Source organism: Pseudomonas sp. Pseusp15 (assembly GCF_059492165.1).
Genome location: NZ_CP168523.1, coordinates 4,818,617 through 4,933,959 on the forward strand (window position 1 = coordinate 4,818,617; position 115,343 = coordinate 4,933,959).

A 115,343-nucleotide genomic window follows, 5' to 3' on the forward strand; every position below is an offset into this window, starting at 1 on the left:
CGTTTGCCTCCCGGTCGATCGACCGGGTAGTTCCACAGCGCCGGTAACGGAATACGCTCCCAAAAAAGAGCTACTCGCGGCAGAGGGCACATCGCCTGCGTACTTCCCACCAGCATCGTGAAGCAACGCTCGCCAGCGTGTTGGAAAAGTCGCTGCACTTCAGCTCCATAGGGAAGGCCGAAGAAGTAGGCGTCCGGCGCATTGAAACCATGCACGAATACATTCACGCTCTGCGGGCCAAGCAATGCTGCTTTAACACAGGTATTGAAGCTGACCACGACGTCATCGATGCCAATATTCAGCGCCTGGAAATCGGCCGACGTAATAGCCGGATTATTAGCTATAAGCACAACGCGAGCGGCTGAGCTCAGACAGTCTTTCAGCTCCTGCGGCAGTCCATCCATAACGGACTGGTGCCCACCAGGCATCGCATCCAGCGCCAATTGTTCACAGGTTTGAGGCTTCTGACCTTCCATGAGCTACTCCGCAACCTTCATCCCATGACGTAACTTGACCCACAGGCGAGTGAATGCCGAAGGCGGTCGCCATGGACGCATTTCACGCTGGATTTCAACAGCGAGGGTACGTCCCACACGTGCAAAGGAATACTGGCTCTCAGCGAACGCCTGCCCGTTACTGGCGATACGAGACGCTAACGCAGGGTCACTCTCCAACAGCTTGAGTTTTTCCACTGCCTCCTCTTCGGAGCGATAGAACACGGTGTTGTGCATATCCTGAAAGCCCAACAACTCATCTTCTTCACCTTGACTCCAGGCCAGCAGTACACAACCACAGGCCATGGCTTCAAAGTTCTTGATCATGAATTCGCCCATGCCTATATCGGCACTGACAAAAATCTTGATGCGATTGAGTGTTTCCAGATATTCGGCGCCTGACTGGGTCCGGGTTACCAACATGCCGGTACGCCGAGCCAGCGATTCAAGGACTGCCTTGCGCTGCGCATATTCGGTACTTTTCAGACTGCCCAGAAAACCGATCGGAATGTCTCGAACACCGTCCATGTTATGCAGCATCTGCTCGTCATATCCTTTTGAAACGAACACTGCATCAATATTTTCAGCTTGCATCCTGCGCGCAACAACAGCGCCAGAAACCAGTACGCGAGAGCTTGGGAGACGGCGATACAGACGCGAATAGACTTTCAGGTACTTACTGTTGGGCATGTAGTTCTGATAGGCGTCATGTTCGAGAAAGATCAACCCGGGAATACATTTTAGAACACTGACCTGCGGCGCGAGGCGTTTGACTCTGGAGAAAATCACGACCCGGTCAAAGTTCTGATAATTGACCGAAGCCAGAAACGGGCCGAGTTTCATCTGTTGCAGTTTGCTCAGGCGATAGACAACACAATCGGCGCAGTTCTGCTGCACGATTTCATACAAGCGGTCCAATATGACACGCTGCTCATCCATCACCAGGAGCATGACTTTCATAAAATAATTACCACAAGACAACAACAGGTAAGCGCGGATTTGTACCGGCCAACGTCAACGGAAACGGTTATACCTCCAAGGTAAGACCGTTCACGTACATTACAAAACGAGAGACGCCCACCTCAACGGCTGCGTATCTTCTCGACGATAGCAGTGGTCGAGCTGTTTTCCACCAACCCCAGTACTTTCACCGTCCCGCCGTAAGCGTTGACGATGTCCGCGCCAACCACTTGGTCGACCCCGTAATCACCGCCCTTGACCAGTACATCCGGCTTGACCGCACGCAGCAAGTTTTCCGGGGTGCCTTCAGAGAAACTGATCACCCAATCGACGGCGCCTAAACCTGCCAGTACCGCCATGCGACGGTCGACGCTGTTGATCGGCCGACCCGGCCCTTTCAAGCGGCTCACCGACGCATCGTCATTGACCGCCACGATCAGGCGATCACCCTGGGCGCGCGCCTGTTCGAGGTAAGTCACGTGGCCGGCATGCAGGATGTCGAAGCAACCGTTTGTGAACACGATCTTCTCTTTGTGTGCTCGCGCGTCATCGACCGCCAGCAGCAACTGTTCGAGGCCCAGTACACCGCGCTCGGAGCCTTCCTCACGCTGGATCGCACGACGCAGTTCCGGTGCGCTGATGGCCGCGGTACCGAGCTTGCCGACCACGATGCCCGCCGCCAGGTTGGCCAGGGCCACCGCGTGGGGCAGCTCTTCGCCAGCGGCGATCGCCGCCGCCAGGGTAGAAATCACCGTGTCGCCGGCGCCGGTCACGTCGAACACTTCACGGGCACGGGCCGGCAGGTGCAGCGCCGGATGATCCGGGCGCAGCAAGGTCATGCCGTGCTCGCCACGGGTTACCAGCAATGCACCGAGGTCGAGGTCGTGCATCAGCTGCGCGCCCTTGCTCACCAGTTCGTGCTCATCGGCGCAACCGCCGACGATGGTTTCGAACTCGCTGAGGTTCGGGGTGATCAGGCTCGCGCCACGGTAGATCGAGAAATCCTTGCCCTTGGGATCGGCCAGCACCGGAATGCCACGGGCACGGGCAGCCTGGATCAGTACCTGGTGGTTTTTCAGCGCGCCTTTGCCGTAGTCGGACAGCACCAGCACCTTGATGCCTTCGAGCAGCTCGTCAACTTGCTCGCCCAGCGCCAGGGCGTCGGTTGCGAAAGGCTCTTCGAAGTCGATACGCAGCAATTGCTGGTGACGACTCATGACCCGCAGCTTGACGATGGTCGGCTGGTGCGCAATGCGCTGGAACAATGCCCGCACGCCGGCACCCTTGAGGCTATTGACCAGGCTGTCGGCGGCTTCGTCGTCGCCGGTCACGCCGACCAGCGAGGCCGGCGCACCGAGCGCGGCAATGTTCAAGGCAACGTTGGCGGCACCGCCCGGGCGGTCCTCGATGTGCTCGACCTTGACGACCGGTACCGGCGCCTCAGGAGAGATCCGTGAGGTACCACCATGCCAGTAACGGTCGAGCATGACATCGCCGACCACCAAGACAGGGGCTTGATTGAATCGCGGCATGGACAACTTCATGGAGCAACCCACATACAAAATGAACAGGGGCGCGATATTAACACAGGGTTGGCGCTGGCTTGCGGGGCGCCTGCAACCGGATGAATCGGCGAGGATTTCTGTTCATTTATTGAGCAGAAATTGCGATAAACGATGGCAAGCGTCCTCACGCTGCAGCACCTGAGTGTCGATCTCGCACTCCGCCGTCAGCGGTGCCTCATAAGGGCTGTCGATGCCAGTGAAGTTCTTGATCCGCCCTTGGCGGGCCGCTTGATACAAACCTTTGGGGTCCCGTTGCGCGCACACCGCGAAGGGCGTGCTCACATATACCTCGATGAAATCGCCCTCAGCGAACAACCGACGAGCGGCATCACGCTCTGCGCGAAACGGCGAGATCGCCGCAACAATCACAATCAAACCGGCGTCGACCATCAGCCGTGCCACCTCGGCCATGCGCCGGATGTTTTCCCGGCGACACTCAGCACTCATTCCCAAGTCACGACACAGGCCATTGCGCAGGTTGTCGCCATCGAGCAGGAACGTGTGCAGCCCGCGCCGATTGAGTTGCAACTCCAGTGCATTGGCCAGGGTCGACTTGCCCGCGCCCGACAGGCCCGTCAACCACAGGCAACGCGGGTGCTGGAATTTGATTGCGGCGCGGTCGCGGTTCGACAGTGACAGATCGTAAGGCCTGATCTCTGGAACAGGTATCGACAGGGGCTCATTCATAACCGAGCATTTCGTAATCGCGCTGGTACACCCGCCGCACCAGCCGACGGGTACGCACCGAGCAGAAATCGCGGGCAAGCATCGGACGCCGCTGTTGCGAGCCGTTGACGTGAGGCAACACCGCCCAGTGACCCACCTGTTCGCAGACCAGGCGAAAATCCCGCTCCAGATGCTCCTGGTAGCCAATGAAGTCCAGGGCCAGATGCCCCAGGGAGTCGGTCAGAAAATCCGTTTGCGCGGCAAAATGCATTTGTCGGCTGATGGTCTCCGAATGCAGCCAGCGAGCGACGAAATCATCGAAGTCGCGGTAGTGGCAGACCAGCCTCTGCGCCGCCTGATCGCGCCGGCCCAACTCATTGCCGCGCAAAAAAGCATAAGCCGAGTAGGCCCTTTCCAGCGGATCACGAACGAAGGCGAACTTGAAACTGGCGGCAAACTGCTCGGGAAATTGCTGCTCGTACCAGTACAACGGCAAGTGCCCGGGGCTCCACCCATCGAACATCGCCGCACATACGCTGCTCCCGGCACACTTGGGAACATGAATGAATAGACAGGAACGCTGCTCGAAGGCCCGTGGGAAGCTCAGGCTGGCCGACATCGACTTGTTGATCACCTGACGGTCCACGACCGACAGGCGTCCCAGCAGGAAAGCCCGCTGCGGCTTGGGCAAGAGCTTCCAGAGATAACGTTGCAGCATGGCAGTACCCGCGCGAAAGGGTTGCCCCCCTCGATTGAAGTCAAAGTTCGTTCAGGAACCTTAACAAGCGCGTTGCCGAGATTTATTCCGGTTTGGTCAAGAAGCGTAAAGGTCTGGATACAATCCACCGGACGCGTTGCACGCCGGTGAACGCAAGGGTGAGCAGGGCTCACCCTTGCATCGAATCAGGCGATGTCTTCAGCCGGGGCGTCGAGGCCCATGGCGTTCAGGCGGGCGTAGTAGCCATTCTGCGCCAGAAGCTCGGCATGGGTGCCGCGCTCGACGATCCGGCCCTGATCCATGACCAGAATCAGGTCAGCCTTCTCGATGGTCGACAACCGGTGAGCGATGACCAGCGTCGTTCGACCTTTCATGACCTGATCCAGTGCAGCCTGAATATGCCGCTCGGATTCGGTATCGAGGGCCGAAGTGGCTTCGTCGAGAATCAGCAACGGTGCATTCTTCAGCAAGGCCCGGGCAATTGCCAGACGCTGACGTTGACCGCCGGACAGCAGCACGCCGTTCTCTCCGACCTGGGTGTCCAGGCCTTCGGGCAACTGCGCAATGAAGTCCATCGCGTAGGCGTCTCTTGCCGCTTTCTCGATGTCTTCGCGGGGAGCCCCAGCCAGATCGCCATACGCAATGTTGTTGGCCACGGTGTCGCTGAACAGCGTCACATGCTGGGTCACCTGGGCGATGTGCCTGCGCAGGTTCAGCAGCTTGTACTGTTCCACTTCAACGCCATCGATCAGGATCTCGCCCTTGTCGTGGTGATAGAAGCGCGGAATCAGGTTGGCCAATGTCGACTTGCCGCTGCCCGAACGCCCCACCAATGCCACCATTTGCCCCGGCTCGACCGAGAAACTGATGTCATCGAGTACCTGGCGATCGGTGCCCGGGTAAGTGAAGCTCAAGTGACGCACATCCAGACGACCGCTGACGGCATCGCGCTCGATGGTGCCGTTATCGACTTCGGGTTCGACGTCCAGTTGCTCGAAGATACTCTCGGCGCCGGCCACACCTTTCTGGATGGTCGAGCTGACTTCAGACAATTGGCGGATCGGCTTCGGCAGCAGGCCTGCCAGAGTGATGTAGGCCACCATGTCACCGGCGGACGCATCTCCGCGCAGGAACAACACCAGGAACATCAGCACCGCCATGGCGGTGTAGATCACCAGCTGCAACAGCGGCGTATAGATGGCGCCGGTGCGAGTCATGCGCAGTTGCTTGTCGGTGTTGCCCTGGCTGGCATTGAAGAAACGCCTTTCTTCATAGACTTCGCCGCCGAAGCTGCGCACCACACGATAGCCCTGGATCGTTTCCGAGGCCACGTGCGTCACGTCGCCCATGGCGGCCTGGATCTTCTTGCTCTGTTTACGGAATTTCTTGCTGGCGGTGCGCACCATCAAGGCGATCAACGGCAGGATCGCGACCATGACCAGCGTCAGGCGCCAGTTCATGAACAGCAGCGAGGCGAACAGGAACGCCACCGTCATGCCTTCACGGATTACGACCTTGATCGCATCTGTAGCCGCCCCCGTGACCATGGTTACGTTGAAGGTGATGCGCGAAATCAGATGACCCGAGTTATGCTTGTCGAAATAACGGTTGGGCAAGACCAGCAGATTGTTGAACAACTGCACACGCAAGTCGTGGACAAGTCCGAGGGAAACCTTGGCCAGAAAGTAGTTGCCCAGATAAGATCCGAGCCCCTGCCACGCTGCAATCAGGATGATCAGCAAAGGCACGGCCTGCAGCAGTTGCAGATCACGCAGGTACGGTACGGTTGGAAACAGCGCCGCTTCGGGATTGGACAGGCCGTCGACGAAATACTTGAGGATGTACCCGAGCATTGGCTGAGTCGAAGCGAAAATCAGAAAACCGACAATGCTGATCAGGAACAGGCTGATGTACGGCCGGACATAGCTGAGCAGGCGGAAGTAAATTTTCAAGCTCGATGGGCTTGCGGAGAGACTGGAGTCGGTCATATCACGCGAATGTCGATAAAAAGGACGCTGACTTTAGCACAGCTTCTTCAGGGTTCTGGCAATCGCATAAAGGCTGTTATTGTTAAGCGTCAGAATTCAACATCAAATAGCCATCACCCCAAATGGCCGATCAACTTCAGGATTGAATCTCTCAGCATGCAACTCAGTGGCTTCAACAACACATCCAATCGAGTCTTCGATTTCATTTGCCTCTGGATTCTTCCACTCGGCTACTTCCTGCTGCTGTGCGCGATGTTCTTTCTGCCTGGTCGCAGCCTGCATCACAAGATGTTTTATGGCCTGTTCAGCATCCCATCGTTTATTGTCCTGTGCCTGCGCCCCCGCGAACTCAAAGAGTTGCTGCGCGAACCGATCTTCGTCGCGGTGCTGTTGTTCGCCGCCTGGGCCTTGCTCAGCCTGAGCTGGGGGCCGCCGATGGATCAAAGCGTCACCGGTCAGTTCAAACCCGCTTTGCACACCCTGCTGTTGTTCGCTGGCTGCTACCTGCTGGTGCGCTACCGAAGCGAGATCATCCAGCCCCTGCTGTTCAGTGCCGCAATGGTCGGGCTGATCGCGTCGGCCTACAACCTGTTCATGTTTACCCGCCACTACGAGCCGGGCATGCGCCTGATCGGGAGCGGCGCATTCGACAACCCACTGCTCAGCTCCCACGTATTCGGCTTTTTTTGTACCTACTGGCTGAGCGTGAGCATGACCTGCAAGCGTCGCCAGATGCTCTGGCTGAGCATCCCGGCGATGGCGATCATGTTCGCCACGGTGATCGCCACCGGCTCCAGAACCCCGCTGGTTGCTTTGACACTGGCTGCGTTATGGCTGAGTTTCATCAGCTGGAACCGTCGTTCTTTCATATTGCTGGGTACCCTGTTGATCGGTGGCGCAGCGGTTGCCGTACTGTTTTCGCAGATGATCGTCGAGCGCGGCGACTCCTATCGCTTTGAAATCTGGCAGCTGGCCCTGCAAAAAATTGCCGAGCACCCGTGGATCGGTCATGGCTACAACGCCACCCTGACTCTCGACCCCGGTATCGGCTACACCTTGCAGGAGCCTCATAGCTTCGCCTTGGGGGTGCTCTATTACGTTGGTATTTTCGGCTTGATGCCGTGGCTGTTCTTCCAGGTCCGGTGCTTGCTGAATAGCTGGCGGTATCGCCTGCAGCCGTTGTTCATCATCGCCTCGACCTGGCTGGTATTCGGCATCGGCGCCGGCCTGACCGAAGGCGGCGGTATCATTTCCCGGCCCAAGGAGCACTGGTTTTTGCTGTGGATTCCGCTGGCGCTGATCGCCGCATTAAGCATCAACCAACGGGCCAGGCGCCTATTGGCAATGCCGATCAGGACCTTGACGCCGGCCGCCCTGCAACAGTTGACCGCCAGTGCCCAGGTGATCGAGGAAGACGGGCTGGGGCCAAAAGTCCTGCGCCTGGTCGATGGCAGCTTCCTCAAGTTGTTCCGCCGCCGTCGCTGGTACACCTCGGGTAGCTTCAACCCCTATTCCGAACGGTTTGCCGCCAACAGCGAGCAATTGCGCAACCTGGGTATCCCGACCCCGCAAATTCTGGACCTGTATCGACTCAAGGACGGTAGCAGTGCCGTACACTATTCACCGCTGCCGGGCAGCACTTTGCGTCAGGTTCTTCAAGGCATCACCGCGCCCGCGGTGCGTCAGGCGCTGGTTGAGCGTTTCGGCAAGTTCATGGCGCAACTGCATGAACAAGGTGTCTATTTCCGGTCACTGCACCTGGGCAATGTACTGGTACTGGATGACGGTGAGTTCGGCCTGATCGATCTGGCGGACATGCGCATCTATCCGTCATCGCTGAGCCTGTCCCTGCGCAAGCGCAATCTGCGCCATATGCAGCGTTACGCCGTGGATCGACGCTGGCTGTTCGAAGACCACTTTGGCGCGCTACTTCAGGGCTACGCCGTGATGGCGTCGAAATCTGCAGTGGATAACCTACACAGGCAAGTACTGACCGGGAGTCATCCCGCCCGGGCTCATTAATAGTCGAAACCAACCCGTTCATTGCGCTGGCGGCCTACCTGCTGGCCATCGTGACCGCCGCCCTGTTCCCGACACCTCAGGCATGCCGGTGAGGGCCGCTATACCGGCATCGATGGCTGCGCGTCTCAGGGTGGGCTCAGTCTTTTTCCAGCGGTGAGAAATACAGCCGCCCCAGGCCGCGCCAGGTCTTCTTGTTCCAGGCCTTGAACGGTATCTGCGCCAGCAGTTCGCGCGCCAGCTTGCGGTCGCGATTGGAGGTTTTCAGGAACATCGAGCTGAGGAATTTGTAGCGCACCTCGTCGTACAGCGGATGATCGCTGAACAGTGCGTAGGAGCGCAGGATGTTGTCGATCATGAAGCGGTTATTCTTGTAGGAGTTGGTGGCGTGCTTACGATAGCGCGCCATCAGCACATTCAGGCCATCGATGAAGTAGCCGGCGCGGGTCACCTTCAACTCGATTAGCAAGTCCTCCAGGCGAATGTTCGGATCGAAGCCGCCTACCTTGTCCAGCGCTTCACGGCGGATCATCAGGGTCGGCGCCGGCGGATAAGGCTTGCGCTCCAGGAACATGTCATCGAAGTCCAGACGACGGAACGGCACATCTCGACGCTGACGTTTCTCCGGATAGAGATTGCCGTCGGCGTCGATCAGTTCGATGTTGCCGGCGCAGATCCCGACCTCGGGCTTGCCATCCATATACGCCACCTGGGTGGCGATGCGCTCCGGCAACATGATGTCATCGGACCCGAACGGCACGATCAAACTGCCCTTTGAGCGCGCAATGGCGCCGTTGAGGGTGTTGGTCAGCCCCTGGTTCTGCTGGACCCGGAAATCGAAATCGTGCTGCGCCTGCAAGGCATTGATGCGCTCGACGCTGTCATCGCTGGAGCCGTCATCGATGACCAGCAACTCGATATTCTTGTAGGTCTGGGTGAGGACGCTGAGGATGCTTTCCTCGATATAGCGACCGTGGTTGTACGACGCGATGATGACCGTGACGAGAGGTTGCACGTCGTTCATGGTTGCTCCCTGCGGGCTTGACTCAAGCCGGAGTCGATCAGGTTCAGGTACTCCTGGCGGAATACCTCGATGTCGTGTTGCTCCAGGAGATAGCGGTAGGCCTGTTCACCCTTGGCCTTGAGCTCGTCATCCGACAGCCCCAGGTAGTTCTCCAGCGCTGCGACCAGCGTCGGCACGTCCGCCGGGGTAATTGCCAGACCGCCCGCGCCCTGAATCAGCGGCAACATGGCCGGCACGTTCGAGGCAATCACCGGCAGGTGCCCGCTCATGCCCTCGAGCAATGCCAGCCCCAGGCCTTCAGCCAAGGACGGCATGGTCCAGATGTCGAACGCCCGAACATACTGCAAGGCGTTTTCCTTGAAACCCAGCAAGTGCGCGCGACCGGTCAGCCCAAGGCGCTCGATCTCGGCGGCCAGGCGCGACTCTTCACGCCCCGCACCAATGATTGCCAGTTGGGTGTTCGGGTATTTGTCCTTGAGGGTGGCAAAGGCCTGCAGCAGATAGGTGTGGCCCTTGACCGGCACCAGTCGGCCCAATGCGCCGATCAAGCGCACCGAGGGATCGATGCCCAACAACTCGCGGGCACGCTCGCGGCGGTGCTGCAAACCTTCAGCCTGCTCGATGTCGATGGCGTTGGTGATTGCGTAGGTATTCTGGTCGGTAAAGCCGCAGTCGCAATCGAGCAGGTACTGTTTGACCGCTGGCGACACACCGACAAAGCGCCAATGGCGATCGATCAGGCGCTGGGTCTGGCGGCGCCGGTAAAACCGGTCGTACTCGCCAAAACCGTGGGAGATGCCGATGCACAGCGGTACTTTCAACCAACGGTTGAGCGCCAGCATCATGTTCACCGGTTTGAAGCGATTGCAAATCACCACGTCGAATTTTTCTGTGCGGCAGAACTTGTACAGCTGCCACATGGCGCGCAGGCGCATGCCCTTGAGGGACTTGTCGGAAAACTCGAAATATACCGAACGATCGGCGCGACTCACTGCCTCGCCAGGCCCTGGCTTGCCGCGCAGGAACGCCGCGGTCACTTCATAGCGATCACTCGGCAGGGCCTTGACGATCTGCTCCGCGAGGTCGGCAAAATCATGGGCTTTGACGTTGTAGTCAGGCTGCAACTGCAGAACCTTTGACCGTTGACTCATAACTCTCCCCGGTGAAAACCAGTCGCATCGATGACCCAGGCCGGCTCGGCGGCAAGGCGCCTGATCTCGGCCGGATCGGGTGGGGACAACCGTGACCACTCGTTGCGTTTCCAGCAGACAAAGTGGAAATACGGAAACCGACGATCGCCATCACGATCGTTACTCAAACAACCATCGCGCCAATACCAGCGATGCGGAAAATCATCCGTGCCGTCGTGCCACTTGATGCAACCGCCCGGGGTACTGAACGCCTCGGTGAATTCGCTGCGGCGACGCCACGGATTGAGCTTGCCCACCAGGGAGAACAGTGGCTCGGGGAAATTCTTGCGCCAGAGGAAGATCCGACTGAATGCGCCTTCATCCAGCGCGTGATGCACCTGATCGGTAAAGCGTGTTTGCCAGTCCTTGATCTGCATGAACAACTCACGTTTGCGGGCAGTGTTGCGCATCAAACAGAGATGGCCTGCCACCCGCCGCTCGTGGGTGGAGAACAAGTCATAACTGGCCAACCGATCAGCGGTGAAATAACGTCGCAGATCACCAAATACCAGATCAATATCGCCGAACGCCCAGAAATCATAGCCTTGCAGGCGGTCGACATGGATATGCCCCAGGGCCGGCTTGATGTCGCAGAGCTTGTAAGGCGCGTCCGGCACAAAGTCGATATTCAACCGCCGTGACACCAGCGCGCAGTACTCGCTGAAACTCATGGCTTCAACAGTCACGTTGGGCGGCAGGTTCTCGGGAGTGCCGCAATCACTGAACAGCAGCCAGTCGATATCGGCGTTGCGTCGGCAACTCTCGAGGAAAAACGGCATCCAGAACGGCCAATGACCGAAATACGGAATCAGGAACAGGATACGCGGGCATGGATTGATCACAGAAATACTCACTACTGCTTGGATACGCCGCCATGCTAGGGGCCGCGATACTTCATTTCTGCCTCACAGATGTTTCACCATGCTTCAGAACCCAGAACAACTCATGCCGCCTGACCGCCTTGCGAAAGAACTCGTTCTCGCCATAGACGGGTGGCACTCTACTGGCCAGCAGCCACTGTATCAACCGCCGCAAACGTCGCTTGAACGGCATGGGCGGTTGCAGGTCGTGCATCATGCCCAACGCCATCGCTTTATCACGCTGACGCGCCAAAGGCATCGGCAGGCAACAGGGCTGCATCGCCGTTGCCAAATCGAACGTCGGCGGCAGGGCGATGCCATGACCCGCATCACCCATCGGCCAACGATCATTGTCATGCAGATGGTTGGCATAGCCAAGCACGGTGGTCGGCTGCCACTCCAGCCCGCTCAACGCTTCGAGAACCGCTGCCTGGGCACAGATGTGATCCGGGTGCGGGTCGAGGGTCGGGTGCGGCAATACGATCACTTGCGGACGCGCCCTCAGCAACAGTTCACGCAGATCGGCCAGCAAATTGTTCCAGGTCGGCGCGCCGTCGACATCGCCCGGCAGGGCAAATGGATTCAACTGACGAAACAACCGGGTGTCACTCAAATCCGCTTCGCGCGAACCCACCGGCGTGGCCGGCGCCGCCTGCATCGCCGCCAGTTGCAGGCAAAAATACCCCAACTGCACGCAATGGGCTTCAGGCACCCCGGCCCAACGCGGTACGGCGATGCTATCCCAGGCTCGCAAACGGCCTTTGAGACGAGCTGCCTCGACCGTGCTCAGACCCATCTGTCGATAATGTTCGGCTTCGATTTCACCGGCGGTCAGGGTGACGATCCAGGCTTCGTCGGCCTGGCTGTACAGACCGTAGGCGGCCAGCTCTGCATCGTCGGCATGGGGAGCAATCACCATCACTCGCTGACGGCGGTAGTCCGGCTGCTCGAACGCCCATAGCACGGGCTCGCCGAGCAATCGGCAGAAACGCCCACGTAGACGCAACTCACCTTGCGACAACACGCTTGCCTGACCACTGAGATTGAGATAACGCAGCCCGTTTACACCGCGCTCGAAAGTTTGCCGGTCGGGATTATCGCCCCCCAGCAACTCGACCACCGGATCGATAAAGCGCCCCAGCCAAGTACTTTTCACCCGCAGCGCCAGTATCAGCGTGGCGTCATCGACCAGCATGACGCCCTCATCCAGCCGTAGCCGTTCACCGTCCAGATGAATCTTGGGTTGCGGGGTATACGGCGGGAAGCTGTATTGGTAATCGTCTTGGGGGGAATAAAACAGATGGTCGGCAAACCACGCCTCATGGGCGATCCAGCCCAGCACCGCAAGCACCAGCGGCAGCCACCAGGCCACCAGCCCGCCGATCGCGATCAGCAACATCAACGCAATCAACAGGCCGATGCGTTTGTTGCGCCGATGGCGCTTGAGCAGTTGCTGTTTGCGGCTCATGGGTTGGCTCATACCGTGAAGACCGGCACAGAATTGCACCAACGGTCCTTGTACTCACGGTCGGTTCGACCAAAGGAAAACCGCAGGGGCTTATCCAACGCACGAGCATGTTCCCAGGCGCTTTGGGTGTTGAGGAAGCTCAGCACGCTGCCGGGGCTGAATTCACGGGTCTCGGGATCGACACCACCGTTGACGTATTCGACGCTGATCCATTCCGGCGCCTCGACGCGGTACACCAGTTGAGTCGCTATCGGTGCGTCGTTGAGGAAAATCACCGAGCCGATCAGCAACTCGCGCAACAACTCGATCACCTCGCCCATGCGCTCGGCACCGGTGGCCGGAAAGCCCCAGCGACGCTGGAACAGGTCGCAATAGATCGCAGCCAGTTCACTGCTGGAAAACTCGGTAACCGGCCGCACCACGCCGCCCGCCTCTTCCAGCAGACGCAACTCGCGGCGCTGGTTGTAGCGAAACTTTTTCGACAATTCTTCAGGCGTGCGGGCCAGCGCCAGTTGTTCTGTCTGCAGCTTGATACCGGTAAAACGACCTTCGCTCAGCGCCGACAGGTAACGCCCCCGATGGCGCAGCGGTGCCTGGGCATCGGCGGCGGCCGGGAGGATCAGTTCGGCATTGCCGAGGTCGAACAGGCCCTTTTTACCTGTGCGCTTGAGCACGTCCTTGGACAGCGCCAAGTCGCGCCCCCAGGTTGGGATGGCGGCTTTCACTTCGCCGTCCTGCTCCCAAGCCAGGTAGCGCACCGGAATGTCGGCCAACTGTGCCAGACGTTCGACTACCAGGGGATGGGTCGCGACGCTGCCGCCAAAACGCTGCCAGGTTTGTGCATAAGTCGAGGCGTCGACCTGCACCCAGCCACGCTCGCGCCAGCCTTGAAATCGGTTGAGCATCAGCCCCTCGGTGCCAGTTCGGTAACGTGCGGCAAATGCCAGAAAGCATCGCGCACCGCGCGATCGGAGAAGCGCTCACGCAAGCGGTCGAACATCAGCTCGGCGCACTGGCGGCGTTGCTGCTCGTCCATCGCGGCCAGATGTTGCAGCCCTTGAGCCAGGTGCCCGGCATCGCCCAGCGGAAATAGAATGCCCACACCTTCGACCACTTCCCTGGCGCCACCACACGCGGTGGCGAGCAACGGCACACCGGCGGCCATGGCCTCCAGCAATACCATGCCGAACGGTTCATGATCGGAACTCAAGGCAAACACATCGAAAGCGCGGAAATAGCGACGCGCCTCGGGCACCTGACCGAGGAACAGCACGCGATCGCCGATACCCAGTTCACGCGCCAGGGCCTTGAGGTCCTGCTCCAGCCGACCGCTGCCCAGAATCACCAGCTGACTGTTGGCCGGCAACCCCGGCAATGCCGTGGCAAAACCATGCAACAACGTAGTCTGATCCTTGTCCGGATGCAGGCGCCCGACGTTGCCGACAATCCAGGCATCCATCGACAGACCGAGGGTTTCCCGGGCCTCGCGAACCGACACCTGACTGGCCTGTAACGCCTGTACATCAATCCGGTTATAGAGCGTCTGAATCCGCGCCTGCGGCCATTTCGGCAAGCAACGGCGCATGTCGTCACGCACCGCATCGGAGACGCCGAGCAGGCTCAGGCGTTTGCGGAAAATATGCGCGAACAGTTTGCGGGTGCGGCGCTGGTAATCACCAAACGCGTGATGCACGCCAATCACCGGCAACGAAGTGCCGAGCAGGGCGATGTAGATCGGTTTGAAACGATGAGCGATGCAGAAACTGAAGTTGCGCGATGCGGCGATCTTGCGCAGATCGCCGATGGCGCCCAGCTTCAGGCCACGAATGGCCTTGGAGCTGTACTCCATGAACAGCACCTCGTCGGACGCACAGTTCGCGGCGACTTGGCTATCGGCAGCCCCGGTCAGGAACACCGTGGTCACGCGATAACCGGTCCCCGCGAACAGGCTGGCGTACTGCCGGGCGCAGTCCAGAAACGGCCCGTCATAGCCGTGACAGAACTGCAGCACATGGCGTTCAGCCGAGCGAGTCATAAGCGTCCGCGCCTTCTTTGACCACCAGAATGTCTTCCATGATCAGGTACTGCAGGTCGGAACCGAAGAACATGTTCAAGGCGTCGGTCGGCGAGCAGATCATCGGCTCGCCACGACGGTTGAGCGAAGTATTCAGCGACACACCGTTGCCGGTCAGTACTTCCAACGCCTTCATCATGTCGTAGTAGCGCGGGTTGTATTCGCGCTTGAGCACCTGGGCCCGGGACGTGCCGTCTTCATGGACGACTTCCGGCACGCGGGTTTTCCACTCTTCAGCCACTTCGAAGGTGAAGGTCATGAACGGTGCAGGGTGATCGATCTTGATCATTTGCGGCGCAACGGTGTCGAGCATCGACGGGCAGAAAGGCCTCCAGCGCTCGCGGAACTTGATCTGATGGTTGATACGGTCCGCCACGCCGGCCACGCTCGGGCAGCCAATGATCGAACGACCGCCCAAGGCACGCGGACCGAACTCCATGCGACCCTGGAACCAGGCCACCGGGTTGCCATCGACCATGATTTTGGCGATCTGCTCCGGCATATTGTCGAGCTTGCGCCACTTGGGCTTGTCGGCGTGACGGGCGCAGGCCGCGATCACGTCTTCATTGCTGTAGGACGGGCCGAGGTAGACGTGTTCCATCTTCTCGACCGGTACACCACGGGCATGAGACACATAAGCCGCCGCACCCACCGCGGTACCGGCATCGCCGGACGCAGGCTGGACGAACAGTTCTTTGATGTCATCGCGGGCGATGATTTTCTGGTTCAGCTTGACGTTCAACGCACAACCACCGGCGAAGGCCAGCTTGCCGGTTTCCTTGAGCACATCGCCCAGGTAGTGGTCGATCATCTGCAGCGCCAGTTTCTCGAACAGCGCTTGCATGCTCGCGGCGTAGTGAATGTAGGGTTCGTCGGCGATGTCGCCTTCACGTTTCGGACCCAGCCACTCGATCAGCTTCGGCGAGAAGTAGAAACCCTTGCCCTTCTCTTTATAACGACGCAGGCCGATGACGTTGGCGTAGTCGGTGTTGATCACCAGTTCGCCGTTTTCGAACGAGGCCAGGCGCGAGAAATCGTATTTGCTGGCGTCGCCGTACGGCGCCATGCCCATGACCTTGAACTCACCGTCGAGCATTTCGAAGCCGAGGAACTCGGTGATCGCGCCGTACAGGCCGCCGAGGGAGTCCGGATCGAAGAATTCCTTGATCTTGTGGATCTTGCCGTTTTCGCCATAACCGAAGAAAGTCGTGGCGTATTCGCCCTTGCCGTCGATCCCCAGGATCGCGGTTTTCTCTTTGAAACCGGAGCAGTGGTAGGCGCTGGAGGCGTGAGCCAAGTGGTGCTCGACCGGCTCGATCTTGATCTTTTTCGGATCGAAACCCAATTGCTCGAGGCACCAGACAATCTTGTTGCGATAGCGCTTGTAGCGACGGTTACCCATCAGGATCGCGTCGAGGGCGCGGTCCGGGGCGTACCAGTAGCGCTTGGCGTAGTGCCAGCGAGCCTTGCCGAACAGGCTGATCGGCGCGAATGGAATCGCCACCACGTCAACGTCGGATGGCTTGATGCCCGCCTGCTCGAGGCAGAATTTCGCCGATTCGTAAGGCATGCGGTTCTTTGCATGTTTATCGCGCACGAAACGCTCTTCTTCAGCCGCCGCGACCAGCTTGCCGTCGATGTACAAGGCTGCGGAAGGATCATGGCTAAGGGCGCCGGACAGGCCAAGAATCGTCAATGCCACAGGGGTCTAGCCTCTTTAGTCTGCATGCAGGCGCAACGCGCCTCAAAAATTAATGTGCCCTCGCAAGGGGCGAGAGACAGCTAAAGGGCGGGATTATAGCGTAAACGTGGCGGGAATGACCCTGCCCTTATCGGCGCCGTGAAGATGACGTCGAGCCCAAGCGTTCGCCTTTGCTCATCCGCGACCCGGCCGCCAGTAAATCCTGATGTTTCCGTCGGCAGCTTGCCGGTAAATCGTATAGGGCAAGAAAACCGTGTCGAATACACCCGAAAGGGTCAAGTCCAGCAATACGAACGGCACCAGAATACCCGTGGGATCGGGCGGCGCGTGCAGGAGACAAAAGTCGTGAGCCAGACCGCTGTAGATGCGAGGAATGGACTGACAGTAGGTCTTTTGCTTTCTGAGGCCACGAGCGGCGTCTTCGTCATCCTGCAGCACCGTGACAGCGGTCCCGCAGCCAGACAGCGCCAGTGAAAAAGAGCTCAACATCACAGCCATTTTTATCGTCAAAATCTGCCCTCCGAGAACGTCAGGCAAACTAGCATCGTGGCTATTCAGGGCACAGTTCATGGGCTCTGCAGATCATGTAGGACAATTCACAAGAACTTGTCCGCCAGTTCTCGGGAGACTGATCTGGCGCCATCGCGGGCAAGCCCGCGATGGGGTCGAAGACCCGATTCAAGCAGCGCTAGAGATATTTTTGGGCAGACGCTGATCAATCACACGATACAGCGCACTGCTCTCGGGCCAGTTGCGCATGAACCGCGCCCGATCCCGCGCATACGCTGGAGCGAAGCTGCTGAGCGAGCCATGCTGGCACATCGAATCCAGGTCGATCAGCGCCCAGCGATCCTGTTGCCAGAACAGGTTATGGCCCTTGAAATCGCCATGACTGATCCGTTCGCGAATCAACTCGGCAAACAGGTGATCCAGCGCCTGCAACTCAGCCTCTGGCGCCTCTCCACTTTCTACGTACGGCGAGAAGCGCTCGATGATGTCGGGCCCCGGCAAATACTCGGTCACCAGGTACGCCCGGCCGCGTAGCCAGAGAAAACGCTTCTCCAGCAACGCCAATGGTTTTGGCGTGGCAATACCGAGGAACGCCAGGCGATTGCCTTCGCGCCATGAGTGCCAGGCGCGGCTCGGGCGCCAGAAACGCTTGAGCCAGTGGGTAAAGCCTTTGATGTTGTAACGCTTGACCACCAATGTGCGCCCGGCCACCTCGACCTTGCCGACGCTCGCCGCGCCGCCGGTCTTGTACAGATGCCCCTGATCGAGCAAGGCGTCGGCCTGTGCCAGCACCGGCAGCATCGCCGCCTCTTCCTCACGGCGAATCGCCCGCAAGCCGAACGCACCACGCTGGACGCTGAACAGCGTGCATTCGCGGCCGACCTTGATCAGAAAGTCCTTCAAACGCCAGCGACGGACCTTGTCGATCTGTTTTTGCAACGCCTCCATCGGCAACGCGTGTTCGCCATTACTCAGCAGGTAATACACCAGCAACTCTTCGGTGAAGGGTTCCAGCACTTTGGGCAACTGGGCGAAGAACACCCCGAGGTTTTCCAGGACTTTCTGTTGCGACAGCGGCTTGCCCGCCGTCTCGACGCAGATACCGGCGCCATCGATCAAATACAACTGACCGCCATGGCGCAGCAGGTTGTCCAGGTGCAGGTCTTCCTGCCACAGGCCTTTGCTGTGCAGTTGGCCGATGGCGCCCAACGCCTCAGCCAGCACCGCGGATTGTTCATCCGCCAATGCGGGCAAGTGTTCGACCTGCTTCCAGGCATCCCCCAGGCTCTCGGCACCCTCAAGGAAATCGAACAACAGCCAACCGCCCTCGCCGTCCTTGAGGCCATCGGCCAATAACAACGGCGTGGTCAGCCCCTGAGCGGCCAGCAAACGCACACCGTCCAGTTCGCGTTGAAAATGCCGCGCCGCTTTGCCACCGACCAACAACTTGGCCAGCACCGGCCGGCCACGCCAGACGCCAGCCCCAACATAACGCTGTCCCGGCAACACCCGCAGCAGACTCAGCAACTGCAAATCGGCAGGCCCCGCGGCATCGGCCAGTGGAATACTCAGCGGCAGGCTCGGGCTACGGCCGGCGTTTTTCAGCTCGGACAAACGCATCAACGCGTCTCCTTGTTACTGCGCCGCGCACTCAGGCGCGATACCCAACGGTCCACCCGCGAACTGTTCAGCGGCTGATCCAGATAAACCGCCAACAATTCGCGCAGCTGGCTGTCGCTCCATTCCGGCGCCCGACGCAGCAACGGCTCCAGGTCCTTGACCCGATCACGCCGGCCGAAAAACAGCGGCCGGGTTTTTTCCAGGTCGATCAATTGCGCCTGATAGCCGTCGCCGGTGGCCTGAAGAAAAATGTGCTTGGGGTAAAAGCAACCGTGGACCTGGCGCCTGCCATGCAGGCGTCGCGCCAGTTGCCCACAGGCCTTGAGAATGGCCGAGTGCTGTATCGCACTCAGCTCCGACCAGCGCTGCAACAGCGAATCCAGATCATCCCAACCGTCCAGCGCGTGAGTCAGCAGAATCGCCCGAACTTCGCCGTCGACCTTGCGCTCACCAAAAAACGCCGCCTGCAGCGCCGGAATACCCAGCGCCCGATAACGACTGATGTTGCGAAACTCACGGGCAAAACTCGGCTCGCCAAAGGGCGAATGCCGGGAGCGCGTCAGGTAGTTGCTCTGGCGCTTGAGGTAGTAGCCATGACCGTCCAGATCCAGCCGAAACACACTGCTCCAGCCACCCCGACCGGTATTGGGCTCGTCCACCGCGTCGAGCTGTTTGGCCCAAAGCGCGTCGAAGGTGCCGAGACCATGACGCTCGAACAGCGCGCGGTCTTCAGCAGCCAGAAAATCAGTCATTCGCGCCCCTCAAAAAATCTCACCACGTGCCGAATGCGTTTCTTGTCCGCGGCATCGAGCCGGGCGCATTGGCGGTATTGCAGGTAAAAGCGCAGGCGCTGGGTCGCCGACAGGTGATACTTGGCGACCTTGTCGAGGCAGGCCAGGTCTTTGGTGATGCGGTATTTGAGCCAGAAGCCGCGCCAGAAATCGCCGTTGGGGCAATCGATCAGGAACAGCCGGGCCTCATCGTCGACCAACAGGTTGCGCCACTTCAAATCATTATGAGTGAAACGGTTGTCGTGCATGGTCCGGGTGTAACCGGCCAATTGGCGACTGACGGTATCAACCCAGGCGCGGTCCGCCAGTTTCGGATCATGCCGATTAGCCAGGACCGACAAGTCTTCGGTATGCGGCAGTTCGCGGGTGATCATTGCCCCACGGGCGTACGTCACACCGTGCCGCTCCAACCCCCAGGCCACAACCTCTGCGGTGGGAATGCCCCACTTGGCGAAACGCTTGAGGTTCTGCCATTCGGCCTTGACCCGAGGTTTGCCCAGGTAGCGCCGCAGGCCTTTGCCGGCACTGACGTAGCGTTTGACGTAATAGTTGACGCCTTTGCGCTGGACGCGAATAACTTCGGACAGCGGATCATGGGTCAGTTGCTCGCCCTCGAGGGCAAACACCGCATCAAGACTGCCGAAATCTTCTGCCAGATCGCTGTAAGCCGGCTCCAGTGTCCAACCCGACATCAGAGCGCATCCCCGTAGCGCTGTTTACGCTCGTAGAGCTTGTTGGCCTTGCCTTCGAGCCACGCCAGTAACCCGGCTTCTTCAACCAGTATCTGGCGCAGGGGCTGCTGGAAGTACCCCTTGAGGAAACGCAGTTTGTCGCGACGGGTCAGGCCGATCTCCAGCGCCGAAAAATACAGCGCCGCCAGGTCCTTGTTGCGCCAGCGCCGGGTAATCGTCGGGCGGGCCTGGGCGCGGTGCAGGTCGATCACCGACAACTTGAGGTCATCGCAGGTCACCGGCTTATCGGTGTGCAGCAGGAAGTGGCAGATGTAGCAGTCGCGATGGTTGACCCCGGCGCGGTGCATCATGCCGGTCATGCGCGCGACTTCGGCGATCAGCGCGCGCTTGAGCTTTGGCTCCGGCGGGTGCTTGACCCAGTCGATGCTGAAATCTTCAAGGCTGACGGTGGGCGCCAATTCTTCAGTGACGATGAACGAATGCTGATCCGCCGGGTTGCTGCCCTTTTCGCCATAAGCGACGGCAGTCATGGTCGGCACGCCGACTTCTTGCAGGCGCTCAATGGCCTTCCACTCCTGGCCCGCGCCCAGCACCGGCAGCTTGGCGGTCAGCAGGTTCTTGAAAATCTCACCCCAGCCGATACCCCGGTGGATCTTCACGAAGTACCCGTGGCCGTCCACTTCAGTTCGCAGCGTCCGGCGCGCTTCGAGCTCGCGGTACACCTCGCCCTTGAGGTCCTCGACTTCGGCGAACGGGTCGCGTCCAGCCCAGAGGCTCTTGAACGGTTCAGCCAGCATCAACTTCATTAAGCGTGCTCCGCCAGAATCACATCGGCCGCGTGCTGCGGCATGCTGTAGAGGTCGGCCGTCTCGGCGAAGGCCAGACCGTTGCGGCTCCAGGCCGCCCGTGCATCAGTGTCGTTCAACATGCCGGTCAGGTACTGAGTCAGTTGCGCCTGATCGAAGGGTTCGTCCAGCACCAGACCCGCGTCGGCCTCGGCGATGTAATGGGCATACCCACACACCGCGCTCACCAACACCGGCAAACCGGCTACCAGGGCTTCAAGCAATACCGTCCCGGTGTTTTCGTTGTACGCCGGGTGGATCAGCAGATCGGCACCGAGCAGGAAGCGCGGGATATCGCTGCGGCCCTTGAGGAATTGCACGTTGTCGCCGAGCCCCAATGTGGCGCTCTGCAATTGGAATACTTTGGGGTCGTCCTGGCCAATTACAAACAGCCGGGTGCGTTTTTTCAGCTCGGCGGGCAGCGCGGCCAGTGCCTTGAGGCTACGGTCCACGCCTTTGGTCTTGAACCCGGAACCGATCTGCACCAGCAGCAGCTCATCGTCCTTCAGGTTGAATTCGGCGCGGAACCCGGCGCGAATTTCATCCGCGTTCGCGGGGCGACGACGGTCTTGGGCAATGCCGGGTGGCAGCAAATGGAAGCGCTCCAGCGGTGTGTCGTAATGCTTGATGAACAGCGGCTGCTGGACTTCGGAAATCATCAGCACTTCGGTCTTGGCATCTTTGGCGAACACCGCGCGCTCGTACTCGGCGAAGTGCCGGTAGCGGCCCCAGCGACGGTACAGCGAGTTGCGCAGGTTTTGCGCCTTGTCTTCGAAGCAGCCGTCGGCGGCGTAGTAAACGTCCAGGCCCGGCATTTTATTGAAACCGATCAGGCGATCCACCGGGCGCTTGGCCAGATCGGCCTCCATCCATTCGGTGAGTTTCTCGTTGCGCCGATGATTGAAGAACGCCTTGACCGGCGCCACCAACACTTCGAAGCCCGGCGGGATGTCGCCTTCCCAGATCAACGTGTAGACACGAATTTGATGGCCGCGCTGCTGGCATTCAAGGGCGATGCGCATGAAGTCACGCTGCAAGCCGCCAAAGGGAAAGTACTTGTACAGGACAAATGCCAATTGCATCAGCGCAGCTCCTCAGCCAGTAACAACGTGCTCAGTCGGCTCGCGACACGCTCGGGATTCAGACGCGTGAAGCACAGGGGCCACTCGCGTTTCAGGTCAAACCGACGGGCATCGTCGGCCGTCGGTTGATAGGTGCATTTCTTTTGCAGGCACGGTGCGCAAGGGAAGTCGCTGGCCATGTGAATCTGCGATTTGCCATAGGCGCCGGTCAGGCCCGGATTGGTCGGGCCGAACAGCGACAGGGTCGGCACGTCCAGCGCCGCAGCCAGGTGACCGAGGCCGGTGTCCACCGCCACGCACGCCTGCGCGCCGGCCAGGACTTTGCCGACACCCGCCAGGTTCAGCCTGGGTAGCACTTCGACGTGTTTCATGTCTTTGGCGATGCGCTCGGCGCGGGCTTTTTCGACCGGGTTGCCCCATGGCAGCTTCACCGCCACGCCGAGATAACCCACCCGCTCGGCCAGCTCGCGCCAATAAGCTTCAGGCCAGTGCTTGGTGTCCCAGGTGGTGCCGTGGAGAAACACCACGTACGGATTCTTGCGCGGTAGCTCCACCAGCCGTTCGACGTTCAGACCATAGTCGCCCAGGCCTTTGGGCAAGTCGTAACCCAGGGCCAACGCGAACAGCTGACGCACTCGCTCAACCGCGTGCTGCCCACGGGCCACGGCCAGACGTCGGGAATAGAAGCGCGCGGCGATCGGTTCGCGGGCCGAATTCTTGTCCAGCCCGGCCACCGGCGCTTTGGCATAGCGCGTCAGCAACGCACTTTTCAGCAGGCCCTGGGCATCGATCACCAAGTCGTATTTCGTCGCGCGAACGCTTTGCTTGAAGCGCTTCCACTCGCCACTCTTGATGGTCTGCCAGATGTTCTTGCGCCAGCGACGGATCGCCACCGGAATCACCTTGCCCACGGCCGGGTGCCAGGTCGGAATCTCGGCGAAACCTTCTTCCACCACCCAGTCGAACTTGATGCCGGGGATCGCTCTCGCCGCATCGGTCAACGCTGGCAACGCGTGAATCACGTCGCCCAGCGAAGAAGTCTTGATCAACAGTACCCGCAAACTATTTGACCTCGACCACAGTGCCCAGCAAACGCTGCAAGGCTTCGTTCACCGCTTTGGGCATGAGCTGGCGCAAGCAGTTGTAATGACCGAAACGGCAGGTGCGATCGAAGCACGGACTGCATTCGATGCCCAGGCGCACGATCTCGACATGCTCGGCCAGCGGTGGCGTGAAACCCGGCGACGTCGAGCCGTACACCGCCACCAACGGGCGGTTCAGCGCGGCAGCCACGTGCATCAGGCCGGAGTCGTTGGAGACCACCGCGTCGGCGCAGGACAGCAGATCGATGGCCTCGGCCAAGGAAGTGCCGCCACTGAGGTTTACCGACTCTTCACGCAGCCCCGGAATCAACCGCCCACGAATGTCTTCGCCCACCGCGTGATCGTTTTTCGAGCCGAACAACCAGACTTGCCAGCCTTCACGAATCTTCGCCTCGGCGACCTTGGCATAGTGCTCGGATGGCCAGCGCTTGGACTCGCCGAACTCGGCGCCAGGGCACAGCGCCAACACCGGACGGTCAAGGGCCAGGCCGAACTTGGCCAGCGCGCCGTCGCGAGTCACCGGATCGATCTGCAAGCTCGGCCGTGGATAAGGTTTCGGCAGCTCGATGCCAGGCTCAAAGGCCAGGGCCATGAAGCGCTCGATCATCAACGGATAACGCTCTTTGTCGAGCGTGCGCACATCATTGAGCAGGCCGTAGCGGAACTCGCCACGCCAGCCGGTGCGTTTCGGGATGCCGGCAAAAAACGGCACCAGGGCCGATTTCAGCGAATTGGGCAGCAGGATGGCCTGGTCGTACTGACCGGCCAGGGATTTACCGATGCGCCGACGCGTCGCCAGTTCCAGCACGCCGTGGCCGAGCGGGAAGCTCAAGGCCTGGCGTACTTCGGGCATGCGCTCGAGGATCGGCCGGCTCCACTCGGGGGCCAGCACGTCGATTTCGCACTGCGGGTGGCGTTGTTTGAGACACTGAAAAAGTGTCTGCGCCATCACCATGTCACCGACCCAACTGGGCCCAACGATCAGAATTTTCATGTGGTTTCCAAAAACGAACCGGGGGGGCATACGCCTCCCCGCCTCGAGAATCCAGCACCTGCGGGGTGAGCCGCCAGGTCATTTGGACGAGCCGGCTGGGGCTCGTCGAATAAATTTAATACACATCCATGTTAGTTAGCATAACCCTCTGTGGCGAGGGAGCTTGCTCCCGCTGGGCTGCGAAGCAGCACCAAAACTGCCACTGCGTTTTAATCTGGCGGACCGCACAATCTGATATGGGAGTGCTTCGCACTCCAGCGGGAGCAAGCTCCCTCGCCACAAAAGCCTGCCACACTCTTGTCAGCTTCAGCTTAACCCCAGCTCACGCCAGATCCGCATGACCTGCCGTCGCTCATCCACGAACTGATCGCCCGGTATTACCCCGGAGTCCTTCTGCAAGGCCTCCCGGTGAGCGGCGGAGCGGTAGGCTTTATAAGCCTCACGCAACAGGCTGGCGTCTTCGGCGGGTATCAACCCTTCCTCCTCCAGCCCTTCCAGAATGCGGATATTGTCGGTGTAGCGCAGCAATGACGGATGTGTTTCAGACCACGCCAGAGCCGCGTATTGCACCATAAATTCAATATCGACGATACCTCCAGCGTCCTGCTTGAGATCGAACGGCGCCGTGGCCTCGAAGGCATTTGCCGCCGTGCCTGCCGCAGTGCTCTTGCTGCCGAGGTTATCGCGCATCTTGGCGCGCATCTCGCTGACCTCCTGGCGCAAGGTCGACAGGTCCCGCGATTTGGCCAATACCGTCGCGCGGACCTTCTCGAACGCCTGGCCGACATCCTGACTACCCACCAGCACCCGCGCCCGCACCAGCGCCTGGTGCTCCCAGGTCCAGGCCTCGTTCTCCTGATACCGGGCAAACGCGCCCAATGAACTCACCAGCAAACCGGAAGCACCGGACGGCCGCAGGCGCATGTCCACTTCATATAGCTGACCGGAGTTGGTCTGAGCCGTCAGCAAGTGAATGATCCGCTGCCCGAGCCGGGTAAAGAACTGTGCACCGTCGATGGGTTTCGGGCCGTCGGTTTCCGCTTGCGGATCCGCGTCATGGATGAACACCAGGTCCAGGTCCGAACTGTGCCCCAATTCCAGGCCGCCGACTTTCCCGTAACCGACAATGATGAATCCAGGGTCGCACACGCTGCCATCGGTGCGCAGCGGTGTACCGTACTTGGCCACCGTCTGGCGCCAGGCCAGGGCCAGCACTTGTTCGAGGATCGCTTCGGCAAGCCAGGTCAGGTAATCGCTGACTTTCATCAACGGCAGGCTACCGGCAATTTCCGAAGCTGCGACACGCAAGCGGTGCGCCAGTTTGAAATGCCGCAGGGCTTCCATTTGTTGTTCGAGGTCGTCTTCGGGAATCCGCGTCAGACGCTCGCGCAACTCGGCCGCCAGTTCCGGCGCCAGTGGCGGCTTGAACAGCCGGCCTTCGTTGAGCAATTCGTCGAGCAGCAACGGGAAGCGCGTGATCTGTTCGGCAATCCACGGGCTCGCCGCGCACAGTGTCAGCAGACGGCGCAGCGCACCGGGGTTTTCGGTCAGCAGCACCAGATAGGCGGAACGCCGCGCCACCGCTTCAACCAGTGGCAGCACGCGCTCCAGCACCAGATCGGGATTGGCGTGCTCCACGGCCTGGGCGAGCAAGCGCGGTATAAAAGCATCGAGGCGTTCCCGCCCCAGGCGCTGCATGGCACGCAATTGCGGACTGCTGCGCAGACTGGCCAATGCTTTCAGCGCCTTGGCGGCATCGGCGAAACCGCCCTCTTCGAGCTGGCGGCACGCGGCTTCTTCGTCCTGGGCTTCTTCCCACAGCGGCAGCCATTCCCCGCCGACCACCACTTCGCTCTCGGTGCCCTGCTCTTCATCGGGATCGGCAATCACCTGACCAAAGTGCCAGGCCACCCGGCCACGCCAGTACATCAGTTGTTCGTGGAATGCCGTCCAGTTGGCAAACCCGAGCATGAAGGCAATGCGCGCCTGATCCTGCGGGCCGTCCGGCAACATCTGGGTCTGGCGGTCGGCAATTGCCTGAATCGCGTGCTCGGTGTAACGCAGGAATTCGTAGCCTTGGCGCAGTTCGCTGACCACCGCCGGCGGCAGATAGCCCTGCCCCTCCAGGGTGCTCAGTACTTTTAATAGAGGACGCTGCTGCAGGCTCAGGTCGCGACCACCGTGAATCAGCTGGAAGGCCTGGGCGATAAACTCGACTTCACGGATGCCGCCGGAGCCAAGCTTGATGTTGTCGGCCATACCCTTGCGCCGGACTTCCTGCTGGATCAACTGCTTCATGGTGCGCAGCGCTTCGATGGCCGAGAAGTCCAGGTAACGCCGGTAAACGAACGGCCGCAGCATCTCGAGCAACTGGGCGCCAGCCACTTGATCGCCAGCCACCACCCGCGCCTTGATCATCGCGTAGCGCTCCCAGTCACGGCCCTGATCCTGGTAATACTGCTCCAGCGCATTGAAGCTCAGCACCAGAGCGCCGGACGAACCATAAGGCCGCAGGCGCATGTCGACGCGGAACACAAAACCGTCGACAGTCATCGGGTCCAGCGCCTTGATCAGACGCTGGCCGAGGCGAATGAAAAACTCCTGGTTATCCAGCGAACGTTTCACGCCGACGGTTTCGCCGCCCTCGGGGTAGGCAAAGATCAGGTCGATGTCCGACGACAGGTTCAACTCCACCGCGCCGAGCTTGCCCATGCCGAGGATGACCATCTGCTGCGGCTCGCCGCTGCGCCGCCCGGTGGGCACACCGAACTGCTGGCAATGCCGCGAGTACAACCACTGATAGGCCTGATCGATGCTGGCATCGGCCATGTCCGAGAGGTCGCGACAGGTCTGCACCAGATCGGCCTGGCGAGTCAGGTCGCGCCAGATGATCCGCACCTGGTGACGATTACGCTGGCGGCGCAGGGCACGGCCTAGCTGGTCGTCGGTTTCGGCGGCGCTCACCGCCATGGCGATCTGTGCGCACAACTCGCCCGGTGCCAAGGCGCGGTCCAGTTCGCCGGACTGCACCAGTTCCAGCAACATCAAAGGGTCACGCAGACTCTGTTCAATCACAAAGTCGCTGGCAGCGGCGACGCGGGCAAATTGCACCCAGCGCTCAGGCGTCCAGGCAGACAGGCCATGGTCATCGGGAAGGACCCCGACCGTCGTACGAAACGACTGCTCGGCGCGGGTGATTAACGGCAGGAGCCCATCGGGCAGTTCGGCAAGCGAAGGGAGGCTCATGGTCTATCCTTGATCGGCGTGTGAAGGGCTGCATGTAGTGATTCGTGAAAACACGCTACGCGACTGACTGTCGAACAAAGGTTAGAAATAGCTGAAATTTCTTTTTTTTTGGCAGCGATCATCAAGCTTCCACCTTTTTCGATTGGCAAAAGACCAACCTTAACGATTATTCTCACAACGCAGCCGGAGGCCACAAGCCAATCATCTGTAGTTTTACTACTCGTATATACATTCGAAAGGCTGAAATGCCCGAAGATTTGTAGTAAAACTACACGCCGCCGGAACAACCTATCGGCAATCCAAGAATTTATATCGTCTGCCCACAAGGCCAGTCGCAAACTCAGGCAACCGATTCTGGAAGCCTTTCCGCCCTGGAGCAAGCCATGCAAGACCTCGATCCCGTCGAAACCCAGGAATGGCTGGACGCCCTGGAATCGGTTCTCGACAAAGAAGGCGAAGACCGTGCTCACTATCTGATGACCCGTATGGGCGAACTCGCAACCCGTAGCGGTTCGCAATTGCCTTACGCCATCACCACGCCATACCGCAACACCATTCCCGTTACCCACGAAGCACGCATGCCTGGCGACCTGTTCATGGAACGCCGCATTCGCTCGCTGGTACGCTGGAACGCGATGGCCATGGTGATGCGCACGAACCTGAAAGATTCTGACCTGGGCGGTCACATCTCCAGCTTCGCCTCCAGCGCAACCCTGTACGACATCGGCTTCAACTATTTCTTCCAGGCCCCGACCGACGAACACGGCGGCGACCTGATCTACTTCCAGGGCCACACCTCGCCAGGCGTTTACGCCCGTGCATTCATGGAAGGCCGCATCACCGAAGACCAGATGAACAACTTCCGCCAGGAAGTCGACGGTCAGGGCCTGTCGTCCTACCCACACCCATGGCTGATGCCTGACTTCTGGCAGTTCCCGACCGTATCCATGGGTCTGGGCCCGATCCAGGCGATCTACCAGGCACGCTTCATGAAGTACCTGGAACACCGTGGCTTCATCCAGCCAGGCAAACAGAAAGTCTGGTGCTTCCTGGGCGACGGCGAGTGCGACGAGCCGGAATCCCTGGGCGCGATCTCCCTGGCCGGCCGCGAAAAGCTGGACAACCTGATCTTCGTCATCAACTGCAACCTGCAGCGCCTCGACGGCCCGGTTCGCGGCAACGGCAAGATCATCCAGGAACTCGAAGGCGTGTTCCGCGGTGCTCAGTGGAACGTGACCAAAGTCATCTGGGGCCGCTTCTGGGACCCACTGCTGGCCAAGGACGTCGACGGCATCCTGCAACGCCGCATGGACGAAGTCATCGACGGCGAGTACCAGAACTACAAAGCCAAAGACGGCGCGTTCGTGCGTGAACACTTCTTCAACTCGCCAGAACTCAAGGCGATGGTTGCCGATCTGTCCGACGACGAGATCTGGAAGCTCAACCGTGGCGGTCACGACCCGTACAAGGTCTACGCGGCATACCACGAAGCGGTCAACCACAAGGAACAGCCGACCGTCATCCTGGCCAAGACCATCAAGGGTTATGGCACCGGTGCCGGCGAAGCGAAAAACACTGCGCACAACACCAAGAAAGTCGATGTCGACAGCCTGAAGTTGTTCCGCGATCGTTTCGACATTCCGGTCAGGGACGAAGAGTTGGAGAACCTGCCGTTCTTCAAACCGGAAGAAGGCAGCGCCGAAGCCCGCTACCTGGCCGAACGCCGTACCGCACTGGGCGGTTTCGTTCCTCAGCGTCGCGCCAAGAGCTTCAACATCCCTACCCCTCCACTGGACACCCTCAAGGCGATCCTGGACGGCTCGGGCGACCGTGAAATTTCCACCACCATGGCCTTCGTGCGGATCCTCGCGCAACTGGTCAAGGACAAGGAAATCGGCCCGCGCATCGTACCGATCATCCCGGACGAAGCCCGTACCTTCGGTATGGAAGGCATGTTCCGTCAGTTGGGCATCTACTCCTCCGTCGGCCAGCTCTACGAGCCAGTCGATAAAGACCAGGTGATGTTCTACAAGGAAGACCAGAAGGGCCAGATCCTCGAAGAAGGCATCAACGAAGCGGGCGCCATGAGCTCCTTCATCGCTGCCGGTACTTCGTACTCCAGCCACAACCAGCCGATGCTGCCGTTCTACATCTTCTACTCGATGTTCGGCTTCCAGCGTATTGGCGACCTGGCCTGGGCCGCTGGCGACAGCCGTACCCGTGGCTTCCTGATCGGCGGCACCGCCGGCCGTACCACCCTGAACGGTGAAGGCCTGCAACACGAAGACGGTCACAGCCACCTGCTGGCTGCCACCATCCCGAACTGCCGCACCTACGATCCAACCTACGGCTACGAGCTGGCGGTGATCATTCAGGACGGCATGAAGAAGATGACCGAAGAGCAACAGGACGTCTTCTACTACATCACCGTAATGAACGAGTCCTACCAGCAGCCAGCCATGCCGGCCGGTGCCGAAGAAGGCATCAAGAAAGGCATGTACCTGCTCGAGGAAGACACCCGCGAAGCGGCGCACCACGTTCAGCTGATGGGCTCCGGCACCATCCTGCGTGAAGTCCGTGAAGCGGCGAAGATCCTGCGTGAAGAGTTCAACGTCGGCGCCGACGTATGGAGCGTTACCAGCTTCAACGAACTGCGTCGCGATGGCCTGGCCGTTGAACGCACTAACCGTCTGCACCCTGGCCAGAAGCCTAAGCTGAGCTACGTCGAAGAGTGCCTGAACGGCCGTAAAGGTCCGGTCATTGCCTCTACCGACTACATGAAGCTGTTCGCTGAACAAATTCGTCAGTGGGTCCCGTCCAAGGAATTCAAAGTCCTGGGCACCGATGGTTTCGGCCGCAGTGACAGCCGCAAGAAGCTGCGTCACTTCTTCGAAGTAGACCGTCATTTCGTGGTGTTGGCAGCCCTGGAAGCCTTGGCTGACCGTGGTGACATCGAACCTAAAGTGGTGGCTGAAGCCATCGCCAAGTTCGGCATCAACCCGGAAAAACGCAACCCACTGGACTGCTGAGGAGACACTCTGTGAGCGAACTCATTCGCGTACCTGACATCGGCAGCGGTGAAGGTGAAGTAATTGAACTGTTTGTGAAGGTCGGCGACCGTATCGAAGCCGATCAGAGCATCCTGACGCTGGAATCGGACAAGGCGAGCATGGAAGTGCCTGCGCCTAAGGCCGGCATCATCAAGAGCCTGAAAGTGAAGCTGGGCGATCGCCTGAAAGAAGGCGACGAACTGCTGGAACTGGAAGTCGAAGGTGCCGCTACGCCAGCCCCTGCGCCAGCTGCCAAAGCTGAAGCCAAACCGGCTGCCGCACCTGCGCCGGCGGCGCCTGCTGCCGCGCCGGCTGCTGCCAGCATCCAGCAAGTGCACGTGCCGGACATCGGTTCGTCGGGCAAGGCCCAGATCATCGAGATCCAGGTCAAGGTCGGCGACACCGTCGAGGCTGATCAGTCGCTGATCACCCTGGAATCCGACAAGGCCAGCATGGAAATCCCTTCGCCCGCCGCTGGCGTGGTCAAGGCCATCAGCGTCAAGCTCAACGACGAAGTCGGCACGGGCGATCTGATTCTGGATCTGGAAGTGGCGGGTGCTGCGGCCCCTGCTGCTGCCGCTCCTGCCCAGGCTGCTGCGCCTGCTGCCGCTGCTCCGGCGCCAGCCGCCGCGGCTCCGGCTGCACCGGTTGCCGACAGCGTTCAGGACATTCACGTCCCGGACATCGGTTCGGCGGGCAAGGCCAAGATCATCGAAGTACTGGTCAAGGCTGGCGACACTGTTGCCGCCGATCAGTCGCTGATCACCCTGGAATCCGACAAGGCGAGCATGGAAATCCCATCGCCTGCCGCTGGCGTGGTGGAAAGCATTTCCATCAAGCTGGATGACGAAGTCGGTACCGGCGACCTGATCCTGAAGCTGAAAGTCAAAGGCGCGGCACCTGCTGCAGCCCCGGCTCCGGCTGCCGCTGCCGCGCCGAGTGCTCCAGCGCCTGCCGCTGCCGCTCCGGCTGCCGCCGCTCCTGCTGCTGCCCCGGCTGCTGCTCCTGCCAAGCCTGGCGCGAAAGTTCACGCCGGCCCTGCCGTGCGTCAACTGGCTCGCGAGTTCGGCGTCGAGCTGAGCGCTGTCGGCGCCAGCGGTCCGCACGGTCGCATCCTGAAGGAAGACGTTCAGGTTTACGTCAAGGCCATGATGCAGAAGGCCAAGGAAGCTCCGGCCGCTGTGGCTGGTGCAACCGGCGGCGCGGGCATCCCGCCGATTCCGGTCGTGGACTTCAGCCGCTTCGGCGAAATCGAAGAAGTGCCGATGACACGCCTGATGCAGGTCGGCGCTGCCAACCTGCACCGCAGCTGGCTGAACGTGCCACACGTGACGCAATTCGACTCGGCGGATATCACCGAGCTGGAGGCGTTCCGTAACGCCCAGAAAGCCGTTGCAGAGAAGGCCGGCGTCAAGCTGACCATCCTGCCGCTGCTGCTCAAGTCCTGCGCACACCTGCTCAAGGAACTGCCGGACTTCAACAGCTCGCTGGCACCAAGCGGCAAAGCGATCATCCGCAAGAAATACGTGAACATCGGCTTCGCCGTCGACACCCCGGATGGCCTGCTGGTACCGGTCATCAAGAACGTCGACCAGAAGAGCCTCCTGCAACTGGCCGCCGAAGCTGCTTCCCTGGCTGAGAAAGCCCGGACCAAGAAGCTTTCGTCGGACGAGATGCAAGGCGCCTGCTTCACCATTTCCAGCCTCGGCCACATTGGCGGCACCGGCTTCACGCCGATCGTCAACGCGCCGGAAGTGGCGATCCTCGGTGTTTCCAAGGCAACCATCCAGCCAGTCTGGGACGGCAAAGCCTTCCAGCCGAAACTGATGCTACCGCTGTCGCTGTCCTACGATCACCGTGTGATCAACGGCGCCGCTGCTGCACGCTTCACCAAGCGTCTGAGCGACCTGCTGGCGGACATCCGCACCATCCTGCTGTAACACCGACTGGCCCTCCCCTGGCGGAGGGCCAATCGCGTTCCACGTTTTCCGAGCGCCACGCTCGTACCTCAACCCCGTCGATTTGGCGGGGCTTTTTTTTGCCCTGAAGAAAGCCCTCCGCGTTTCAGCATCCTATGTAGCAGCTGTCGAGCTTGCGAGGCTGCTGCTACGGGATTGACCCTCTTCGTGCCTTATTCCTACATCTAAGGCTTACGCCACCTACAACCCCAGTCCACTTCTGCCCGATATTTTTCTCCAGCCAATAACTAGGCTTAGTTCGGAGATTTCTAATAGAAACCTCGATGACTTAATTTGCTTAGTTAGCATTACCTCGAATGGATTCGAACATGTTCAAACCAACTGTCGGCCCAATTATCGGCCATACCACAACTAACCATGCGCGTATTTTCTTGCGCGGTGAATTACAGAACGACGCCTTGGTATTTGCGGGCATCCGTTATCGACGCACAGGCGAGAAACTCTGGTCCAAAGGCGTATTTGCAAAACTGTCCGTCTTGCGCGACATGTCCGATGTCATTGCACTCAATGACCTGGTCACCGACACCGACTATGAGTACCAGGCAGGCTGGTTCAGCCCCATGAGCCCGGTGCATACCGTGGAGACAGTTCAGGAACTGCCGCTGCAATGGCCACGGGAGATTTACCGCTTTCGCACGCAGTCCAGCAAAATCAGCCAGCCACGGGCCTATATCGTCGGCTCGTGTCGTTACCTGCGAATGACCGCCGGCATTGCGTCGGCCCCACAGTTGGGCGACCGGATTTTTGCCTCGATCAACAGCCTGGCGGACAGCGCCGAACCGCCCGTCAGTGCCATGCTGATGACTGGCGATCAGATTTACGTCGACGACTTGAACCTCGTGGCCCCCGACCGGGAATACAAGGACATTCTCAAAAAATACCGCACAGCCTTTTCGCAGCCTCATATTTCCAAGTTAATGTCGGGCATGCCGACTTACATGATCCTCGACGACCATGAAATAGAAGACAACTGGCCCGCCAACAAAAGTAACGCCGATGATTACTTATACAAAAACGCCATTGCAGCATATGAGTTATATCAAGCCAGTCACAGCCCCACGTATGAGCTGCTGGCCAATGGGCAAGTAAGCAAAAGACTGGAAAAGTATTGGTATCAGTTCTCCGAGGGTGATATCGGGTGGTTTGTCACCGACAGTCGAACCCGACGCAATCTGTCGGCCAACGACCGGCGCATCCTTGACGAAGAACAGGAACAGGCGCTGCTCAAATGGCTGATCAATAACCCGGCCCGGGTCAAATTCGTGGTCACCAGTGTCATGTTCTATCCCGACCGTAAACTTCACGGCGATGACGCCTGGAAAGCCTTCCCGGAGCAACGCCTACGGCTGCTGGAGACGATTCGTACACGCGGTATCAAGAACGTCTTGTTCATCTCCGGCGATGTCCACGGCTCCCTCACCAGTCGCCTGACCCACAGCGAGGACCCGGATTTCGAAGTCCACACCATCGTGTCTTCACCGTTGTGCAACAGCAAACTGCTGCCGTACGCCAAGGCATCGACCTTCATCCTCGATCAGGCCCTGGCCCGAACAGCGGCAGGCGACTATCGGCATGAACTGACCAGCGAGGTGATCAGCCAGGACAACTTCGCGCATCTGATCGTCGAGACCGAGCAGGTTCGCGTCAATTATCACGATCGGGATGGCAAGCCATTGCAGTCGATCAGCATCAAATTGCGTTGATCCCTCGAAAAGATCACAGCCTTCGGCAGCCCCTACGGGCTGCAATCTTTTGGCCCACAACATTACTTTTTGACGCCTCGCTGGAGAAAACTGTGCGCCTGCCGACATATTCTTATAGCACTTGGCCTTCATGTCTCTTGTCAGTCGGTGTCGCAATGATGCAACCTTGCCGCAGGCAACAGTAAAGAGGGCGAGAGCCCGGCGCGATCAGCATATTCGAAGCGAGTTTCCTTCAATGAAAAGCCAACCCGATGCCGCCAGCCGTATGGTGGCCGAGGTAGTGACGCAGTTGCCTGTGCCCTCGCGGCTCGGCATGCTGCGTTTCGAACGGCTGAATGAACCAAGCTGGGCGCTGCTGTTTCTCGATCCTAATTGCGAACGACAGTTCGGCCTGCCGGCGGTGGAGCTTTGTGCTCTGGTCGGCTCGCCCTACGCCAGCCTGATGGAGCCCGAAGCGCGCTATCAACTGCATGACACGATCCAGCAGCAACTCACCGAAAGCCCGCATTACCTGATCCGCTACACCTTGCACACCGCCGCCGGCGTTCTGAGCCTGCTGGAACTGGGCGAAGCCTACAAACAACACAATCGGCACCTGCTGCGCGGCTACCTGATGGTGGTGGACGGCCTGTTCGACGGCGAACCCTTGCTGCCGGCGCTGGATCTGGAAACCCAGAACTCACGCCTGCAAATCGCCCTGGAACTCAATCAACGTGCCCAGCAGGAACAACTGCAGCACCTGGACCGGGTGCGCGCCCAGCAAGACCTGATCCTGCTGCTGACCCGCCAGCGCTATAGCACCAACAACTCCCTGCAAGAAGCCGCCGAACTGATCACCCGCAGCGCCTGCGACATCTATGAAATCGACTGCGCCAGCCTGTGGAACCTCGATGGCTCGCTACTGACGCCGATCTCGGCCTATCACCGTGCCACCCGCAATCACCAACTGCCGAAGCCGATCGACGCCAGTGGTTTTCCCGATTACCTCGAGGCCTTGCACACCGGCCGCGCCATCGACGCCCACAACGCCATGCGCGACCCGCGCACCCGGGAAATCGCCGAGTACCTGCGCCCGCGCGACGTCAACGCCATGCTCGACGCCAGCATCCGCGTCGATGGCCAGGTGGTCGGCGTGCTCTGCCTGGAACAGATCGGGGCGACCCGCGCCTGGCAATCGGACGAAATCGCCTTTGCCGGCGAACTGGCGGATCAATTCGCCCAAGTCATCAACAACCACAACCGCCGTACCGCCACCAGCGCCCTGCACCTGTTCCAGCGTGCAGTGGAGCAAAGCGCCAACGCCTTTCTGCTGGTCAATTGCGACGGCGTGGTGGAGTACGTCAACCCAAGCTTCACCGCGATCACCCAGTACACCACCGAGGAAGTCCACGGTCAGCGGCTGTCGGAACTGCCGGCGCTGGAAAACCTCAGCGAACTGCTGTTCGACGCTCCGTCGGCGCTGGCCAAAAGCAACAGCTGGCAGGGCGAGTTCAAGAGCCGGCGTAAAAACCTCGAACCCTACTGGGGCCAGTTGTCGATTTCCAAGGTCTACGGCGACAACCGTGAGCTGACGCACTACATCGGCATCTACGAAGACATCACCCAGACCAAGCTCGCCCAGCAACGAATCGAGCGCCTGGCTTACACCGATAACCTGACCAACCTCGGCAACCGCCCGGCGTTCATCCGCAACCTCGATGAGCGCTTCGCCCGAGACAGCGATACACCCATCAGCCTGCTGCTGGTGGACATCGACAATTTCAAGCGGATCAACGACAGCCTCGGCCACCAGACCGGCGACAAACTGCTGATCAGCCTGGCGCGGCGCCTGCGCAACAGCCTGAGTTCGAGCGGCAGTCTGGCGCGCTTTGCCAGTAACGAATTCGCGGTGCTGCTGGACGACACTGACCTCTCGGCGGGCCAGCAGGTTGCCAATCAATTGCTGGCAACCCTCGACAAACCGATGTTCGTCGACAACCAGTTGATCAGCGTCACCGGCTCCGTGGGCCTGGCCTGCGCGCCGCTGCACGGTCGCGACCCACAGACGCTGATGCGCAACGCCGGCCTGGCGCTGCACAAGGCCAAGGCCAACGGCAAACACCAGGTGCAAGTGTTCACCGAAGCGCTGAACGCCGAGGCCAGCTACAAACTGTTCGTCGAAAACAACCTGCGCCGCGCCCTGACCCAGAACGAGCTGGACGTGTTCTACCAGCCCAAGCTGTGCCTGCGCAGCGGCCGGTTGCTGGGGATGGAGGCGCTGTTGCGCTGGAACCATCCGGAAAAAGGCATGATCCGTCCGGACCAATTCATCAGCGTGGCCGAAGAAACCGGGCTGATCATCCCGATTGGCAAATGGATCGCCCGTCAGGCCTGCCGCATGAGCAAAGACCTGACCGCCGCTGGCCTGGGCAACCTGCAAGTGGCGATCAACCTGTCGCCCAAGCAGTTCTCCGACCCGGACCTGGTGGCATCCATCGCCAATATCCTCAAGGAAGAAGCGCTGCCGGCGAACCTGCTGGAGTTGGAACTGACCGAAGGCCTGCTGCTGGAAGCCACCGAAGACACGCACTTGCAGCTCGATCAGCTCAAGCGTCTGGGCCTGACCCTGGCGATGGACGACTTCGGCACCGGTTACTCGTCGCTCAGTTACTTGAAAAAATTCCCGATCGACATCATCAAGATCGATCGAAGCTTCATCCACGAAATCCCGGACAACCAGGACGACATGGAAATCACCTCCGCCGTGATTGCCATGGCCCACAACCTGAAACTCAAGGTCGTGGCTGAAGGCATCGAGACTGCCGAGCAACTGGCCTTCCTGCGCCGCCACCGCTGCGACGTCGGCCAGGGCTACCTGTTCGACCGACCGATCCCGGGCTCCGAGCTGATCGAAAAGCTCAAACGCTACCCGCGCGGCCCAATCGCCTGACAGCGACGTAACACTCGGGCAAACTGGCAGTCTGTATTTACATCTCAACCTGACTGAGAGGACTGATCATGGTTCTGCGCTCGGAAATTCTGGTGAACAAAAACGTGCTCCCGACTAAAGAACAAGCTCTGCCTGGCCGCGAAACCCCGATCAAGGTTCCGGAGAAACACTTCGTCAACGGCAACCCGCTGCTGGGTCCGTTTCCGGGCAACGTAGAATTCGCAATCTTCGGCCTGGGTTGCTTCTGGGGCGCAGAACGCAAATTCTGGCAGCGCGAAGGCGTGTTCAGCACCTCGGTCGGTTATGCCGGCGGCTTCACGCCGAACCCGACCTACGAAGAAGTCTGCTCGGGCCTGACCGGGCACACCGAAGTGGTGCTCGTGGTGTATGAGCCGGAAAAAGTCAGCTACGAACAGCTGCTGAAAATGTTCTGGGAACTGCACAACCCGACCCAGGGCATGCGCCAGGGCAACGACATCGGCACCCAGTACCGCTCGGTGATCTACTGCACCAAACCGGAACAACTGGAAGCGGCGAAGAACAGTGCGAAAGTGTTCCAGGCGGAACTGACCAAGGCGGGCAAAGGCATCATTACCACCGAGATCGACGAAGCCCCGACGTTCTACTACGCCGAGGCGTATCACCAGCAGTACCTGGCCAAGAATCCTGAGGGGTATTGCGGGATTGGCGGTACTGGCGTGACGTGCCCGATCTAAATTTCGGACCCTGAAAAGCATCGCGGGCAAGCCTCGCTCCTACGGTCACACCGACCTGTAGGAGCGAGGCTTGCCCGCGAAGGCGTCCGACTAGACGCCACACATGCAACTGATTAACTCTCGGCAATCAACCAATCCATCTGCCACCCACCCTGGGTCTGCCCCAACTTCTTGGACAACCACGGCAGCAACTCACGCAACTCTTCCTCCAGCCCCCACGGCGGATTGGCAATCGCCAACCCCGAACCGTTCAAGCTGTTCGGCGTATCCAGCGGATGCACCAGCAACTCCACCCGCAGCAACTTAGGCGCACCCGTTCCGGCCAGATCCTGATAGAAGCGCCGCAACGCCCGCTGATCCTTCACCGGATACCAGATCGCCGCCACCGTTTGGCGCATCCGGCCAATCGCCTCTTTCAACGACGCCGCACAACGCTGCATCTCATCGAGCTGCTCAAATGGCGGATCGATCAACATCACCGCCCGCTTCTCCGGCACCGGCAGCAACGCACGCGGCACATGCCAGCCTTCGCCAAGGTGAACCTTCACCCGCCGATCACCCTTCATGTTGTCCTTGAGCAACACACCGTCTTCCGGGTGCTTCTCATTGAGCAACACGCGATCCTGCGGCCGGGTCAAACGCCGCGCCAACTCCGGCGACCCCGGGTAATAGCGCAACTGGCCATCCGGGTTCATCTCGTGCAACACCTTCATGTAATCGGCGGTCAGCGCTGGCAAATCCGGCTGATCCCACAATCGCGCGATGCCTTCCAGGTACTCACCGGTACGACTGGCCTGATCGCCCTGCAGGTCATACAGACCGATGCCGGCGTGAGTGTCGAGATAGGCAAACGGCTGCTCCTTGCGCGACATCAAGGCGATGAGGCGGGTCAAAGTCAGGTGTTTGAACACATCGGCGTGATTGCCGGCATGGAAGGCGTGACGATAATTCATGGCTGCTCCTGCGAAGGCCGGGAAGTTTACCTTGTACGGCGTAGAACGTCAGGGGTTCGCGGCTGAGCGGGCAAGTACAACCCCAATACCGCGCCAATCCATAAACCCTGTGGCGAGGGGGCTTGCCCCCGTTGGGCTGCAAAGCAGCCCCAAAATATCCAGCCCCCCCCATAACCTGTGGCGAGGGAGCTTGCTCCCTCGCCACAAAAGCCACTCGACGTTATTCCGAAGGCCGAGCCCGCAACCGCCGCCCCACCACATCCAGCACATCGCAGCCATCGCGCAATGAAATGGCACAGAGCAAAGCAAAATCACTAAGGATGAAGGATTCACACTCGACCGAACCGCGCATGGACATGTTTTCCAGCACCTGAGTGACCGCGCGAATTCGATAGCTGGCAGTGTCGGTCAAGATATCCAGCGGCGCGTGGGTATCGACGAATAGCGTGGGCATGTCGGTGCAGTTGCCGGTTAGGGCCATGAAACGGTTGGCGGGATGGGGGATTGGTTTTTCGTAGGGTGGATCGGGTGTAAGTGTTTTCATTTGAATTGCTCCAAGGAAGAAATGGAGCTGCCTTAGGCCTTCCTACAGGCTAGGGTGGCAGCTATGCACGGGGTAGGAATATCGAGACCCTTAGAGCAAAACTCGACCACGCCGAAGCGTGCCCGCGCATAGCCGCCGCAACTGATCATACGGACGCACGTTAACGGCCGCAAACCAAGCATCGACGCCAATATAGCTCTAACGGTTTCGAAGGGTTCCTACACCCCGCCACTGAATTTTCAGTGACCACCAAAGACTATCGATGGAAATCATTTCGCACCAGTTCATGGAAACCGATACGAGTTGAAGGAAACTTCCGACGACCTTGCCCAGAAATTCCGCCAAAAGCATGACAGATTATCAACCCAATAACGTTCGCCTAAGATTTATATCAACAAGACCCAACATTAGAGCTTTACAATTTCAGCTTGATATCGCAACAAACAATCCAAAAGAACCTGCATAAATTTCCGCCGATCCTCAACCTCATCATCAAAGTAAGTAGTTATCTTATCGAAGATCGAATCAAAGCTCTCACCAACTCCCAAATAATAAGTTAACGTATCGATATACCACTCGCGATCACTAGCACTATAGGAAACGAACTCAGGCCTCATAAGTATGTCGAACAGCTCAGCGAGCTCCCCCTCATTATTAACATCCTTAGATACTATGACCTCTTCTCTTTCATCGCTATCAACATTGTCGATATCAAATAGAAAAAGCAGGCCGCGCAAAATTGAAAGCTTTGGGGGACGCTTCATTTTCAAAAATCCGCATAAGTAGTTATTGGAGCACCAGCTCCATTCAATATGGCAACCGCATCTGTTTGCTCCCCATACTCCAATCCGTCCCGCTTGTATCCTTCACCAATTTTCTTACCCATATTCATTGGCTCCTTAGATGCCGCGTGACCATTTCGCCTGAATATTAGCTGAGCACGATGAATAGCGTTCAACTGATCTCTATAGCTAATAAAACGTGTTGCGGCACTAGGGATTTTGGGCTGACCAGCCTTCCTTCCGCGTGTGTACCTTTCAATAACGCCAGTTGTGGGGTTCCTTCCCGTCATCACCCGCTGACGTTGAGACTCCAAGCTGGTCTGCTTGCCATGCTTCTCTAGAAAATGAGCACCTTCTGTGGCCTGTTCCATCTCATATAAACGCCGATAAGCATTCGACTCCGCCAGCTCATCAATCCGCGCCCTCCGCTGATCACCTGTCAGCTTCGGCAGCGGCGGCTCACCTTCATCAACCTTAGCGCCAGTCGTATCATCCGGCGCCCCACACCCTGGCTTATTCGGTGGCGGACAATTCCCGCTTAACCCCAACGGATCAACCCAGCCCGTCGGGTTCGGCGTGTACTGATACTGGTTCAGCCCACCCGCCAGCTTGATCGGATCCGGCGTCAGATACCGACCAACCTCTGGATCATAGTACCGATGCCGGTTGTAGTGCAGACCACTCTCGGCATCAAAGTACTGCCCCTGAAAACGCAGCGGCTGGTCGAGCTGCTCGCCTCCACCGAATGCCAGGTGCGTGACTTTGCCGTAGGCGTTGTACTTCGCCGACCAGACAATCTCGCCACCAAAATCCGTCAGTTCCTGCGGCGTGCCGAGGTGGTCGAGTTGGTAGTAGAACGGGCAGGCCTTTTTCGGGCCTTTGCCGTCGAGCATGGCCAACGGGCGGAAGCTGCCCGGCTCGTAGACGTAGCTGCGGTAGTGCTCTTTGCTGCTTTCGGCGACGACTTGGTCGCCCTGCCAGAAGAACTCGGTGGTTTGGCCGTCGATGGTTTTGGCGATGCGACGGCCAAAAGCGTCGTAGCGATAACTCGCGCAACTTCCATCCGGCAACGTGACGCCGACCAGCCGATGCTGGCAGTCATAGCGATACTCGGTGACGAGTTTCTGCCCGGTGCCGCGACGTTCGCGGATCAGGTTGCCGAAGGCGTCGTAGTCGTAATGGCGGTCGCCTTGCATCAACAGGCGATTGCCTTTGACGGCCGTCGGGCCGGGGCGGTCCTGCATCAGCAGGTTGCCGGCCGGGTCGTGGGCGAAGGTTTCCGGTGGATCGTCGCGGGTGTGGCGGACGCGGGTCAGGCGGTTGAGTGCGTCGTAGTAGTAGCTGCGCTGGCCGTGACGGCTGTCGGCGATGGTCGCCAGGTTGCCGTTGACCGCGTAGCTGTAGTGGCGCAGGTACAGCGGCCGGGTTTGCTGGTTGATCGCGTGGGCTTGTAACCGGCCTTGTTCGTCGTAGTGGTATTGGCTGGTCAGTTGTCCTTGCTGGCGTTGCTGTTCGCGGCCGAAGACGAACTGGTGGCTGGTGAGCCGCGCGCCGTTGAGGTCAATGGCCGTCAGCGCACCACCCTTGGTGTGGTGGTAGTCGAGTTTGCTGCCGTCCGGCAGGCGCAGGCGGTTGAGCTGCCCGCAGGCATCGTAGCCATAACGCAGCGTGCCCCAGCCTTGGTGCTCGGTGATCAGGCGGTCCTGCTGGTCGTATTCGAATTCCAGCGGATGGTCGTGTCCGTCGTCGACGCTGGTCAGCCGGCCCAACGAGTCGTAGCGGTATTGGACCTGGATGCCGTCGGGCAAGGTCTTGACCAGCAACCGCCCGGCCGAGTCCCGTTGATAGCCCGTGACAAGCTGCGAGCCGTCATCGCCGAATTCGGTTTTCTCCAGCAGATGGCCGTTGAGGTCGTAGACGTAGGCGGTGCGGCGGCCGTCGAAACCGGTTTCCTGTCGGATCAAGCCGTTGGGTGTGTAGTCCAGCCGATAGTGTTCGCCGGATTCGTTTTCGATTTCCGTGAGCAGCAGCTGCGCATTGTCATAGCGGTACTGGAGCTGGGTGCCGTCGGGATTGATCCGGCGGCTGACCAGGTGCAAATCGTCGACGTATTCGTAGCGGGTGATGCGGCCCAGTTCGTCGCGTTCGGCGGTGATCTTGCCGTAGGCGTTGTAGCTGAACCCACGGGTGGCGCCGGTCGGCAATGTCGCCTGGACCAGTCGGCCGACGGCATCCCATTGATACTGGGTGAGCGCACCGTGTTCGTCCTGACGAGTCGTCTGCCGCCCCAGCGCATCGTAGGAAAACGCTCGCTGCCCACCATCTGGCAGTGTTTCCTCAAGCAACTGGCCCAGGGCATTCCAGACGAACACATGGCGACTGGTGTCCGGGTAGCGGATCGACAGCAACCGCCCCTGAGGGTCGTAGTGGTAATGGGTGACGTGCCCGTCGGGATCGGTCGCTTCGGTGACATCGCCCTGAGCATTGCGCTGGTATTTCCACACCGCTTTGCCGCGATAGCGCGCGTGCAAGAAACCGTTGCGATACTCGTAGGACGTCGGTTCGTCCTCCGGCGGAATCAGCGCCACCAATCGTCCGACGTCGTCGTAACGGTATTCGGTGACAGCGCCCAGCGGATCCTGCTCGGCAATCAGCCGACCCTGCTCGTCATAGGCCTTGAGCTGTTCGCCGCCATCCAGTCCGACCCGGCGCACCAGCCGCGCCCGGTCGTCGTGGACGTAAACTTCTTCGCTGCCGTCGATGTTCAGGACGGTGACGCTGCCCTGGTCATCCCAGACATAGCGCGTGTCCATCTGCGCAAACGACGCCCAGTGGCGAATACATCTGGCCGCCTTACCAGACCGTTCCCACTCCCAGAAGAAACTCGCGCCACCGGCCAGTTGCCGCTGCAAAATTACGTGCTGGTCGTCGTAGTCGTAACGCTCGCTTTCCCCGGCGGCGTTGCTCGCTTCGATCAGTTGATCGCGTTCGTCGTAGTGGTAACTGACTAAGATTTGTTCGGTGTGCCACGCCTCGGCGAGGGTCTGGGCCGGGCGGAAACACTGGTAATCGACAGCGATCAGGTGGGCGCGGTCGTAGCGCAACAGCAAGGCACGACCGGCTCCGTTGTCGAGGCGCTGGATGCGTTCCTGACGGTCGCGGGTGATGCGCAGGCGGTTATCGTAGGCGTCGCTAATGGCCGTCAGCCGACCGTTGTGAAAGTGGTAGAACCGTGTGTCGTCGCCGGCCTGGGCGAGGATCAGTTCTTCGGGGTCATTGCCGAGGTAAATCGCCGCGCGCGACAGGCTGTTGTGGATCGCCGGGCGTTCGTGATTCGGCAGCGGGAACGTGGTGCGGCGGTTTTCGTGGTCGATCCAGATGACCTGGTCGCCGTCGATCTCCAGTCGATGGGCGAGCGAATGGCTCCAGCCAAAGCCGAGGCCGCAGTCGATCTCGGCGGCGCTGGTGCGATAGAGCCGGGTGAAGTCGAACGGCAGGAGGCCGTCCAGAGCACCGTCGGTGAGGGTCAGCAGTTCTTCGCCGGTGACCATCGACACTGGGCAGCCATTTTTGCAGGTCGACGGTGCACAGGTGGCGCTGTCGCCGTTGGGGTTTTTCGCCTGATCCGGGGAGTCGTCGTAGTGTTCGTTTTGCTTGAGTGTGGTGTTGCGTTTGGCATCCCAGCGCAGTTGCATCCGGCCTTTTTTCAGGCCCGCTGCAACACCGCGTGCGGCGACCGCTTTGTACTGGTCGACGTACTTAATGAAGGTGTTGAGGATATTGAAAGTGGCCTCGACGAAGCGCATCGCGAGACTGGCCAGCCCCATTCCGTATTTGAGACCGCGAGCTGTTAAATAGGCTTTGGCGGCGGGTATGCCGACACCTGTGAAAGCCAGTACCGAAGCAATCAGAATATCGATCAGCACCGAGACGATGACTTGGCTGGCCGCCTCTGCCGCGTTGCCGGCGATCTCGCTGGGCGGCAGCATTTCCAGCCAGAGACTGGCAGTACGCAACAGCAAACACAGCACCGCTTCGTCACTGGCCAGCAGTTGGACTTTTGCCATGACCTGCGGCGCTGTTTCCGCGAGTCTGACCAACTCATCAGCGCCGCTGCCCAAACGCTCAACGAACTTGCGGGGATCCTGAAGAATGTCCGAGAGCAGGCTGAGGCTGTCCCAAACGCCCATGACCGCCGCCCAACTTCCCGCGAGCATGCCGTTACCGGCGGCCGCAAAAGTCGATTGCGACCACTGCGGCTTGAACCCTTCCCACTCACTGCGCAACCAGCCCTCCAGGTCGCTGGAGAGGCCTTTGTAGGAATCAAACAGTTCGTTGATCTTCGAGGGCGCAACTTCACCCTGGACATGAACGCGATAGAACTTTCCCGGAGTGCCTTCGAACTGCCCTTTACCGTTTTCATCGAGCAAGACCGGTGTGCTTTCACCGCCATCATTGGCAATCACATCGACCTGAATGCTCCCCAACGGAATGTCGTAGACCGATTCAAACTTGCTCTCGATCTCCAGTATTCCGCTCGCAGGACACCGCGCTAAACCCGAGAAAAAATCATCGTCACGACTACTCACCGCTGTAGTCGTAGTGCCGAGTTTTATCACCCGCTCCATGTCCAACAGCGAAGGCATGTCCATCGCCCGGCTGACCCTGTCCGCATTCCGGCTCAAGAAGTTGCCAAGCTGCTGGCGATACAAAACCAGTGTGTCTTTGAAACCGTCGAGCTCCTGCTCGATCCGTACGATCTGATCCATCAGTCCAGCTCCGTCATCAGGTAATCCACCAACGCTGATTTCGGCGCTTGAGGCAGGTCTGGCATCTCAAGAAAGCTCGCGACTTTGTGCCGCAACACGCTTTCGGAGAACGCCTCATAAAGATCAGGGCGGTCCTCGCTCAACCACTTCAGCAGGTTGTTGATATGCGTTGTCGCGGACTTGGTGGCGAGGTGGTTGAGCAGCGATTCAGATACTTCCCACCAGGGGAAAACCCTGGCGGTTTTCAGCGCACTACCACCGATATCCAGTGGCTGACCATTGATCAGGCAACGCCCGATCACCGGCATCAGTTGCTCAGCGTTAACCTCGGCAGATTGCAGAATCGGCAGCACATAGCGCCCATCCCAATAGCGGAAAAACACCGCGTTGCCGTTGGGCATCAGAACGTGTGTGAGGCTGCGCAAATGCTCGACCAGCGCCTCTTGAGTGGCGCAAGACACCGCCAGCCACCCCCAATCGCGGGACTCAGTGGCGGCGACCCAATCCAGAAACTCACTGTCAGCGGCGACGATTCCGACATAGGGCATCACCGCTTCCCACTCGGCGTAGACAGTGCCGGCCCAGATCGGGCTCGGCGCTTGTGCAGTGATCGAGCGTTGCCAGGTTTTGAACGGCTCAGCGGCACTGGCGCTGCTGAAAATCGCGAACAGTTGCTCCGACGGTTGCAGTGGCTGGCGCTCCAGCCAGGCGCGAGGCGACAAAACATCAGGCAGCACAGACACCGCCCTTGCAGCGCTCACACTCTTCGCAGAACGGCGCGTCGCTTTGCAGGCTGAGAATCTGCGCGGCACTGAGCCGCGCCGCCGGGGCTGCTGCAAGTTTCAACGGCATATCCGGCAAGCTCGGCGCGGAAGCCATGGCCGCCATCGGTGCCCCACCGACCTGAATCGGCACGCTGCTGAAAATCCCGCCGGGGCCGATGTTGATCCACTGCCCGCCCGCCTGAATGGTCGCGCTGGCGCCGCCGTCGATGACCACTTGTTGGCCGGCGCTGACGTGGAATTGCTGACTGGCATTGAGGGCTTGATTGCTCACGCGAATGTGCCGGTCGCCGACCACCACCAGGTGATCGTCCAACCGCACTTCGGTCTGGCGCTGGCCATGGGTGATGCGTTTTTCGTCGGCCTTCAACTCATGGCGGGCGGTGCCGGTGACGACGATGCTGCGCTGGTTATCAACCTGCACCTGTTGATCGTTAAGGACGTGCTGAGTCCAGTTGCGCTGGGCGCGCAGGTAGATTTCCTCGGCGCCTTTGCGATCCTCGATGCGCAATTCGTTGTAACCGCCGCCACCGGGACTGCTTTGGCTGCGGAAAATACTGCGGGTCTTGTCCGCCGGCAGATCGAGGGGCACAGGCGTCGCGGCGTTGGGCAGGCAGCCCATCACCAGTGGCTTGTCGGCATCGGCATCGATAAACCCCACCAGCACTTCCATGCCGACGCGCGGAATCATCACGCTGCCGTAACGGTCATGAGCCCAGCCAGTGGCGACGCGAAGCCAACAACTGGAGTGTTCGTTGAGCTGACCGTCACGGTCCCAGGCGAGCTGAACCTTGACCCGACCGTACTCGTCGCAATGGATTTCGCTGTCCGTCGGGCCGGTGATTACGCCGGGTTGATAGCCGAGCATCCGTGGCTTTTCCGGGCCCAGCGGTGGGCGAAAAGAAACGTCCCACGGCGTCGCCAGAAACGTATTGCGATAGCCCTGGAAATCATCCGGGCTGTCGCTGGTGGCTGACTCCTCCAGTACCTGCGGTTGACGGCCGCGGTGTTCTATTTCGGTGATCAACCACAGGTCATTCCACGCCTGACGCGGGTGTTCGGCCAGGTATAGGAAATGCCCGCTGACCAATGCGGATTCATCGCCGCGACCTTCGGCCTGACGGTAATCCGCGCTGTGCCGCTCCAGCGCTCGCTGAGTCAGGTGTTTGCCGTGTTCACGGTCGGTGAATTGACCGGGAAAGTGGTAGTCCTCCAGCGCCGGCCGCTGTTCGCTGTCGAGGCGGCTTTCGAGTTGCAAACGCGGTTTCTGGAAGTCGTAGTCGCGACGGGTGACTGCGGTGGTCCGGGTTTCCAGCCGTACATTGAAACGCTTGATCGCCGGCGCATCCGCAGCCATCCCGCTGCCCGGCAGGTACAGCGTCGGTTCGGGCAGACGGGGGAAAACCGTCTGATCATCGCCGAACACCAACAGGTGCCCGTCGGGGCTGTGCTGGAAGTGATAGTGAATGCCGACCTCGGCACACAGGCGCTGGATGAACGCCAGATCGCTTTCAGCGTATTGCACGCAGTACTCGCGATCGGGGTAGTCACTGCCGAGCCGGAACTCGAAGGCGTCGCGCTGGATGCCGTGGTCCTTGAGGATTTGCGTGACGATCGTCGGCACACTTTTGTGCTGGAAGATCCGCTGATTGATACGCCGGTCGAGATACGCCAGACGCGGTACGAGACTGATCTGGTAACCCGTCAGACGGTGCCCGGAATCGCTTTGGCCGACGCGAAAGATCTGACCATGAATACCGGAACCTTGCGCATCGAAACTCAGAAACGCCTGACGATGCAGCAGGCTTTCGAGCTCTATGTCGGGTCGCTCGCTGACCAGTTCCAGGTCAAAACGGTAGGGTTGGCTGATGGCTTCCTTGCCCGTGAACTCAAGCACCTTGAGCTCATTCTGGACGCCGTCGAGGGTCAACGTGAAACGCGGTTGATTGGCAGGCGCGAACATCCGATGTGTCTCTGCAGAATGAAGGCGGGCGATTCTGCATGAGCGACAAGGGGTGTTGATGAAGGGACAAGGAAATCAGATTTACCCTGCTTTTTTAGGGATTTTTCCTTCAAAAAACTGGATAAAGCACTACAGACATTCCTGTCAGAAGCACCACCAAACAAATGTGGGAGCGCAAAAAAAACGGCCCGCCTCCAAAAGGAAGCGGGCCGTTTTCATGTTCGGCGAAAGGTCAGAGCATCAGCTCATCCCCCTCACTGGTTCAGGCGAAAATCCTTTTCGGCTGCAGCGAAGCGCGAAAGCATGCCGCTGGTCGGTGCGCCCATTTTGCTGACGATGTAGATCGCCAGGCTGGCGAAGATGAAACCAGGGATGATTTCGTACAGGCCCAGCAGTTCGAAGTGTTTCCAGACGATCACAGTGGTCGCGCCGACCAGGATGCCGGCCAGTGCGCCGTTGCGGGTCATGTTTTTCCAGATCACGGAGATCAGGACAACCGGACCGAACGCAGCACCGAAACCTGCCCAGGCGTAGCTGACCAGGCCCAGTACACGGTTTTGCGGGTTAGCCGCCAGAGCGATAGCGATCAGCGCAACCAGCAGCACCATGGCACGGCCGACCCAGACCAGCTCAACCTGGGAAGCACTTTTACGCAGGAAGGTTTTGTAGAAGTCTTCGGTCAGGGCGCTCGAGCACACCAGCAGTTGGCAGCTCAGGGTACTCATCACCGCCGCCAGAATGGCCGACAGCAACACACCGGCAACCCATGGGTTGAACAGGATTTTTGCCAGTTCGATGAACACACGTTCGTGGTTTTCGCTCACCGGCAAGGCCAGGGCTGGGTTTGCCGAGAAGTAAGCGATGCCGAAGAAACCTACCGCGACGGTGCCGCCCAGGCACAGGATCATCCAGGTCATGGAGATGCGACGAGCGTTGGCGATCGACTTGACCGAATCCGCCGCCATGAAACGCGCCAGGATGTGCGGCTGGCCGAAGTAGCCAAGACCCCAGCCCATCAGCGAAATCACGCCGATGAAGGTGGTGTTTTTCAGCATGTCGAAGTTGCTTGGATCTTGCGCTTCAATGGCCAGGAACGTGGTGTCGATGCCGCCAGTGGCCAACAGCACGATGATCGGCGTCAGCAACAGGGCGAAGATCATCAACGTGGCTTGTACGGTGTCGGTCCAGCTCACTGCCAGGAAACCACCAACGAAGGTGTAGGCAATCGTCGCCGCAGCACCGGCCCACAGCGCGGTCTCGTAGGACATGCCGAAGGTGCTTTCGAACAGACGGGCACCGGCCACGATGCCGGAAGCGCAGTAGATGGTGAAGAACACCAGGATCACGACCGCGGAGATGATCCGCAGCAGGCCGCTTTTGTCTTCGAAACGGCTGGAGAAGTAGTCCGGCAGGGTCAGCGCATCGCCATTGTGCTCGGTCTGCACACGCAGACGGCCGGCGACGAACAGCCAGTTCAGGTAAGCACCGACAATCAGGCCGATGGCGATCCAGCTTTCGGAAAGACCGGACATGTAGATAGCGCCCGGCAGGCCCATCAACAACCAGCCGCTCATGTCGGAAGCACCGGCAGAGAGTGCGGTCACGACGCTGCCCAGGCTACGGCCGCCCAGAATGTAGTCAGAAAGGTTGTTGGTGGAGCGATAGGCCATGAAGCCGATCAGCACCATTGCTGCGATGTAGATCACGAACGTGATCAGGGTTGGATTGCTTACGCTCATTGAGTTACGCCCTGGCATTGTTTTTATGTAGCGGCGGCTGGTGAACCGCTCGCAAACGATGACGTTTGACAGACGATTCGGGGGCCCGCGCATTTATGACTGATGTTTCCCCAGGAAAGCCATCAGCCGGTGCACCGATCTTTTTGACCCGGTTGCACCTTGGCCGCGAATGCTATTCAACAATGCAAATAAGGTGCAACCAGTTTCGTTCGAATAAGTTGCACCTAATCGGATTTACCTGAAAACAGTCGGTTTTTGCTCCTTTTTAGGGCGTTTTCCGGATTGCGCTAGAAGTAAAAGCACCAAGCAGGAGCGGTCCGGGTGTACCAGAATTTATTTCCTGACGAGCTGCTTATTATTCCGGCAAAAAAAGGGTTGCACCCGGTTGCACCTCAACCAGCGCACAGCTAATCTTGCCGTCAGCTGATGCCACGCGGTCGTGGCAAACATGAGGATAAAAATATGGCTACCACCACCCTTGGGGTCAAACTTGACGACCCGACCCGCGAACGCCTCAAGGCCGCCGCGACCTCGATTGATCGCACACCGCACTGGCTGATCAAGCAGGCAATTTTCAATTACCTGGAAAAACTCGAGGGTGGTGCAACCCTGTCCGAGCTGAACGGTTTGAACGGCAAGGAAGTTGACGAGGTGGGCGAGGTCCACGTCGATCACGCGCACCAATGCTTCCTGGAATTCGCTGAAAGCATCCTGCCGCAATCGGTGCTGCGCGCCTCGATCACTGCCGCTTACCGTCGCCCGGAACCTGAAGTGGTGCCGATGCTGATCGAACAGGCTCGCCTGCCGGCACCGATGTGCGACGCCACCAACAAGCTCGCTGCCTCGATTGCCGAGAAACTGCGCAATCAGAAGAGCGCCGGCGGCCGTGCCGGGATTGTTCAGGGCCTGTTGCAGGAGTTTTCCCTGTCGTCCCAGGAAGGCGTAGCGCTGATGTGCCTCGCCGAAGCGCTGCTGCGCATCCCGGACAAAGGCACTCGCGATGCCTTGATCCGCGACAAGATCAGCACCGGCAACTGGCAGCCACACCTGGGCAACAGCCCGTCGCTGTTCGTCAACGCCGCCACTTGGGGCCTGTTGCTGACCGGCAAACTGGTCGCCACCCACAATGAAGCCGGACTGACCTCCTCCCTGAGCCGCATCATCGGCAAGAGCGGCGAGCCGATGATCCGCAAGGGCGTCGACATGGCCATGCGCCTGATGGGCGAGCAGTTCGTCACCGGCGAAACCATCGCCGAAGCCCTGGCCAACGCCAGCAAGTTCGAAGCCAAAGGCTTCCGCTATTCCTACGACATGCTGGGTGAAGCCGCCCTCACCGAACATGACGCCCAGAAGTACCTGGCCTCGTACGAACAAGCCATCCATGCGATCGGCAAAGCCTCCCACGGTCGTGGGATTTACGAAGGCCCAGGCATTTCGATCAAGCTGTCCGCCTTGCACCCGCGTTACAGCCGCGCCCAGTACGAGCGCGTGATGGACGAGCTGTACCCGCGCCTGCTGTCGCTGACCCTGCTGGCCAAGCAATACGATATCGGCCTGAACATCGACGCCGAAGAAGCCGACCGCCTCGAGTTGTCGCTGGATCTGCTGGAGCGCCTGTGCTTCGAGCCGCAACTGACCGGCTGGAACGGTATCGGTTTCGTGATCCAGGCTTACCAAAAGCGCTGCCCTTACGTGATCGACTACGTGATCGACCTGGCTCGCCGCAGCCGTCATCGCCTGATGATTCGCCTGGTGAAAGGCGCGTACTGGGACAGCGAAATCAAACGCGCCCAAGTCGAAGGCCTGGAAGGCTATCCGGTCTACACCCGCAAGGTGTACACCGACGTTTCCTACATCGCCTGCGCGCGCAAACTGTTGTCGGTGCCGGAAGTCATCTACCCGCAATTCGCCACGCACAACGCCCACACGCTGTCGGCTATTTACCACATCGCTGGCCAGAACTATTACCCCGGTCAGTACGAGTTCCAGTGCCTGCACGGCATGGGCGAACCACTGTACGAACAGGTTGTAGGCAAAGTGTCCGAAGGCAAGCTGAACCGTCCGTGCCGCGTGTACGCTCCGGTCGGCACCCACGAAACCCTGCTGGCGTATCTGGTGCGTCGTCTGCTGGAAAACGGCGCGAACACCTCGTTCGTTAACCGCATTGCCGACCAGTCGATTTCGATTCAGGAACTGGTGGCCGATCCGGTGGCCAGCATCGAGCAGATGGCGACGCTGGAAGGCGGTTTCGGCCTGCCGCACCCGCGCATCCCGCTGCCACGTGACCTGTACGGTGCCGAGCGCGCCAACTCCAGTGGCATCGACATGGCCAACGAACACCGTTTGGCATCCCTGTCGTGCGCCCTGCTGGCCACCGCGCACAACAACTGGAAAGCCGCGCCGATGCTCGGTTGCGCCTCCAGCACTGAAAGCCCTGCGCCAGTCCTGAACCCTTCCGATCTGCGTGACGTGGTGGGCCATGTGCAGGAAGCCACCGTCGAAGACGTCGACAACGCGATCCAATGCGCCTTGAATGCTGCGCCGATCTGGCAGGCCACGCCGCCGGCCGAACGCGCCGCGATCCTGGAACGTGCCGCCGATTTGATGGAAGGCGAGATCCAGCCGCTGATGGGCCTGTTGGCTCGCGAAGCCGGCAAGACGTTCGCCAACGCCATCGCCGAAGTGCGTGAAGCCGTGGACTTCCTGCGTTATTACGCGGTGCAGGCACGCAACGATTTCACCAACGACGCCCACCGCCCACTGGGCCCGGTGGTGTGCATCAGCCCGTGGAACTTCCCGCTGGCAATCTTCAGTGGCCAAGTGGCTGCTGCTTTGGCCGCCGGTAACCCGGTACTGGCCAAGCCTGCCGAGCAAACCCCGCTGGTCGCTGCTCAAGCCGTGCGCCTGCTGCTCGAAGCCGGGATTCCGGAAGGCGTGCTGCAACTGCTGCCGGGCCGTGGCGAAACCGTCGGCGCCCGTCTGGTCGGCGACGATCGGGTCAAAGGCGTGATGTTCACCGGCTCCACCGAAGTCGCGCGCCTGCTGCAACGCAACATCGCCGGTCGCCTGGATGCTCAGGGCCGTCCGATCCCGCTGATCGCCGAAACCGGCGGCCAGAACGCGATGATCGTCGACTCCTCGGCACTGACCGAACAAGTCGTTATCGACGTGGTGTCGTCAGCCTTCGACAGCGCCGGTCAACGCTGCTCGGCGCTGCGGGTGCTGTGCTTGCAGGAAGATTCCGCTGATCGTGTCATCGAAATGCTCAAGGGCGCCATGGCGGAATGCCGTCTCGGTAACCCGGAGCGCCTGTCCGTGGACATTGGCCCGGTGATCGACGCCGAAGCCAAGGCCGGCATCGAGAAACACATCCAGGCCATGCGCGACAAAGGTCGCAACGTGTACCAGGTGGCGATCGCCAACAGCGAAGAAGTCAAACGCGGCACCTTCGTGATGCCGACCCTGATCGAGCTGGAAAGCTTCGACGAGCTGCAACGGGAGATCTTTGGCCCGGTGCTGCACGTGGTGCGCTACAAGCGCAAAGACATCGACCAACTGATCGGCCAGATCAACGCATCCGGCTACGGTCTGACCCTCGGCGTGCACACTCGCATCGACGAAACCATCGCCAAGGTGATCGACAACGTCAACGCCGGTAACGTCTACGTCAACCGCAACATCGTTGGTGCCGTGGTCGGCGTGCAACCGTTCGGCGGCGAAGGCCTGTCGGGTACCGGTCCGAAGGCCGGTGGTCCGCTGTACCTGTACCGCCTGCTGTCGACGCGTCCTACCGATGCGATCGTACAATCCTTCGCTCGCGGCGACGCTATCGCAGCGCCGGACGTGCGTCTGCGTGATGCCATGAGCAAACCGCTGACCGCGCTGCAAGCCTGGGCCGACAGCAACAAGCTCACGGACCTGAGCGCCCTGTGCGTGCAGTTCGCGGCGCAATCGCAAAGCGGGATCACCCGCGTGCTGGCCGGCCCGACCGGCGAGCGCAACAGCTACGCCATCCTGCCGCGCGAACACGTGCTGTGCCTGGCGGACGTCGAAGGCGATCTGCTGACTCAACTGGCGGCGGTATTGGCCGTCGGCGGCTCGGCGGTGTGGCCGGACGCGGAACCGGGCAAGGCCTTGTTCGCACGTCTGCCGAAAGAAGTGCAGGCACGGATCAAGCGGGTGGCCGACTGGACCAAGGACGAAGTGGTGGTTGATGCCGTTCTGCATCATGGCCATTCCGATCAGCTGCGCGCGGTGTGCCAGCAAGTGGCCAAGCGGGCGGGGGCGATTGTCGGGGTTCATGGTTTGTCCCAGGGTGAAACCAACATTGCGCTGGAGCGCCTGGTGATCGAACGGGCGTTGAGCGTAAACACCGCCGCGGCGGGTGGTAATGCCAGCTTGATGACTATCGGTTAAACCGTAATAAAGCCGGGCGCCTGCAATGGGCGTCCGGTTTTTTGAAGCAAGATCTTTTGCTTCTCCATCACCAAGATCAATCATCCTGTTCAGCCTCTATTCCCACGCCTAGACTCGGCCCATCCCAAATAAAGGTAGGCCGCCATGTCCGAGACGTTGCTCAGTTCCCGCAATCTGGCTTTCGAGCTGTATGAAGTCCTTGATGCCGAGGGCCTGACCCAACGTGAGCGTTTCGCCGAGCACAATCGCGAGACCTTCGATGCCGCCATCGGCACTGCCCGCAATATCGCCGAGAAGTTCTTCGCCCCGCACAACCGCAAGGGCGATGAGAACGAGCCGCGCTATGAGGACGGTCAGGCGATTCTGATTCCGGAAGTGAAGCCGGCGGTGGATGCCTTCCTCGAAGCCGGTTTCCTCAACGCCGCGCGCAGTTTCGATGCCGGCGGCATGCAACTTCCTACGCTGCTGTCCCAGGCTTGCTTCGCGCACTTTCAATCGGCCAACGCGGCATCGACCTCCTACCCGTTCCTGACCATGGGCGCGGCCAACCTGATTGAAAGCTTCGGCACCGATGAGCAGAAGCAGCGTTTTTTGCAACCGATGATCGACGGTCGCTTCTTCGGCACCATGGCGCTGACCGAGCCCCACGCCGGCTCATCACTGTCGGATATTCGTACCCGCGCCGAGCCGGCGTCCGACGGCACCTATCGACTCAAGGGCAACAAGATCTTCATCTCCGGTGGCGATCACCCGCTGTCGGAAAACATCGTGCACATGGTGTTGGCCAAGTTGCCGGACGCTCCGGCCGGGGTGAAGGGGATTTCGCTGTTTATCGTGCCCAAGTTTTTGGTCAACGATGACGGCAGTCTCGGCAAGCGCAACGATGTGCTGCTGGCCGGGCTGTTCCACAAGATGGGCTGGCGCGGCACCACCTCCACTGCGCTGAACTTCGGCGATAACGGCGAGTGCGTCGGCTATCTGGTGGGCAAGCCGCACCATGGCTTGAGCTACATGTTCCAGATGATGAACGAAGCGCGGATCGGCGTCGGCATGGGCGCGGTGATGCTGGGTTACGCCGGGTATCTGTATTCCCTGGAATACGCCCGCGAGCGTCCGCAAGGTCGGGTGCCGGACAGCAAGGATCCGACCACCGCACCGGTTGCGATCATTCAGCACGCCGACGTCAAACGCATGCTGCTGACCCAGAAAGCCTACGTCGAAGGCGCATTCGACCTCGGTTTGTATGCGGCGCGGCTGTTCGACGACACCACGACGCTTGAAAGCGAAGCCGAGCGCAAACAGGCCCACGAGCTATTGGATCTGCTGACGCCGATCGTCAAATCCTGGCCGTCGGAGTTTTGCCTGAAGGCCAACGAACTGGCGATCCAGATTCTCGGCGGTCACGGCTACACCCGCGAGTATCCGGTGGAGCAGTATTACCGCGACAACCGCCTGAACCCGATCCATGAAGGCACCCACGGCATTCAGTCCCTGGACTTGCTGGGGCGCAAACTGGCGCAGAACGGTGGCGCGGGGCTCAAGCAACTGATCCGCCTGATCGCCGACACCGCTGAGCGGGCGCAGGCGCATGAGTCGCTGACTCCATTGCGTGAACCGCTGGAAAAACTGGTGGCTCGCCTGCAAACCGTGACCATCGGCCTGCTGACTGATCTGGCCCAGGGCAAGGTCAACAGCAGCCTGGCGAACTCGGCGCTGTACCTGAAAGTGTTCGGTCATACGGTGATCGGCTGGCGCTGGCTGGAACAGGCGATTCGTGCCGAGGAAGGGTTGGCCAAGGGTAATGCGGTGGATGTGAGCTTCTATAAAGGCAAGCTACAGGCGGCGCGGTATTTCCTGACGTGGGAAGTGCCGGGTTGCCACCATGAACTGGCGATTCTTGAGGCGCGGGATGATGTGTGTCTGAGCATGCAGGATGAGTGGTTCTGACCCGCTGACACCGATCGTTCCCACGCTCTGCGTCACGGCCGCGGAAGGGACGCGGAGCGTCCCGGGCTGCATTCCCACGCAGAGCGTGGGAATGATCAGTTAGCTCAACTTGAACCCACCCATCTGCCGCGCCAAATCATCGGCCAGACGCTGCAACGTCTGACAGTCTTCACGACAAGCCCTGACCTCCCCCGCCGTGGCCCGTGCCAAATCGGAAATCCCCTGCACGTTGCGGTTGATCTCTTCCGTCACCGCCGATTGCTCTTCAGTCGCTGTGGCCACCTGATGGTTCATGTCGCTGATGTGCTCGACCTGCCCGGTAATCGCCGTCAACGACGCCCCGGTGCGCTGGCTTGACTCAACCCCCGTGCCGGTCGCCGCTTGCCCGGCGTGCATTGAAGACACCGCATTTTCCGCGCCCTGCTTGAGGCTGCCGATCATCTGTTGAATTTCGTCGGTGGACGACTGAGTCCGCCGCGCCAGGGTCCGCACTTCATCGGCCACCACCGCAAAGCCGCGCCCCATGTCCCCGGCCCGCGCCGCTTCGATGGCCGCGTTGAGCGCCAGCAAATTGGTCTGCTCGGATATCCCGCGAATCACCGCCAGCACTTGATCGATGGACGCCACCTGCAGGGCCAACTCACCCACCGCTCCGGCGGCGACGCCAATTTCGTCAGACATACTTTCTATATGCCGAATCGACCCACCCACCACTTCCCGCGCCTGCAGCGCTTCATCCCGCGCGGTTTGCGAAGCGACCGCCGCGTTGCCAGCGTTCTGGGCGATTTCCTGCACGGTCAGGCCCATCTCATGAACGGCGGTGGCAACCATGTCGGTCATTTCCTGCTGACGTCCGGAACGCTCAGCGGTGTTGTCCACCACCCGCGCCACCTGACTGACTGCCGTGCGCAAATGTTCACTGGTGGTCAGCACTTCGCCGATCATCTCGCGCTGACTTTCCAGGAACCGATTGAAGCCGCGAGCCAGGTCACCCAGCTCATCGGCGCGGCTGGAATCTAACCGGTGGGTCAAATCTCCACCACCGCTACCGATGGCAACCAACGCCGCTGTTACCTGACGAATCGGTCGCACCAATCCACGAGCCAGCAACACCACCAATAAAAGACAAACCAACGCCACCGCCAGACCAATGCCGCCGCTCATCCACATCGCCCGGCGAGCTTCAGCGTAGATCTGCGACTGCGGCACTTCGGCCACCAGGGTCCAGCCCAGATCACGCAGCGGCAGGCTCAAGGCCAGAAACTCTTCGCCATCGCGGGCAAAACTGCTGCTGCCAGACGCGGTGGAGGTCATCACCGCTTGCGCCGCCGAGGCGCCGATCTGTTCGACCAGCGTACGTTTGCCGCTGAACTGCGCCTCGGGATGAACCTGGATCAAACCGTCGGAGCGCACGAGATAGACCTTGCCGCGCTCACCAAAGTTGAAGTTGTGGATCAGCTCCGACAGTTCTTTCATGCTCAGACCCAGCCCAGCCACGCCCACGACTTTGCCGGCCTGCTCGACTTTGAGGTCGATGAACAGCGCCAACTCACCGGTGGCGGTGTCATGGTCGATATTGAGGGTGCGCGGTTGATTACTGTCGAGGAACGAATAGAACCAGGCGTCATTGGGATTGGAGCGGCTGAGCGTACGGTCCAGGCCCTTTTCGGTGAAGTAATGGTTTGAAGCGGTGCCGATGATCAACGCGGTAAAGGCTTTGTGCTCGGTCCGGATGCCTTCCAGGTAACTGACGAAGGCCGCGGTCTGGGCAGTGTTTTCGCCTCCGGCCAACCAGTCGCGCACCATGCTGTTACTGGCGATGTCCTTGGCGGCGGTGAGGGGTTGGACGAGGATGCGTTCAATGTCGTTGCGCATCGCTTCGATGCTCGACGGCAACGCCTGCTCGACCAGATAGCGCTGGGCGAGGCGGTTGACCACGAGGGTATAAATGCCAACCACGATCAGAATACTGACCAGCAGGGCAGTGCCCATGCTCAGGATCAACTGCCATTGAATACTGCGTCGCCAGAACTGCATGGAGCACCCCCAAAGAATAAAGGGCTGAAACACTGCAACAGCCATGCCGATTGTATACAACCAAATCGACAATTTATTCTTTGGTTGTGCGCAAAGCCGCTCAGGCCTGGTTGATCGTCTTGGCGATCACTTCAACCGTGGCGCTGACTTGCTCTTGGTAACGGTCGAGTTCCTGCTGGTGACGCTTTTGCATTTCGATCTGCTGCGAGCACAGATTCATCGCCGCCAGCACCAGCAAGCGGTCACCGATCAGTGCCGGGTATTTCTTTTTGGTCTCGGCCAGAGCGGCCTTCAACATTAAGGCGGCGTCCAGCAGGGTCTGCTCTTCCCCGGCCGGCGCCTTGATTGAATAGTCTTCACCCAGAATCGAGACGACTTTTACCCCTGCGGCGCCGTAACTCATGCGCTGACAGGGCCGGCGCTGACGCGCTCAACCAAGGCCTGAATGCGTGCAACGGTGGCGCCTTGTTTCTCTTCCTGTTCCATCAGGCTCAGTTGCAAGCTTTCGTTTTCATCCTTGACCTGGGCCAGCTCCGCACTCAGGGATTGATTGGTGCCGAGCAGCGCCTGGTTCTGTTGCACCAGGTCGCTGACCAGTTGTTCCAATTGGCTTAGGGTTGCTTCTAACATTTTGATTTCCGGGCATTTTCAAAGGGCGCGTACGATAAAGAAAAGTCACTGTGGAAGCCAGGGGTATGCAGGCGCAAGGCCTTGATTTTCCTGGCGGTCGACCTTCCTCGCGAACTTTAAAGACTGTGATTGGCGGTTCTGGTTCCTGCACTTCGTCGTCGCGGCCCTTCTGCGACAAATACGCGCAGCGACTCAAGACTTTAGTCGTATGACCGATAAGTCATCCATACAACAGTCTCAGCCTCGCACGGAGGCGCTTTTTTCGGTGAACACCATGTCCCTAAGAAATATGAATATCGCACCGCGGGCGTTCCTCGGTTTCACCCTGATTGGCGCCATGATGCTGATCCTGGGTGTGTTCGCCCTGAACCAGATGAGCAAGATTCGCAGCGCCGCCGAAGAGATCACCTCGAACAGCGTACCGAGCATCAAAAGCCTCGACGAACTCACTCAGATAACCCTGCGCCTGCGTGTGCTGTCTTATCGCCTGTTGGTGAATCGTGAGCCGGACGTCCAGCAGAAAACCATCGAGCTGCTGGAAACCCGTAACCAGCAGATCCGAGCGGCGCAGACGAGCTACGAAAAGTTGATCGCCAGCCCGCAGGAACGTGCAGCCTATGATCAGTATGTGCAACTGCTGGGTCAGTACCGCCAGATCGAAGATCGGATGAAGAGCCTGTCGCGCAACAATCAGGTCGACGAACTGCGCACGCTGCTCAACACCGATTTACTGAACAACGTTGAAGCCACCAACGCAGCGCTCAACCGTTTGCTGGAGATCAACACTCAGCAGACCATCGACACCAACCAGCAAGCCGCCGACCAGTACTCCTCGGCGTTCAACCTGGTGGTGACCCTGCTGGTCATCGCCACTGGCCTGACCCTGCTGTTCGCTTGGCTGCTGACCAACAGCATCACCAAACCGATCGCCAACGCCCTGAGCGCCGCCGAAGAAATCGCCGAAGGCAACCTGACACGCCCGATCACGGTTGACGGTGCAGACGAAGCCGGTCGTCTATTGGCCGCCATGGAGAAGATGCAGGACAAGCTGCGCGACACCCTGCAACGGATTTCCGGTTCGGCCACGCAACTGGCATCCGCTGCGGAAGAACTGAACAGTGTCACCGACGAAAGCGCCCGCGGCCTGACCCAGCAGAACAACGAAATCGAACAGGCCGCCACCGCCGTCAACGAAATGACCAGCGCCGTGGAAGAAGTCGCGCGCAATGCCGTGAGCACTTCCGAAGCCTCGAAAAACGCCACCACCTCGGCGGGAGACGGTCGTGACCTGGTACAGGAGACCGTCAGCGCCATCGAACGCATGAGCGCCGATGTGCAGAGCACCGCCACCCTGATCGGCGATCTGGCCAACGAGTCGCGAGACATCGGCAAAGTGCTGGACGTGATTCGCGGCCTGGCCGACCAGACCAACCTGCTGGCGCTGAACGCAGCCATCGAAGCGGCCCGTGCCGGTGAAGCCGGTCGTGGTTTTGCGGTGGTTGCCGACGAAGTACGTGCCCTGGCCCACCGCACCCAGCAGTCGACCAGCGAAATCGAACGCATGATCGGCAGCATCCAGAGCGGCACCGAACACGCCGTGGACTCGATGCGCAACAGCACCGAGCGCGCCGAGTCGACCTTGAACATCGCGCGCGGTGCCGGCCTGTCGCTGGACACCATCAACAGCGCCATCGTCGAAATCAACGAGCGCAATCTGGTGATCGCCAGCGCGGCCGAAGAGCAGGCGCAAGTGGCCCGTGAAGTGGACCGCAATCTGGTGAACATTCGCGATCTGTCGGTGCAATCGGCCACCGGTGCCAACCAGACGAGTGCGGCCAGCAACGAACTGTCGCGCCTGGCGCTGGACCTGAACAACATGGTTGGGCGGTTTAGCCTGTAACGGCTGCCCCCCCCTGTGGCGAGGGAGCTTGCTCCCGCTCGGCTGCGAAGCAGTCGCAATTGACCCACGCGCTGAACCTGGCGCACCGCAGCGCCGGTTTGGGGGTCGCTACGCGGCCCAGCGGGGGCAAGCCCCCTCGCCACAGGGGATGATTGCCGTCAAAAGCTTTTTGACAGCATCACATTTCAACAGGTTAGAATCGCTGGCACGCGGACTGCATGGTCAGTTTGCGCCCGCCTTTACGCTTCCGGAGTACTGCCCTTGAATGCGACGACCATCAACAGCCTGTTCTTGATCGGCGCGTTGCTGGTAGGTGCGAGCATTCTGGTGAGCTCACTTTCATCGCGCCTCGGGATCCCGATTCTGGTGATCATCCTCGCGGTGGGCATGTCGGCCGGTGTCGACGGCGCCGGCATTATTTTCGATAACTACCCCACGGCTTATCTGGTCGGCAACCTCGCCCTGGCAGTGATCCTGCTCGACGGCGGCTTGCGCACCCGGGTGGCGAGTTTTCGCGTGGCGTTATGGCCGGCGCTGTCGCTGGCCACGGTCGGGGTGTTGATCACCACCGGGCTGACCGGGATGGCGGCGGCGTGGTTGTTCGACCTGAACCTGATTCAGGGCCTGCTGATCGGCGCCATCGTCGGTTCCACCGATGCCGCGGCCGTGTTCTCGCTGCTCGGTGGTAAAGGCTTGAACGAGCGGGTGACCGCGAGCCTGGAGATCGAATCCGGCAGCAACGACCCGATGGCAGTATTTCTCACCGTCACCCTGATCGACATGCTCGCCAGCGGCCAGACCGGCCTGCACTGGAGCCTGCTCGGGCACTTGCTGCGTGAGTTCGGTATTGGCGGCGTCATTGGCCTCGGCGGTGGCTGGCTGATGTTGCAACTGGTCAACCGCATCCACCTGGCCACCGGCCTTTATCCGATTCTGGTGATTGCCGGCGGCCTGGTGGTGTTCGCCCTGACCAACGCCCTGCACGGCAGCGGCTTTTTGGCGGTGTACCTGTGCGGCCTGGTGATCGGCAACCGCCCGGTACGCAGCCGTCACGGCATTTTGCATATGCTCGACGGCATGGCCTGGCTGGCCCAGATCGGCATGTTCCTGGTGCTGGGGCTGCTGGTCACGCCCCATGACCTGCTGCCGATCGCTTTGCCGGCGCTGGGCCTGGCGCTGTGGATGATTCTGTTTGCCCGTCCGCTGTCGGTGCTGGCTGGCCTGCTGCCTTTCAAGGCGTTCCATGGACGCGAGAAGGCATTCATTTCCTGGGTTGGCCTGCGCGGCGCCGTACCGATCATTCTGGCGGTGTTCCCGCTGATGGCGGGGCTGCCCAATGCTCAACTGTATTTCAATCTGGCGTTCTTTATCGTGCTGGTGTCGCTGTTGGTGCAGGGCACAAGCCTGCCGTGGGTCGCCAAGCTTTTAAAAGTGACCGTCCCGCCAGAGCCCCTGCCGATCTCCCGATCGGCGCTGGAAGTGCATGTCACCAGCGAGTGGGAACTGTTCGTGTATCGCCTCGGTGCCGAGAAATGGTGCATCGGTTCACCCCTTCGCGAACTGAAAATGCCCGAAGGCACACGTATCGCAGCCCTGTTTCGTGGTCAGCAACTGCTCCATCCGTCGGGTAGTACGGTGCTCGAAGTCGATGATTTGCTCTGCGTGATCGGCCATGAACACAACCTTCCGGCCCTCGGAAAACTCTTCAGCCAGGCACCGCAACGGGGGCTGGATTTGCGCTTCTTCGGCGACTTCGTACTCGAAGGAGACGCCCAGCTGGGCGCGGTTGCTGCCCTGTACGGATTGAAAGTCGAGGGCATCGATCCGAACATGTCCCTGGGCCACTTCATTGCCCAGAAAGTGGGCGGCGCTCCAGTCGTCGGTGACCAGGTGGAGTGGAACAACACCCTCTGGACCGTCGCGGTCATGGAAGGGAACAAGATTGGGAAAGTGGGCGTCAGATTCCCCGAAGGAAGTCGCCCCGGCCCCGGCCTGTTCCTCTAAACTCCACACTTCGTCTCGTTTTCGATCGGTCTCTATGTCAACTCTGCGTACCTTTTTCATCATGGCCCTGCTGGGCTTGAGTCTTTCCATCAACACGCTGCAAGCCGCCGAGCCGCCGTCCAGCGAAGCCGTGCAAGCGAGCCTGGACAAGATCGCCGACCGCAAACTGCCGGAGGCCGATCAAAAAGCCCTGCAAGCGGTCCTGCAGAGCACGCTCACCCAGCTCAACAACCGGCGTGATTACGACCAGAAACTGATCGATCTCAAGCAGCAGTTGACCAACGCTCCCAGGCAGAACATCGAGAACCAGCGCGAGCTGACCCGCCTCAAGGCCACCAAAGTGGTGCCGGTGGGGCAACGCTATACCAAAGAGACGATTCAGCAGCTTGAGCAACTGCTGACCGAACGCTCCACACAACAAAGCGACCTGCAGAAAGCCCTGGCCGAAGCGAACAGCCTGATCATTACCGCCCAGACCCGCCCCGAGCGCGCCCAGGCCGAGATCTCTGCCAGCCAGACGCGCATCCAGCAGATCAACAACATCCTCAAACTTGGCAAGGACAGCGGCAAGACCCTGACCGCCGAGCAACGCGATCAGCTCAACGCCGAGCTCGCGGCACTGAACGCCTTGATTCCGTTGCGTCGCCAGGAACTGGCCGGCAACAGCCTGTTGCAGGACCTGGGCAACAGCCAGCACGACTTGCTGTCAGAAAAATCCGATCGCCTGGATCAGGAGATCCAGGACCTGCAAACCCTGATCAACCAGAAACGCCTGGCCCAGTCGCAAGAGACCGTGACCCAACAGTCGATCGAAGCGCAGAAGGCCGGTGGCAGCAGCCTGCTGGCCACCGAAAGCGCGGCCAACCTGAAGCTCTCCGACTACCTGCTCAAAAGCACCGACCGCCTCAACGAAGTCACTCAACAGAACCTGCAGACCAAGCAGCAACTGGACAGCGTGACCCAGAGCGACTCGGCGCTGGACGAACAGATCAACGTGCTCAAGGGCAGCCTGCTGCTCTCCAAGATTCTCTACAAACAGAAACAGGCCCTGCCGCGCCTAAGGCTCGACCGCGACCTGGCCGACCAGATTGCCGACATTCGCCTGTATCAGTTCGAAGTCAGCCAGCAACGGGAACTGCTCAGCAACCCGATCACCTACGTCGATAACCTGCTGGCGACTCAACCACCCGAGCAAGTCACCCCGCAACTGCGCAAGAGCCTGCTGGACCTGGCCAACACCCGCGCGGACCTGTTGGAGCGCTTGAATCGCGAACTGAGCGCGGTGCTCAACGAATCCATCACGCTGCAACTCAATCAGAAACAACTGCTCAGCACCGCGCAAAGTCTGCGGGCTACGCTGGACGAGCAGATGTTCTGGATTCCCAGCAACAAACCGCTGGATCTTGAGTGGATGCACAGCGTGCCGGAACGCCTGCAACGCCAGGTCACTACCCTGCCGTGGGCTTCGAGCCTGAGCGAATTGACCGATGGCCTGACGCAACGACCGCTGCTGTTCCTGCCACTGGCCCTGCTGATCGGCGCGCTGCTGTGGCGCCGCAAAAATCTCTATTCCCGCCTGAACAAAGTTCACCAGGACATCGGCCATTTCAAACGCGACAGCCAGTGGCACACCCCGCAAGCGATTCTGATCAACATCCTGCTGGCGATGCCGGTTTCCCTGGGCCTGGCCTTGTGCGGCCTGGCCTTGCAGATCGACGCCCGCGGCCAGAACGCCAACATGGGCGCAGCGCTGTTGCAGATGGCCCAGGCCTGGCTGGTGTTCTACACCGCCTACCGCATCCTCGCGCCGGGTGGCGTGGCCGAACTGCATTTCCGTTGGGAAAAGCCCCAGGTCGAATTCCTTCAAGGCTGGATTCGCCGGCTCGGGCTGGTGGTGATGGCCCTGGTGACTGTAGTGGCGGTCGCCGAGCTGCAACCGGCGGCGCTGGCCGATGACGTGCTTGGCATGCCGGTGGTGCTGACCTGCTACGCCTTGATGACCTGGCTGCTCAGCCGCTTGCTGGTCAGCAGCCCAAACCATGAAAACGCCTCGCTGTTCCGCAAGGCCGTGGGAATCATGTTCACCGTCCTGCCGATCGCGTTGTTCGTCGCCGTGTGCTTCGGCTACTACTACACCGCGCTGAAACTCAGCGACCGGTTGATCAACACCCTGTACCTGCTGATGTTCTGGCTGGTGATCGAAGCCACCTTCGTGCGCGGCCTCAGCGTTGCGGCACGGCGCCTGGCCTATCAGCGCGCCCTGGCCAAACGCCAGGCTGCGAAAGAGGCTGGCGACGGCGAAGCCGTGATCGAAGAGCCGACCCTGGACATCGAGAAGGTCAACGAGCAGTCGCTGCGACTGATCCGCCTGGCCCTGCTCGGCGGTTTCATCGCGGCGCTGTACTGGGTCTGGTCGGACCTGATCTCGGTGTTCTCGTACCTGGACAACATCACCCTCTACGAATACACCAGCGGCACCGGCGCCAACATGAGCATGGTGCCGATCAGCATCGGCGACATGCTTGGCGCGCTGATCATCATCGGCATCACCTTCGCGCTGGCGCGCAACTTGCCGGGTCTGCTGGAAGTGTTTGTGCTGTCCAAGCTCAACCTGGCCCAGGGCAGTTCCTACGCCACGACCACGTTGCTGTCCTATGTGATCGCCGGTGTCGGTTTCGTCTCGACCCTGTCCACGCTCGGCGTGAGCTGGGACAAGTTGCAATGGCTGGTGGCAGCGCTGTCGGTAGGTCTCGGTTTCGGGATGCAGGAAATCTTCGCCAACTTCATCTCCGGCATCATGATCCTGTTCGAACGCCCGGTGCGGATCGGCGACACCATCACCATCGGCAACCTATCGGGCACGGTGAGCAAGATCCGCATCCGTGCCACGACCATCACCGACTTCGATCGCAAGGACATCATCGTCCCGAACAAGACGTTCATCACCGGGCAACTGATCAACTGGTCGCTGACCGACACCATCACCCGGGTGACCCTCAAGCTCGGCGTCGACTACGGCTCGGATCTGGACCTGGTGAAAGAACTGTTGCTCAAGGCAGCCCGCAATAACCCGCGCGTGCTGAAGGACCCGGAACCCCAGGTGTACTTCCTGAATTTCGGCGAAAGCACCCTCGACCACGAGTTGCGCATGCATGTGCGTGACCTCGGCGACCGTAACCCGGTGCTCGATGAGGTCAACCGCTTCATCAATCGCGAGTTCAAGAAGCAGCACATCAACATCTCGTTCCGGCAGATGGAGGTCTATCTCAAGAACCTTCAGGGCCAGGAATACAAAATGGTCCCGGTTGAGCCGGAAACCAAAACCGTTGTTCCGGCACCCACCAGCAAACCGCGGCAAGAGCCACCGCCTGTCGAACTCGACTAAGCGCGCTATCCCTAGCAGAATGCTCGGACATTCTGCTGGAGATGGCCGTTGAAAGCCCTCGACGAACTGACCTTCGACAATCGCTTCGCCCGCCTGGGCGATGCGTTCTCAACCCACGTACTGCCTGAGCCCATTGCGGCTCCGCGACTGGTGGTCGCCAGCCCCGCCGCCATGGCGCTGCTGGACCTGGACCCGGCCGAGGCCGAAACGCCAGTGTTCGCTGAGCTGTTTGGCGGCCACAAGCTGTGGGCCGAAGCCGAGCCGCGGGCGATGGTCTATTCCGGGCATCAATTCGGCTCCTATAACCCGCAGTTGGGTGACGGTCGCGGCCTGTTGCTGGGCGAGGTCTATAACGAAGCCGGCGAGCATTGGGACCTGCACCTCAAGGGTGCCGGTCAGACGCCTTACTCACGCATGGGCGATGGACGGGCGGTGCTGCGCTCCTCGATCCGCGAATTCCTTGCCTCCGAAGCCCTGCATGCCCTGAACATTCCCACCACGCGCGCACTCTGCGTGATCGGCTCCGACACGCCGGTCTGGCGCGAGAAACAGGAGCGCGCGGCCATGGTCCTGCGCCTGTCGCCGAGCCATGTGCGTTTCGGGCACTTCGAATTTTTCTACTACACCAAGCGCCCCGAGCAGCAGAAAGAACTCGGTGAGCACGTGCTGGCCATGCACTTCCCGCACTGCCTGGAGCAGCCGGAGCCGTACCTGGCGATGTTCCGCGAAATTGTCGAGCGTAATGCCGAACTGATCGCCAAATGGCAGGCCTATGGGTTCTGCCACGGCGTGATGAACACCGACAACATGTCGATCCTCGGCATCACCTTCGACTTCGGCCCGTTCGCCTTCCTCGACGACTTCGACGCCCACTTCATCTGCAACCACTCCGATGACCAGGGCCGCTACTCCTTCAGCAACCAGGTACCGATTGGCCAGTGGAACCTCAGCGCCCTCGCCCAGGCCCTGACACCGTTCATCAGCGTCGAAGCCCTGCGCGAGACTCTCGGCCTGTACCTGCCACTGTTCCAGGCCCACTACCTGGACCTGATGCGCTGCCGCCTCGGCCTTACTACCGCCGAAGACGACGACCAGAAACTGCTGGAGCAGCTGCTGCAACTGATGCAGAACAGCGGCGTCGATTACAGCCTGTTCTTCCGCCGCCTGGGCGATGAGGCACCGGAGCTGGCTGTCGCCCGGTTGCGCGATGACTTTGTCGACATCAAGGGTTTCGATGCGTGGGGCGAGCTCTACGCCGCCCGGGTTGCCCGTGAAGGCGTGATTGATCAGGAGCAGCGCCGCAAACGAATGCATGCGGTCAATCCGCTGTACATCCTGCGCAATTATCTGGCGCAAAAAGCCATCGATGCGGCGGAAAGCGGCGACTATTCAGAAGTTCGTCGTTTGCACGCGGTATTGAGCAATCCGTTCGAGGAGCAGCCTGGAATGGAGAGCTACGCCGAGCGGCCACCGGAATGGGGCAAGCATCTGGAGATCAGCTGTTCGTCGTGAGGCTTGTCAGATAAAGGTCTCTACGGACACACCAAAGCGCTCGGCCAACCAGCGAACCTGCCGCAGGTTGAGCTGGCGCTTGCCGCTTAAGATCTCCGAGACTACCGATTGCGTGCCCACACCGGGCAGCTCGCTCTGGCTCAGGCCGTGTTCGCGCATCATATAGCCAAGAACCTCTGCACCAGAGGCTTCGCGCATGGGGTGATGGTTGCGATCCCACTCCGCAATCCAGTCACCGATGATGTCCACCAAGCTCATCAACGGATGCGACTCATCATCGCCGGTCATCTCAAGCAATTCATCGAGTGCCCGCGCCAACATGTCATAGTCGTCTTCGTTTTTCGGTTTTCGAAGCAATGGCGAGACGAACTCCCAATGCTCGGCAGCTTTTTTGATTAGAACACTCATACCCTTCCCTCCTTCCATTTACCGCGGTCATATTCGCTATGATCCAGCACATGCTTGATATAAAGCTTTTGAGACCGATACCTGACAAAAGCGATAAGCCGCAATTTGTTGCCACCGATGTCGAACACATGAAACTCGCCGACTTTGTCGGTTGCGGGAAAAATAGACTTCATCGCCGCGAAGTCTCCCGGGCTACTCCCTTTGGCGAGTCGATACCACTGCTCCAATGCATTGGCTGCCCGCGGCCACTTTTCCTTGGCCTCACGAATTGGTTTTTCAGTAAACACATGCATGCAACATCCTTATCGCATTCTGCTATGGGGAGTTAAACACAGATCAAAAATATCGCAAGTTGCGATAGCTCTCGGCAGACCAACGGTCTCGCTCAGTACGATTCAGCCTAGTTTCATCGCCAGACGCTGCACGATTGAAAATATGAGCAAACGTCTCCACATAGGAGTGATCGGCTTCTTAACAGGACCTCCTTCATGACCGACCCACTCCTCATCCCCTGCCCCCACTGCAACGGCCTGAACCGCATCCCCGCCGAACGCGTCAACGATCATCCAAAGTGCGGCCGCTGCAAGGCCGAGGTCCTGCTGAGCAAGCCGTTCGAACTGAAGCAAGGCGATTACGCCAGTCAGATCAAGGGTGACCTGCCGTTGCTGGTGGATGTGTGGGCTGATTGGTGCGGGCCGTGCAAATCGTTTGCGCCGGTGTTCGAGCAAGCGGCGGGGCAATTGGCGGGCAAGTGTCGGTTGGCCAAGCTGGACAGCGAGGCGAATCAACAGTTGTCGGCGCAGCTGGGGATTCGCTCGATCCCGAGCCTGATTCTGTTCAAGAACGGCCGGGAAGTGGCTCGCCAAAGCGGGGCCTTCCCGTTACCGCAGTTGATGAGCTGGTTGCACAGTCAGGGGATCTGATTGCCTTTCAGGCATTTTCCAGCAGGTTGTGCAGTTCGACGAATTGCTGGGTCAGCTTGTGCCGCGGGTCGAGGTGGATCAGCGGCGTGTTGGCCTGATGGGATTCGCGCATGCGCACCGAACTTGCCAGGTACACCGGCAGTACCGGCAGCCCTTCGGCGATCAGTTCGTCGAGAATTTGCTGCGGCAGACTGGCGCGGGCCTGGAACTGGTTGACGACAATGCCTTCGACTTCCAGCCCTTCATTGTGGTCGTCCTTCAACTCTTCGATTTCCGCCAACAGACCATACAACGCCTGGCGCGAGAAGCTGTCGCAGTCAAAGGGAATCAGCACGCGATCAGCGGCGATCAAGGCGGAGACGGCATAGAAATTCAGCGCTGGCGGGGTGTCGAGGTAGATCCGGTCGTAATCACCGTCCAGCTCCTCGAGCAATTTACGCAGCTTGTTGATCTTGTGTTTGGCCTCAAGCTTGGGCTGCAAGTCTGCCAGCTCGGCGGTGGCAGTGATGACGTGAAGGTTGTCGAACGGAGTTTCGTAGATGTCGACCTGACCTTTCTTCGAGAACGGCCCGGAGGACAGGGTCTGCTTGAAGAAGTCGGCGATACCCATTGGGATATCCTCACCGGTGAGCCCCGTCAGGTATTGAGTGGAGTTGGCCTGGGCATCGAGATCCACCAATAACGTGCGATAGCCTTCGCTGGCGCTGACCGCCGCCAGATTGCAGGCAATGCTTGATTTGCCCACGCCACCTTTCTGATTGAACACCACGCGCCGCATGTCTAAACCTCCGTGTATCAAAGAATGACCGAGTGTAGTAGTCCACATCGCTGCTTAGCTACCTCGCCAGCATCTAGACTACACAGTCATAGGCAAATCTCTGGCCGGAACAGCTGCCAACTCGTCCATTGATAGCCGACAGTGCCGACAGACATGTCCGCCGCATTGTGGATAATGGCCAAACGACAGCTTTTCGCGAACCAGACGGTACATTTCGTTGCGCAAAATGTAACCAGCATTTGCTACACGCCCGCAGCACCGGGATAATGCGCGCCACTCGGCGTTAAGCGCCACGTCAGGTCAGCCGCGGTTCTTGCGACTCACCGCGTTAAAGGAAGCCCGCAGGGGCGGGATGAATGTCTGTGATCAACTTCAACATCGCCCAATGGCGCGCTTGGGCCCCTGGGCTTGAAAGCGTGGATGATTGGCAGGCCTGGAGCCGACAACCGGTCGTGCTCGAGCCCAGCGATGCCGCCCCGGATGTGTCGTTTCTGCCGGCCATGCAGCGTCGGCGACTCAGCCGTCTGGCGCGGATGGCGTTCAGTATCGGCTGGCCCTTGGCCGAAGGTCATCCGGATTTACCGTTGGTCTTTATTTCTCGCCACGGCGAAACCCCGCGCACCTTCGAAATTCTCAGCGATCTGGCGACCGACCAACCGTTGTCGCCCACCCAGTTCAGCCTGTCGGTGCACAACGCGGTCATCGGCCTGTGGTCGATCATGCGTGGCGAAACCAGCGAAATGACCGCCCTCGCCGCCGCCGGCGATGGTCTTGAACACGGCATGCTAGAGGCCGCGGCGCTGCTTGAGGAAGGCGCGCCCGCGGTACTGCTGATCGTCACCGAAGAGCAACCTCCCGCCGCCTACTCGGCCTGGATAGATGATGTGCCTTTCCCTTATGCGGTCGGCCTGTTGATCACCCCCGGTAATCAGTGGCAACTGTCGCTGAACAGCGACCCGCACACGTTGTCCAAAGCCCGCTGGCCCCATGCTCTGAATCTGTTGCGTACGCTGCTCGGCCAGCAAACAACCTGCCAACATGCCTGGAAAAATCGTGTATGGACCTGGCAACGCAACCCGTAACCGATAAAAACCGCGACGCCTACTACTGGCGCCTGCTGGCCACCGCCGCAAGCTTTACCCTGTTCGGGTTGAGCAGCCTGTGCCTGCGACTGGTGGTGTTCCCGCTGTTGAACTGCCTGCCAGGAGACGCTCAGGTCCATCGTCAACGCGCGCGACATACGGTCAGCCGGTGTTTCTGGTTTTTCATTCGGTTCATGGCGCGCAGTGGCGTGCTGACCTATGACATTCAGGGGGCAGAAAAGCTCGGGCGCCCAGGCCAAATGATCGTGGCCAACCACCCCTCGCTGATCGATGTGGTGTTTTTGATCGGACTGGTGCGCCACGCCAACTGCGTGGTCAAGAAAAGCCTCTGGGAAAACCCGTTCACTCGCGGTCCGCTACGCTGTACCGAATACATCAGCAACGATGGCAGCATGGACATGCTCGACGCCGCTGCCGACGCGCTGAAAAGCGGTCAGACCCTGATCATCTTTCCCGAGGGCACCCGGACCCGACCCGGCCAACCGCCGGCCTTTCATCGGGGGGGCGCGGCAATCGCCCTGCGCGGTGCGAGAATCCTCACCCCAGTGATTATCAAGGTCAACCCGACCACATTGACCAAGGCCGAACCCTGGTATCGGATTCCCAAACGCCGCGTGCACTTCAGTTTTCGCGTCGGGGCCGATATAGACCCACAGGCCTTCGCTACGCAAGGCCCTGCACCCCAGGCCTCGCGCAAGCTCAACGACTATTTGCACTCTTACTTTATCAAGGAGCTCGCCGAAGATGAGCGATCAGAACACCGTTAGCCTGATGCAGGAAATCAAAGAGCTGATCATCGAAGCCCTGGGCCTCGAAGACATCAGCGTCGACGACATCGGCGACAACCAGACGCTGTTCGGCGAAGGCCTGGGCCTGGACTCGGTAGACGCGCTGGAACTCGGCCTGGCGATCCAGAAAAAGTACGGTATCAAAATCGATGCCGACGCCAAGGACACCCGTAATCACTTCAGCAACGTGGCGAGCCTTGCGGCGTTCGTCACTGCAAAACAGGCAGCTTGAGACCGGACCATGCAAACTCGTGACGATATTTTCAACACCCTGCGCGATGCTCTGGTCGAACTCTTCGAGCTGGACCCCGAGCGCATCAGCCTGGAATCCAACCTGTACCAGGATCTGGAAATCGACAGCATCGATGCGGTCGACCTGATCGATCACATCAAACGCCAGACCGGCAAGAAAATCGCCGCCGAAGAATTCAAATCGGTGCGTACCGTCAGCGACGTGGTCGAGGCGGTTTACCGTCTGGTTCAGCCCGCCGCATGAGCCGACTGATTGGCCTTGGCCTGCTGCTCGCAGGCCTGCTGTACCCCTTTGCGGTGTATTTCGGCATGGAGCATTTTGCCCCGTGGCAGTTCGGTCTGCTGCTGGGCAGCCTGTGGCTGGCGCGAGCGCTGACCGGCGAACGGCGCCCCGGCAGCCTGTGGATGTCCACGGTCGCCATCGCCTTCTGCCTGCTGCTGGCAGCGTTCGACAGCCCGGTGCTGCTGCGCTGGTACCCGGTGCTGATCAGCGCGTTCATGCTGGTGCTGTTCGGTCTTAGCCTGAAATACGGCCCGCCGATGGTCGAACGCCTGGCCCGCCTGCGAGAACCGGATTTACCGCCCAGGGCCATTCGCTACACCCGCCAGGTGACCATTGCCTGGAGCGTGTTTTTTCTCTGCAACGGTTTGTGCGCCGCCGCCCTGACCCTTTGGGCGCCGCTGAGCTGGTGGATGTTGTACACCGGCCTGATCTCCTATGGATTGATCGGCCTGATGTTTGCCATTGAATGGCTGATACGACAACGGGTACGAGGCCACCCATGAATTGGATAAAACTTGAGCAACTGCTGCTCAAGGCTCAGCCGGAGCGTGCCGTGACGGCCGAGCCGGCGTTGAATCACGCGCAATTGTGCGACCGGGCCCTGAGCCTGGCTGCCGGCCTGCAAGCCCAGGGTGTGCAGCGCATCGCCGTGCACCTTGAAGACGCCGCCGACCTGGCCATTGCCCTGCTCGGCGCCTGGCGTGCCGGGATCAGCGTACTGCTGCCCGCCGACCTGCAAGCGCAGACGCGCCAGCGCTGGTCGACCGAGGTCGATCTGTGGCTGACCGATCAGACCGACGATGCGCACCTGAGCGATTATCGGCATCCGCCGCTACCAGCCCACCCGCTGGACCTGGATCGTTGTCAGCTGAGCCTGTGCACCTCAGGCTCCAGTGGCGAACCCAAGCGCATCGACAAAACCCTGCGCCAACTGGCCAATGAAGTCGAAGCGCTGGAGCACTTGTGGGGCGCAGATCTGGGCGAAGCCTGCATCATCGGCAGCGTCGCCACCCAGCACATCTACGGCTTGCTGTTTCGGGTGCTGTGGCCGCTGTGCGCCGGGCGTTCGTTCGTGCGCAAGCAACTGGCTTTCCCGGAAGACTTGCAACGCGCCAGCCGCGAACACCCGGCCTTCGCCTGGGTCGCCAGCCCGGCATTGCTCAAGCGCATGGGCGACAACCTCGACTGGCCAGCGCTGAGCGCAGTGCGCCGAGTGTTCTCCTCCGGTGGCGCGTTACCCGCCGAAGCCTCGCAAAGCCTGTACGAACGCCTGCAACAATGGCCGACCGAGATCCTCGGCAGCTCGGAAACCGGCGGCATCGCCTGGCGTCAGGGCCAGGATCTCTGGCAGCCCTTCGCCGGCGTGGAGCTGAGCCAGGACAGCGATGGCGCCCTGCTTATCGCATCGCCATACCTGCCGGCAGGTCATATCGAACACACCGCCGATGCCGCGCGCATCGCAGCCGACGGCCGTTTCGAGCTGTTGGGGCGGCTGGACCGGATCGTCAAACTGGAAGAAAAACGTATCTCGCTACCCATGCTCGAACACGCGCTGATGGCGCACGCCTGGGTCGCCGAAGCGCGCCTGGGAGTGGTTCAGGAAAACCGCGCCTCATTGGGGGCGTTGCTGGTGCTCAGCGAGCGAGGTATGCACGCGTTGCGCAATCAGGGACGACGCAGCCTCACGCAAGCGTTGCGTCAGCATCTGAGCCAGCACTGTGAAACGCTGGCCCTGCCACGACGCTGGCGCCTGTTGCGGCAGTTGCCGCTGAACGCGCAGGGCAAACTGCCCCAGGCTGAGGTTGAAGCCTTGCTGCTGGCGCCCCGCCCAAAGGCGCCGCAAGTGCTGGAGCAGGTCGAAGCCGATGGTGAGTGGAGCCTGCAACTGGCCGTCCCGCCGGACCTGGCGTATTTCAGCGGACACTTTCCCCGGGCGCCGGTATTGCCCGGCGTGGTGCAAGTGGAGTGGGCATTGAGCCTGGGCCAGCAATTGATGGACCTGCCGGCAAAATTCGCCGGCATGGAAGTGCTGAAATTCCAGCAACTGGTGCGCCCTGGCGATGAAATCCAGTTGCACCTGCGCTTCGACCCGGCGCGCGGCAAATTGTATTTCGCCTATCGCAACGAAACCGCCACCTGCTCCAGCGGGCGGATTTTGCTGGAGGCTGCCAGCGATGCATAACCCCTGCGCCATAATCCCGGTCTACAACCACGAAACCGCCATCACTGCCGTGGTCGATGCGCTGCTAGCCTGTGACCTGCCATGCATTCTGGTGGACGATGCCAGTAGCCCCGCCTGCGCCAAGGTACTCGACCAACTGGCGCAGCGCGACAGGGTTTATCTGATCCGGCTCACCATCAATCAGGGCAAGGGCGGCGCAGTGATGACCGGTCTGCGGGAGGCTTCGCGCCTGGGCTTCAGCCATGCCTTGCAGGTGGACGCCGACGGCCAGCACGACCTGCAAGACGTCAAAGTCTTCATCGAATACTCACGCAACCATCCCGAGGCGGTGATCTGCGGCTATCCGCAATACGACGCCAGCGTGCCGAAAGGTCGTTTGTACGCGCGCTACCTGACTCACGTCATGGTCTGGATCAACACCCTGTCACTGCAGATTCGCGACTCGATGTGCGGCTTCCGTGTCTATCCGTTACCGCCAACCCTGGCACTGATCGACTCGGCCAGGATCGGCAAGCGCATGGACTTCGACTCCGACATCCTGGTGCGCCTGGCCTGGCGCAATCTGCCGATGCAGTGGCTGAAAACCAGGGTCCATTACCCTCTGGATGGCGTTTCACATTTCCGTCTGTTCTACGACAACGTACTGATTACGAGCATGCACACCCGGCTGTTCTTCGGCATGTTGCTGCGAGCACCGGTGATCCTCTGGCGACGGTGGCGGGCATGAACGGCAACGCAGACAAACAGCACTGGGCCGACCGCCAGGAGCGTGGCAGTTTCTGGCTGATGAAGTTCACCGCATTCTGCGCAAAGGTCCTGGGCCGACGCCTGCTGAGCCCGCTGCTCTACGGCATCGTGCTGTACTTTTTCCTGTTCGGACGCAGCGCCCGCCAAAGCGCCTGGCAATACCAGCAGCGGCTCGCCGACTGGAGCGGGCGCAGCGAATTGCGTCCGACTCATTGGCGGGTGTTCGGCCAGTTCATGGCCTTCGCCGATTCCATGCTCGACAAACTCGACGTGTGGAACGGCAAGCTGAGCATCGAGCAGATCGAAATCATCGACCCGGCGCTGCTGCGCAATAAACTGCGCGGCACACGCGGGCAGATGCTGGTGGGCGCGCACCTGGGCAATCTCGAGGTTTGCCGGGCACTGGCCGAGATCGGCGAGAAAGTCACCATGAACGTGCTGGTGCACACCAAGCACGCCGAGCAGTTCAACCGCCTGCTGGGCGAAGCCGGGGCAACCAATCTGCGGCTGATCCAGGTCAGCGAGCTCGACCCGGTGATCATGTTGCAACTGCATGAGCGCCTGGAGCGCGGCGAGTGGCTGGCAATTGCCGGCGACCGCGTGCCGCTGCATGGCGGGCGCAGCGTGACGGTGGATTTTCTCGGTCACCAGGCAGCGTTCCCGCAAGGCCCGTGGCTGCTGGCCGGTTTGCTGAAATGCCCGGTCAATCTGCTGCTGTGCCTGAAGAAGCCCACGGGCGACTATCGACTGACCCTCGAACCGTTCACCGAGGCGGTGGTGTGGAAACGCAGCGAGCGCGAACAGGTCATTCATCAGTGGGCTTCGCGCTATGCCGAACGCCTGGGTCACTATTGCCTCGAAGCGCCCCAACAATGGTTCAACTTTTACCCTTTCTGGAAGACCGATGACGACGCCAACGCTTGAGCCGGTAACCTTCGGCGAACTCCCTTTGTGCATCGAAGACGTGCTGGCCCTGGCCAACCGTCAGGTGCCGACGCAGTTGCAGGGCAACCCCGAGTTTCGCCAGCGCATTGCCAAGGGTCCGCAGTTCCTTGACTCCCTGCTGGACAAGGAAGGCGTGATCTATGGCGTGACCACCGGTTATGGCGATTCCTGTGTGGTGGCGGTGCCGCTGCACCACGTCGAAGCCCTGCCTCGTCATCTGTACACATTCCACGGCTGCGGCCTGGGCAAACTGCTCGATGCCCAGGCCACCCGTGCGGTGCTGGCGGCACGTTTACAGTCGCTGTGCCAGGGCGTGTCCGGGGTACGCGTGGAGTTGCTGGAGCGCCTGCAAGCGTTCCTCGAACACGACATCCTGCCGCTGATTCCGGAAGAAGGTTCCGTGGGCGCCAGCGGTGATCTGACGCCGCTGTCCTACGTCGCCGCGACCTTGTCCGGTGAGCGCGAAGTGATGTTCCGCGGCGAACGCCGGCAAGCGGCTGATGTGCACAAGGAACTGGGTTGGCAACCGCTGGTATTGCGCCCCAAGGAAGCCCTGGCGCTGATGAACGGCACCGCCGTGATGACCGGCCTTGCGTGCCTGGCTTACGCCCGTGCCGATTACCTGCTGCAACTGGCCACGCGCATCACCGCGCTGAACGTGGTCGCTTTGCAGGGCAACCCGGAGCACTTCGACGAGCGCCTGTTCGCCGCCAAACCCCATCCAGGGCAGATGCAAGTTGCCGCGTGGCTGCGCAAGGATCTGGCGATCGACGCGCCGACCGCGCCGCTGCATCGCCTGCAAGACCGTTACTCCCTGCGTTGCGCACCACACGTGCTCGGTGTGCTGGCCGACAGTCTGAACTGGCTGCGCTCGTTCATCGAGATCGAACTCAACAGCGCCAACGACAACCCGATCATCGACGCCGAAGCCGAACGCGTGCTGCACGGCGGGCACTTCTACGGCGGCCACATTGCGTTCGCCATGGACAGCCTGAAAAACCTGGTGGCCAACGTCGCCGACTTGCTCGACCGTCAACTCGCGCTGCTGGTGGACGAACGCTACAACCATGGCTTGCCGAGCAACCTGTCCGGCGCCACCGCCGACCGTGCGATGCTCAATCACGGCTTCAAGGCCGTGCAGATCGGCACCAGCGCCTGGACCGCCGAAGCCCTGAAAAACACCATGCCGGCCAGCGTCTTCTCGCGCTCCACCGAGTGCCACAACCAGGACAAAGTCAGCATGGGCACCATCGCTGCCCGCGACGCCATCCGCGTGCTGGAGCTGACCGAACAGGTTGCCGCCGCCACGCTGCTGGCCGCCAATCAAGGCGTGTGGCTGCGCGGCCAGGCTGAAGACGCGCGTCCACTGCCACCGGCCCTGGCCGCGATGCACGAGGAATTGGCCAAGGACTTCCCGCCGGTCATCGAAGACCGTGCCCTGGAAGGCGAATTGCGCCTGTGCCTGCAACGCATCGCCGAGCAACACTGGAGGCTGCATGCGTAGCAAGGGAGTGCTTCACACCGATACGGAAATCCTCGTCCCGTTCTTTGACGTCGACACCATGAACGTGGTCTGGCACGGCCATTACGTCAAATACCTGGAAGTCGCCCGCTGTGCGCTGCTGGACAGGATCGGCCACAACTACGACGCCATGGTTGCGTCGGGTTACGCCTGGCCGGTGATCGACTTGCAGTTGCGCTATGTGCGCGGCGCCGTGTTCGGCCAGAAGCTGAATGTGCGCGCCAGCCTGGTGGAATGGGAGAACCGACTGAAGATCAATTACCTGATCAGCGATCTCGCAACCGGCGAACGTCTGACCCGCGCTGTTTCAGTGCAGGTTGCCGTCGACATGAGCAGCCGCGAAATGCAGTTGGCTTCGCCCAAGGTGTTTACCGACGCGGTTGAAAGGGTGCTGCCATGAATTCGCTTTTCAAATGCCTTGGCGCTTTAGCGTTGCTCGGGCTTTCATCGTTGGCCCAGGCCTTCGATCTCCAGCAACTGAGCGATCAACTGGCCAAACCCGATGTGATCCACGGCAACTTCATCCAGGAAAAACACCTGCGCGCCCTGCCCCAGCCACTGACCAGCAAGGGCACCTTCGTTCTCGCGAAGAATCACGGCTTGCTCTGGCTGCTGAAAACGCCGCTGCAGCAGGACTACCGCATCAGCGACAAGGGCATTGCCCGGCGGGATGCCAGCGGCTGGCAAATGCTGCCGAGCAAGAGTGCCGGCGCCGAACAGAACCGTTTGTTCCTCGCCGTGCTGCAAGGCGACAGCAGTGGCCTGCAACGGGATTTCGAGCTGTCGTTGAGTGGCGATGCGCAGAACTGGAAACTGACCCTGACCCCGCGTTCGATGCTGCTCAAACAGGTGTTCAATCAGATCAACATTGACGGCGGCGAACTGGTACACAACATCGAGCTGCTCGAAACCCAGGGTGACCGAACCCTGTTGCGCATGCAGGACAGCACCAGCGCCCAACCTTTGAGCGATGCGGAGCAACATGACTTTGCCGAGTGAACGGATGCTGCCGCGGCTGTTCCTGGTCCTGCTGCTGGCGGTACTCGCACTCGCCGGTTGGCAGTGGCGCGACGGCACTCCGCTGTCGGCCAACCTGATGGAACTGGTGCCAGGCACCGCGCCGGACGCGCTGGAGTTGCGCGCCGAACAACGCATGCAAGAACCGCTGAACCGGGAAATGCTGGTGCTGGTCGGCCATAAAGACCGTCAGCAAGCCATCGCCATGGCGCAAAAACTCGGTGAACAGTGGCAAGCCAGCGGCGTGTTCGAAAAGGTCCAGTGGAACCTGCAAGCCGACTTGCCAGCGCTGCGCACGCAATTGCTGCAAGGCCGACTGGCGATGCTGTCCGCGGCCGACCGTCAGCAACTCATCGAGCATCCCGACGCCTTTATCCAGCAACGGGTACAAGCCCTGTTCGACCCCTTCACCGGGTTCAGCCTGGTGCCGAGCCAGGATGACTGGCTCGGCCTGACCGGGCGCATCCAGAACAGCCAGCCACAGCGCGGTTCGGTGCAGTTGGACATCGGCAGCGGCGTGCTGGTCGCCGATGCCGACGGCAAGAGCTGGGTGATGCTGCGGGCGCGAACCGTCGGCAACGCATTCGACATGAACCTGCCGCTGCAAGTGGCTGACCTGCTCCAGCACAGTCGCGAAGAAGCCGCCCAGGCGGATGTGCAACTGCTCGCTGCCAGCGGCCTGCTGTATGCCGCCAGCGGTCAACGGCAAGCCGCGCGCGAGATCACCTGGGTCGGTGGCGGCGCCACGATGGGGATTTTGTTGCTGCTGTTGCTGGCCTTCCGGCGTTGGCGGGTGGTGCTGGCGTTCGTCCCGGTGCTGGTGGGCATGCTGTTCGGCGCGGTGGCCTGCGTGGCACTGTTCGGTCAGATGCATGTGATGACGCTGGTGCTGGGCTCAAGCCTGATCGGCGTGGCGGTGGATTACCCACTGCATTACCTGTCGAAAAGCTGGAGCCTGAAACCCTGGCACAGTTGGCCGGCGTTGCGCCTGACCCTGCCAGGGCTGACGCTGAGCCTGATCACCAGTTGCATCGGCTACCTGGCCCTGGCCTGGACGCCGTTCCCGGCCCTGACCCAGATTGCCGTGTTCTCCGCCGCTGGCCTGCTCGGCGCTTATCTGTCAGCGGTGTGCCTGCTGCCGGCGCTGCTCAAGGGCGCGCAACTGCGTCCGGCGCAATGGCCGATGCGCATTGCCGAGTCTTTGCTGGCGCTGCGCGAGTCGCTGCTCAAATACGTACGCACGCCGGTGTTGCTGGCGCTGTTGATCGCCTTCTGTGTTGGCGGTCTGTTGCAGTTGCAAACAAAAAACGACATTCGCCAATGGGTCGGCGCACCGCAGCAACTGACGGACGAAGCCCAGACCATTGCGCGCATCACCGGCTATCAACCCACCAGCCAGTTTTTCCTGGTGCGCGCGGCCAATCAGCAGGAGTTGCTCGAACGCCAGACGGCACTGAGCGAGCGCCTGGATCAGTTGGTCAACCTGGAAAAACTCCAGGGCTACCTGTCGCTCAACCAGTTGGTCAGCCCGCCGAGCGAACAGCGCAAAGTGCGTGATGCTCTGGGCAAGCTGCCGCAGTTCTGGCAACCGTTGCTCGAGCTTGGCGTGCCTGCCGACGCGCTGCAAGCCGAGTTGGTGAAGCTACAGGCGCTGCCCACCGAAGATATCGACGCGGCCCTGGCCGGCCCATTGGCCGAGCCCTACCGCACCCTGTGGCTGGGGCCGACCGATAACGGCGTGGCCGCGATGGTCAGCCTGCAAGGTTTGAACAATCCGGCGTTGTTGCGGGTCCAGGCGCTGGACTTGCCGGGTGTGCAACTGGTCGACCGCCTCGGCGACCTGAACAAGGTATTTGCCGCAACTCAAATCAGCGCCGCTGAATTGAAACTCGCCTCCTGCGTATTGATCGTGCTGGTGCTGATTCTGCCATTCGGTCTCGGTGGCGCACTGCGAATTGTCTCCCTGCCACTACTGGCGGCCCTGTGCAGCCTGGCAAGCCTCGGCTGGCTCGGGCAGCCGCTGACGCTGTTCAGCCTGTTCGGCCTGCTGCTGGTGACAGCCATCAGCGTCGACTACGCGATCCTCATGCGCGAACAGATCGGCGGCGCCGCCGCGAGCCTGTTGGGCACCATGCTGGCAGCCGCAACCACATGGTTGTCGTTTGGCCTGCTGGCGGTATCCAGCACACCGGCGGTGAGCAACTTCGGCCTGTCGGTGAGCCTCGGCCTGGCGTACAGCTTCATCCTGGCGCCGTGGGCCGGACGCCAAGTCCACACCGCCCCGGTTGCGGAGCCAGCAGCGTGATGGTCACGGCGTTCTGGGTCATGGCCCTGGTGTTGTTCGCCATGGCCACCCACGTCGGTCGACGTTTCGGTCTGATTCCGATCGTCAGCCAGTTGTTGCTGGCAACCTTCGGCCTGCCGCTGCTGATGTATTTCTGGATCGAACCGGGCTGGCATCTCAGCGGTGCCGACCTGATCTCGCCGGGTTGGCTGAAGAACCTCTACAGCCTGAGCTTTGCCTTGCTGCTGGGGCATATCCTCAGCGACGTGATCGACCTGCGACTGGATCGCCAGAGCCTGAAAATCGCCCTGCCGAGTTTCTGCATTCCATTTGCCTGCGGGCTGGCGACAGCGGTCTGGCTACTGCCGCCACAGCCGTGGATCAGCTCGCTGGCGGTCGGTCTGTTGTTCGCCATCACCGCGATTCCGGTGTTGTACCTGTACCTGCGACACATCAACTACCCGCCCGCCGCCACCCGACGCCTGGTGCAGACCGCGATCCTGATCGACCTGACTTGCTGGACCCTGTTCGCGTTCGCCCAAGGCAGCCTGCACCTGAGCAGCCTCTTGCTGCCGCTGGCAGGCGCCTGTCTGCCGTTATTGCTGCGACTGCTCGGGTTGCGCCAACCGTTGCTGCACAGCGGCTGCTTCTTCGCGCTGCTGGTGGTCGCCGAGCACTTCAAGCTCAATGCGCTGATTTTCGGCATCGGTTACCTGCTGTGCATGGCCGCGCTCAAGGTGTCGCTGGTACTGCCATTGCCAACGGCGTGGATGAGTCGTTTGCAGACCTGGATCGCCATCCCGTTGATCCTCACGTTCGGCATCGTGCAGATCAACGTGCACAGCGCCCTCGACAATCTCGGTGGGGTGCAACTGGCCGCGCTCCTGTTGTTGCCGATCGCCAGCAAATTGTTGGGCAACTGGCTGGGCCTCGGCTGGGCCGGCGTCTCGTTTGAAGGTGCCAGCCGCTGGCGGGAAAGCCTTTTACTGAATATCCGCGGCTTGAGCGAGATCGTCTTTCTCAACCTGCTGCTGCAACAACAACTCATCAGCCCCGAGCTGTATTTCGCGCTGATGTTGATGGGCCTGGTCGCAACCCTGCTGCCGGCACTCGCCGGCATGCACCGAATCCCTTTGAACATCGCCGCCCCGGCAAGGAGCACCCGTGCCAACAGTTGAAATGGAACGTCGTCAGGTGGTGGTGATCGGTGCCGGCCCCTCGGGCGCCATCGCCGCCGCGCTGCTCAAGCGCAAAGGCCATGATGTGCTGATGATCGAACGCCAGCATTTCCCGCGGTTTTCCATCGGTGAAAGCCTGCTGTCCCACTGCCTGGATTTCGTCGAAGAAGCCGGCATGCTCGACGCGGTCAATGCGGCCGGTTTCCAATTGAAGAACGGTGCGGCATTCGCCTGGGGCGATCAGTACAGCACCTTCGATTTCGGTGAGACGTTCAGCAACGGCAAGCCGACGACCTTCCAAGTCCAGCGCGCCGACTTTGACAAACTGCTGGCCGATCAGGCTGAACTGCAGGGAGTCGACGTCCGTTACGGCGAAGCCATCGTCAGCGTTGATTTCAGCTTGGCGAAACCGCTGCTCGATGTGCTTCGCGAAGATGGCAGCCAATACCGCGTCGAGGCCGATTTCGTGCTCGATGCCAGCGGCTACGGTCGCGTACTGCCACGCTTGCTGGACCTTGAGGCACCGTCGAACTTTCCGGTGCGTCAGGCGGTGTTCACCCACGTCGAAGACTGTATCGACAGCCCGGCTTTCGAACGGGAAAAAATCCTCATTACCACCCATCCGACCCAGCGCGACATCTGGTTCTGGACCATCCCGTTCAGCAACGGTCGCTGCTCGGTGGGCGTCGTGGCAGCCGCCGAACACTTCGCAGGCCGCACCGAGAATCTGGACGACTGCCTGCGCGGCTTCATCGCCGAAACGCCAAGCCTGGCCGGGGTGCTGAACAATGCGGTGTGGGATACCCCTGCGCGGACCATCGGCGGCTACTCGGCCAACGTCAAAACCCTGCATGGCCCTGGCTTCGCCTTGTTGGGCAATGCCGCGGAATTTCTTGACCCGGTGTTCTCCTCCGGCGTGACCATCGCCATGCGTTCGGCGAGCATGGCCGCCGGGGTGCTGCACCGCCAACTGCAAGGTGAAAGCGTCGACTGGCAGACCGAATTCGCCGAACCGCTCAAGCGCGGCGTCGACACCTTCCGTTGCTACGTCGAAGGCTGGTACGCAGGGACTTTTCAGGATGTGATTTTCTATCAGGGCGGTACAGAAGATATTCGCCGCATGATCAGCTCGATCCTCGCGGGTTATGCCTGGGATGAACGCAACCCGTTCGTCAGCGAAGCCAAACGTCGACTGCGGATGATCTCAGACCTGTGCGCAAGGGACGCGACATGAGTTATTTGAGCGACAACTACGTCGAAGAAACCCGTTTCGGCTTCTGGTTCCTGCGCAGCCACACCTGGCAGCACCATGTATTGCGAGTGGCGATCAATGACTTGCGCAGCCTGTTCAGCACACCGTTGCCCAGCAATCCGGTCTTGCTGGACGCCGGGTGCGGCCAGGGCAAATCGTTCCAGTACCTGCGCCAGACCTTCGCGCCCAAGCATCTGATCGGGCTGGATGCCGACCCTCACAGCCTGAACCTGAGCGGCGAAGAAGCGGCCCGCCAGGGCATGGAGGTAGAGCTGATCGGCAGTGACTGCGCGAGCATTAAAGTGCCGGACGCCAGTGTCGATCTGCTGTTCTGTCACCAGACTTTCCATCATCTTGTCGATCAGGATCAGGCCCTGGCCGAGTTCTATCGGGTGCTCAAGCCGGGCGGTTATCTGCTGTTCGCCGAGTCCACCGAGGCTTACATTGATACGTGGGTGATTCGCTGGTTGTTCCGCCACCCGATGCACGTGCAAAAGAGCGCCGCCGGCTACCTGGAGATGATTCGTCGGCAGGGTTTTGAATTCGGCCCGAAAAACGTGTCTTACCCTTACTTGTGGTGGAGTCGCGCCAAGGATTTCGGCCTGCTCGAACGCTTCGGCTTGCGCCAGCCAAAACCCTTTGGCCAACGGGAAGAAACCCTGGTCAATGTGGTCGCGCGCAAGCCCCTTGAAGAGAGTGTCTGATGATCCGTTTCCTGCTTCTGGGTTGTGTCCTGCTACTGAGCGCCTGTGCCAGCCAGACGCCGCTGCCCGAGCGAACCCCGAACCTGGCGTTGCCACTGCAACTACACATCGAACGGCAGATGGCCGAGCAACGTCAGGACTGGCTCCTGGTGATCCAGCGTGAAGGCCCGGGCATTCGCTGGTCGATGATGGACCCGTTGGGGATTCCCGTGGCACGACAGAAACTGATCGATGGCCAATGGCAAGCCGACGGTCTGCTACCACCCAATCCGGAAGCCCGGGAGCTGTTCGCCGCCCTGTTGTTTGCATTGACCCCCGAAGGCGAGTTGCACGGCAACTATCCCGCCGCCCGACAGCATGACGGGCAACGGTCATTGTCAGCGCGCTGGAATATCCGCTATTCACAACCAAGTCTTTCGCAACCACCGAGCTTTGAATTGAACGTGTCCCAAGGCCCGCATTATCGCGTCACCCCGTTAGGCGAAAACACGCCATGACCGCTTACCTGAATGCCCTCGGGGTAATCTGCGCCCTCGGCCGCGACAAGCAGGAAGTCGCCCGCAACCTGTTTGCCGGCGATTGCTCGGGCATACGCAACGAGGCCGGCTGGGTCGCGGAGCGCTCGTTGCCAGTGGCGGCGGTGCGTGGTGAGCTGGCACCGATTCCGGCTGAGCTGGCTCATCAAAGCAGTCGCAACAATCAATTGCTGCTGGAGGCCGCGCTGCAAATTCGCCAAGACATTGAGCAGGCGATCCAGACCTACGGCCGCGACCGTATCGGCGTCATTCTGGGCACCAGCACCTCAGGCATCGACGAAGCCAGCCGCGGCCTGGCCCATTACATCCGCGAACATCACTTCCCGGCCGATTATGACTATCAGCAGCAAGAGCTCGGCGCACCGGCGACGTTTCTCGCCGACTGGCTGCAATTGAGCGGCCCGGCCTATGTGATCTCCACCGCCTGCACCTCCAGCGCCCGCGCGCTGATGAGTGCCCAACGACTGCTCGACCTGGGCATGTGCGACGCCGTGTTGTGCGGTGGTGTCGACAGCTTGTGCAAGCTGACCCTCAACGGTTTCTCGGCCCTGGAAGCGGTGTCCGAGCAGCGCTGCAACCCGTTTTCGGCGAACCGCAACGGCATCAATATCGGCGAAGCCGCGGTGCTGTTCCTGATGAGCAAAACCGCCAGCGGCGGCCAACCGATTGCTTTGCTCGGCAGTGGTGCCAGCTCCGATGCACACCATATTTCCGCGCCGGAACCCACCGGCCGTGGCGCCCGGCAAGCCATGCACAAAGCCTTGAGCCGCGCAGGCCTGCAACCCCAACAAATCAGCTATCTGAACCTGCACGGCACCGCCACCCAACACAATGACGCCATGGAAAGCCTGGCGGTGACGGCGCTGTTTCCACAAGGCGTGCCTTGCTCATCGACCAAACCGATGACCGGCCATACCCTCGGCGCCGCTGGTGCCCTGGAAGCGGCGTTCTGCTGGTTGAGCCTGAGCGCGGATAACCACGAGCATGCCCTGCCGCCCCATGTCTGGGACGGGCAGCCCGACCCCGAGTTGCCGGCGTTGCATTGGGTGACCCCGACCGACCACCTGACGTCCATTGCACCCCGCTACCTGATGAGTAATTCCTTTGCCTTTGGTGGCAATAACGTCAGCCTGATTATCGGAGACGCCTCATGATTACCTGGCCGCTCGCCGAATTGCTGCCCCATGCCGGCGACATGATCCTCATCGATCAGATCCTGTCGTTCGACGACGAGCAGATCTATACCCGACTCACCGTCAAACCCGGCGGTCTGTTCAATCGCCCCGACGGCAGTCTGCCGGCCTGGGTCGGCATCGAGCTGATGGCCCAGAGCGTCGCCGCTTATGCCGGTTGCCATGCGCGCCAGAAAGGCAATGCGGTGGAACTGGGCTTCCTGCTCGGCAGCCGCAAATTCGAATGCAACGTGGAACACTTCCCCGCCGGCACCGAGCTGACTATCCACGGGATACGCTCGCTGGAAGACGATAACGGCATGGGCGTATTCGAATGCCACATCACCGCCCCCGGCATCCACGCGACCGCTCGGTTGAACGTGTTCCGCCCGCCTCAAGCCGCTCAATATCTGCATGAATCCCAAGGAGTCGAGTGATGACTGAATCCGTACTGGTCACCGGCTCCAGCCGTGGTATTGGCCGCGCCATCGCATTGCGTCTGGCCCGAGCGGGGCATGACATCGTGCTGCACTGCCGCAGCGGCTTGGCGGACGCCGAAGCCGTCAAAGCCGAAGTGGAAACCTTGGGCCGCAACGCGCGCATCCTGCAATTCGACGTCAGCAACCGCGCCAGCTGCAAAGCGATCCTTGAAGCCGATGTCGAAGCCCATGGCGCCTATTACGGCGTGGTGCTCAACGCTGGCCTGACCCGCGACGGTGCTTTTCCGGCCCTGAGCGAGGAGGATTGGGATGTGGTGATGCGCACCAACCTCGACGGTTTCTACAACGTGCTGCACCCGGTGATGATGCCGATGATCCGTCGTCGCGCCGCCGGACGGATTGTCTGCATTACTTCGGTGTCCGGGCTGATCGGCAATCGCGGGCAGGTCAATTACAGCGCCTCCAAGGCCGGTCTGATCGGCGCGGCCAAGGCATTGGCGATTGAGCTGGGCAAGCGCAAAATCACGGTTAACTGTGTCGCACCCGGCCTGATCGACACGGCGATGCTCGATGAAAACGTGCCGGTGGAAGAACTGATGAAAATAATCCCCGCACAACGCATGGGCACCCCGGAAGAGGTGGCCAGCGCAGTGAATTTCCTGATGTCGGCGGAAGCTTCGTACATCACCCGGCAGGTTCTGGCCGTCAACGGAGGCCTGTGCTGATGAAGCGCGTCGTCGTCACCGGCATGGCCGGCATCACCTCACTGGGCAGCGACTGGGACACCATCGCCGCCAACTTCGCCGCCAACCGCAGCGGCATTCGTCGCATGCACGAGTGGGATCGCTTTACCGAACTCAATACCCGCCTGGCCGGGCCGATAGACGACTTCGAGGTGCCCGGCCACTGGACGCGCAAGCAACTGCGCAGCATGGGCCGGGTATCGCGGCTAGCGGTCGGCGCTGCAGAACAGGCCCTGGCGGACGCCGGGCTGTTGGGTGATGAGTCGATCAAGGACGGGCGCATGGGCGTGTCCTGCGGCTCGTCCACCGGCAGCACCGACGAGATCAAGGCGTTCGGCAAAATGTTGCTCAACTCGGTGGCCGAAGGCCTGAACGCCAACTCCTACGTGCGGATGATGCCGCACACCACGGCAGCGAATATCAGCATCTTCTTCGGCCTCACCGGCCGACTGATCCCGACCTCCAGTGCCTGCACCAGCGGTAGCCAGGGCATCGGTTACGCCTACGAGTCGATCAAGTTCGGCCGCCTGCCGCTGATGCTCGCCGGCGGCGCCGAAGAGCTGTGCCCGACCGAGGCCATGGTGTTCGATGCGCTCTACGCCACCAGCCTGAAAAACGATGCCCCGCAAACCAGCCCGCGCCCTTACGACAGCGGCCGCGATGGCCTGGTCATCGGTGAGGGCGGCGGCATGCTGGTACTCGAAGAACTCGAACACGCCCTGGCACGTGGCGCCCGCATCCACGCCGAGATCGTCGGTTTCGGCAGCAACGCCGACGGCCAGCATGCCACCCGCCCCGAGCTGATCACCATGCGCCGGGCCATGGAGCTGGCTTTGGAAGACGCCGGGCTCGACCCAAGCGCCATCGGTTATGTAAATGGTCACGGTACGGCGACAGAACAGGGCGACATTGCCGAAACACTGGCGACCAACAGTTTGTTCGGCGAACACATGCCGATCAGCTCGCAGAAGAGCTTCCTCGGCCACACCCTGGGAGCCTGCGGCGCGCTGGAGTCCTGGTTCAGCATCGAAATGATGAACCGCGACCTGTACGTGCACACCTTCAACCTCGACGAGGTCGATCCGCAGTGCGGCAAGCTCGATTACCTGCGCGGCGAATTCCGGCAGATGAGCAACCAGTATGTGATGAACAACAACTTCGCTTTTGGTGGGGTCAACACCTCGTTGATCTTCCGCCGCTGGTCGTAAACGAAATACCAGGGTCAAGGAGACCAGCATGCCGGCGCCAACGCCGTGACCAACCTCGTCAGCTTCTACAAGAGCAATGAGCGCAAGGATGCCAAGACCTATGAGTACCACGCTGGGGCGATCATGGCCGGGGTTGCGTTGAAGGGGGATTTGGCGAAGGTTCAGCAACAACACTTGAGGTGAAGGGGCTTGCCCCCACGCTCAGCGCAGGGGCCGCCCAGACACTTACTGCGCTTGAATCAACTTGCTTTCAGCGACACCAGCACGGCCTGTCTTGTCGTCGACGACTTGCAGGTTGTTACGCGCCTTGATGAAACCCACTTTCACTTCCTGCCAGACAAAGTAGTTTTTGCCCGCTTCTGCGGTGAGTTTCAGTTCCGAGTCGTTTTCCGCCGAAGACACCAGCGTCTGCTGGCCAGCCGGGACGGCCAACATCAGATAGGACTTGGCGACTGTCTGCCCTACAGGCTTGCCATTGAGGGTCACCGGCATTTTCACCCCGGCGCCCATGCTCTCGTTGCGATAAACGTAGATATTGGCTTTGTCGGGGCTCACTTGGAAAGTCTTCGCTTGAGCGTCCTGGGTCTCATCGGCCATTTTTACCGAAGCACAACCACCGGTCAGAGCAAACAATGCCAGCAATGCGGTGAACGTTAACTGCTTGAACATCCTGTATCTCCCTAGTTTGTGATGAGTCCAATGACGGTATCGGCCGATACGTTAAAAGACCTAGGGCTGCACCCAATAAAAACCTTGTAGCGCTATGGCATCAGCTTACGCGTCAACAACTCCACAAACGCCTTGGCCATCGGCGACTTCTGATCCTTGCGCTGCACCAGCCACACCGCCGAAATCGCCTCTGGATCGAGCAATGGCCGATACACCACGCCATCAATGCGCATCCGCTGATAAGACGCCGGCAACACCGATACCCCCAAACCCGCCGCCACCAGCCCGATGATGGTCATCGCCTCGCCCGCCTCCTGGGCAAAGTGCGGGCTGAAGCCGGCGTCCCGCGCCAGGCTGAGCAGTTGTGCGTACAGACCGCTGCCATAGCTGCGCGGGAAAAATACGAACGGCTCGAGGGCCAGAGCGGACAGGAACAGACCTTCTTCGCTGCCATCCACCAGCGGATGCTTGGAGCTGAGCACCGCCACCAATGGCTCACGCATCAGTTCCACCACGCTGAGGGAGTCCGGCAAGCCCAACGGTCGCATGATGCCGACCTCGATCGACTCGTCCACCAGCGCATCGGCCACTTGGGTGCTGCTCATTTCCCGCAGGTTCAGGTGCACCGCCGGGAAGCGCTGGCGAAATGAGAAAATCGCCTGGGGAATGGTCGAGTTGAACGGCGCCGACGAGGTGAAGCCGATCTTCAGTTCACCCAATTCACCAAGTTGTGCCCGCCGAGCCACATCCGCCGCTTTGTCGACCTGCGCCAGCGCCAGCCGCGCCTCTTCCAGAAACAGCCGACCGGCCTCACTCAGCTCGACCCGACGATTGGTCCGCTCGAACAGACGCGCCCCCACTTCCTGTTCCAGCGCCTGAATCTGCTGGCTCAGCGGCGGCTGCGAGATGCCCAGCACTTGGGCGGCGCGGCCGAAATGCAGTTCTTCGGCGACGGCAATGAAGTAGCGCAGGTGACGCAATTCCATGAAAGCTCCATTAGGTCGTTAAACCTATCAAACAGGTCGAACAATATATTGGATAGAAACATTAGCCAGCTATATGATTTTTTCATTGCCTGACCGGCTGCGTCCTCCGAGGTCCGAAGTGAAAACTGCTGTCGCCCCACTCGCCCATGAAATCCCGCCCGCCGCGCTGAATGATGTCGTCGCTGAACACAACGAGATCTACATCGAGAAAGGCACACCGATGTTTATGCGCACGGTGCTGGCGCTGTTCTCCGGAGGCTTCGCGACCTTTGCCCTGCTCTACTGCGTACAGCCGATGATGCCGCTGCTGTCCCGCGAGTTTTCCATCAATGCGGCCCAGAGCAGCCTGATCCTGTCGGTCGCCACCGGCCTTCTCGCCATCGGCTTGCTGATCACCGGCCCCATCTCCGATCGCATCGGGCGTAAACCGGTGATGGTCGCCGCACTGTTCGCCGCCGCACTGTGCACCATGGCCAGTGCGATGATGCCGAGCTGGCAAGGCGTGCTGGTGATGCGGGCGCTGGTCGGGCTGTCGTTGAGCGGTCTGGCGGCGGTGGCGATGACTTACCTGAGCGAAGAGATCCACCCGCAGCACATTGGCCTGGCCATGGGCTTGTACATCGGTGGCAATGCCATCGGCGGCATGTGTGGACGCTTGATCGTCGGGGTGCTGATCGACTTCGTCAGCTGGCACACGGCAATGCTGGTCATCGGCGGCCTGGCGCTGATTGCCGCCGCGGTGTTCTGGAAAATCCTCCCCGAATCGCGCAACTTCCGCGCCCGCTCGCTGCACCCGCGTAGCCTGCTCGACGGCTTCACCATGCACTTTCGCGACGCCGGCCTGCCGCTGCTGTTTGTCGAAGCGTTCGTGCTGATGGGCGCGTTCGTTACCCTGTTCAACTACATCGGCTATCGCCTGCTGGCCGAGCCGTATCACATGGACCAGGCCTTCGTCGGGCTACTCTCGGTGGTGTACCTGTCGGGCATCTACAGCTCGGCGAAAATCGGCGCCCTGGCCGACCAGCTCGGCCGGCGCAAAGTGCTCTGGGCAACCATTGTGGTGATGCTCGCGGGCCTTGCGTTGACGATGTTTACGCCCCTGCCAGTAGTGATCTTCGGCATGCTGGTCTTCACCTTCGGCTTCTTCGGCGCGCATTCGGTGGCCAGCAGCTGGATCGGTCGTCGCGCGACCAAGGCCAAGGGGCAGGCGACGTCGTTGTACCTGTTCAGCTATTACGCCGGGTCGAGTATCGCGGGTACGGCGGGCGGTATGGCCTGGCATCTGGGTGGCTGGAACGGGATCGGGCTGTTCATCAGCGGATTGCTGGTGATTGCGCTGTTGGTGGCGTTGAAATTGGCGAAGTTGCCGCCGTTGGAGAATTTGAAAGCTTAAGGCTGCGATCTTTTTGATTTTGATGCAAAAACGCCCGGCAAATGCCGGGCGTTTTTTATCGGGCGACGATCACTCGTGATACTGCGCCGACAGCTCATGCACCGCGCGCAAGAAAGCGCCTGCGTGCTCCGGATCGACTTCCGGGGTAATGCCATGGCCGAGGTTGAACACGTGGCCACTGCCCTTGCCATAGCTGGCGAGGATCCGGCCGACTTCGGCGCGGATGGCTTCTGGCTTGGCGTAAAGCACGGTCGGGTCCATGTTGCCTTGCAGGGCGACTTTGTTGCCGACGCGTTGACGGGCCTCACCGATGTCGCAAGTCCAGTCCAGGCCTAGCGCATCAGCGCCGGCGTCGGCGATGCTTTCCAGCCACAGGCCGCCATTCTTGGTGAACAGGATGACCGGCACTTTGCGGCCTTCATGTTCGCGGATCAGGCCGCTGACGATTTTGCGCATGTAGGCCAGGGAGAATTCCTGGTACGCCGCCGCCGAGAGATTACCGCCCCAGGTGTCGAAGATCTGCACCGCTTGCGCGCCAGCCAGGATCTGGCCATTGAGGTACGAGGTGACCGACTGCGCAAGCTTGTCCAGCAGCAGGTGCATGGCTTGCGGGTTGTCGTAGAGCATGGCCTTGGTCTTGCGGAAGTCTTTCGACGAACCGCCTTCAACCATGTAGGTGGCCAGGGTCCATGGGCTGCCGGAAAAACCGATCAGCGGCACACGGCCGTTCAGTTCGCGGCGGATGGTGCTGACTGCGTCCATGACGTAGCCGAGGTCTTTCTGTGGATCAGGAATCGGCAACGCTTCGATGTCAGCCAAGGTGCTGACGACTTTCTTGAAGCGTGGACCTTCACCGGTCTCGAAGTACAGGCCCTGGCCCATGGCATCGGGGATGGTCAGGATGTCGGAGAAGAGGATCGCCGCGTCCAGTTGTGGATAGCGGTCGAGCGGTTGCATCGTGACTTCGCAAGCGAACGCCGGGTTCATGCACAGGCTCATGAAGTCACCGGCCTTGGCACGGCTGGCGCGGTATTCAGGCAGGTAGCGACCGGCCTGACGCATCATCCACACGGGGGTGACGTCTACGGGTTGCTTGAGCAGGGCGCGAAGGAAACGGTCGTTCTTCAGGGCAGTCATGTCGGCATCCGGAAAAAAAGTGCGGGCATTTTCTCAGAGCGCGACGCAAAAGGCACGGCAAGAGCCGATCCTTTTGTCTATCGGGTCAATTTGTCGCGGTGAAATGCAGACTTTGCAGCACCACAAAACACTGTAGGAGCCGGCTTGCTGGCGATTCAGACGACGCGGTGTATCAGGTACACCGCGTTATCGTTCATCGCCAGCAAGCCGGCTCCTACAGGGTCAGGCGTCGATCAGACGCCCAGGTAATCCAGGATTCCTTCGGCGGCATTGCGGCCTTCGAAGATCGCCGTCACCACCAGGTCGGAACCGCGCACCATGTCGCCACCGGCGAAGATTTTCGGGTTGCTGGTCTGGTGCTTGTACTGGCCTTGCTCCGGCGCCACGACGCGGCCCTGGCTGTCGGTCTGGATGCTGAACTGCTCGAACCACGACGCCGGGCTTGGACGGAAACCGAACGCGATGACCACGGCGTCGGCCGGGATGATCTCTTCGGAACCCGGGATCGGCTCGGGGCTGCGACGGCCACGGGCATCCGGCTCGCCGAGACGGGTCTCGACCACCTTCACGCCTTCGACACGGTCTTCACCGACGATTGCGATCGGCTGGCGGTTGTAGAGGAATTTCACGCCTTCTTCCTTGGCGTTCTTCACCTCTTTGCGCGAGCCCGGCATGTTCGCTTCGTCACGACGATAGGCACAGGTCACTGCCTTGGCGCCCTGACGGATCGAGGTACGGTTGCAGTCCATCGCCGTGTCACCGCCGCCCAGAACCACCACCTTCTTGCCTTTCATGTCGACGAAATCTTCCGGCGACTTTTCAAAGCCCAGGTTGCGGTTGACGTTGGCGATCAGGAAGTCCAGCGCGTCGTGCACGCCTGGCAGGTCCTCGCCGGCGAAGCCGCCCTTCATGTAGGTGTAGGTGCCCATGCCCATGAAGACCGCATCGAACTCTTCGAGCAGTTGTTCCATGGTCACGTCCTTGCCCACTTCGGTGTTCAGGCGGAACTCAATGCCCATGCCGGTGAAGACTTCGCGGCGATTGCTCAGCACGGTCTTTTCCAGCTTGAACTCGGGAATGCCGAAGGTCAGCAGACCGCCGATTTCCGGGTTCTTGTCGAACACCACCGGCGTCACGCCGCCACGCACCAGCACGTCGGCACAGCCCAGGCCCGCAGGGCCCGCACCGATTACCGCAACACGCTTGCCAGTCGGCTTGACCTTGGACATGTCCGGGCGCCAGCCCATGGCGAACGCGGTGTCAGTGATGTACTTCTCGACCGAACCGATGGTCACTGCACCGAAACCGTCATTGAGGGTGCAGGCACCCTCGCACAGACGATCCTGCGGGCACACCCGGCCGCAGACTTCCGGCAGGGTGTTGGTCTGGTGCGACAGCTCGGCGGCCTGGAGGATGTTGCCCTCGGCCACCAATTTGAGCCAGTTGGGAATGAAGTTGTGCACCGGGCACTTCCATTCGCAATACGGGTTACCGCAGCCCAGGCAGCGGTGGGCCTGGTCGGCCGACTGCTGGGGTTTGAACGGTTCGTAGATTTCCACGAACTCTTTCTTGCGTTGACGCAACAGTTTCTTCTTCGGATCCTTGCGCCCGACATCGATGAACTGGAAGTCGTTATTCAGACGTTCAGCCATTGTTAAAACCTCATCAAACTCTTCAGGCGCATATCACTGCGGGTTGGCACGGGTGCTGGAAAGCAACGATTTCAGGTTGGCAGCCTTGGGCTTGACCAGCCAGAAACGACGCAGATAGTCATCGAGGTTTTCAGCGAGGTTACGACCCCACTCGCTGTCGGTTTCCTCGACGTATTCGTTCAGCACGCGTTGCAAGTGGCTGCGATAGGCTTCCATCGCCTCACCGCTGATCCGCTGGATTTCCACCAGTTCGTGGTTGACCCGGTCAACGAAGGTGTTGTCCTGGTCGAGCACGTAGGCGAAACCGCCGGTCATGCCTGAGCCGAAGTTGTAACCGGTCTTGCCCAGAACGCAGACGAAACCACCGGTCATGTACTCGCAGCAGTGATCGCCTGTGCCTTCCACCACGGTGTGAGCACCGGAGTTACGCACCGCGAAACGCTCGCCAGCGGTGCCGGCGGCGAACAGCTTGCCGCCAGTGGCGCCATACAGGCAGGTGTTGCCAATGATGGCACTGTCCTGCGTCTTGTAGAGGCTGCCTTTCGGCGGAACGATTACAAGTTTGCCGCCGGTCATGCCTTTGCCGACGTAGTCGTTTGCGTCGCCTTCCAGGTACATGTTCAGGCCACCAGCGTTCCACACGCCGAAGCTCTGACCCGCCGTCCCTTTGAAGCGGAAGGTGATCGGCGCGTTGGCCATGCCCTGGTTACCGTGTTTGCGGGCGATTTCACCGGAGATCCGCGCGCCGATGGAACGGTCGCAGTTGCAGATATCCAGGGCGAAATCGGCACCGCTCAGGTCGTTGATTGCCGAGGTGGCCATGTCGACCATTTTCTCGGCCAGCAGGCCTTTGTCGAACGGCGGGTTGCGGTCGACCTGGCAGAATTGAGGCTTGTCTGCCGGGATGTGATCGCTGCCGAGCAACGGAGTCAGGTCCAGGTGGTTCTGCTTGGCGGTCTGGCCTTCGAGGACTTCCAGCAGATCGGTACGACCGATCAGCTCTTCGAGGGAGCGCACGCCCAGCTTGGCCAGCCACTCACGGGTTTCTTCGGCGACGTAGGTGAAGAAATTCACCACCATGTCGACGGTCCCGATGTAGTGATCCTTGCGCAGCTTCTCGTTCTGAGTCGCAACGCCGGTGGCGCAGTTGTTCAGGTGGCAGATGCGCAGGTATTTGCAGCCCAGGGCGATCATTGGCGCGGTGCCGAAGCCGAAGCTTTCAGCGCCGAGAATGGCTGCCTTGATCACGTCGAGGCCGGTTTTCAGGCCACCATCGGTTTGTACCCGGACTTTGCCGCGCAGGTCGTTGCCACGCAGGGTCTGGTGGGTTTCGGCCAGGCCGAGTTCCCACGGCGCACCCGCGTATTTGATCGAGGTCAGTGGCGATGCACCGGTGCCGCCGTCGTAGCCGGAGATGGTGATCAAGTCCGCGTAGGCCTTGGCCACACCGGCCGCGATGGTGCCAACGCCCGCTTCTGCCACCAGCTTCACCGAAACCAGCGCATTCGGGTTGACTTGTTTCAGGTCGAAAATCAGCTGCGACAAGTCTTCGATCGAATAGATGTCGTGGTGCGGCGGAGGCGAAATCAGGGTCACGCCCGGCACTGCGTAACGCAGCTTGGCGATCAGACCGTTGACCTTGCCGCCTGGCAACTGACCACCTTCGCCGGGCTTGGCACCCTGGGCGACTTTGATCTGCAGCACTTCGGCGTTGACCAGGTATTCCGGGGTCACGCCAAAGCGGCCAGTGGCGACTTGCTTGATTTTCGAGCTCTTGATGGTGCCGTAGCGCGCCGGGTCTTCGCCGCCTTCGCCGGAGTTCGAACGCGCACCGAGGCGGTTCATGGCTTCGGCCAGGGCTTCGTGGGCTTCCGGCGACAGGGCGCCCAGCGAAATACCAGCGGAGTCGAAGCGCTTGAGCACCGACTCCAGAGGCTCGACTTCGCTGATGTCCATCGGCGTGTCGAGGGTCTTGACCTTGAGCAGGTCGCGGATCATCGACACCGGGCGGTTATCCACCAGTGACGTGTATTCCTTGAACTTGCTGTAGTCGCCCTGCTGCACTGCGGCTTGCAAGGTGTTGACCACGTCAGGGTTGTAGGCGTGATATTCGCCACCGTGGACGAACTTCAGCAGACCGCCTTGCTGGATCGGCTTGCGCGGGCTCCAGGCTTCGGCCGCCAGGGCTTTCTGCTCGGCTTCGATGTCGACGAAGCGTGCACCCTTGATGCGGCTTGGCACACCACGGAAGCTCAGTTCGCAGACTTCTTCGGACAGACCGATGGCCTCGAACAGCTGCGCACCGCGATACGACGTGATGGTCGAGATGCCCATCTTCGACAGGATCTTGAGCAGGCCCTTGGTGATGCCTTTGCGGTAGTTCTTGAACACCTCATAGAGGTCGCCCAGCACTTCACCGGTGCGGATCAGGTCACCCAGCACTTCATAGGCCAGGAACGGGTAGACCGCCGAGGCGCCGAAACCGATCAGCACCGCGAAGTGGTGCGGATCACGAGCGGTCGCGGTTTCCACCAGAATGTTGGAGTCGCAACGCAGGCCTTTTTCGGTCAGGCGATGGTGCACGGCACCGGTCGCCAGCGAAGCGTGGATCGGCAGCTTGCCCGGAGCAATGTGACGGTCACTCAGTACGACCTGGGTGCGACCGGCGCGAACGGCTTCTTCAGCCTGATCGGCGACGTTACGCACCGCGGCTTCGAGACCGACGCTCTCGTCATAGTTGAGGTCGATGATCTGACGCTCGAAGCCTGGGCGATCGAGGTTCATCAGCGAGCGCCACTTGGCCGGAGAAATGACCGGCGAGCTGAGGATCACGCGCGAGGCGTGTTCCGGCGACTCCTGGAAGATGTTGCGCTCAGCACCGAGGCAGACTTCCAGTGACATGACGATGGCTTCGCGCAGCGGGTCGATCGGCGGGTTGGTGACCTGCGCGAACTGCTGACGGAAATAGTCGTACGGCGTGCGCACGCGCTGGGACAGCACGGCCATCGGCGTATCGTCACCCATCGAGCCGACGGCTTCGTAGCCTTGCTCGCCGAGCGGACGCAGCACCTGGTCGCGCTCTTCGAACGTGACCTGGTACATCTTCATGTACTGCTTGAGCTGGTCGACGTCGTAGAACGCTGAACCGTGGTCGTTGTCTTCCATGGTCGCCTGAATGCGCAGGGCATTCTTGCGCAGCCATTGCTTGTACGGATGACGGGACTTCAAGCGGTTGTCGATGGCGTCGGTGTCGAGGATCTGACCGGTTTCGGTGTCCACGGCAAAGATCTGGCCCGGGCCGACACGCCCCTTGGCGATCACGTCCTCAGGCTGGTAGTTCCAGACACCGATTTCCGAGGCCAGGGTGATGAAACCGTTCTTGGTGGTCACCCAACGCGCCGGCCGCAGGCCGTTACGGTCGAGCAGGCACACCGCGTAGCGACCGTCGGTCATTACCACGCCGGCCGGGCCGTCCCACGGTTCCATGTGCATCGAGTTGTATTCGTAGAACGCACGCAGATCCGGGTCCATGGTTTCGACGTTCTGCCACGCAGGCGGGATGATCATCCGCACGCCACGGAACAGGTCGATGCCACCGGTGACCATCAGCTCGAGCATGTTGTCCATGCTGGAGGAGTCGGAACCGACACGGTTCACCAGCGGGCCGAGTTCATCCAGATCCATCAGATCATTGGTGAACTTGGTGCGACGGGCCTGCGCCCAGTTACGGTTGCCGGTGATGGTGTTGATTTCGCCGTTGTGGGCAAGGAAGCGGAACGGCTGCGCCAGCGGCCATTTCGGCAGCGTGTTGGTCGAAAAGCGCTGGTGGAACACGCAGATCGAAGTTTGCAGGCGCTGGTCGCTCAGGTCTGGATAGAAGGCGGTCAAATCCGCCGGCATCATAAGGCCTTTGTAAATAATGGTCTTGTGGGAAAAGCTGCAGATGTAGTGATCGACATCGGCGGCGTTGGCCACGGACGAACGACGACGGGCGCTGAACAGCTTGATCGCCATGTCCTGATCGCTCAGGCCTTCACCACCGACGAACACTTGCTCGATCAGCGGCAGGCGCTCGAGGGCCAGGCGGCCGAGGACGCTGGTGTCGATCGGCACTTTGCGCCAGCCGACCAGGGTCAGGCCTTCGGCCAGGATTTCGCGGTTCATGTTCTCGCGAGCGGCTTCGGCTTTCACCGGATCCTGGTTGAAGAAGACCATGCCCACGGCATATTGCTTGGGCAGTTCGACGCCGAAGGTTTCCTGGGCGATGGCACGCAGGAACACATCCGGCTTTTGAATCAGCAGACCGCAACCGTCACCGGTCTTGCCGTCGGCGTTGATCCCACCGCGGTGGGTCATGCAGGTCAGGGCCTCAATGGCCGTTTGCAAAAGGGTATGACTGGGCTCGCCCTGCATATGGGCTATCAGGCCAAAACCGCAGTTATCCTTGAATTCATCTGGTTGGTACAGACCTGCTTTCATAGACACTTTCTCACCAGGCTGCCTCTTACCGAGGCAAATTTCTTTTCAATTCAACCAGTTACCATCCACGCCGAACGTACGCCAGCTTTGCGGGGCAAAAGGGAGGTCATTGTACACACCGACACAGAGGCTCACAAATTTGACGACGAAATGTCGCAAATCTATGTCGCATTTGTGAAAGGTTTAAAGCGATATGCTGTGCTAGTCAAAACTTTTTTAATTTTGACCGCAGCGACTCAAAGACTACTGTGACGCAGACACCACAAGGCACGCGGTCTATAGAGACAGCGCGCGCACTTGTAGAAATTTTGAGGTGCTTGGAGAGGCGGCCTGGGTAAGGCCGCCGAATCTTCAGCGAGTTGTTGCCAGTTCCTGTTGGACGCTGGCGACAGTGCGAGGCCAAGGTTTACCAGCCTGAACCTTCGCTGGCAAGGCCTTGATGGCAGTAACGGCTGCATCGCGGTTGGCGAAGCTACCGTAGGTGATGACGTAAAGCGGCTTGCCGTTGAGCACTTTCTTGAAATAACGGTACTCGCCGCCCTGCTCCTTGACGAAGTTTTGCGCGGTCGATTCGGAGCTGGTGCCAAGGATCTGCACTACATAGCTGCCTGGTGCCTGGCCTGCGTACCAGCTGCCACCAGCGGCTTTGGCCACGGTAGCTGGCTTCTCGGCGGGTTTGGCCACGACGGCCGGCTTGGCGGGCGCTGGAGCCGGTTTGGCAGCCGGTGCAGGCGCTGGCGCTGGCTTGGCCACAGGCGCGACAGGCTTGGCGGTCGCGACTTGAGTCGGCGCAGGCGTCGGCTTGGCAGCCGGTGTCGGCGCGGGCCCCGCTGGAACGCCTGCCGGTGGCGCAGTGGTGGTCACGGTCGGCGGTGTGGCGCTGGAGCCTTCGACCGGTACGCCATCATCGCCTTCGGTAATGCCTCCAGCCGCTTCGGCCAACGGACCACGCATCACTGGCTGCGAGTTACCGACCAACGGCAATGGCATCGGTTGCGTATTACCGGCGAACTCCACGGAGGGAGCGCCTGCACTGTTAGGTTTTGGCGTGCCCTGGCCCAGCGGCAGTTGTGCCTGTTCGTTGGCAGGCGCGCCGGTGGTCGGTGCTTTGTTGCGACCTGGCATCAACCAGGCGGCAGCTACCGCGACCACGACGACGGCGGAAATTGCCAATACGTGTTTCTTCGGCATGTTGAACCCCATACTTGGACGCTTGACCGCTGAGCGGCTGGCAATCATGGCTTCGATCATTGCATCGCGGGCGACCTGGTTGATGTTGCCAGGCCAACCGTCGGAGCTTTCGTGAATATCAGAGATCTGATCCGCGGTGAAAAGTTCGATTCCCCGGCCAGCACCTTCAAGACGCTGATCCAGATATTCGCGGGTTTCTTCTTCGGTGTAGGGCTGCAATTCGATGACGTGAAAACGCTCTTCCTCGAGGCTCAGCGCATCAAGTTGAGCAATCAGCGAGGACTCACCGAACAGGAATACATGCGGACGACCTTCCGGCGCGCCGGCAGCCAGGGCCAACAAGGCTTCCAGTGCAGACTCGTCGAGTTGCTCGGCGTCATCCACCAGCAAATAGACTTCCTGCCCCGTGAGCGCAAGCTGCACCACTTGAGCCAGGATCGCACCGATCTCGGCCTGAGCAACGTCCAGCGCCTGAGCCACTTGATTCAGCACGCCAGCGGCATCGCCGGCGCCACGGGCGGAAACCACCACGCTCTGCACTGACTGTTTGTTGGTGCTGGCTACCAGGGCCTGACGCAACAGGGTTTTGCCGCTGCCTTGCGGACCGGTGACCACCAGCAGCAACTGGCTGTAGCGAGCCAGGTGGTGCAACTGGCCCAGCACCGGCTTGCGCTGGGCCGGGAAGAATTTGAAGCCAGGCACCCGTGGAGCGAAAGGGTCATGACTTAACTGGTAATGGCCGAGGAAAGCCTCGTCGGCATGCAAACTAGTCATCGGGATCTTATTAACCTTTAAGCTGAGCCAGGGCGCGGTAATCCGCTCCCAGCGTGGCCTGTAAAACCTCTTTCGGATAATCGTCGGTCACCACCGCTTCGCCCATGTGGCGCAGCAGCACCAGGCGCAAACGACCGTCGATCACTTTCTTGTCAATTGCCATGTGTTCGAGAAAATCTGCTTCGGTCATCTCTTCCGGCGGGATGACCGGCAGGCCGGCGCGCTGGAACAGGCGAATACCGCGATTACGCTCCTCTTCGCTGATCCAGCCCAGCCGCGCGGACATTTCCAGAGCCATCACGGTGCCAGCAGCGACTGCTTCACCATGCAACCAGACACCATAGCCCATATGGGTTTCGATCGCGTGGCCGAAGGTATGCCCCAGGTTCAACGTGGCACGCACGCCGGTCTCTTTCTCGTCGGCACCCACCACTGCCGCCTTGGCCGCACAGGAACGTTCGATAGCGTAAGTCAGGGCGGCCTGGTCCAGGGCGCGCAGGCGATCGACGTTTTCTTCGAGCCAGGTCAGGAATGGCTCGTCACAGATCAGCCCGTACTTGATGACTTCCGCCAGCCCGGCAGACAGTTCGCGGGCCGGCAGTGTGTTGAGGGTGGCGGTATCGATCAGCACCACGTTGGGCTGATAGAAGGCGCCGACCATGTTCTTGCCCAGCGGATGATTGATCCCGGTCTTGCCGCCCACCGAAGAATCGACTTGCGACAGCAACGTGGTCGGCACCTGGATGAAATCGACGCCCCGCTGGTAGCAGGCCGCGGCAAAACCGGCCATGTCACCGATCACGCCGCCACCGAGGGCAATCACCGTGGTGCGACGGTCGTGCCGAGCAGTCAGCAAGCCATCGAAAATCAGTTGCAGGGTTTCCCAGGTCTTGAAGGCTTCGCCATCGGGCAGCACCACGGAAATGACCGAGAACTGCGCCAGACTGCGGGTCAGACGCTCGAGGTAGAGCGGCGCGACGGTCTCGTTGGAGATGATCGCCACCTGCCGCCCGCGGATATGCGGGGCTAGCAGCTCAGGCTTATCCAACAAACCTTCGCCAATATGAATCGGGTAGCTGCGCTCGCCTAGATCGACCTTGAGTGTCTGCATGTGTCCCCACAGTGAAGATGGAATCAGGCGTCCTGCCTTGAGTTTACGAATTCCATGGCGTCTGCTGGTGTGACGCCGTCCGGTAGTCATCCGCCACAACCTTGAGCGGCTGCGACAGGACGCCGAGGATAGCGCATTTCGCCCCGTGCATTAACGGGGCGGCAGCTGCTGCAAGCGTTCGAGAATATCGAGCACCACCATCCGCGGTGGCCGCTCATCGGTTTCCACCACCAGGTCGGCGATTTCCCGATACAGCGGGTCACGGATCGCAAGCAAGTCCCGCAGGGTCTTGGCCGGATCGGCGGTACGCAGCAGTGGCCGATTGCGATCGCGAGCCGTTCGGCCCACTTGCTGCTCGACAGACGCGTGCAGATAGACCACCCGACCACCGGCGTGCAGCGCCCGACGATTGGCCTCGCGCATTACCGCTCCGCCACCGGTCGCCAACACCACGCCGTCGGACGCGCACAGCTCGGCAATCATCGCCTGCTCGCGGTCACGAAAGCCCGGTTCGCCTTCTTTATCGAAAATCCACGGGATATTGGCGCCCGTGCGCAATTCAATTTCCTTATCGGAATCTTTGAACGGCAGGCGCAGCTCTTTGGCCAGCAACCGGCCGATGGTGCTTTTTCCAGCCCCCATCGGTCCAACAAGAATCAAATTTCGCACAGAATCAATGACTCACAGCAATCGCCTGATTGTTCATGATACGCGGAGTGAGAAATACCAGCAGCTCGGATTTTTTCTCCGAAACCACGTCACGCCGGAAAAGGCGGCCAAGATACGGCACATCACCGAGAAATGGCACCTTATCTACAACCTTGCTCTGAGTATTTGAGAAAACCCCACCAATCACGATGGTCTCGCCGTCGTTGACCAATACCTTGGCGTTGACCTCGTTTTTCTTGATCGGCGGTACATCCTGCACTTTATTCAGGTAGTCCGGTTCGTCCTTGGTGACCTTGACCTCCATGATGATGCGGTTGTCCGGGGTGATCTGCGGCGTCACTTCCAGGGACAGCGAGGCCTCCTTGAACGACACCGAAGTGGCACCGCTGGAGCTGGCTTCCTGATAGGGGATTTCGGTGCCCTTGAGGATTTTCGCGGTTTCCTTGTCTGACGTGACCACCTTGGGCTGCGAGACGATTTCCCCGTTGCCGGTTTTTTCCATGGCCGTCAGCTCAAGGTCCAGCAGCACATTGTCGGTAATGAAGGCGATGCCGATCCCCGAGGTGTTGGAGGAAGTCCCAAGATCGACGAACGGCGAGTTGGTGCTGGTGCTGCCCGGCGTGCCGACGGTGGTCGAAGAGCCGTTGACCCCGGAGCCGTTCCAATTACCCTTCTGCACCGAACCGCCCCAGCGCACGCCGAGGCTTTTGTCGTAATCGACGTTGGCTTCAACGATGCGCGCCTCGATCATCACCTGACGCACTGGAATATCCAGCTGCGCAACGATGCGACGCAGCTCGTCGAGGCGGTCCTGGGTCTGGTAGGCAATGATGTTGTTGGTCCGCTCATCGACAGTGATTGAACCGCGCTCGTCGACTTTCGCCTCGGCGCTGGTCACCGACTGGAACAGCTTGGCGATATCGGCAGCCTTGGCGTAGTTGACCTGCAACAGCTCACGACGCAGAGGCGCCAGTTCGGCGATTTGTTTCTGCGACTCCAGCTCCTGACGCTCCCGGGCGGCGATTTCATCGGCCGGCGCCACCAGCAACACATTGCCAATTTTGCGCTTATCCAGGCCTTTGGTTTTCAACACCAGGTCCAGCGCCTGATCCCACGGCACATTCTGCAGGCGCAACGTGATGCCGCCCTGCACCGTATCACTGGCCACCAGATTGAGGTTGGTGAAATCGGCGATCAATTGCAGCACCGAGCGCACATCGATGTCCTGGAAATTCAACGAGAGCTTTTCGCCGCTGTAGGCAAAACGTTCGGCGTTGCGTTTTTGCAAGTCATCGACAGTCATCGGCCGGATGCTGATGGTCAGTTTGTTATCGGTCTGGTAGGTCGAATAATCGAAGGCGCCGCTGGGCTCGATGCTGATGATGGCCCGGTCGCCCGTGGCGCTGGCGTTGACGAACTGCACCGGGGTAGCGAAATCCTTGACGTCGAGACGGACGCGCAACCGCTCAGGCAATTGGGTTTTGGTGAAGCCGACGATGATCTTGCCATCGCGTTCCTGAATGTCCGGGGCGATGGACGGATCCGACAGATCGATAACCACGTTGCCTTCACCCTGGGTGCCACGCTGGAAATCCACGCCACGAATAGCCTTGCCCACGGGAGCACTGGCTCTGGCGGGTGCGGGTACCGCCGTGGCCGCGCGTGGTGCGCTGGCAATCGGTTTGGACGCCTTGTTACCGGGCGCCTGCCCGACGACCACGAACAGGTTGTTGCCTTCGACGCGTGCGTTATACGGAGTCAGTTGAGTCAGACCGATGATCAGCCGCGTGCGGTCCTTGGCTTCCACCACCGTGGCGCTGCGGGCATTGCCGCCGCCCAGGTCACGACTCTTGTTCGCCAGCTGACTGGTAACTCCCGGCAAATCCAGCGCAATCCGCGCAGGCTGCTCAGTCGTATAGCCATGAGGCTGCGGTGGCGGCCCGTCGAACGACAACTTCAGCTCGACACGGTCACCAGGCAGCGCGGCGACATCCAGCGCTTTGAGGTTGGCCGCCTGTACCAACGGCGACAGAAACGCTATCCATAGCGAAATACCGAAGGTTGAGAAAATCCTGTTCATTGTTCGAGTTCCACTATGAGTGCTCTTTCAAAGGGATGGTCCGCGGCCGCTCCAGCCAGGCGCCTTCGCCATCGGGAACGATTTCGACCACATCGACTTGCGAAGCGCTGATGGCGACGATCCGTCCATCATTACGTCCCAGGTAATCGCCGACTTTCAGCCGATGCACACCGCCCGCCCCACGCAGCAGCGCAAAGGAGCCGGAGGCATTGGAGATTGTGCCGACCATTTCAAATTGTTCGATGTTGAAGCCTTCGAGGTACTGCTTGACCCGGTTGGGGTCGGGCTTGACGTTGCGCGAGCCGTGCTTCTGGCCAGCCAGATCGACTCTGACCTGCCGGGAGAACGGGCTGCGCAGGTTGGCAGCGCTGTAGGTGAATGTCGGATAAGACTGGAATGTCGGCGTTGGTTCAATCTTGCCGGGCGCTCGCAGGCGCACTTCGTTCAGGTAGGCGTCGATGTCGCTGAAACCATTGTCACCGCCACAACCGGCCAGGACGACCAGACACATCACCATCGACAGGCAACGAATCGGGTTCATTTCTGCAACCCCTTGTCGTTGTAGCGGTAGGTCTTGGCAAGGATGCTCATGCGCAACTTCGGACCGCCTTCGGGATTGGCCGGCACCAAGTCGAAATCATGCAGGGTGACGATCCGCGGCAACCCCGCCACGCCGCTGACGAAAGTGGCCAGGTCGTGATAGGCGCCGGTGACGGTGATCTGGATAGGGAGTTCGATGTAGAACTGCTGGGTGACCTCCGGCAGCAGCTTGATCTCTTCGAACTCCAGGCCACTGCCCAGGCCGGTGCGGGTGATGTCCTCCAGCAGGCCGGGCACTTCGGTGTCGCTGGGCAATTGCCGTAATAGCATGCCGAAGGAGTTCTCCATTTCCTTCATCTGCTGGGTATACAGCTCAAGATTGGCCGCCATGTGGGCTTTGGTCGCAAACTGCTCCTTGAGCGTCGACTCCTCCTCACGCTTGAGTTCCAGGTGGCTTTCCAGGTCGCTGATCAGGAAGCTATAGCCCAGAGCCATCACCAGCACCATCAGCAGAACACTCGCAAGAACCTTGATCGCCCTTGGCCAGGAACCCATGTTGTTGGTGTCCAGATCGCTGATGTCGATCTGGCGCAACCCTTCGAGCCATTCGGACAGCCTCATTTAGCCACCCCCACAATCGCCGGCTGAGTCTGACGGACGGTCAACTGAAAAATATTGGCCTGATCCAGCTGACCGGCGGTGGTCGCTTTGACTTCCGTGAGATTGGGCGCATCAAACCAGTCGGATGCATCTAGATTGCGCATCAAATCCGAAACACGATTGTTGGACTCCGCCGCGCCGGTGATGGACAAGGTCTTGCCGACCATTTTCACTTCGGTGAAATACACGCCGTCCGGCAAGGTGCGCGCCAACTGATCGAAGATCCTCCCGCTGATCGGCCGGTTGCCTTGCAGGTCCTGGATGATGCGCATGCGCTCGACGAGCTGCTGGCGACGAGCCTTCAGATCGCTGATCTGTTTGATCCGTTCGTCGACCACGGCAATCTGCTTGGCGATGTAATCGTTACGCGCGACTTGTTGATCAATGGCGCTGTTAATGACCTGGTCCGTGATCAGCAGTGCCCCCACCGACCCTGCCAGCACACCGGCCAACGCCAGCAAAAAGCGTTTGCGCCGCGCTTCGCGCAACTCTTCACGCCAGGGTAAAAGATTGATCCGTGCCATCAGTCGAAACTCCTGAGGGCCAGCCCGCAGGCGATCATCAGTGCCGGCGCATCGCTCGCCAGGGCACTGGCGTTGACCCTGCTGCTCAGGGTCATGTCGGAGAATGGGTTAGCGACCTGGGTCGGCGTACCCAGACGCTGCTCGATCAACCGATCCAGCCCTGGGACCGAGGCAGTGCCGCCGGCCAGGAGAATGTGATCGACCGAGCTGTATTGGCCGGAGGCAAAGAAAAACTGCAATGAGCGCGATACTTGTTGCACCAACGCATCCCGAAACGGCTGCAAGACCTCACTGACGTAATCGTCCGGCAAACCACCCTGTTTCTTCGCCAACCCAGCCTGCTCGACCGTCAGGCCATAACGGCGCTGGATTTCTTCCGTCAGTTGTCGGCCGCCGAACAATTGTTCGCGGGTGTAGATGATCCGCCCATTATTCAACACGCTCAGGGTGGTCATGGTGGCGCCGATATCGACTACCGCCACGGTCAGATGCTCCTGAGAGGCGGCCAGCTGGGTTGCCAGCAAGCCGAACGCTCGCTCCAGGGCATAGGCTTCGACATCGACTACTCGCGCGGTCAGCCCGGCCAGGGCCAGGGCCGCTTCACGAACCTCGACGTTTTCCTTGCGACAGGCGGCCAGCAGCACATTGACCCGCTCGGGGTTGCGCACTGACGCGCCTTGCACTTCAAAGTCGATCGCCACTTCATCCAGCGGATACGGGATGTACTGATCGGCCTCGATCTTCAGCTGGTTTTCCATCTCGTCGTCGGAAAGACCGGCGTCCATCTCGATGGTCTTGGTGATCACCGCCGAGCCGGCGACCGCTACGGCGACGTTCCTCTGGCTGGTTTTGGCCTTGAGCAGCACGCGCGCAAGGGCCTGCCCCACGCCTTCGAGCTCGGCAATATTTTTTTCGACCACGGCACTGGCGGGCAGCGGCTCGACCGCATAGGCCTCGACCCGATAACGGTCGCCTTGGCGGCTTAACTCCAACAGCTTCACCGACGTAGAGCTGATGTCGATCCCCAGAAGCGCATTGGTTTTTTTATTGAAGAGTCCTAGCACTACCAATTCCCTATGACTATCCGTGAGTTACGGACTCTGTAATATCCATTGCGTTCAATACCCCCCGTCTTGACAGAAGCGCAAATGACGCTCCCTGCGGAAAAATGCTTATAATGCCGAGCGTTTTTCCGCTTTCACTGCAAGCGCGGGTCATTCTCTTTATAGCCTGAACCCTGATGCCTAATTCATTCTTTGCCCTGGATATCCAAAAGCCTTGATTCGTCTGCTGAAATTCTTCGGTTGGTCCATCGTCGCCGTTTTCTGCGGACTGCTCCTGGGTCTGAGCGGCGCCTTTCTTTACCTTAGCCCTGGATTGCCATCTGTGGAGGCGCTGAGAAGCATTCAGTTGCAGATTCCTTTGCGGGTGTACAGCAGCGACAACAAGTTGATCGCAGAATTTGGCGAAATGCGCCGTACGCCGATCCGTTTCGCCGACATTCCCCCCAATTTCATTAATGCGTTACTAAGTGCTGAAGACGACAATTTCGCCAACCACTACGGCGTCGATCCCAGCAGCCTGATGCGTGCCGCCACCCAGCTGGTAAAGAGCGGACACATTCAGTCCGGCGGCAGCACCATCACCATGCAGGTGGCGAAGAACTTCTTCCTGAGCAGCGAACGCAGCTTCTCGCGCAAAACCACCGAAATCCTCCTGGCCCTGCAGATCGAACGGCAGCTGACCAAGGACGAAATTCTCGAGCTGTACGTCAACAAGATTTATCTGGGCAACCGCGCCTATGGCATCGAGGCAGCGGCGCAGGTCTATTACGGCAAGTCGATTCGTGACGTCAGCCTGGCGCAGATGGCGATGATCGCCGGTCTGCCAAAAGCCCCGTCGCGCTTCAACCCGCTGGCCAACCCGGCCCGCAGCAAGGAGCGTCGCGACTGGATCCTGGGGCGCATGTACAAGCTCGGCAAGATCACCGAAGCCGACTACACCGCGGCGATCAACGAACCGCTGAACGCCAGCTATCACGTGCCGACTCCGGAAGTGAACGCACCGTACGTCGCCGAAATGGCCCGCGCCGAAATGGTCGGTCGCTATGGCAGCGATGCGTACACCGAAGGTTTCCGCGTCACCACCACGGTGCCGAGCGATTTGCAGGAAATGGCCAACAGCGCGGTTCACGAAGGCTTGATGACCTACGATCAACGGCACGGTTATCGCGGCCCCGAGTCACGCCTGCCGGGTAAAACCCGAGAGGCCTGGACCCAGGAACTGACCAAGCAGCGGACCATCAGCAGCCTGGAGCCGGCGATCGTGACCCAGGTCGACAAGAACGGCGTGCAGGTGCTGACCCGCACCGGCGAAGAACACGTTGCCTGGGACACCATGAAGTGGGCCCGTCCGTTCCTGAACACCAACAGCATGGGCGCCAATCCGAAGCAGCCGTCGGACGTCGCGCAGGTCGGCGATCTGATTCGCGTACAACGTCAGCCGGACAATTCGCTCAAATTCAGCCAGATTCCGCAGGCCCAGGGCGCACTGGTGTCCCTCGATCCGCAGAACGGTGCCATTCGTTCCCTGGTCGGCGGTTTTGCCTTCGAGCAGAGCAACTACAACCGCGCCATGCAGGCCAAGCGCCAGCCAGGTTCGAGCTTCAAGCCGTTCGTCTATAGTGCCGCCCTGGATAACGGCTACACCGCCGCCAGCCTGGTGAACGACGCACCGATCGTGTTCGTCGACGAGTACCTGGACAAGGTCTGGCGCCCGAAGAACGACACCAACACCTTCCTCGGCCCTATCCGCATGCGTGAAGCGCTCTACAAGTCGCGCAACCTGGTATCGATCCGCCTGCTGCAAGCGCTGGGCGTCGACCGCACCATCGACTACATCAGCAAGTTCGGCTTCAACAAGCAGGACCTGCCACGCAACCTGTCCCTGGCATTGGGCACCGCGACCCTGACGCCAATGGAAATCGCCACTGGCTGGAGCACCTTCGCCAACGGCGGCTACAAGATTTCCCCGTATATCATCGACAAGATTGAAAGCCGCAATGGCGACACACTGTTCGTTGCCAACCCGCCGAGCGTTCCGAAAGGCAACGTAGTCAGCGACGGCATCGCCGTGCCGGCCGCCAATACCTTCACCGTCAACGCCATCCCAGGCGAAGCGCCGGGCGCCCAGCCAGTGTCACAAACGCCAGCGGTGGCCGAACGTATCATCGATGGCCGCACCACCTACATCCTCAACAGCATGCTTGAGGACGTGATCAAGCTCGGCACTGGCCGTCGTGCGCTGGCCTTGGGCCGCAGTGACATTGCGGGCAAGACCGGCACCACCAACGAATCCAAGGACGCCTGGTTCTCCGGCTACAACGCCGATTACGTGACCACCGTCTGGACCGGCTTCGACCAACCGGAAAGCCTGGGTAAACGCGAGTTCGGCGGCACCGTCGCCCTGCCGATCTGGATGAACTACATGGGCGCTGCCCTCAAAGGCAAGCCAGCCCATACCCAGCCGGAACCTGAAGGCATCCTTAGCCTGCGGGTCGACCCGGTCAGCGGTCGTGCAGCCACCCCAAGCACGCCAGGCGCCTACTTTGAGCTGTTCAAGGCCGAAGATACGCCACCGTCGGTGAACGAGCTGGGTAACGGCAATGTGCCGGGCAGCCCGCTACCAGCGGACGAAGCGGCGCCGATCGATTTGTTCTGATCGCCGCAACACCAAAAAGCCCCGCCTTCGAAAGAAGTGCGGGGCTTTTTATTGCCTGCTGTCTCGTCCTGAATAAGGTTTACACCTTCTGACTTATCTTCAGGAGGAACCAATGGATACGGGAAAAAGGCGCAGCCAACGTGATTACACGCTGGGCTTTAAATTGGCAGTCGTCGATCAGGTCGAAAAAGGCGAGTTGAGTTATAAAGAGGCTCAACGGCGCTATGGGATTCAGGGGCGGTCGACTGTGCTGGCGTGGTTACGCAAGCATGGGCGGCAGGACTGGAGCCAAGGCGCCTCTATTCGCACCCAGAGGAGCCGACCGATGGACGAACAAAGTTTGCCTCTGACGCCTGAGCAGCGAATCAAGGAGCTGGAGGAAAAGCTAGCCCTTGCCAATCAGAAAGCCCAATTCTTCGAAGCGGTGGTTGACGTGTTGAAGAACGATTACGGGGTTTCTATCGTAAAAAAGCGATCCGGCAAGTCCTCACCCAAGGGCAAGTCCAAGGCCTGAGCATTCAGAGGGCTTGCCAGTTTCTGGGTATATCCCGGCAGGCGTACTACAAACGAAACCGGGCTCATGACGCGCAAGCCAGTCATGCTCAGAAAGTGCTGGGTTTTGTCCTGGAAACACGTCTTCAGATGCCCCGGTTGGGCACTCGTAAGCTGCATGGCCTTATGCAGGCGGAGCCTGAGCTGACGCAAACGGTAGGTCGAGATCGGCTATTCGATATCTTGCGAGACAATCGGCAACTGGTTCCTCGCAAGCGCGCCTATCACAAGACCACTGACAGCCATCATCGCTTCCGCCGACATCCGAATCGGTTAAAACCTGGCCCTGATCAAGTGACTGCTACGGGCCCCGAGCAGGTCTGGGTGGCGGACATCACCTATTTGCCGACCCAACAAAGCGTTGCCTATGTGAGCTTGGTGACCGATGCCTACTCTCGCAAAATCGTCGGCCATCACGTGCATGAAACCCTGCACACCGAATCGGTCATACAGGCAATGAACAAGGCTCTAAGGAACAGAAGAACGGATCAGGCGCTGGTGCACCACTCAGATCGCGGCTCGCAATACTGCTCTGATCTCTACCAGAAGTTGCATGCCAAGCATGGAGTCAGGTGCTCCATGACCGACGGGTACGACTGTTATCAGAACGCTTTGGCGGAGCGTGTAAACGGGATCTTGAAGACAGAGTTTCTGCTTCACCGACCTAGAGATCTGGCCGAGGCGATTCGAATGGTCGACGAGTCGATAAGCATCTACAACAGCAAACGTCCGCACCTATCGTTGAAATGCAAAACGCCCGATGCGGTGCATCGGGCGTTTTGAGGGTGAAACAGGTGTAAACCTATTTCAGGACTAGACATGCCTGCAAACCACTCAGATACAAAAAAGCCCCGACTCAGAATGAGCCGGGGCCTTTGGTTGAAGCGCTACAACGGCTTAGCCGTTGAACACGTCATCCACGCTTTTCAGCGGGTAGTTCTTCGGATACGGCAGGGTCGCCACGCCGGTCTCGATTGCAGCCTTGGCCACGGCATCGGAGATCAGGGTGATCAGACGGGCATCCATTGGTTTCGGGATGATGTACTCACGACCGAATTCCAGCTTGATGCCGCCGTAGGCATCGCACACTTCCTGAGGCACTGGCAGCTTGGCCAGTTCACGCAGGGCGTTGGCAGCAGCCACTTTCATTTCTTCGTTGATGCGCTTGGCGCGAACGTCCAGGGCACCACGGAAGATGAACGGGAAGCCCAGTACGTTGTTGACCTGGTTCGGGTAGTCCGAACGGCCGGTGGCCATGATCACATCGTTGCGAGTGGCGTGCGCCAGTTCCGGGGAGATTTCCGGATCCGGGTTCGAGCATGCGAACACGATCGGGTTGGCCGCCATGGATTTCAGGCCTTCAGCGCTCAGCAGGTTCGGGCCGGACAAGCCAACAAACACGTCGGCGCCTTCCAGTGCGTCAGCCAGGGTGCGCTTGTCGGTCGCGTGAGCGAAGACGGCCTTGTACTGGTTCAGGTCATCACGGCCGGAGTGGATCACACCGGTACGGTCAACCATGTAGATGTTTTCGATGTTGGCGCCCATGCTCACCAGCAATTTCATGCAGGAGATGGCAGCAGCACCGGCGCCCAGGCAGACGATCTTGGCTTCCGGCAGGGTTTTACCGGCGATTTCCAGGGCGTTGATCATGCCGGCAGCGGTCACGATCGCGGTACCGTGCTGGTCATCGTGGAATACCGGAATGTCGCACTGCTCGATCAGAGCGCGTTCGATTTCAAAGCACTCAGGTGCCTTGATGTCTTCCAGGTTGATGCCACCGAAGGTGATGGAGATACGCTTGACGGTGTCGATGAAGGCTTGCGGGCTTTCGGAGTCGACTTCGATGTCGAACACGTCGATGCCGGCGAAACGCTTGAACAGAACACCTTTACCTTCCATCACCGGCTTGGAAGCCAATGGACCGAGGTTACCCAGGCCCAGAATCGCGGTGCCATCGGAAATGACTGCAACCAGGTTGCCTTTGCCGGTGTATTTGTAGGCCAGTTCAGGATCGCGGGCGATTTCGCGTACTGGTTCGGCTACGCCGGGGCTGTAGGCCAGCGACAGGTCGCGGGCGGTAGCAGTGGCCTTGGTGAGCTCGACACTCAGCTTCCCTGGACGAGGATTGGCGTGATATTCGAGAGCGGCAGTTTTCAAATCAGACATGTGGGCATTCCGCTTTTTACTGTTGGACAGACGGACCGCCGAGGATACTCGTGTCGCAAAGTCCCCACAAGACTGACCAGTCACCCCTGTCAAGCGCCCTGCCCTACGACTTTGGGCCAAGAGCCACGGAATACAAGGGATGGACTGTTCACAATCTACAGAATAAATGTCTACAATTTTTCTTGCGGCGCGACCTGCAACATCGCCGGATCGGTCAGCGGCAAAAGCCAGCGTGCCTGCCCGGGCTTCAGCCCGCCACGGCGCGAACGATCCACGACCCAGCCACGAGCCTCGATTTGCTTGCCTTTGAGCTTCTCAAGCGACGCGTCATCGAATTGCCCCAGCAAATTGGGTGCAACCCGCAATACAACTGAATCCTGCAACTCGATCCAAACCCCGCCGCGATTGCGCTGAACCTTGCTCACACGACCACTAAGCACGGCGAAGCCGGACGCGTTGATCTGCTCCGCTTTCAGTACAGGTGACTGTCGCCACAGCCCGAGACCGGCCTGACGAGCACTGCGTTCCGCCGCCTGCTGGCAGCCGACCAAATCGACGTTCGGCGCTACCGCGACCTGAAAACCGAGACCTTCAGCAAGCATCTGCGCTTCGAGGTTGGCGCCATCGACGCTGTAGACATGGGCCAGCGTGCGGCCGTAATGGTCCTTGCCTTCTTTACCCGGCAGCAGACCGACCCGCCCGTCGCTGGCGGCCACCAGGGCTGCCAGGCGTTTGCGCGCGGCCTCGGCGAACGGCTCGTCGGAACGACCCTGCTTGCCCAGCTCCGGCGTGTTCAAACCGATCATGCGCACACTGCGCCCATCGCTCAGACGCAAGGTGTCGCCATCCACCACCCGCTGGACTGCGACCGGCGTCAGCCCGCTCGGCGCCGGGCAGAAGGCCTGGGCAGCGGAAAACCAAATCGCAGACATAAAAAAGGCGCCCGCGAGGGACGCCTTTTTCATCAGCATGGAAAAACCGTAACGGCTTCCCAAGTTGATCGGCCTTAGGCCTTTTTCGCGCCGAAAGCACCGAAACGGTCTGCGAAACGCTGAACGCGGCCGCCAGTGTCCAGAGTCTTTTGCTTACCGGTGTAGAACGGGTGGCATTCGTTGCAAACGTCGATCGCCAGGGCTTTGCCGTAGGTCGAACGGGTTTCGAACTTGTTGCCGCAGCTGCAGGTAACAGCAACTGCTGGGTATTCTGGATGGATATCAGCTTTCATGGTGTCTTCCTCAGGCTAGCGTGCCGCCACCCAACACTATTGTTGAATACCGCACGTAATTAGGCCGCGGATTCTACCAGACCTTTGCAAACACGCAAGCTGTCGTGGGTGCCCTCCATCAGGAAAGACTGTTCAATGTTGACGGCGTCTTTTAACGCCATGCTGCGTTGCTACTCCTCCCCATAGCGCGCTATGAGTCGTCGTAGCGCCTTGCCTGGCATTAAAATCCACTCGTCAACACTTGAACGCTTTCCTGATGGAGGACACAAATCCGACCGTCTGCTAGGCTCCCGGCCTTCTTCATCACCCCTTCACCGAGTAAACAATCGCGTGCCCAACGCCATTCTGCGCCTCGCCCTGCCTTCGCCCCTGCGCCGCCTGTTCGACTATCGCGCCCCGGCTGGAGTCCTGCGCGCCCAGTTACACCCGGGCATGCGTTTGCGGGTGCCGTTCGGCCGGCGGGAGATGATCGGGATTCTGGTGGAGATCACCGACCACAGCGAAGTCCCGACAGAAAAGCTCAAACCGGCGCTGGCCCTGCTCGATGCGGTACCGCCGCTGCCACCCGCGCTGTTCAAGCTGTGCCTGTGGACGTCCCAGTATTATCAGCACAGCCTCGGTGACACGTTGAGCTGGGCGCTGCCGGTGTTGCTGCGTCAGGGTGAACTGGCCGAAGCCCGTCAGGAGCGGTTCTGGTCCGCCGCGCCCGGCGCCAGCCTCGATGACCCGCGCATCGCCCGCGCCCCGAGGCAGCGCGAAGCCCTGGCGACCCTGGCGCAACATCCCCATGGCGTCGCCCATCAGTTGCTGAGCAAACTGATGCTGAGCAAGGACAGCCTCGATCTGTTGCTGGCCAAGGATCTGGTGCAGGTAGACATCCGCAGGCACGCGCCCGGCGCTCGCCACGAACACTGGCTGGCACAACCGGAATTGCCGCTCAACCCGGAGCAGCGCGCCGCTTATGAAGCGATTCGCGCCGGGTTCGACAGTTATCACGCGTTCCTGCTGGCTGGCGTCACCGGCAGCGGCAAGACCGAAGTCTATTTGCAACTGATCCGCGAAACCCTCGAGGCCGGCAAGCAAGCCCTGGTGCTGATCCCGGAGATCAACCTCGGCCCGCAAACCCTGGCGCGCTTCGAACAGCGCTTCAATGCACGCATCGCACTGATCCACTCCGCCGTCAACGACCGCGAGCGCCTGGACGCCTGGCTGGCCGCGCGGGATGGCGAAGCCGACATTATTATCGGCACCCGTTCGGCGCTGTTCACGCCGATGAAGAACCCCGGCCTGATCATCATCGATGAAGAGCACGACGGCTCCTATAAACAGCAGGAAGGCTTGCGCTACCACGCCCGCGACCTGGCGCTGGTTCGCGCCCGGCAGGAAAACATCCCGATTGTCCTCGGCTCCGCCACGCCTTCGCTGGAAAGCCTGCAAAACGCCTACACCGGTCGTTACGGCCTGCTGCGCCTGAATGAGCGCGCCGGTGGTGCCAAGCAACCGCGCTTCCTGCGCCTGGACGTGAAAAGTCGTCCACTGGACAGCGGCATTTCCGGGCCGATGCAGCAAGCCATCGGTCAGACCCTCGCCGCCGGCCAGCAGGTGCTGGTGTTCCTCAACCGTCGAGGGTTCGCCCCGACACTGCTCTGCCACGATTGCGGCTGGATGTCCGAATGCCAGCGTTGCGACGCGCGAATGACCGTGCACCAGCGCTCGGGCGAATTGCGTTGCCATCATTGTGGCTACGTCGAGCGCGTGCCTCGGCATTGCCCGAAGTGCGGCAAGGTCGATTTGCGGCCCGTGGGCGCCGGTACCGAGCGTGCCGAGGAACGCCTGGGGATTCTGTTCCCGGACGTCCCGGTGCTGCGGGTCGACCGCGACAGTACTTCACGCAAAGACGCGATGAATCAGTTGTTCGCGACCATCCAGAAAGGCCAGCCGTGCATTCTGGTCGGCACACAGATGCTTGCCAAAGGGCACCACTTCCCTCGGGTGACCC

At 60.3% G+C, this 115,343-nt stretch carries 88 protein-coding genes and 3 pseudogenes (2 of these 91 running past the window's edge); 39 read left to right on the forward strand and 52 right to left on the reverse strand.

Translation table 11 applies throughout. The features are described from left to right. The 6 genes from ACEN8R_RS21765 to msbA all read right to left on the reverse strand — a co-directional run. On the reverse strand, positions 1 to 476 hold the 5' portion of the coding sequence (locus ACEN8R_RS21765) for a hypothetical protein (RefSeq protein WP_495624359.1). The gene continues 229 nt to the left of window position 1, outside the view; only the first 476 of its 705 coding nucleotides appear in the window; it begins with the start codon at positions 474 to 476; the stop codon falls past the left edge of the window. Between the two features lie 3 nt (positions 477 to 479). Next, a complete protein-coding gene (locus ACEN8R_RS21770) occupies positions 480 to 1,454 on the reverse strand; it encodes a glycosyltransferase family protein (protein ID WP_018928540.1) in 975 nt (324 codons plus the stop codon). A 122-nt stretch (positions 1,455 to 1,576) separates the two neighbouring features. After that, positions 1,577 to 2,998 carry a bifunctional D-glycero-beta-D-manno-heptose-7-phosphate kinase/D-glycero-beta-D-manno-heptose 1-phosphate adenylyltransferase HldE gene (gene hldE / locus ACEN8R_RS21775; protein ID WP_026286608.1) on the reverse strand — a complete coding sequence of 474 codons (1,422 nt, stop codon included), beginning with the start codon at positions 2,996 to 2,998 and terminating at the stop codon, positions 1,577 to 1,579. A gap of 102 nt (positions 2,999 to 3,100) precedes the next feature. After that, positions 3,101 to 3,706, reverse strand: a complete 606-nt coding sequence (cysC, locus tag ACEN8R_RS21780; RefSeq protein WP_018928542.1) for an adenylyl-sulfate kinase — start codon at positions 3,704 to 3,706, stop codon at positions 3,101 to 3,103. Next, positions 3,699 to 4,403 carry a sulfotransferase family 2 domain-containing protein gene (locus ACEN8R_RS21785; protein ID WP_018928543.1) on the reverse strand — a complete coding sequence of 235 codons (705 nt, stop codon included), beginning with the start codon at positions 4,401 to 4,403 and terminating at the stop codon, positions 3,699 to 3,701. Before ACEN8R_RS21785 ends, cysC begins: the two co-directional genes overlap by 8 nt. A 185-nt stretch (positions 4,404 to 4,588) precedes the next feature. Continuing rightward, positions 4,589 to 6,391 carry a lipid A export permease/ATP-binding protein MsbA gene (gene msbA / locus ACEN8R_RS21790; RefSeq protein WP_019020918.1) on the reverse strand — a complete coding sequence of 601 codons (1,803 nt, stop codon included), beginning with the start codon at positions 6,389 to 6,391 and terminating at the stop codon, positions 4,589 to 4,591. A gap of 156 nt (positions 6,392 to 6,547) precedes the next feature. On the opposite strand from msbA, the gene ACEN8R_RS21795 reads away from it, so the two are divergent. Continuing rightward, positions 6,548 to 8,413, forward strand: coding sequence for an O-antigen ligase family protein (locus tag ACEN8R_RS21795; protein WP_018928545.1), 1,866 nt, complete (start codon positions 6,548 to 6,550; stop codon positions 8,411 to 8,413). A gap of 136 nt (positions 8,414 to 8,549) precedes the next feature. On the opposite strand, the gene ACEN8R_RS21800 is transcribed toward ACEN8R_RS21795, so the two are convergent. From ACEN8R_RS21800 to glnE, 16 genes are all read right to left on the reverse strand, one after another. Further along, positions 8,550 to 9,434, reverse strand: a complete 885-nt coding sequence (locus ACEN8R_RS21800; protein WP_018928546.1) for a glycosyltransferase — start codon at positions 9,432 to 9,434, stop codon at positions 8,550 to 8,552. Then, positions 9,431 to 10,585 (reverse strand): glycosyltransferase family 4 protein, encoded by a 1,155-nt coding sequence (locus ACEN8R_RS21805; RefSeq protein ID WP_018928547.1) that lies wholly within the window; start codon positions 10,583 to 10,585, stop codon positions 9,431 to 9,433. Before ACEN8R_RS21805 ends, ACEN8R_RS21800 begins: the two co-directional genes overlap by 4 nt. Further along, positions 10,582 to 11,466: a DUF6625 family protein gene (locus ACEN8R_RS21810; protein WP_018928548.1), complete on the reverse strand. Its 885-nt coding sequence runs from the start codon at positions 11,464 to 11,466 to the stop codon at positions 10,582 to 10,584. Before ACEN8R_RS21810 ends, ACEN8R_RS21805 begins: the two co-directional genes overlap by 4 nt. A 52-nt stretch (positions 11,467 to 11,518) precedes the next feature. Then, positions 11,519 to 12,952, reverse strand: a complete 1,434-nt coding sequence (locus tag ACEN8R_RS21815; protein WP_018928549.1) for a PIG-L deacetylase family protein — start codon at positions 12,950 to 12,952, stop codon at positions 11,519 to 11,521. An 8-nt stretch (positions 12,953 to 12,960) separates the two neighbouring features. Next, on the reverse strand, positions 12,961 to 13,857 hold the full coding sequence (locus ACEN8R_RS21820; RefSeq protein WP_018928550.1) for an antimicrobial resistance protein Mig-14: 897 nt from the start codon (positions 13,855 to 13,857) through the stop codon (positions 12,961 to 12,963). Further along, on the reverse strand, positions 13,857 to 14,987 hold the full coding sequence (locus tag ACEN8R_RS21825; RefSeq protein ID WP_018928551.1) for a glycosyltransferase: 1,131 nt from the start codon (positions 14,985 to 14,987) through the stop codon (positions 13,857 to 13,859). The genes ACEN8R_RS21820 and ACEN8R_RS21825 overlap by 1 nt, the downstream gene beginning before the upstream one ends. Continuing rightward, on the reverse strand, positions 14,971 to 16,728 hold the full coding sequence (locus ACEN8R_RS21830) for a carbamoyltransferase family protein (RefSeq protein ID WP_018928552.1): 1,758 nt from the start codon (positions 16,726 to 16,728) through the stop codon (positions 14,971 to 14,973). Before ACEN8R_RS21830 ends, ACEN8R_RS21825 begins: the two co-directional genes overlap by 17 nt. Before the next feature lie 174 nt (positions 16,729 to 16,902). Continuing rightward, entirely contained in the window at positions 16,903 to 17,238 is a 336-nt protein-coding gene (locus ACEN8R_RS21835; RefSeq protein WP_081626544.1) for a YceK/YidQ family lipoprotein, read from the reverse strand. 168 nt (positions 17,239 to 17,406) lie between these two features. Next, entirely contained in the window at positions 17,407 to 18,858 is a 1,452-nt protein-coding gene (locus ACEN8R_RS21840; protein WP_018928554.1) for a lipopolysaccharide kinase InaA family protein, read from the reverse strand. Beyond that, positions 18,858 to 19,610, reverse strand: a complete 753-nt coding sequence (locus ACEN8R_RS21845) for a lipopolysaccharide kinase InaA family protein (protein WP_018928555.1) — start codon at positions 19,608 to 19,610, stop codon at positions 18,858 to 18,860. The genes ACEN8R_RS21840 and ACEN8R_RS21845 overlap by 1 nt, the downstream gene beginning before the upstream one ends. Continuing rightward, complete coding sequence (locus ACEN8R_RS21850; protein WP_018928556.1) at positions 19,607 to 20,341, reverse strand: lipopolysaccharide kinase InaA family protein; 735 nt, start codon at positions 20,339 to 20,341, stop codon at positions 19,607 to 19,609. Before ACEN8R_RS21850 ends, ACEN8R_RS21845 begins: the two co-directional genes overlap by 4 nt. Continuing rightward, positions 20,341 to 21,147 carry a lipopolysaccharide core heptose(I) kinase RfaP gene (gene rfaP, locus ACEN8R_RS21855; RefSeq protein ID WP_018928557.1) on the reverse strand — a complete coding sequence of 269 codons (807 nt, stop codon included), beginning with the start codon at positions 21,145 to 21,147 and terminating at the stop codon, positions 20,341 to 20,343. The genes ACEN8R_RS21850 and rfaP overlap by 1 nt, the downstream gene beginning before the upstream one ends. Then, positions 21,147 to 22,268: a glycosyltransferase family 4 protein gene (locus ACEN8R_RS21860; RefSeq protein ID WP_018928558.1), complete on the reverse strand. Its 1,122-nt coding sequence runs from the start codon at positions 22,266 to 22,268 to the stop codon at positions 21,147 to 21,149. Before ACEN8R_RS21860 ends, rfaP begins: the two co-directional genes overlap by 1 nt. Then, positions 22,268 to 23,329 carry a lipopolysaccharide heptosyltransferase I gene (gene waaC / locus ACEN8R_RS21865; RefSeq protein ID WP_018928559.1) on the reverse strand — a complete coding sequence of 354 codons (1,062 nt, stop codon included), beginning with the start codon at positions 23,327 to 23,329 and terminating at the stop codon, positions 22,268 to 22,270. Before waaC ends, ACEN8R_RS21860 begins: the two co-directional genes overlap by 1 nt. A 1-nt stretch (position 23,330) precedes the next feature. Continuing rightward, positions 23,331 to 24,365 (reverse strand): lipopolysaccharide heptosyltransferase II, encoded by a 1,035-nt coding sequence (waaF, locus tag ACEN8R_RS21870; RefSeq protein WP_018928560.1) that lies wholly within the window; start codon positions 24,363 to 24,365, stop codon positions 23,331 to 23,333. A 306-nt stretch (positions 24,366 to 24,671) separates the two neighbouring features. Further along, a complete protein-coding gene (gene glnE / locus ACEN8R_RS21875; protein WP_495624360.1) occupies positions 24,672 to 27,611 on the reverse strand; it encodes a bifunctional [glutamate--ammonia ligase]-adenylyl-L-tyrosine phosphorylase/[glutamate--ammonia-ligase] adenylyltransferase in 2,940 nt (979 codons plus the stop codon). A 383-nt stretch (positions 27,612 to 27,994) separates the two neighbouring features. Between glnE and aceE the strand changes: the two genes are divergently transcribed. The 5 genes from aceE to msrA all read left to right on the forward strand — a co-directional run bounded on the left by aceE (position 27,995) and on the right by msrA (position 37,988). Next, entirely contained in the window at positions 27,995 to 30,640 is a 2,646-nt protein-coding gene (aceE, locus tag ACEN8R_RS21880) for a pyruvate dehydrogenase (acetyl-transferring), homodimeric type (protein WP_018928562.1), read from the forward strand. 11 nt (positions 30,641 to 30,651) lie between these two features. Continuing rightward, the gene (gene aceF / locus ACEN8R_RS21885; protein ID WP_495624361.1) at positions 30,652 to 32,601 is read left to right on the forward strand and encodes a dihydrolipoyllysine-residue acetyltransferase; all 1,950 of its coding nucleotides are present in this window, start codon (positions 30,652 to 30,654) and stop codon (positions 32,599 to 32,601) included. Between the two features lie 347 nt (positions 32,602 to 32,948). After that, positions 32,949 to 34,343 (forward strand): alkaline phosphatase D family protein, encoded by a 1,395-nt coding sequence (locus ACEN8R_RS21890; protein WP_018928564.1) that lies wholly within the window; start codon positions 32,949 to 32,951, stop codon positions 34,341 to 34,343. A gap of 235 nt (positions 34,344 to 34,578) precedes the next feature. Further along, positions 34,579 to 37,272: a putative bifunctional diguanylate cyclase/phosphodiesterase gene (locus ACEN8R_RS21895; RefSeq protein ID WP_018928565.1), complete on the forward strand. Its 2,694-nt coding sequence runs from the start codon at positions 34,579 to 34,581 to the stop codon at positions 37,270 to 37,272. Positions 37,273 to 37,340: 68 nt separating this feature from the next. Continuing rightward, positions 37,341 to 37,988 (forward strand): peptide-methionine (S)-S-oxide reductase MsrA, encoded by a 648-nt coding sequence (msrA, locus tag ACEN8R_RS21900; protein WP_018928566.1) that lies wholly within the window; start codon positions 37,341 to 37,343, stop codon positions 37,986 to 37,988. A gap of 113 nt (positions 37,989 to 38,101) precedes the next feature. Here the strand turns inward: msrA and ACEN8R_RS21905 are convergent, their stop codons facing one another. From ACEN8R_RS21905 to putP, 7 genes are all read right to left on the reverse strand, one after another. After that, the gene (locus ACEN8R_RS21905; protein ID WP_018928567.1) at positions 38,102 to 38,941 is read right to left on the reverse strand and encodes a 23S rRNA (adenine(2030)-N(6))-methyltransferase RlmJ; all 840 of its coding nucleotides are present in this window, start codon (positions 38,939 to 38,941) and stop codon (positions 38,102 to 38,104) included. 220 nt (positions 38,942 to 39,161) lie between these two features. Next, complete coding sequence (locus ACEN8R_RS21910; protein ID WP_018928568.1) at positions 39,162 to 39,485, reverse strand: hypothetical protein; 324 nt, start codon at positions 39,483 to 39,485, stop codon at positions 39,162 to 39,164. 407 nt (positions 39,486 to 39,892) lie between these two features. After that, complete coding sequence (locus ACEN8R_RS21915) at positions 39,893 to 40,249, reverse strand: hypothetical protein (protein ID WP_018928569.1); 357 nt, start codon at positions 40,247 to 40,249, stop codon at positions 39,893 to 39,895. Positions 40,250 to 40,251: 2 nt separating this feature from the next. Continuing rightward, a complete protein-coding gene (locus ACEN8R_RS21920) occupies positions 40,252 to 45,036 on the reverse strand; it encodes an RHS repeat-associated core domain-containing protein (protein ID WP_495624362.1) in 4,785 nt (1,594 codons plus the stop codon). After that, entirely contained in the window at positions 45,036 to 45,773 is a 738-nt protein-coding gene (locus tag ACEN8R_RS21925) for a DUF4123 domain-containing protein (protein WP_018928571.1), read from the reverse strand. The genes ACEN8R_RS21920 and ACEN8R_RS21925 overlap by 1 nt, the downstream gene beginning before the upstream one ends. Further along, positions 45,763 to 47,781: a type VI secretion system Vgr family protein gene (locus tag ACEN8R_RS21930; RefSeq protein WP_495624363.1), complete on the reverse strand. Its 2,019-nt coding sequence runs from the start codon at positions 47,779 to 47,781 to the stop codon at positions 45,763 to 45,765. Before ACEN8R_RS21930 ends, ACEN8R_RS21925 begins: the two co-directional genes overlap by 11 nt. Before the next feature lie 254 nt (positions 47,782 to 48,035). Further along, positions 48,036 to 49,520 carry a sodium/proline symporter PutP gene (gene putP / locus ACEN8R_RS21935; RefSeq protein ID WP_018928573.1) on the reverse strand — a complete coding sequence of 495 codons (1,485 nt, stop codon included), beginning with the start codon at positions 49,518 to 49,520 and terminating at the stop codon, positions 48,036 to 48,038. Between the two features lie 462 nt (positions 49,521 to 49,982). Between putP and putA the strand changes: the two genes are divergently transcribed. Together putA and ACEN8R_RS21945 are read left to right on the forward strand one after the other, a co-directional pair. Continuing rightward, positions 49,983 to 53,936, forward strand: coding sequence for a trifunctional transcriptional regulator/proline dehydrogenase/L-glutamate gamma-semialdehyde dehydrogenase (gene putA, locus ACEN8R_RS21940; RefSeq protein WP_018928574.1), 3,954 nt, complete (start codon positions 49,983 to 49,985; stop codon positions 53,934 to 53,936). A gap of 144 nt (positions 53,937 to 54,080) precedes the next feature. Further along, positions 54,081 to 55,883, forward strand: a complete 1,803-nt coding sequence (locus ACEN8R_RS21945; protein ID WP_018928575.1) for an acyl-CoA dehydrogenase — start codon at positions 54,081 to 54,083, stop codon at positions 55,881 to 55,883. Positions 55,884 to 55,982: 99 nt separating this feature from the next. On the opposite strand, the gene ACEN8R_RS21950 is transcribed toward ACEN8R_RS21945, so the two are convergent. From ACEN8R_RS21950 to ACEN8R_RS21965, 4 genes and pseudogenes are all read right to left on the reverse strand, one after another. Next, complete coding sequence (locus tag ACEN8R_RS21950) at positions 55,983 to 56,828, reverse strand: methyl-accepting chemotaxis protein (protein WP_412548365.1); 846 nt, start codon at positions 56,826 to 56,828, stop codon at positions 55,983 to 55,985. 18 nt (positions 56,829 to 56,846) lie between these two features. Further along, positions 56,847 to 57,965: pseudogene (locus ACEN8R_RS21955) on the reverse strand (HAMP domain-containing protein); the annotation flags it as partial. Between the two features lie 55 nt (positions 57,966 to 58,020). Continuing rightward, positions 58,021 to 58,323 carry a cell division protein ZapA gene (locus tag ACEN8R_RS21960; protein WP_007936757.1) on the reverse strand — a complete coding sequence of 101 codons (303 nt, stop codon included), beginning with the start codon at positions 58,321 to 58,323 and terminating at the stop codon, positions 58,021 to 58,023. Continuing rightward, entirely contained in the window at positions 58,320 to 58,550 is a 231-nt protein-coding gene (locus ACEN8R_RS21965) for a hypothetical protein (protein WP_018928577.1), read from the reverse strand. The genes ACEN8R_RS21960 and ACEN8R_RS21965 overlap by 4 nt, the downstream gene beginning before the upstream one ends. Positions 58,551 to 58,839: 289 nt before the next feature. Between ACEN8R_RS21965 and ACEN8R_RS21970 the strand changes: the two are divergent. The 5 genes and pseudogenes from ACEN8R_RS21970 to selO form a co-directional block, all read left to right on the forward strand. Beyond that, positions 58,840 to 59,595: pseudogene (locus ACEN8R_RS21970) on the forward strand (MCP four helix bundle domain-containing protein); the annotation flags it as partial. Further along, positions 59,587 to 60,450: a methyl-accepting chemotaxis protein gene (locus tag ACEN8R_RS21975; RefSeq protein ID WP_370741086.1), complete on the forward strand. Its 864-nt coding sequence runs from the start codon at positions 59,587 to 59,589 to the stop codon at positions 60,448 to 60,450. The pseudogene ACEN8R_RS21970 and the gene ACEN8R_RS21975, both read left to right, overlap by 9 nt. Before the next feature lie 261 nt (positions 60,451 to 60,711). After that, the gene (locus ACEN8R_RS21980; protein ID WP_018928579.1) at positions 60,712 to 62,454 is read left to right on the forward strand and encodes a potassium/proton antiporter; all 1,743 of its coding nucleotides are present in this window, start codon (positions 60,712 to 60,714) and stop codon (positions 62,452 to 62,454) included. A gap of 34 nt (positions 62,455 to 62,488) precedes the next feature. Next, on the forward strand, positions 62,489 to 65,839 hold the full coding sequence (mscK, locus tag ACEN8R_RS21985) for a mechanosensitive channel MscK (protein WP_018928580.1): 3,351 nt from the start codon (positions 62,489 to 62,491) through the stop codon (positions 65,837 to 65,839). Between the two features lie 48 nt (positions 65,840 to 65,887). Next, a complete protein-coding gene (selO, locus tag ACEN8R_RS21990; protein ID WP_018928581.1) occupies positions 65,888 to 67,351 on the forward strand; it encodes a protein adenylyltransferase SelO in 1,464 nt (487 codons plus the stop codon). Positions 67,352 to 67,357: 6 nt separating this feature from the next. On the opposite strand, the gene ACEN8R_RS21995 is transcribed toward selO, so the two are convergent. Beyond that, complete coding sequence (locus ACEN8R_RS21995) at positions 67,358 to 67,759, reverse strand: helix-turn-helix domain-containing protein (RefSeq protein WP_018928582.1); 402 nt, start codon at positions 67,757 to 67,759, stop codon at positions 67,358 to 67,360. Next, on the reverse strand, positions 67,756 to 68,052 hold the full coding sequence (locus ACEN8R_RS22000; RefSeq protein ID WP_018928583.1) for a type II toxin-antitoxin system HigB family toxin: 297 nt from the start codon (positions 68,050 to 68,052) through the stop codon (positions 67,756 to 67,758). The genes ACEN8R_RS21995 and ACEN8R_RS22000 overlap by 4 nt, the downstream gene beginning before the upstream one ends. A 195-nt stretch (positions 68,053 to 68,247) precedes the next feature. On the opposite strand from ACEN8R_RS22000, the gene trxC reads away from it, so the two are divergent. Continuing rightward, positions 68,248 to 68,682 (forward strand): thioredoxin TrxC, encoded by a 435-nt coding sequence (trxC, locus tag ACEN8R_RS22005; RefSeq protein ID WP_018928584.1) that lies wholly within the window; start codon positions 68,248 to 68,250, stop codon positions 68,680 to 68,682. 7 nt (positions 68,683 to 68,689) lie between these two features. On the opposite strand, the gene ACEN8R_RS22010 is transcribed toward trxC, so the two are convergent. After that, positions 68,690 to 69,460: a ParA family protein gene (locus ACEN8R_RS22010; RefSeq protein WP_018928585.1), complete on the reverse strand. Its 771-nt coding sequence runs from the start codon at positions 69,458 to 69,460 to the stop codon at positions 68,690 to 68,692. Between the two features lie 356 nt (positions 69,461 to 69,816). On the opposite strand from ACEN8R_RS22010, the gene ACEN8R_RS22015 reads away from it, so the two are divergent. The 21 genes and pseudogenes from ACEN8R_RS22015 to ACEN8R_RS22115 all read left to right on the forward strand — a co-directional run. Beyond that, positions 69,817 to 70,542, forward strand: coding sequence for a beta-ketoacyl synthase chain length factor (locus ACEN8R_RS22015; RefSeq protein ID WP_018928586.1), 726 nt, complete (start codon positions 69,817 to 69,819; stop codon positions 70,540 to 70,542). Continuing rightward, a complete protein-coding gene (locus ACEN8R_RS22020; RefSeq protein WP_018928587.1) occupies positions 70,518 to 71,330 on the forward strand; it encodes a lysophospholipid acyltransferase family protein in 813 nt (270 codons plus the stop codon). Before ACEN8R_RS22015 ends, ACEN8R_RS22020 begins: the two co-directional genes overlap by 25 nt. Next, a complete protein-coding gene (locus ACEN8R_RS22025; RefSeq protein WP_018928588.1) occupies positions 71,308 to 71,583 on the forward strand; it encodes a phosphopantetheine-binding protein in 276 nt (91 codons plus the stop codon). The genes ACEN8R_RS22020 and ACEN8R_RS22025 overlap by 23 nt, the downstream gene beginning before the upstream one ends. 9 nt (positions 71,584 to 71,592) lie before the next feature. Beyond that, positions 71,593 to 71,847: an acyl carrier protein gene (locus ACEN8R_RS22030; protein ID WP_007936741.1), complete on the forward strand. Its 255-nt coding sequence runs from the start codon at positions 71,593 to 71,595 to the stop codon at positions 71,845 to 71,847. Continuing rightward, the gene (locus tag ACEN8R_RS22035) at positions 71,844 to 72,389 is read left to right on the forward strand and encodes a COG4648 family protein (RefSeq protein ID WP_018928589.1); all 546 of its coding nucleotides are present in this window, start codon (positions 71,844 to 71,846) and stop codon (positions 72,387 to 72,389) included. The genes ACEN8R_RS22030 and ACEN8R_RS22035 overlap by 4 nt, the downstream gene beginning before the upstream one ends. Further along, positions 72,386 to 74,068 carry an acyl-CoA synthetase family protein gene (locus tag ACEN8R_RS22040; protein ID WP_018928590.1) on the forward strand — a complete coding sequence of 561 codons (1,683 nt, stop codon included), beginning with the start codon at positions 72,386 to 72,388 and terminating at the stop codon, positions 74,066 to 74,068. Before ACEN8R_RS22035 ends, ACEN8R_RS22040 begins: the two co-directional genes overlap by 4 nt. After that, a complete protein-coding gene (locus tag ACEN8R_RS22045) occupies positions 74,061 to 74,795 on the forward strand; it encodes a glycosyltransferase family 2 protein (RefSeq protein ID WP_018928591.1) in 735 nt (244 codons plus the stop codon). The genes ACEN8R_RS22040 and ACEN8R_RS22045 overlap by 8 nt, the downstream gene beginning before the upstream one ends. Beyond that, complete coding sequence (locus ACEN8R_RS22050; protein WP_018928592.1) at positions 74,792 to 75,739, forward strand: lysophospholipid acyltransferase family protein; 948 nt, start codon at positions 74,792 to 74,794, stop codon at positions 75,737 to 75,739. Before ACEN8R_RS22045 ends, ACEN8R_RS22050 begins: the two co-directional genes overlap by 4 nt. Then, positions 75,720 to 77,264, forward strand: coding sequence for an HAL/PAL/TAL family ammonia-lyase (locus ACEN8R_RS22055; RefSeq protein WP_018928593.1), 1,545 nt, complete (start codon positions 75,720 to 75,722; stop codon positions 77,262 to 77,264). Before ACEN8R_RS22050 ends, ACEN8R_RS22055 begins: the two co-directional genes overlap by 20 nt. Continuing rightward, positions 77,257 to 77,682, forward strand: a complete 426-nt coding sequence (locus ACEN8R_RS22060) for an acyl-CoA thioesterase (RefSeq protein WP_018928594.1) — start codon at positions 77,257 to 77,259, stop codon at positions 77,680 to 77,682. The genes ACEN8R_RS22055 and ACEN8R_RS22060 overlap by 8 nt, the downstream gene beginning before the upstream one ends. After that, on the forward strand, positions 77,679 to 78,281 hold the full coding sequence (locus ACEN8R_RS22065; RefSeq protein ID WP_018928595.1) for an outer membrane lipoprotein carrier protein LolA: 603 nt from the start codon (positions 77,679 to 77,681) through the stop codon (positions 78,279 to 78,281). Before ACEN8R_RS22060 ends, ACEN8R_RS22065 begins: the two co-directional genes overlap by 4 nt. After that, positions 78,265 to 80,604, forward strand: coding sequence for an MMPL family transporter (locus ACEN8R_RS22070; RefSeq protein ID WP_018928596.1), 2,340 nt, complete (start codon positions 78,265 to 78,267; stop codon positions 80,602 to 80,604). The genes ACEN8R_RS22065 and ACEN8R_RS22070 overlap by 17 nt, the downstream gene beginning before the upstream one ends. Beyond that, a complete protein-coding gene (locus ACEN8R_RS22075; protein WP_258614405.1) occupies positions 80,604 to 81,761 on the forward strand; it encodes a cation:proton antiporter in 1,158 nt (385 codons plus the stop codon). Before ACEN8R_RS22070 ends, ACEN8R_RS22075 begins: the two co-directional genes overlap by 1 nt. Next, positions 81,748 to 82,995: an NAD(P)/FAD-dependent oxidoreductase gene (locus ACEN8R_RS22080; RefSeq protein WP_495624364.1), complete on the forward strand. Its 1,248-nt coding sequence runs from the start codon at positions 81,748 to 81,750 to the stop codon at positions 82,993 to 82,995. Before ACEN8R_RS22075 ends, ACEN8R_RS22080 begins: the two co-directional genes overlap by 14 nt. Beyond that, on the forward strand, positions 82,992 to 83,717 hold the full coding sequence (locus ACEN8R_RS22085; protein ID WP_495624365.1) for a class I SAM-dependent methyltransferase: 726 nt from the start codon (positions 82,992 to 82,994) through the stop codon (positions 83,715 to 83,717). The genes ACEN8R_RS22080 and ACEN8R_RS22085 overlap by 4 nt, the downstream gene beginning before the upstream one ends. Beyond that, positions 83,717 to 84,214, forward strand: a complete 498-nt coding sequence (locus tag ACEN8R_RS22090) for a DUF3261 domain-containing protein (RefSeq protein WP_018928600.1) — start codon at positions 83,717 to 83,719, stop codon at positions 84,212 to 84,214. Before ACEN8R_RS22085 ends, ACEN8R_RS22090 begins: the two co-directional genes overlap by 1 nt. After that, complete coding sequence (locus ACEN8R_RS22095; RefSeq protein WP_018928601.1) at positions 84,211 to 85,407, forward strand: beta-ketoacyl-[acyl-carrier-protein] synthase family protein; 1,197 nt, start codon at positions 84,211 to 84,213, stop codon at positions 85,405 to 85,407. Before ACEN8R_RS22090 ends, ACEN8R_RS22095 begins: the two co-directional genes overlap by 4 nt. Further along, positions 85,404 to 85,862 carry a hotdog family protein gene (locus tag ACEN8R_RS22100; RefSeq protein WP_018928602.1) on the forward strand — a complete coding sequence of 153 codons (459 nt, stop codon included), beginning with the start codon at positions 85,404 to 85,406 and terminating at the stop codon, positions 85,860 to 85,862. The genes ACEN8R_RS22095 and ACEN8R_RS22100 overlap by 4 nt, the downstream gene beginning before the upstream one ends. Next, a complete protein-coding gene (fabG, locus tag ACEN8R_RS22105) occupies positions 85,862 to 86,590 on the forward strand; it encodes a 3-oxoacyl-ACP reductase FabG (protein WP_495624366.1) in 729 nt (242 codons plus the stop codon). The genes ACEN8R_RS22100 and fabG overlap by 1 nt, the downstream gene beginning before the upstream one ends. Beyond that, complete coding sequence (locus ACEN8R_RS22110; protein ID WP_018928604.1) at positions 86,590 to 87,816, forward strand: beta-ketoacyl-ACP synthase; 1,227 nt, start codon at positions 86,590 to 86,592, stop codon at positions 87,814 to 87,816. Before fabG ends, ACEN8R_RS22110 begins: the two co-directional genes overlap by 1 nt. A gap of 15 nt (positions 87,817 to 87,831) precedes the next feature. Further along, positions 87,832 to 87,999: pseudogene (locus tag ACEN8R_RS22115) on the forward strand (excinuclease); the annotation flags it as partial. Positions 88,000 to 88,041: 42 nt separating this feature from the next. Here ACEN8R_RS22115 and ACEN8R_RS22120 read toward each other — a convergent pair. Beyond that, complete coding sequence (locus ACEN8R_RS22120; protein ID WP_018928606.1) at positions 88,042 to 88,485, reverse strand: DUF2846 domain-containing protein; 444 nt, start codon at positions 88,483 to 88,485, stop codon at positions 88,042 to 88,044. A 92-nt stretch (positions 88,486 to 88,577) separates the two neighbouring features. Next, positions 88,578 to 89,471, reverse strand: a complete 894-nt coding sequence (locus tag ACEN8R_RS22125) for a LysR family transcriptional regulator (RefSeq protein ID WP_018928607.1) — start codon at positions 89,469 to 89,471, stop codon at positions 88,578 to 88,580. Between the two features lie 118 nt (positions 89,472 to 89,589). On the opposite strand from ACEN8R_RS22125, the gene ACEN8R_RS22130 reads away from it, so the two are divergent. Further along, positions 89,590 to 90,864, forward strand: a complete 1,275-nt coding sequence (locus ACEN8R_RS22130; protein ID WP_018928608.1) for an MFS transporter — start codon at positions 89,590 to 89,592, stop codon at positions 90,862 to 90,864. Positions 90,865 to 90,933: 69 nt separating this feature from the next. Here the strand turns inward: ACEN8R_RS22130 and hemE are convergent, their stop codons facing one another. The 11 genes from hemE to ACEN8R_RS22185 form a co-directional block, all read right to left on the reverse strand. After that, positions 90,934 to 92,001 carry a uroporphyrinogen decarboxylase gene (gene hemE / locus ACEN8R_RS22135; RefSeq protein ID WP_018928609.1) on the reverse strand — a complete coding sequence of 356 codons (1,068 nt, stop codon included), beginning with the start codon at positions 91,999 to 92,001 and terminating at the stop codon, positions 90,934 to 90,936. Positions 92,002 to 92,234: 233 nt separating this feature from the next. Beyond that, the gene (locus ACEN8R_RS22140; RefSeq protein WP_007936832.1) at positions 92,235 to 93,653 is read right to left on the reverse strand and encodes an FAD-dependent oxidoreductase; all 1,419 of its coding nucleotides are present in this window, start codon (positions 93,651 to 93,653) and stop codon (positions 92,235 to 92,237) included. A gap of 33 nt (positions 93,654 to 93,686) precedes the next feature. Beyond that, entirely contained in the window at positions 93,687 to 98,132 is a 4,446-nt protein-coding gene (gene gltB / locus ACEN8R_RS22145; protein ID WP_064615931.1) for a glutamate synthase large subunit, read from the reverse strand. 351 nt (positions 98,133 to 98,483) lie between these two features. Beyond that, positions 98,484 to 100,097, reverse strand: a complete 1,614-nt coding sequence (locus ACEN8R_RS22150; protein ID WP_064615929.1) for an AAA family ATPase — start codon at positions 100,095 to 100,097, stop codon at positions 98,484 to 98,486. A gap of 10 nt (positions 100,098 to 100,107) precedes the next feature. Continuing rightward, positions 100,108 to 101,208, reverse strand: a complete 1,101-nt coding sequence (aroB, locus tag ACEN8R_RS22155; RefSeq protein WP_018928613.1) for a 3-dehydroquinate synthase — start codon at positions 101,206 to 101,208, stop codon at positions 100,108 to 100,110. A 150-nt stretch (positions 101,209 to 101,358) separates the two neighbouring features. Further along, positions 101,359 to 101,877, reverse strand: a complete 519-nt coding sequence (aroK, locus tag ACEN8R_RS22160; RefSeq protein WP_019581860.1) for a shikimate kinase AroK — start codon at positions 101,875 to 101,877, stop codon at positions 101,359 to 101,361. A gap of 4 nt (positions 101,878 to 101,881) precedes the next feature. After that, positions 101,882 to 103,957, reverse strand: a complete 2,076-nt coding sequence (locus ACEN8R_RS22165; protein WP_018928614.1) for a type IV pilus secretin PilQ — start codon at positions 103,955 to 103,957, stop codon at positions 101,882 to 101,884. A gap of 13 nt (positions 103,958 to 103,970) precedes the next feature. Further along, positions 103,971 to 104,498, reverse strand: a complete 528-nt coding sequence (locus ACEN8R_RS22170; protein WP_018928615.1) for a pilus assembly protein PilP — start codon at positions 104,496 to 104,498, stop codon at positions 103,971 to 103,973. Further along, positions 104,495 to 105,118: a type 4a pilus biogenesis protein PilO gene (gene pilO, locus ACEN8R_RS22175; RefSeq protein WP_018928616.1), complete on the reverse strand. Its 624-nt coding sequence runs from the start codon at positions 105,116 to 105,118 to the stop codon at positions 104,495 to 104,497. The genes ACEN8R_RS22170 and pilO overlap by 4 nt, the downstream gene beginning before the upstream one ends. After that, entirely contained in the window at positions 105,115 to 105,681 is a 567-nt protein-coding gene (locus tag ACEN8R_RS22180; protein WP_018928617.1) for a PilN domain-containing protein, read from the reverse strand. The genes pilO and ACEN8R_RS22180 overlap by 4 nt, the downstream gene beginning before the upstream one ends. Further along, positions 105,681 to 106,745: a pilus assembly protein PilM gene (locus ACEN8R_RS22185; protein WP_018928618.1), complete on the reverse strand. Its 1,065-nt coding sequence runs from the start codon at positions 106,743 to 106,745 to the stop codon at positions 105,681 to 105,683. The genes ACEN8R_RS22180 and ACEN8R_RS22185 overlap by 1 nt, the downstream gene beginning before the upstream one ends. A 214-nt stretch (positions 106,746 to 106,959) precedes the next feature. Between ACEN8R_RS22185 and ACEN8R_RS22190 the strand changes: the two genes are divergently transcribed. After that, positions 106,960 to 109,401 (forward strand): penicillin-binding protein 1A, encoded by a 2,442-nt coding sequence (locus tag ACEN8R_RS22190; RefSeq protein ID WP_018928619.1) that lies wholly within the window; start codon positions 106,960 to 106,962, stop codon positions 109,399 to 109,401. A gap of 112 nt (positions 109,402 to 109,513) precedes the next feature. Further along, a protein-coding gene (locus ACEN8R_RS22195; protein ID WP_495624367.1) for an IS3 family transposase occupies positions 109,514 to 110,736 on the forward strand; the annotation gives its coding sequence in 2 pieces (ribosomal slippage) (positions 109,514 to 109,865 and positions 109,865 to 110,736; 1,224 coding nt in all). A gap of 114 nt (positions 110,737 to 110,850) precedes the next feature. Here ACEN8R_RS22195 and ACEN8R_RS22200 read toward each other — a convergent pair. The 3 genes from ACEN8R_RS22200 to rpmE form a co-directional block, all read right to left on the reverse strand. After that, positions 110,851 to 112,119 (reverse strand): malic enzyme-like NAD(P)-binding protein, encoded by a 1,269-nt coding sequence (locus ACEN8R_RS22200; protein ID WP_018929144.1) that lies wholly within the window; start codon positions 112,117 to 112,119, stop codon positions 110,851 to 110,853. Positions 112,120 to 112,289: 170 nt separating this feature from the next. Next, complete coding sequence (locus ACEN8R_RS22205; RefSeq protein ID WP_018929145.1) at positions 112,290 to 113,090, reverse strand: thermonuclease family protein; 801 nt, start codon at positions 113,088 to 113,090, stop codon at positions 112,290 to 112,292. A 35-nt stretch (positions 113,091 to 113,125) separates the two neighbouring features. Beyond that, positions 113,126 to 113,344, reverse strand: coding sequence for a 50S ribosomal protein L31 (gene rpmE, locus ACEN8R_RS22210; RefSeq protein WP_018929146.1), 219 nt, complete (start codon positions 113,342 to 113,344; stop codon positions 113,126 to 113,128). A 330-nt stretch (positions 113,345 to 113,674) separates the two neighbouring features. On the opposite strand from rpmE, the gene ACEN8R_RS22215 reads away from it, so the two are divergent. After that, positions 113,675 to 115,343, forward strand: the 5' portion of a protein-coding gene (locus ACEN8R_RS22215) for a primosomal protein N' (protein ID WP_018929148.1). The gene runs 551 nt beyond the window's last position; only the first 1,669 of its 2,220 coding nucleotides appear in the window; the start codon lies at positions 113,675 to 113,677; its stop codon lies beyond the right edge, outside the window.

What these genes read in the sequence shown, in the direction of transcription:
- ACEN8R_RS21770 (WP_018928540.1), bottom strand. Translation starts at nt 1,454, where the DNA reads ATGAAAGTCATGCTCCTGGTGATGGATGAGCAGCGTGTCATATTGGAC.
- hldE (WP_026286608.1), bottom strand. Translation starts at nt 2,998, where the DNA reads ATGAAGTTGTCCATGCCGCGATTCAATCAAGCCCCTGTCTTGGTGGTC.
- cysC (WP_018928542.1), bottom strand. Translation starts at nt 3,706, where the DNA reads ATGAATGAGCCCCTGTCGATACCTGTTCCAGAGATCAGGCCTTACGAT.
- ACEN8R_RS21785 (WP_018928543.1), bottom strand. Translation starts at nt 4,403, where the DNA reads ATGCTGCAACGTTATCTCTGGAAGCTCTTGCCCAAGCCGCAGCGGGCT.
- msbA (WP_019020918.1), bottom strand. Translation starts at nt 6,391, where the DNA reads ATGACCGACTCCAGTCTCTCCGCAAGCCCATCGAGCTTGAAAATTTAC.
- ACEN8R_RS21795 (WP_018928545.1), top strand. Translation starts at nt 6,548, where the DNA reads ATGCAACTCAGTGGCTTCAACAACACATCCAATCGAGTCTTCGATTTC.
- ACEN8R_RS21800 (WP_018928546.1), bottom strand. Translation starts at nt 9,434, where the DNA reads ATGAACGACGTGCAACCTCTCGTCACGGTCATCATCGCGTCGTACAAC.
- ACEN8R_RS21805 (WP_018928547.1), bottom strand. Translation starts at nt 10,585, where the DNA reads ATGAGTCAACGGTCAAAGGTTCTGCAGTTGCAGCCTGACTACAACGTC.
- ACEN8R_RS21815 (WP_018928549.1), bottom strand. Translation starts at nt 12,952, where the DNA reads ATGAGCCGCAAACAGCAACTGCTCAAGCGCCATCGGCGCAACAAACGC.
- ACEN8R_RS21820 (WP_018928550.1), bottom strand. Translation starts at nt 13,857, where the DNA reads ATGCTCAACCGATTTCAAGGCTGGCGCGAGCGTGGCTGGGTGCAGGTC.
- ACEN8R_RS21825 (WP_018928551.1), bottom strand. Translation starts at nt 14,987, where the DNA reads ATGACTCGCTCGGCTGAACGCCATGTGCTGCAGTTCTGTCACGGCTAT.
- ACEN8R_RS21840 (WP_018928554.1), bottom strand. Translation starts at nt 18,858, where the DNA reads ATGCGTTTGTCCGAGCTGAAAAACGCCGGCCGTAGCCCGAGCCTGCCG.
- ACEN8R_RS21845 (WP_018928555.1), bottom strand. Translation starts at nt 19,610, where the DNA reads ATGACTGATTTTCTGGCTGCTGAAGACCGCGCGCTGTTCGAGCGTCAT.
- ACEN8R_RS21850 (WP_018928556.1), bottom strand. Translation starts at nt 20,341, where the DNA reads ATGTCGGGTTGGACACTGGAGCCGGCTTACAGCGATCTGGCAGAAGAT.
- rfaP (WP_018928557.1), bottom strand. Translation starts at nt 21,147, where the DNA reads ATGAAGTTGATGCTGGCTGAACCGTTCAAGAGCCTCTGGGCTGGACGC.
- ACEN8R_RS21860 (WP_018928558.1), bottom strand. Translation starts at nt 22,268, where the DNA reads ATGCAATTGGCATTTGTCCTGTACAAGTACTTTCCCTTTGGCGGCTTG.
- waaF (WP_018928560.1), bottom strand. Translation starts at nt 24,365, where the DNA reads ATGAAAATTCTGATCGTTGGGCCCAGTTGGGTCGGTGACATGGTGATG.
- glnE (WP_495624360.1), bottom strand. Translation starts at nt 27,611, where the DNA reads ATGAGCCTCCCTTCGCTTGCCGAACTGCCCGATGGGCTCCTGCCGTTA.
- aceE (WP_018928562.1), top strand. Translation starts at nt 27,995, where the DNA reads ATGCAAGACCTCGATCCCGTCGAAACCCAGGAATGGCTGGACGCCCTG.
- ACEN8R_RS21890 (WP_018928564.1), top strand. Translation starts at nt 32,949, where the DNA reads ATGTTCAAACCAACTGTCGGCCCAATTATCGGCCATACCACAACTAAC.
- ACEN8R_RS21895 (WP_018928565.1), top strand. Translation starts at nt 34,579, where the DNA reads ATGAAAAGCCAACCCGATGCCGCCAGCCGTATGGTGGCCGAGGTAGTG.
- msrA (WP_018928566.1), top strand. Translation starts at nt 37,341, where the DNA reads ATGGTTCTGCGCTCGGAAATTCTGGTGAACAAAAACGTGCTCCCGACT.
- ACEN8R_RS21905 (WP_018928567.1), bottom strand. Translation starts at nt 38,941, where the DNA reads ATGAATTATCGTCACGCCTTCCATGCCGGCAATCACGCCGATGTGTTC.
- ACEN8R_RS21910 (WP_018928568.1), bottom strand. Translation starts at nt 39,485, where the DNA reads ATGAAAACACTTACACCCGATCCACCCTACGAAAAACCAATCCCCCAT.
- ACEN8R_RS21915 (WP_018928569.1), bottom strand. Translation starts at nt 40,249, where the DNA reads ATGAAGCGTCCCCCAAAGCTTTCAATTTTGCGCGGCCTGCTTTTTCTA.
- ACEN8R_RS21920 (WP_495624362.1), bottom strand. Translation starts at nt 45,036, where the DNA reads ATGGATCAGATCGTACGGATCGAGCAGGAGCTCGACGGTTTCAAAGAC.
- ACEN8R_RS21930 (WP_495624363.1), bottom strand. Translation starts at nt 47,781, where the DNA reads ATGTTCGCGCCTGCCAATCAACCGCGTTTCACGTTGACCCTCGACGGC.
- putP (WP_018928573.1), bottom strand. Translation starts at nt 49,520, where the DNA reads ATGAGCGTAAGCAATCCAACCCTGATCACGTTCGTGATCTACATCGCA.
- putA (WP_018928574.1), top strand. Translation starts at nt 49,983, where the DNA reads ATGGCTACCACCACCCTTGGGGTCAAACTTGACGACCCGACCCGCGAA.
- ACEN8R_RS21945 (WP_018928575.1), top strand. Translation starts at nt 54,081, where the DNA reads ATGTCCGAGACGTTGCTCAGTTCCCGCAATCTGGCTTTCGAGCTGTAT.
- ACEN8R_RS21950 (WP_412548365.1), bottom strand. Translation starts at nt 56,828, where the DNA reads ATGATCGGCGAAGTGCTGACCACCAGTGAACATTTGCGCACGGCAGTC.
- ACEN8R_RS21960 (WP_007936757.1), bottom strand. Translation starts at nt 58,323, where the DNA reads ATGAGTTACGGCGCCGCAGGGGTAAAAGTCGTCTCGATTCTGGGTGAA.
- ACEN8R_RS21965 (WP_018928577.1), bottom strand. Translation starts at nt 58,550, where the DNA reads ATGTTAGAAGCAACCCTAAGCCAATTGGAACAACTGGTCAGCGACCTG.
- ACEN8R_RS21975 (WP_370741086.1), top strand. Translation starts at nt 59,587, where the DNA reads ATGCAGGACAAGCTGCGCGACACCCTGCAACGGATTTCCGGTTCGGCC.
- mscK (WP_018928580.1), top strand. Translation starts at nt 62,489, where the DNA reads ATGTCAACTCTGCGTACCTTTTTCATCATGGCCCTGCTGGGCTTGAGT.
- ACEN8R_RS21995 (WP_018928582.1), bottom strand. Translation starts at nt 67,759, where the DNA reads ATGAGTGTTCTAATCAAAAAAGCTGCCGAGCATTGGGAGTTCGTCTCG.
- ACEN8R_RS22000 (WP_018928583.1), bottom strand. Translation starts at nt 68,052, where the DNA reads ATGCATGTGTTTACTGAAAAACCAATTCGTGAGGCCAAGGAAAAGTGG.
- trxC (WP_018928584.1), top strand. Translation starts at nt 68,248, where the DNA reads ATGACCGACCCACTCCTCATCCCCTGCCCCCACTGCAACGGCCTGAAC.
- ACEN8R_RS22010 (WP_018928585.1), bottom strand. Translation starts at nt 69,460, where the DNA reads ATGCGGCGCGTGGTGTTCAATCAGAAAGGTGGCGTGGGCAAATCAAGC.
- ACEN8R_RS22015 (WP_018928586.1), top strand. Translation starts at nt 69,817, where the DNA reads ATGTCTGTGATCAACTTCAACATCGCCCAATGGCGCGCTTGGGCCCCT.
- ACEN8R_RS22020 (WP_018928587.1), top strand. Translation starts at nt 70,518, where the DNA reads ATGGACCTGGCAACGCAACCCGTAACCGATAAAAACCGCGACGCCTAC.
- ACEN8R_RS22025 (WP_018928588.1), top strand. Translation starts at nt 71,308, where the DNA reads ATGAGCGATCAGAACACCGTTAGCCTGATGCAGGAAATCAAAGAGCTG.
- ACEN8R_RS22030 (WP_007936741.1), top strand. Translation starts at nt 71,593, where the DNA reads ATGCAAACTCGTGACGATATTTTCAACACCCTGCGCGATGCTCTGGTC.
- ACEN8R_RS22035 (WP_018928589.1), top strand. Translation starts at nt 71,844, where the DNA reads ATGAGCCGACTGATTGGCCTTGGCCTGCTGCTCGCAGGCCTGCTGTAC.
- ACEN8R_RS22040 (WP_018928590.1), top strand. Translation starts at nt 72,386, where the DNA reads ATGAATTGGATAAAACTTGAGCAACTGCTGCTCAAGGCTCAGCCGGAG.
- ACEN8R_RS22045 (WP_018928591.1), top strand. Translation starts at nt 74,061, where the DNA reads ATGCATAACCCCTGCGCCATAATCCCGGTCTACAACCACGAAACCGCC.
- ACEN8R_RS22050 (WP_018928592.1), top strand. Translation starts at nt 74,792, where the DNA reads ATGAACGGCAACGCAGACAAACAGCACTGGGCCGACCGCCAGGAGCGT.
- ACEN8R_RS22055 (WP_018928593.1), top strand. Translation starts at nt 75,720, where the DNA reads ATGACGACGCCAACGCTTGAGCCGGTAACCTTCGGCGAACTCCCTTTG.
- ACEN8R_RS22060 (WP_018928594.1), top strand. Translation starts at nt 77,257, where the DNA reads ATGCGTAGCAAGGGAGTGCTTCACACCGATACGGAAATCCTCGTCCCG.
- ACEN8R_RS22065 (WP_018928595.1), top strand. Translation starts at nt 77,679, where the DNA reads ATGAATTCGCTTTTCAAATGCCTTGGCGCTTTAGCGTTGCTCGGGCTT.
- ACEN8R_RS22070 (WP_018928596.1), top strand. Translation starts at nt 78,265, where the DNA reads ATGACTTTGCCGAGTGAACGGATGCTGCCGCGGCTGTTCCTGGTCCTG.
- ACEN8R_RS22075 (WP_258614405.1), top strand. Translation starts at nt 80,604, where the DNA reads ATGGTCACGGCGTTCTGGGTCATGGCCCTGGTGTTGTTCGCCATGGCC.
- ACEN8R_RS22085 (WP_495624365.1), top strand. Translation starts at nt 82,992, where the DNA reads ATGAGTTATTTGAGCGACAACTACGTCGAAGAAACCCGTTTCGGCTTC.
- ACEN8R_RS22090 (WP_018928600.1), top strand. Translation starts at nt 83,717, where the DNA reads ATGATCCGTTTCCTGCTTCTGGGTTGTGTCCTGCTACTGAGCGCCTGT.
- ACEN8R_RS22095 (WP_018928601.1), top strand. Translation starts at nt 84,211, where the DNA reads ATGACCGCTTACCTGAATGCCCTCGGGGTAATCTGCGCCCTCGGCCGC.
- ACEN8R_RS22100 (WP_018928602.1), top strand. Translation starts at nt 85,404, where the DNA reads ATGATTACCTGGCCGCTCGCCGAATTGCTGCCCCATGCCGGCGACATG.
- fabG (WP_495624366.1), top strand. Translation starts at nt 85,862, where the DNA reads ATGACTGAATCCGTACTGGTCACCGGCTCCAGCCGTGGTATTGGCCGC.
- ACEN8R_RS22110 (WP_018928604.1), top strand. Translation starts at nt 86,590, where the DNA reads ATGAAGCGCGTCGTCGTCACCGGCATGGCCGGCATCACCTCACTGGGC.
- ACEN8R_RS22120 (WP_018928606.1), bottom strand. Translation starts at nt 88,485, where the DNA reads ATGTTCAAGCAGTTAACGTTCACCGCATTGCTGGCATTGTTTGCTCTG.
- ACEN8R_RS22125 (WP_018928607.1), bottom strand. Translation starts at nt 89,471, where the DNA reads ATGGAATTGCGTCACCTGCGCTACTTCATTGCCGTCGCCGAAGAACTG.
- hemE (WP_018928609.1), bottom strand. Translation starts at nt 92,001, where the DNA reads ATGACTGCCCTGAAGAACGACCGTTTCCTTCGCGCCCTGCTCAAGCAA.
- ACEN8R_RS22140 (WP_007936832.1), bottom strand. Translation starts at nt 93,653, where the DNA reads ATGGCTGAACGTCTGAATAACGACTTCCAGTTCATCGATGTCGGGCGC.
- gltB (WP_064615931.1), bottom strand. Translation starts at nt 98,132, where the DNA reads ATGAAAGCAGGTCTGTACCAACCAGATGAATTCAAGGATAACTGCGGT.
- ACEN8R_RS22150 (WP_064615929.1), bottom strand. Translation starts at nt 100,097, where the DNA reads ATGACTAGTTTGCATGCCGACGAGGCTTTCCTCGGCCATTACCAGTTA.
- aroB (WP_018928613.1), bottom strand. Translation starts at nt 101,208, where the DNA reads ATGCAGACACTCAAGGTCGATCTAGGCGAGCGCAGCTACCCGATTCAT.
- ACEN8R_RS22165 (WP_018928614.1), bottom strand. Translation starts at nt 103,957, where the DNA reads ATGAACAGGATTTTCTCAACCTTCGGTATTTCGCTATGGATAGCGTTT.
- ACEN8R_RS22170 (WP_018928615.1), bottom strand. Translation starts at nt 104,498, where the DNA reads ATGAACCCGATTCGTTGCCTGTCGATGGTGATGTGTCTGGTCGTCCTG.
- pilO (WP_018928616.1), bottom strand. Translation starts at nt 105,118, where the DNA reads ATGAGGCTGTCCGAATGGCTCGAAGGGTTGCGCCAGATCGACATCAGC.
- ACEN8R_RS22180 (WP_018928617.1), bottom strand. Translation starts at nt 105,681, where the DNA reads ATGGCACGGATCAATCTTTTACCCTGGCGTGAAGAGTTGCGCGAAGCG.
- ACEN8R_RS22200 (WP_018929144.1), bottom strand. Translation starts at nt 112,119, where the DNA reads ATGTCTGATTTGAAAACTGCCGCTCTCGAATATCACGCCAATCCTCGT.
- ACEN8R_RS22205 (WP_018929145.1), bottom strand. Translation starts at nt 113,090, where the DNA reads ATGCTGATGAAAAAGGCGTCCCTCGCGGGCGCCTTTTTTATGTCTGCG.
- rpmE (WP_018929146.1), bottom strand. Translation starts at nt 113,344, where the DNA reads ATGAAAGCTGATATCCATCCAGAATACCCAGCAGTTGCTGTTACCTGC.